The following is a 115020-nucleotide window of genomic DNA, read 5'->3' on the forward strand; positions in this document are numbered from 1 at the left end:
CACGGCTGAATTCCACGCCCACCAGGTGGATGGGTTCGCCCCGGGCGCGGTATTTGTCGGCATAGTTGCGCGCTTGCAGCTGCGCCAGCGCCTTGCCTTCGGGCACCAGCTCCACCACTTTGAATTCAAACAAATACACATGGCCGCCAAAGCGCACCGCCATGTCGATGCGGCCTTGGTTGGTCACGTCTTCGAGCACGATGTCCAGCCCCAGGGCCGCAAAGTAGCTGTAGAAGATGCTGGCCCAGTAGCCTTCGTATTGAGCGATGGGGTTGTTGCGGTACCAGTCGTGCGGGATGGTGGCAAAGAAGGCGTGGAACAGTTCACGCATGGCCGGGACGTCGGCGGCTTGCAACAAGGCGATCAAGCGCATTCGGTGGCGCAGCGCCTGGGGCATGTCGCCCACCAGGGCCGGCAGCAAACTGGTGTTAAGACTGGATTCGACCTCCCGGTTGGGGTAGCCCAGGGTGTAAATCCATTGCCCCAAAATCGGCTGCTCGCGCCGGAATATGGTTAGATAGCCGGTTTGCCACAACAGCGCTTCGCTGGCGATATGGGCGACGTCAAATGTCGATAACAGCAGGTCATCTGCGTACAAACATGCCAACTGGGGGGTAAAAAATCCACGTTCGATCAGCAATTTGACCAAAAAGGTGGGCGTGCCGGTTTCAAACCAGTAAGGCCGGAAGATGCGCTTTTGAAACAGCAGCAGCAAATCAAACGGGTTGTACACCGAGGTGCCGCACCAGTTGTAGCCGTTGTACCAGGCGCGGATTTCTGTCCTGTCCAAGCCCGGCAGCTCGGGGGCAAAGACGGTGTCCACGTCTTCATCCGTATAGCCGCAAATGGCTGAATAGGCAGTATCAACAGTGATGTCGTTGAGGTTGTTCAAGCCCGAGAACAGGCTGACTTTGCTGAATTTAGAGACGCCAGTGAGAAAGACAAAGCGCAGGTAGGGGTCGCTGTCTTTGATGACGGAGTAAAAATCCTTCAGCACCTCGCGGATGGCGGTGGCCTTTTCGCGGTCTTCGATGCGGTCGAGGATGGGTTTGTCGTATTCGTCGATCAACACCACCACGCGCTGGCCGGTTTGGGTGGCCAGGTGTTGGATCAGGCTGCGAAAGCGCTCAGGGTGGCTTTGGTCTACCGCACGGAGCTGCCACTGGGTTTCGTAGCGCTGCAGGTGCGAATCCAGGCGCGATTGCAAATCAGGTACGTCTTGCACCACGCAACCGCCAAAGCTAAAGCGCAGTACGGGATATTTAACCGGCCAATCCCAATTGTTTTCGGCGTACAGCCCGGTAAATAACGCCTGGTTGCCTTCGAACAATTCTTTCAAGGTATCAAGGAACAGGCTTTTGCCAAAGCGCCTCGGGCGCGAGAGGAAGAAGTGTGCGCCTTGCTCGATCAATTGCAGCGCCAGCCGCGTTTTGTCGACGTAGTAATACGCGTTGTCCTCACGGATTTTGGCGAAGGTCTGGATACCGATGGGGAGTTTCTTGCGTTGCATGGCCATTCACCGATCAAAAACAGGTGTGCACGGCCCCGCTGACGGCACCGTCGTCTTCCACCAGGGGTAGCCAGCGCCATTTGTCAAAGGTGGTGCAGGGGTGGGAAATGCCCAGCGCGACCGCCTCGCCCACCTGCGGCCAGGTGGCGGGGGCGCTGGCGGGGTCAAAGCGCAGGTAGGCGTGCTGGTCGTTCAAGGCGCTGATGTGCCAGTCGGAGGGGGCGCCCGTGGGCTGGCACTGGGGGCCGAAGGTGGCGCGCTGCAGGGGGCGGGGCAGATCAATGTCAAACGACAGGTCGCGCCGGCCGGCGTTGAGCAGGGCCAGGCCGGGCTCGGGCACGGACTGCACCAGCGCCCAGACCGTGAGCGCGGGGCGCAGGCCTTCGTCCGCTGCGCCGGCGCGCGCCTGCAGCAGGCGCAGGTAGCGCTGGTAGTTGCCGTGGTCGTGCGTGGCGTAGCAGCCCGAGCGCAGCACGCCCGCCACCGGGCGCGACAGGCCGTGCGCCTGCAGCAGCGGCAGCACCAAGTCGAACACGGCAGAGCCACCGGCGGAGAGCAAGATTTGCGACGCCCCCGGAGCCCAGAGCCCGGCGGCGTCGCAGGCGCGCGCAACCTCGCTGGCGCAGCGCACCAGGGTGGTGACGCTGGCCGGATCGTGCGCGGCGTCGCAGCGGGCAGCCGGGCCTTCGTAGCACTCGATGCCGCACAGCCGCAGCGCCGGGCTGGCGGCGATGGCGTGGGCCAGGGCCAGGGCTTCGGGCACGCTGCGGCAGCCGGTGCGCTGGCCGGGTTGGCCCACTTCCAGCAGCACGTCCCAGGCGGGAGCCTGGGGATGGCGCGCGGCCCAGCGCTCGATCAGCGCCAGCTGCGCCAGCGAATCGACCAGAAACCACAGCTGCAGCCCCGGGTGCCGGGCGCGCAGGGCGGCGAGGGCTGTTAAATCAGCGTCTTGCAGCACCTGGTTGGCGATGAGGATGCGCTGCGCACCCACGGCCACGCCCAGCTGCGCCTGCCAGGCGTTGGCAAAGGTCAGGCCCCAGGCGCCGGCGGCCAGCTGCTGCGCCAGCAGCTCGGGCGAGAGGGTGGTTTTGCCGTGCGGCATGAGGTGTAGGCCGCGCCGCTGCGCCCAGTCCTGCATCCAGGCCAGGTTGTGCGCCAGGGCGCTGCGCTGCAACACCGCCAGGGGCAGGGGCAGGTCGCCCGCGAACAGCTGCCAGCCCTGGCGCCCGACCTCGGTCACCGCGCAAGGCGGCGCCCCCAGGGGGTAGCCTTTGAACGATGCGTCGAGCACTGCGGTGGGCAACAGTGGGGTTGGCATGGGCGCCCTCCTGACTGAAATACTATCAATTTGATAGCTACCAGCGCTTATTTGGTAAGCGCTAGAGCCTTAAAACGCTCTAAAAAAGCGCTTAAAACGGCAGGCCGGGCATTCCTTTCATGCCCTTCATGCCGCCCATTTTTTTCATCATCTTCATCAGGCCGCCGCCCTTCATTTTTTTCATCATGGTTTGCATTTGCTCGAATTCGTTGAGCAGGCGGTTGACCTCTTGCACCTGCACGCCGGCGCCCATGGCGATGCGTTTTTTGCGCGTGGCCTTGATGAGTTCGGGGCGGCGGCGCTCCTGCGCCGTCATGCTGCAGATGATGCCTTCCTTGCGCCGCACTTCGCGCTCGGCCTTGTCCATGTCCACCTGGCCGGCTTTGGCGGTGAGCTGGGTGGGCAGCTTGTCCATGAGGCTGGAGAGCCCGCCCATCTGCTTCATCTGCTGCAGCTGGGCGAGAAAGTCGTTGAGGTCGAAGCCGCTGCCGCTCTTGAGCTTCTCGGCCATTTTCTGCGCCGCCTGCAGATCGACGTTCTGCGTCACCTGCTCGACCAGCGCCACGATGTCGCCCATGCCGAGCACGCGCTGGGCGTGGCGCTGGGCGTCAAAGACTTCCAGGCCGTCGATTTTTTCACTCACGCCGGCAAACTTGATGGGCGCGCCGGTGATGGCACGCACCGACAGCGCGGCGCCGCCGCGCGAGTCGCCATCGAGCTTGGTCAGCACGATGCCGGTCAGGGGCAGCGTTTCCTTGAAGGCGCGGGCGGTGTTGACCGCGTCCTGGCCCTGCATGGCATCGACGACGAACAGGGTTTCCACCGGATTCAAGAGCGCGTGCAGCTCCTTGATTTCCTGCATCAAGAGCTCGTCGATGCCCAGGCGCCCGGCGGTATCGACCAGCAGCACGTCAAAGTAATGCCGCTTGGCGTAGTCGAGCGCCGCCAGGGCGATGTCGCGCGGCTTTTGGTCGGGCGTGCTCGGGAACCACTCGGCGCCGGCCTGCGCCGTCACGGTCTTGAGCTGCTCGATGGCCGCCGGGCGGTACACGTCGCCCGAGACGGTGAGCACCTTCTTCTTGCGCTTGGTGATCAGGTGCTTGGCCAGCTTGGCGGTGGTGGTGGTCTTGCCTGCGCCCTGCAGGCCCGCCATGAGGATGACGGCCGGCGGCTGCGCCGCGAGGTTGATGTCAACCACGCCCTCGCCCATGGTCGCGGCCAGCTCGGCGTTGACGATGCCGACCAGCGCCTGGCCGGGCTTCAAGCTGCCCAGCACCTCCTGGCCCAGGGCTTTTTCCTTCACGCGGGCGATGAAGTCGCGCACCACGGGCAGCGCCACGTCGGCTTCGAGCAGCGCCATGCGGACTTCGCGCAGCATGTCCTGCACGTTGGATTCGGTGATGCGGGCCTGGCCGCGCATCTCCTTGACGAGGCGCGAGAGTTTGTCGGTGAGTGCGGAAGCCATGTCTGCTGCTGTGGGATGAGCCCGCGCAAGGTGGGCGTTGGGAGGGGCGCTCCAGAGGGGGAAACCCCTGGGCGAAAGGTACACTGTCGGCCATGATTTTACCCAGTGCCTCCCCCCTTGGCTGGACGCTGGCGGGCGCCGCCGCCCTCGCCTACGCCGTGCCCGCCGCCGGCGCTGCACGCCTGGGCGCAGGTTCGGTGCGCACAGCCCTGGCCCTGGCCTGGCTGCTGCACGCTGGCGCCCTGGTCTGGGCCCTGGTCGGCCAGACACCGCCGCGCTTTGGCTTTGGCCCGGCGCTGTCGATGACGGCCTGGCTGGTGCTCACCGTTTACGCCATCGAGCGCCAGCTTTTCCCCCACATGCAGGCGCGCTGGATGCTGTGCGCCCTCGCCGCCCTGGCGGTGCTGCTGGGCTGCGCCTTTCCAGGCCAGCCGCTGCACGGCACGGCATCCCCCTGGCTGGCGCTGCACCTGGCGCTGGGCATTGCCTGCTACGGCCTGTTTGCCGCCGCCGTGGTGCACGCCGCCCTCATGACGCGCGCCGAGCGCCACATCCGCCAGGCAACCGAGCCCGACAGCGGAATGCCGCTGCTGACCCTGGAGCGCCTGACGTTTCGCTTCGTCACCGCCGGCTTCATCCTGCTCTCGGCCACGCTGCTGGCGGGCTGGCTGTTTGGCGAGCAGCTCTACGCCCGCGCCTGGCACTGGGACCACAAGGCGGTGTTCTCCATCCTCGCGTGGCTGACCTTTTGCGTGCTGCTCGTGGGCCGGATGCGCTTTGGCTGGCGCGGGCGCCATGCACGCCACGTGCTCTACGGCGGCACCGCCCTGCTGCTGCTGGCCTACGTCGGCTCGCGCTTCGTGCTCGAAGTGGTGCTGGGTAAGAACCTATGAAATACCTGCTCGTGCTGCTGGTGCTGGCCGTGGCCTACGGCCTGTGGCGCAGCAAAACCCGCCGCCCGCCGCCCGCTGCCGTGCGCCCGGCCGCCGCCCCCCAGGCCATGGTCGAATGCGCGCACTGCGGCCTGCACCTGCCGCGCAGCGAAGCCCTGGCGCAGGGCACGCAGCATTACTGCTGCAACGCGCACCGCAGCGCCGGCCCGCAGTAATTGCACGCCCCACTCTCCATGCCACCGTCTTTGCTGCGCGCCGACGCTCCGTTTCAGCGCCTGTGGCTGGGCTTTTTAAGCGCCCGCATTGCCATCGCCCTGGCCCTGCTGGCACTGCACGGCACCGGCCTGGCACTGCAACCCGGCAGCGACCCCACCCTGGTCGCCCTGTGCAGCGCCTATTTGCTGATTGCCACGTTCACACGCCTGCTGGCCTCACCGCTGCCACCGCCGCCCCAGGTGGGGCCGCGCTGGCTGCCGCTGCTGGGCGTCGATCTGCTGCTGGTCGGTCTGCTCGAATGGCTGCAGGTGGGCAGCATGAACTACACGCCGCTGTTTGGCGTGCCGGTGCTCATGGCCTCGGTGCTGGGCTCGCTCACCCTGGGCCTGGGCACCACCGCCTGCGCCACGCTGATGCTGCTGGGCACCGCCTGGTGGCACAGCCTCGACAGCCTGGCCGACCCTGCAGGCCCCTACCTGCAGGCGGCGCTAACGGGCACCGGCTATTTCCTCGTCGCCTACCTCACGCACCAACTGGCCCAGCGCCTGCTGCGTGAACAAGAGCTGGCGCAGCAAAGCCAGCAAAGCGCGCAAGCCCAGGCACAGGTCAACGCCCTGGTGATCGAGAACCTGAGCGATGGCGTGCTCGTGCTCGGCGCCGACGGCTGGGTGCAGGTAGCCAATCCCGCCGCCCTGCAACTGCTGGCGGGCACACAGCCACTGCAACCACCGTTCTCCCTGGGTGGCCAGGCGGCCTGGGCGCCGCTGCAGCAGCTGGCGCACAGCACCTTTGCCACCGGCCTGCCGCAGCGCGCCGACGTGGGCCTGCTGCACAGCGGGCGCAGCCCCACCGGCCTGCGCGTGCGTACCTGGCTCACGGCGCAGCACAGCAGCACCGGCACAGCGGCGCAGTGCGTGATGTTTTTGCACGACCTGCGCGAGCTCGAAGCGCGCCTGCGCACAGAAAAACTCGCCTCCATGGGCCGCATGTCAGCCGCCGTGGCCCACGAGATTCGCAACCCCCTGGCAGCCATCGTGCAGGCCAATGCCCTTCTGGCAGAGGAGCTGCAAGCGCCCACCCAACTGCGCCTGAGCCAGATGGTGGCGCAAAACGCCGAGCGCCTGGCCCGCATCGTCGAGGAGGTGCTCGACATCGCCCGCGTGCAAAACCAGATCAGCCACGCGCCTGCGCGCAGCCTCGCGCTGGACGAGCAGGTGCAGCAAATCTGGCAAGACTGGCGCAGCGCCGACCCCGCGCAGCGCCAGGCCCTGGTGCAGCTACAGGCGGGCGCAGTGCAGGTCGAATTCGACCCCGAGCACCTGCGCCGTGTGCTCATCAACCTGCTCGACAACGCCCTGCGTTTCATGGGCACGCAGCCCGATTCGCTGCAAATCCACAGCCAGCAGGCAGCAGACGGCCAGGTCAGCCTGCAGGTCTGGAGCGACGGCGGGCCGCTCGACCCCTCGGTCGAGCGGCATTTGTTCGAGCCCTTTTTCTCCTCGCACAGCCGCAACAGCGGCCTGGGCCTGTACATCTGCCGCGAGCTGTGCCAGCGCCACGGCGCCAGCCTGCTGTACCAGCGCCTGGCACGCGAGAGCGCGCGCGGCCTCATCAGCGGCAACGCCTTCAGCGTGGTGTTTCGCAAGCACACACGCACGGCCGAACACCCCGGGTTGTTCGACACCTTGGTGGTGTAATCGCCCCCATGAACGCTACTGCTGCCGCAATCCTGGTCGTTGACGACGAACCCGATCTGCGCACCCTCTACGAACTGACCCTGCTGCGCGAAGGCTACCGCGTGGAAACCGCTGCCTGCCTGCAAGAAGCGCGCGAGTGCCTCAGCCGCCAAATTTTTGACGTGCTGCTCACCGACATGCGCCTGCCCGACGGCGAAGGCATGGAGCTTCTGACCCAGCTGCGCGAGCAGCAGCGGCGCGAGCGCAGCATCGTCATGACCGCCTACGGCTCGGCCGAAAACGCCGTCGAGGCACTGCGCGCCGGCGCCTTCGACTACCTCACCAAACCGGTCGATCTCAAGCAATTTCGCGCCGTCGTCGCCTCCGCCATCCAGGGCAGCGCGGGCGTGCCCGCACCCCGCAGCACCACACGCAGCAGCCCCCTTGCCCGCCAGCCCGCCCGCGCCGAAGACGCCCTGGCGCGCATCGTGGGCGAGGCGCCGGCCATGCGCGCCCTCAAGGGCCACATCACCAAGGTGGCGCGCGGCATGGCGCCAGTGCTGATCCACGGCGAATCGGGCACCGGCAAAGAGCTGGTCGCCCGCGCCCTGCACGGCTGCAGCCAGCGCGCTGACGGCCCCTTGATCGCCGTCAACTGCGGCGCCATCCCCGAAAACCTGCTCGAAGCCGAATTTTTCGGTGCCCGCAAAGGCTCCTACACCGGCGCGACGCAAGACCGCGATGGCTTTTTCCAGGCGGCACGCGGGGGCACACTGTTTCTCGACGAGATCGGCGACCTGCCGCTGGCCATGCAATCGAAGCTGCTGCGCGCCATCCAGGAGCGCAGCGTGCGCCCGCTGGGGGCAACGCAAGAGGAGCCGGTGGACGTGCGCATCGTCAGCGCCACGCACCGCGACCTGGCGGCCGACGTGCGCGCCGGGCGCTTTCGCCAGGATTTGTACTACCGCCTCAACGTCATCGAACTGCTGGTGCCGCCGCTGCGCGAGCGCCGCGAGGACCTGCCGGCACTGTGCCGGGCGCTGCTGGCGCGCATCGCCCAAGAATCGGGCCTGCCGCTGCCAACGCTAGACGCCCACACCCTGGCCCAAATCGCCCAGCACCCCCTGAGCGGCAACGTGCGCGAGCTGGAAAACCTGCTGCACCGCGCCCTGACCCTGGCCGACGGCCAGCAGCTGCACCTGCCAAGCCACCCCACCCCTGCCCTGGCCGCGCACCCCCCCCCAGCGCCCCTAGCGCCGTTAGCTCCTTTGGCCCCCTCGGTGCCCCTGGCGCAGCCGCTCAGCCCGCCACCACCCAACGATCTACCCAACGATCTGCAAGCCTGGCTCGACGAACAAGAGCGCGCCATCCTGGTGCGCGCGCTGCAAGACAGCGGCTTTAACCGCACCGCTGCGGCGGCGCGCCTGGGCATCAGCCTGCGCCAGATCCGCTACCGCATCGCGCGCCTGAACATTGCCGCGCCGCAAGATGGCGAGCCGCATGACGATGCCGAATGACGCCCCATAACGCCGCCCCCGCCTGGGACGGCGGCTGGCTGAGCCAGGCGCAGCACCTGCCCTCGCCCAACCACGGCCCGCGTCCAGCGGGCGCACAGATCGACCTGATCGTCGTGCACTCCATCAGCCTGCCGCCGGGTGCGTACGGCACGGGTGCCGTGCAGCAGCTGTTTACCAACCAGCTCGACTGGGACGCCCACCCCTACTACCAGAGCATTCGCGGCCTGCAGGTGTCGGCGCATTTCTTCATCACCCGCCAGGGCCAGCTGTGGCAGTTCGTCGATGCCGACGCCCGCGCCTGGCACGCCGGCGCCTCCGCCTACCGGGGGCGCCCGGGCTGCAACGATGACTCCATTGGCATCGAGCTCGAAGGGCTCGAAGGCCAGACTTTTGAGCCCGCCCAGTACCAGTGCCTGGCAGCGCTGTGCCAGGCGCTGCGCCAGCGCTATCCCATCGCCCACATCGCCGGCCACGAGCACATTGCCCCCGGGCGCAAGCAAGACCCCGGGCCCGGTTTTGACTGGGCACTTTTGCAACAGCAACTGGCCTGGCTGGGTACGTGTTTTCCCGCAACAACCCTTCCAGCAAAAGGCTGATTCCCCTGCGAAGCACTGCGGCTTCCAAGGCTTACTACACTACCTGTAGTGTTTTATTAAAAATAAAACACCATATATAGTGCTTCAACGATTTTTCGTTGTCCCCCCATTTTTCTCCTGCGCGACGCCCCAACGGCTTTGGGTGCGTCGCGTTTTTTCCTCCCAGCCAAGGAATTTCATGGACGCCGCGCTTGCCCCCTCCATCCCCACCGCCACCTTGCCCACCCCGCAGTCCGGCCATGTCCCACCCGTGCTGGTGCTGGCGCACTACCAAATCCTGCGCCGCAACGGCGCGGTGGCACCGTTCGAGCCGCCCAAGATCGCGGTCGCGCTGATGAAAGCCTTCCTGGCCATCCACGGTACCCAGGGTGCGGCCTCGGCCAGCGTGCGCGAGACGGTGGAGGAGCTGACCTCGGGCGTGGTGCGCGCCCTCACGCGCTCGCGCCCCGGCGGCGGCACCTTCCATATCGAGGACGTGCAAGACCAGGTGGAACTGGGCCTGATGCGCAGCGGCCACCACGAAGTGGCACGCGCCTACGTGCTGTACCGCGAGCGCCGCGCGCAAGAGCGCGCTCAGCAGCAGCAGGCCCTGATGCCGCAGGCGCCGCAAATCCACGTGCTGGAGCAAGGCCAGCGCGTGCTGCTCGATCTACTGCGCCTGCGCGAACGCATTGCCGCCGCCTGCAGCGGCCTGGGCGACGCCGTGCAGGCCGAGCCCATCGTTGCCGAGACGCTGCGCAACCTCTACGACGGCGTACCCGTCGAAGAAGTGGACAAGGCCGCCATCCTGGCCGCGCGCACCCTCATCGAGCAAGACCCTGGCTACACCCACGCCACAGCGCGCCTGCTGCTGCACACCATTGCCCGCGAAGTGCTCGGGCGTGACGTCGCCGCCGGCGCCATGGGTGAAGCCTACTTGCAATACTTTCCCCAGTGCATCGCGCAAGGGGTGGAAAACGAGCTGCTCGACCCCGCGCTGCTGCAGTTTGACCTGCCGCGCCTGGCCGCCGCACTGCGCGCCGAACGCGACCAGCAGTTCGACTACCTCGGGCTGCAAACGCTGTACGACCGCTATTTCCTGCACGTCAAGAAGCGCCGCATCGAGCTGCCGCAGGCCTTCTTCATGCGCGTGGCCATGGGCCTGGCGCTGCGCGAGAGCGACCGCAATGCCCGCGCCATCGAGTTCTACGAGGTGCTGTCGGCGTTCGACTTCATGAGCAGCACGCCCACGCTGTTCAACAGCGGCACGCGGCGCTCGCAGCTGTCCTCGTGCTACCTGACCACGGTGCCCGATCACCTCGAAGGCATCTACGACGCCATCAAGGAAAACGCGCTGCTGTCCAAGTTCGCCGGCGGTCTGGGCAACGACTGGACGCCGGTGCGCGCCCTGGGCGCGCACATCAAGGGCACGAACGGCGAATCGCAGGGCGTGGTGCCCTTCCTCAAGGTGGTCAACGACACCGCCGTCGCCGTGAACCAGGGCGGCAAACGCAAGGGCGCCGTCTGCGCCTACCTGGAGACCTGGCACCTGGACATCGAGGAGTTCCTGGAGCTGCGCAAGAACACTGGCGACGACCGCCGGCGCACGCACGACATGAACACCGCCAACTGGATTCCCGACCTGTTCATGCAGCGCGTGATGGACAAGGGCGAGTGGACGCTGTTCTCGCCCTCAGACGTGCCCGAGCTGCACGACCTCTACGGCCAGGACTTTGCCCGCGCCTACACCGCCTGTGAAGCGCGCGCCGATCGCGGCGAGATAACGCTCTACAAGCGCGTGCCGGCCGTGGACCTGTGGCGCAAGATGCTGTCCATGCTGTTCGAGACCGGCCATCCCTGGATCACCTTCAAGGACCCGTGCAACATCCGCAGCCCGCAGCAGCACGTGGGCGTGGTGCATTCGAGCAACCTGTGCACCGAGATCACGCTCAACACCAGCGCCGAGGAAACGGCCGTCTGCAACCTGGGCTCGATCAACCTGCTGCGCCACCTCAAGGACGGCCAGATCGACCACGCCAAGCTGCAGCGCACCGTCACCACCGCCATGCGGATGCTCGACAACGTCATCGACATCAACTACTACGCCGTGCCCAAGGCGCGCGACGCCAACCTGCGCCACCGCCCGGTCGGGCTGGGGCTGATGGGCTTTCAGGACAGCCTGTACGAGCTGCGCATTCCCTACGCCAGCGAGGCCGCCGTGGCGTTTGCCGACACCTCGATGGAAGCCATTTGCTACTACGCCTACTGGGCGTCGAGCGAGCTGGCGCAAGAGCGCGGCCAGTATTCGAGCTACACGGGCTCGCTGTGGCAGCGCGGCATCTTGCCGCCCGATACGCTGGAGCTGCTGCGCCAGGCGCGCGGCGGCTACGTCGAGGTCGATCGCAGCGAGCAGCTCGATTGGCAGGCGCTGCGCGCAAAAATCGCCCGCGACGGAATGCGCAACTCCAACTGCGTCGCCATTGCGCCCACCGCCACCATCTCCAACATCGTCGGCGTTGATGCCTCGATCGAGCCCTCGTTCGGCAACCTCTCGGTCAAGTCCAACCTCTCGGGCGAGTTCACCGTCGTCAACCACTACCTGGTGCAAGACTTGAAGCGCCTGAACCTGTGGGACGAGGTCATGGTCATGGACCTCAAGCACTTCAAGGGCTCGCTGCAGCCCATCGACCGTGTGCCGACCGAACTCAAGGCGCTCTACGCCACGGCGTTCGAGGTCGAGCCGCGCTGGCTGGTCGAGGCCGCCTCGCGCCGGCAAAAGTGGATCGACCAGGCGCAGAGCCTGAACATCTACATGGCCGGCGCCTCGGGCAAGAAGCTCGACGAGACCTACAAGCTCGCCTGGGTGCGCGGCCTCAAGACCACCTACTACCTGCGCACGCAAAGCGCCACGCACGTGGAGATGAGCACCGTCAACAAGCGCCAGCTCAACGCCGTCGCGCAGCACACGCCAGCACCTGACGTGGCGGCCACGGACGTCAAGTTCTGCGCCCTCGACGACCCCGGTTGCGAAGCCTGCCAATAAGCCCCACAAAGCCCGGCACGGGGGCGGCCAAAAACCAGGCCACCCCCTGAAAAAACCTTGCCAGATAACGCTGCAGTGCTTTTCTTTTTGCAGCACTGAACCCATAATCCGAACGCATTGGAAGACCTATGTTGAACTGGGACGAAGAAGTCAAACCCACCCTTGCCAGCGCCGTGCCGGCAAGCGGCTCCCACGCCGGCGCCCCCCAGCCCCAAGCCGGCACACAGCGGCGCGTGAACGCTGCCGACAAGCGCATCATCAACGGCCAGACCGACGTCAACCAGCTCGTGCCCTTCAAGTACAAGTGGGCCTGGGAAAAATACCTTGCCACCTGCGCCAACCACTGGATGCCGCAGGAGATCAACATGACGCGCGACATCGCGCTCTGGAAAGACCCCAACGGCCTGACCGAGGACGAGCGCCGCATCGTCAAGCGCAACCTGGGCTTCTTCGTCACCGCCGACTCGCTGGCCGCGAACAACATCGTGCTCGGCACCTACCGCCACATCACCGCGCCCGAATGCCGCCAGTTCCTGCTGCGCCAGGCGTTTGAAGAGGCCATCCACACCCACGCCTACCAGTACATCGTCGAGTCGCTGGGCCTGGACGAGGGCGAAATTTTCAACGCCTACAACGAGGTCGAATCCATCCGCGCCAAGGACGAGTTCCTGATCCCGTTCATCGACGCCATCATGGACCCCGGCTTCAAAACCGGCACCCCCGAGACCGACCAGACCCTGCTCAAGAGCCTGATCGTCTTCGCCTGCCTGATGGAGGGGCTGTTCTTCTACGTCGGCTTCACGCAAATTTTGGCGCTGGGGCGACAAAACAAGATGGTCGGCGCGGCCGAGCAGTACCAGTACATCCTGCGCGACGAGTCCATGCACTGCAACTTCGGCATCGACCTCATCAACCAACTCAAGCTGGAAAACCCCCACCTCTGGACGGCCGAATTCAAGGCCGAGATCACCGCCTTGTTCCACCAGGCCGTCGATCTGGAATACCGCTACGCCGAAGACACCATGCCACGCGGCGTACTCGGCCTCAACGCCTCCATGTTCAAGGGCTACCTGCGCTATATCGCCAACCGCCGTGCCACCCAGATCGGACTGGACGCACTGTTTCCCAACGAAGAAAACCCCTTCCCCTGGATGAGCGAGATGATCGACCTGAAGAAGGAGCGCAACTTCTTCGAAACGCGCGTCATCGAGTACCAATCGGGCGGGGCCCTGTCCTGGGATTGATGCTGCGCACGGCCATGGCTCCCCCATCCTCCCCCCGGACGTGCACGCACGCCCAGGGGGCCACCCCATCCATGGTCACGGTCGCACCGGCCCGTGACCATGGATCGCCTCACGCCACACCGGCATGAAGCGCTCCCTGCCACCCGCCCCGGAGAACACCATGGCAACCGCAAGCAAAACCGCCGCCAAAAAAGCTGCCCCCACCAAAAAAGCCGCCGCCCCCAAGGCTGCAGCCCCCGCTGAGAAAACAGTGGCCACGAAAAAAGCTGTGCCAGCGGTGAAAAAAACCGCCCCCGCAGCAGAAAAAGCGGCCCCTGCAGCAAAGAAGGCGGCACCCGCCGCGAAAAAAACCGCTGCCGCCCCCAAGGCCGCTGTGGTGAAAAAAGAAGTGCCGGCAACCAAGGCTGCAGCACCTGCCAAGAAAGCCGCAGCAAAAACCACCGCCGCAGCCACCACCAAGGCCCCGGCGCCCGCCAAAAAAGCGGCCGCCAAACCCGCAGTGAAGGCCCCCGCCAAGAAAGCAGTCCCGGCCAAAGCCGCCGCACCCAAGAAAGAGGCCACCCCTGCCAAGAAAGCCGCAGCCCCAAAGGCTGCCGCCGTGAAGGAAAGCGCGCCGAAAAAAGCCGCTGCCCCCAAAAAAGCCACTGCAGCACCCACTGCCGCCACCCCCGCCGTCAAAACCACACTCAACCCGCAGGCCAAGTGGCCCTTCCCCACGGGCGACAAGCCCTGAAATAGACTGATTTCAGGCATAAAAATAGCTGCTAGCGCCCGTCCATAAAGCGCTAGCAGCTATTCTTTTAGGAGCAATTACAGGCTTGCCGGATCGAAGTCGAGCTGATAGTTCTGCGGCCCGCGCTGCGCAATCTTGAGCGCGCCCAGGCGGTTGCCCAAGGCGGCGCAGCGCGCCAGCGACCAGCCACGCTCCAGGCCGAACAGCAGCGCGCCGCGCCAGGCATCGCCGCAGCCGGTGGGATCGACCACCGCGCTGGCCGCAACCGGCGCCACCAGCGTCTTGGCGCCCCCCTCCCAGACTTCGCAGCCCTGCCCGCCGAGCGTCACCACCAAACCGCGCACCTGCTGCGACAGCTCGGCCAGGCTCCAGCCGGTGCGTTCGCACAGCATCTTGCCCTCGTAGTCGTTGACCGTGATCCAGCTGGCCTGGGTGACGAAGGTGCGCAGCTCCTCGCCGGTGAACATCGGCAGGCCCTGGCCAGGATCGAAAACGAAATCGATGCCCAGCGCCTGGCACTGGCGCGCGTGCTCGATCATGGCCGCCCGGCCATCGGGGGCGATGATGGCCACGCGCAAATCGTCTGCCGCCGTGACCGCCTGGCGGTGCGCCAGCGCCATGGCACCGGGGTGAAAGGCCGTGATCTGGTTGTTGTCCTGGTCGGTCATGATCATGGCCTGGGCGGTGTAGCTGTCCTCGGCCAGCTGTACGTGGCGCGTGTCCACGCCCAGGCTTTGCAGGCGCTGCAGGTACTCGCCGCCATCGTTGCCCAGCATGGCCATGGGCACGGCCTGGCCACCGAGCAGGCGCAGGCTGTAGGCGATGTTGCCGGCGCAGCCGCCAAAGTCGCGCCGCAGCTGCGGCACGAGGAACGACACGTTCAGGATGTGCAGCTGCTCGGGCAGGATTTGCTGCGCAAAGCGGCCTTCAAAGCCCATGATGGTGTCAAACGCGAGCGATCCGCAAATCAAGGCAGCCATATTGTTCCAATCAGAAAAAGAAAATCAGGGGTAAAAAGCCAGCACGCTATAGCCCGCCAGGCCCAGCGCCGGGCCCGAGAGCTGCACCTGCGCGCGCCCCGCCCATTCGCCCTGGGCTGCCAGCTGCGCCGGCGCGCCGAGCTCGGCAGGCAGCAGCACGCGGCGCAGCAGCACCTGGTTCTGGGCGTCAGTCAGGGTCAGCTCCAGCGCCGGCATGGCGACCGGCGTGCGCGCCCGGTTCTTCAGTGCCACCTGCAGCTGGTACAGATCGCTGCGCGCGCCTGCCTTGGTAAAGCCGGCGCTGTCGATGGCGACGGCGGCAATGTTCTGCGGCGGCGCCAGCTGGCAATGCCACTGCGCGCAGGCCCGCTCCAGCCAGGGGCGCAGCTGCGGCTGGGCGGCAGCGAGCCAGTTGCGCTCTTGCCAGGCCCATTGCACGGCCAGGCCAGCGCCAGCGGCCAGCAGCAGCAGCGTGAGCAGCGCGCGCACCAGGGGGCGGCGCCAAAACGCCTGGCGCCGGGCGGCGCGCACAAAGCTGGGCTCAGGGCTGGCCTCGGGTGCGTCGCCATCGTCATCCGCCTCAGGGCGGGGGGCAGTGCTGGGGCCGCTGCTGCGGGCCTGTTTACGCCGGGATGGCTCCGGGCGGCTGGGCAGCAGCTCGCGCAGCTCGGCTTCGAGGGCGGCGTCAATGTCGGGAAACGCCAACCCCGCCTCAGATTCTGGCGCTGGCGCAGGGGGGGCGGGTTCAGGCTCGGGTTCGGGCAGGCGACGGCGCTCTGGTAGCTCCAGCGCCAGCGACAGGCCATCGTCATGCGCCAGCACCTGCTGCAGCGCCGCTGTGGCCAGCCCGGTGGACGGAGCCACGGGCTCAGGCTCAGGCTCAGGCTCAGGCTCAGGCTCAGGCTCAGGCTCAGGCTCAGGCTCAGGCTCAGGCTGGGGCTGTTCCAGCACCACAGGGATGGCTTCTTCCACCGATTCGGCTGCTGCCGGCAAGACAAATTCGGGCAACAAAGAGGGCAGTGCAGCGGCCTGCAAATGGGCACTGGCGTCAAAAATTTCCTTGCAATGGCCGCAGCGCACCCAGCCGTCAGAAATGCGCAGCTGGTCAGGGACGACCTTGAAGCGGGTATGGCAGGAGGGGCAGCAGGTGATCTGGCTCATCGGCTGGGGATTGTAGGGGCCGCCCCGGCGGCCCCTGCGGCAAGGTTCAGGTGCAGCTCAAGCGGGACGGGTGGCGGTCATCAAAATCCAGCCGTCTTCACTGTCGGCCACCGACAGCGCCAGCCAGGGCGCGTAGGCCTCTTGCAGCTCCTGGGCCTGGCGTTCGAGGATGCCGGCGAGCACCAAATGGCCGCCCGCTGCCACATGCGCGCACAACAGCGGCGCCAGCACCTTGAGCGGCGTTGCCAAAATATTGGCCAGCACCGTTTGATACTGCCCCTGTGCCTGCTCGGGCAGGCCGGTGCGCAGCTGCACGGCATTGGCCTGGGCGTTCTGCAGCGCCGATTCGACGGCTGCCGGGTCGATATCGACGGCGTCGATGTCGGCAGCGCCAAATTTGGCCGCACCAATGGCCAGAATGCCCGAGCCGCAGCCGTAGTCGAGCACCCGGCCCAGGGCCGCAGCGCTGCCCTGGCGGGCGATCCAACGCAGGCACATGCGCGTCGTCGGGTGCGTGCCGGTGCCAAAGGCCAGGCCGGGGTCGAGGCGGATGCTGGTGCGCGCCTGCGCCGGCAGCTCGTGCCAGCTGGGGACGATCCAGAAATCAGGGGTGATCTCTACCGGAGCAAACTGCGATTGGGTCAGCCGCACCCAGTCCTGCTCCGCCACGGGCGCTATACCCAGCAGCTGGCAGCCGGCAAAAAAGTCTTGCACCTGCAAAAGCTGCTGCGCCTGCTGCGCGTCGGCCTCTTGCGCGAACAGTGCCACGATGCGGCTGCGCTGCCAGCCGTCCTTGGGCGGGGGCATTCCGGGCTCGCCAAACAGCGCCTGTTCGGCGTCGGTGTGGGCGTCGGCGTCTTCCACCGAGACGCTGAGCGCATCGAGCGCATCGAGCGCATCGCTCAGGTCTTCGACCTTGTCCTCGGGGCACAACAGGCTCAGTTCAAACATGGGAAATCCTTACAAAACAAAAGGCTGGCCTGTGCGCGCGCACAGGCCAGCCGGGCAATCCAGAGGGGGCGACGGTCAGCGCTTGTGCTGCTCCAGCCATTGCTCCAGGTAGTGGATGTTGGTGCCGCCATCGACGAACTTGGCGTCCACCATCAGCTCCTGGTGCAACGGCACGTTGGTCTTGATGCCCTCGATCACCGCCTCCGACAGGGCCGTGCGCATCCGCGCCAGCGCCTGCTCGCGCGTGTCGCCGTGCACGATCAGCTTGCCGATCATGGAGTCGTAGTTCGGCGGCACGAAATAGTTGGCGTAGACATGCGAATCAACGCGCACGCCCGGCCCGCCCGGCATGTGCCAGACGTTGACCCGCCCCGGCGAGGGCGTGAATTTGTACGGGTCTTCGGCGTTGATGCGGCATTCAATGGCGTGCCCGCGCAGCACCACCTGGCGCTGGGTGAAGGGCAGCTTCTCGCCGGCGGCAACCATGATCTGCGTCTTGACGATGTCGATGCCGGTGATTTGCTCCGTCACCGGGTGCTCGACCTGCACGCGGGTGTTCATCTCAATGAAGTAGAACTCGCCGTTTTCGTACAGAAATTCGAAGGTGCCCGCGCCCCGGTAGCCGATCTTTTTGCAGGCGGCCACGCAGCGCTCGCCAATGCGCTCGATCAGGCGGCGCGGAATGCCCGGCGCCGGCGCTTCCTCGATGATTTTCTGGTGGCGCCGCTGCATGGAGCAATCGCGTTCGCCCAGATAGACGGCGTTCTTGTGCTTGTCGGCCAATACCTGGATTTCGATGTGGCGCGGGTTCTGCAGGTACTTTTCCATGTACACCGCCGGGTTGCCAAAGGCCACGCCGGCCTCGGCCTTGGTCATCTGCACGGCATTGACCAGCGCTGCCTCGGTGTGCACCACGCGCATACCGCGCCCACCGCCACCGCCAGCGGCCTTGATGATGACGGGGTAGCCAATGGCTTTGGCGATGCGGCGGATCTGCACCGGATCGTCGGGCAGCTCACCGTCCGAGCCCGGCACGCAGGGCACGCCGGCCTTGATCATGGCCTGCTTGGCCGAGACCTTGTCGCCCATCATGCGGATGGATTCGGGCGTCGGGCCAATGAACTGGAAACCGCTTTTTTCCACGCGCTCGGCAAAGTCGGCGTTCTCCGACAGAAAGCCGTAGCCGGGATGGATGGCCTCGGCGTCGGTCACCTCGGCAGCCGAGATGATGGCCGGCATGTTGAGGTAGGACAGCGGCGAAGGCGCGGGGCCGATGCACACCGCCTCTTCAGCGAGTTTGACGTATTTGGCGTCGCGGTCGGCCTCGGAATAGACCATCACCGCCTTGATGCCCAACTCGCGGCAGGCGCGCTGCACCCGCAGCGCGATCTCCCCACGGTTGGCGACCAGAATTTTTTTAAACATAGGCTACCTCGCCGTTCATCATTCGATGATGAACAGGGGCTGACCGTATTCCACCGCCTGGCCGTTGTCCCCGAGGATGCGGGTCACGGTGCCGGACTTGTCGGCCTCGATCTCGTTGAGAATCTTCATGGCCTCGATGATGCAGATGGTGTCGCCTTCCTTGACCTGGCTGCCGACATCAACAAAAGGCTTGGCGCCCGGACTGGCAGCGCGGTAGAACGTGCCCACCATGGGCGACTTGACGACGTGGCCGCTGTGCTCGGCTGCTGCCGGCGCTGGCAGGCCAGGGGCCGCAACGGCTGCAGCCGGGGCCGCAGCAGCAGCGACCGGGGCCGCTACAGGGGCCGCAACAAACTGCTGCACCACTGCCCCTCCGCCCTTGACGATGCGCACCTTGCCTTCGGCTTCGGTGATTTCCAGCTCCGAAACGTTCGATTCGGACACCAGATCGATCAGGGTCTTGAGTTTTCGCAAATCCATAGCAGCTCCAACGGCTCAAACAAAACAGGGCGCGAATGTACTCCAATTTCGCCCTACTTCGTTCTTTACTACGTATTTTTCACCATCGTCAGAATGGCGACAGGTTTACAACCCACTCAGGCCGCCACCCAGCGCTGCAGGTCTTCGGGTTTGACCTGACCGATTTTACGGTGGCGAATATGACCGTCCGCCCCCAGCACCACAGTGAACGGCAAGCCCCCCTGCAAATTACCCAGACTGCGCCCGAGCTGCGCCCCCCCGGGGCCACCCAGGGCAATGGGAAAGTCCAGCGGCTGGCGCTGCAGGAATTTTTGCACCGCCGCCGCCTGATCGAGCGCCAAACCCAGCACCTGCCAGCCCTGGGCCCGGCGCTCGGCGTAAAAGCGATTGAGCAGGGGCAGCTCCTCGATGCAGGGCGGGCACCAGGTGGCCCAGAAGTTGAGCAGCAGCGGCTGGCCACGCAGCCCGGCCATGGCCAGCGGCGCGCCATTGGGCTGCGCAAAAGTCTGCGCCCACAGCAGCTCCTGCGGGCGCTCCCCGCCCTGCCCTGGCGCCCAGCGCCACCAGGCGCCAGCGCCCACTGCTGCCGCAGCCAGGGCAGCGCCGCCGGCGAGCCAGCGCCGGCGCACAGAGAAAGAAGGAGAAGGAGAAGGAGAAGGAGAAGGAGAAGCGGGCATGGTGGTACTCATGGATTGCGATTGTCGGCCAGCAGCTGGCGCAGCGCCGCTGCATCGCCGCGCGGCGCACGCCCCCGGCTGTCCGGGCGCAGCGCGCCGCGCACGTCGTCAAGGTCATAAATGAGCAGATGCACCCCTACCAGCGTACGCAGCTCGGGGCAGGGAGCGCCCAGGGTCAGGGCCTCCACCGGCTCCCCATGAAAGCCCTTGACCGTGCTCGGCTCGTAGTCCACATGGTGGTCGATGAGGGCAATTTCCGCCGACTTGCAGTCATCGCAGAACAATTGCAGGTAAATATCAGACAGCCGCGTTGCCGTGCCGTACCACACCGCCCCCGTCAGATGTGGCCGAAACGCCGCCAGCCGCTCCATCCAGACCAGGGCCAGGCGGCGCAGCGCCAGCAGCTCGCCGGGCTGGGTATCGGCGCAGAACAGGGCGATGTAGGCGCGCACCGCGTCCTCGACCTCGTCGTTGCTGGGCAGGGCACTGCGCGCGGGCAGCCCCAGGTCGCGCACGGCGCGGCGCTTGGCGCCGCCCCAATCGAGGCCCTCCTCCACCACCAGGCGGGCGGCGGCTTGGGCAATTTCAGCAGTATCGTGGTTCATAAGCCCCCCAGCGTGGCAGTCACAGCGGCCATTGTCGCCCGTTTCACAGCGCCCCGGGGAGGGTTGAGTACTATCAAAACAATAGCTGCTCACGCTGATCTGGCTTGCCTTGGAGGCCTGTTGGACTCAGAACGTAGAATCGGCGCCCATGCATATACATATCCTGGGCATTTGCGGCACCTTCATGGGCGGTCTGGCAGCGCTGGCGCGCGAGGCAGGCCACAAGGTCACGGGCTGCGACAGCGGCGTCTATCCCCCCATGAGCGAGCAGCTGCGCGCGCTCGGCATCGAGCTGATCGAGGGCTACGGCGCCGAGCAGCTGGCGCTCAGGCCCGACCTGTTCGTCGTCGGCAACGTCGTCAGCCGCGCGCGCCTGGCCGACGGCAGCGCCAAATTCCCGCTCATGGAAGCCATTTTGGACGCCGGCCTGCCCTACACCAGCGGCCCGCAGTGGCTGGCCGAGCATGTGCTCGCCGGGCGCCACGTGCTGGCCGTGGCCGGCACCCACGGCAAGACGACGACCACCTCGATGCTGGCCTGGATTCTGGACTGCGCCGGCCTGACGCCGGGCTTTTTAGTGGGCGGCGTGCCGCTCGATTTTGGCGTCTCTGCGCGCCTGGGGCAGCAGGCAGACGGGCAAGCGCGGCCGCTGTTCGTGATCGAGGCCGACGAGTACGACACCGCGTTTTTCGACAAGCGCAGCAAGTTCGTGCACTACCGCCCGCGCACCGCCGTGCTCAACAACCTCGAATTCGACCACGCCGACATTTTTGACGACCTGACCGCCATCGAGCGCCAGTTCCACCACCTGCTGCGCACCGTACCGCCCAGCGGCTGCGTCGTTGCCAACGGCCTGGAAGAAAGCCTCACACGCGTGCTGCACCAGGGCTGCTGGAGCGACTGCCGCAGCTTTGGCGCCACCGACAGCGACTGGTCGGCCGATGGCCCGCCCGAGGACTTTGCCGTGCTCCAGCGCGGCCAGCCGGTGGCGCGGGTGCAGTGGGCGCTCTCGGGCCGGCACAACCAGCTCAATGCCCTGGCGGCCATCGCCGCCGCCGCGCACGTGGGCGTGGCGCCCGCAGTGGCCGCGCAGGCACTGGCGCGCTTTCACAACGTCAAGCGCCGCATGGAGCTGCGCGGCAGCGCCGCCGGCGTGGCGGTGTACGACGATTTTGCCCACCACCCGACGGCGATACGCACCACCATCGACGGCCTGCGCCGGCGCCTGCCGCCGGGCCAGCGCATCCTGGCGGTGTTCGAGCCACGCAGCAACACCATGAAGCTCGGCAGCATGAAGGCGCAGCTGCCCTGGGCGCTGGAGCAGGCCGACCTGGCGTTTTGCCACACCGCCGACCTCGACTGGGACGCCAGCGCCGCCCTCGCCCCGTTGGGAGCGAAGGCACACACCGCCGCCGACATCGCCACCCTGGTGGCCCAGGTGCGCGCCGCCGCCCGCCCTGGCGACCAGGTGCTGTGCATGAGCAACGGCGGCTTTGGCGGCGTGCACAGCCTGCTGCTGCAGGCGCTGCAGCCGCAGGACTAGAACGTCACCGCCATCGCCGGCACGTCGATACGCACCAGGGGCCGCGCCAGCACGGCGCTGGCGGCCTGGGCGAAGGTTTGCGCCCACTGCGCATCGGCCCAATGGGCGACGCTGGCGGCCTGGGCCACGACCAGCACCTTGTCGGCCAGCAGCACCTTGCCGCTGGCGCGCAGGGGTTCGCAGTCGAGCTGCGTGAACTGCACATCGAGCCACTGGCGCGCTGCCTCGTTGGCCAAGGGCGCGCTGGCGTCGAGGTCAAACCGCATTTCCTGCTGGGGCGATAAAACCACCCGTACTTCGCTGTGCATGGCGTGCTTTCCTTGCAAAAAGAGGACAGCTTAGCAGCGCTGGCGGCGTGCCTGCACGGCTTCGGACAGCTCCTGCAGCAGCGCCGCCGAGTCGTCCCAGGACAGGCAGGCATCGGTGATGCTTTGGCCATACTCCAGCGCCTGCGGATCGTCCTTGCCGGGGGTGAACTTTTGCGCCCCGGCCACCAGGTGGCTCTCGACCATGACGCCAAAGACGCTGCGCGAGCCGGCGGCGATCTGCGCGCCGATGTCGCGCGCAACATCAACCTGGCGCTGGTGCTGCTTGGCACTGTTGGCGTGGCTGCAGTCCACCATCAAGGTCGGTGGCAGGCCAGCCGCTTGCAGGCTTTCGCAGGCAGTGGCGACGCTGGCGGCGTCGTAGTTGGGCGCCTTGCCGCCGCGCAGGATGACGTGGCAGTCCTGGTTGCCGTTGGTGCGCACGATGGCCACCTGGCCGTTCTTGTGCACCGACAGGAAGTGGTGGCCCCGGCCAGCGGACTGGATGGCGTCGGTGGCGATGCGGATGTTGCCGTCGGTACCGTTCTTGAAGCCGATCGGCGCCGACAGGCCGCTGGCGAGCTCGCGGTGCACCTGGCTTTCGGTGGTGCGCGCGCCAATCGCACCCCAGCTGATGAGGTCACCGATGTACTGAGGGCTGATGACGTCGAGGAACTCGCTCGCCGCCGGCACGCCCAGGCGGTTGATATCGATGAGCAGCTGGCGCGCGATGCGCAGGCCCTCGTCGATGCGGTAGCTCTCGTCGAGGTAGGGGTCGTTGATGAGGCCCTTCCAGCCGACGGTGGTGCGCGGCTTCTCGAAGTACACGCGCATCACCACTTCCAGCGTGCCTTGGTATTTTGCGCGCAGCGCCTGCAGGCGGCGGGCGTAGTCGAGCGCGGCGACCGGGTTGTGGATGGAGCAAGGGCCAATGATGACCAGCAGGCGGTCGTCGCTGCCAGCCATGATGTTGCGGATGTTCTGGCGCGTCTGGCTGATGAGGGTTTCAACCCCCGTGCCACGGATGGGGAAGAAGCGGATCAAATGTTCGGGAGGGGGTAGCACGGTGATGTCCTGGATGCGTTCGTCGTCGGTCTGGCTGGTTTTGTCGACGGCGCGATACCAGGCGTCGCTGGCGGGGGTGGCTTGAGCGGTCATGGGCTAGTCTCTCGAACAGTGGATAACAAAGGGTGAAAAACAAAAAAACCGCCGGGCTGGAACAGCTGCGGCGGTTTTTTTGTGAGTGGGTTTAGGTGCTTGCGCGCGTTCCTCTCATCCGCCTAGGACAGAGAACCAAAAGTAGAAGTAAAAAACGTTACGCAAACACATGGGTTTCAATGTAGCACGTCTTGCCGCAGCGCAACAAAACCACGTTGCGCTCGGGCAACGTAGCTGCCCAACGGCGGCTTCAAAGCCACCGGCGCCACCAGGGCTTGAGCGGTGCAGGCGCTGCGGCCTCGCTGTGCAGTGTGTCGCCCTGCTCGTACATATCGACCAACAGCATGGCCTCGCCCAAGGTGCGCCAGGCGCGCTGCTCGAACTGCTGGAACAAGCGCGCCTCCTGCAGCTCATGCTGCGCCAGCGCCTGCAGCCAGGCATCGAGCGCCTGGCGCAGCGTGTGCAGAGCGCGCTGGTAGGCATCCATCTCGTAGAGCGCGTGCCAGGCGGCGCCCAGGCCCGTGAGGTAGTACTGGTGCGCGCGCATTTGCTGCGCCAGCGCCTGGGCCTGCTGCTGCAGGCCGGGGGCGGGGGCGCGGCTGCGCCGGGCGGCGACCAGGACCTCGATTTGCTGCGACAACTCCCCCAGGTGCTCACGCAGCTCGCGCGAATCCTCGTCGGCCAGCCCCTGGCGCAAAAAATGGCTGATGGCCTGAAACGATTGACCCAGCAGACTGGAGGTGCGCTGGGTGGGCATGATCGCAGCCTTCAGGCGGTGCCGCCGACGGTCAGGCCGTCGATGCGCAGCGTCGGCTGGCCCACGCCCACGGGCACGCTCTGCCCCTCTTTGCCGCAGGTGCCAACGCCGCTGTCGAGCGCCATGTCGTTGCCGATCATGCGCACTTTTTTCAGCGACTCGGGGCCGCTGCCGACGATGGTGGCACCCTTGACGGGGTACAGAATCTTGCCGTTTTCCACCCAGTACGCCTGGCTGGCCGAGAACACGAACTTGCCGCTGGTGATATCGACCTGGCCGCCGCCGAAGTTGGTGGCGTACAGGCCGCGCTTGATGCTGGCAACGATCTCCTGCGGGTCTTTGTCGCCGCCGAGCATGTAGGTGTTGGTCATGCGCGGCATGGGGATGTGGGCATAGCTCTCGCGCCGGCCATTGCCGGTGGCGGCCACGCCCATCAGGCGGGCGTTGAGTGCATCCTGCATATAGCCCTTCAAGATGCCGTCCTCGATGAGCACGTTGCACTGGCTGGCGTGGCCTTCGTCATCAACGTTGAGCGAGCCGCGCCGGTCGGGCAAGGTGCCGTCGTCGAGCACCGTCACGCCCTTGGCCGCCACGCGCTGGCCGATGCGGCCACTGAAGGCGCTTGAACCCTTGCGGTTGAAGTCGCCCTCCAGGCCGTGGCCGATGGCCTCGTGCAGCAGCACGCCGGGCCAGCCCGGGCCCAGCACCACGGTCATCTCGCCGGCGGGCGCGGGCCGTGCCTCCAGGTTGACGAGCGCGGCCTGCACCGCCTCTTGGACGTACTGGTCGATCTGCGCATCGTCGAAATAGCCCAGGCCGCAGCGCCCGCCGCCGCCGGCCGAGCCCACTTCGCGGCGCTGGCCCTGCTGCGCGATCACGGTCAGCGACAGGCGCACCAGCGGCCGCACGTCAGCGGCCAGGGTGCCGTCGGCGCGCGCTACCAGCACCACGTCGTACTCGCTGGCCAGACCAGCCATGACCTGCACGATGCGCCCATCCTTGGCGCGCGCGCGCTGCTCGATTTTTTCCAACAGCTGCACCTTGGCGGTGCTGTCGAGGCTGGCAATCGGGTCCAGGCCGGGGTACAGACTGCGGCTTTTTGCTATTTTTTTAGGAGCTACTCGCGCTTTACCTGCGCCCGTTGCAGCCGAAATGGCCCGCACCGTATGGGCCGCATCAAGGAGCGAGGCGAGAGAGATGTCGTCGGAATAGGCAAAGGCGGTTTTCTCGCCGCTGACGGCGCGCACGCCCACGCCCTGGTCGATGGAGAAGGAGCCTGTCTTGACGATGCCCTCCTCCAGGCTCCAGCCCTCGCTACGGGTGTACTGGAAATACAGGTCGGCATCGTCCACCTGGTGCGCACGGATGGCGGCCAGCGCCTGCCCAAGGTGAGATTCATCCAGGCCAAAGGGCTGCAGCAGCAGGGCACGCGCCGTCGCCAGGCGCTCAAGGGTGGGTTCGCGGGAGATCATCGGGCGATTGTAGAAGTCAAAGCCGGGGCTGTGCTGCGGCCAAACGCCGTGCGCGCTCGATCGACAGCAGCACGCCCAGCGCCATCCCCAACGTCACCATGGCCGTGCCGCCATAGCTGACAAAAGGCAGCGGCACCCCCACCACCGGCAAGATGCCGCTGACCATGCCCATATTGACGAACGCATAGGTGAAAAAAATCATCGCTACAGCGCCGGCCATCAAACGACCAAACAAGGTTGTCGCTCCCATAGCGATTGCCAAAATACGCCAGACCAACAGCAAAAATCCCGTGATAAGCAGCAGGTTGCCGACCAAACCGAATTCTTCTGAAAAGGCTGCAAAAATGAAGTCGGTCGTGCGCTCGGGGATAAATTCCAGGTGCGTTTGCGTACCCGACATAAACCCCTTGCCCCAGATCCCGCCCGAGCCGATGGCGATCATGCCCTGGATGATGTGAAAACCCTTGCCCAGCGGATCACGCGTGGGATTGAGCAAGGTGCAGATGCGCTGCTGTTGGTAGTCGTGCAACACCGGCCAGCGCACACCATCGGCGCACAGCTGCGGCTCGTAGGCCACGATCAAGGCAATGCCAATGGCCCCGAGCAGCACCGGCGGCAGCACCAGCCGCCAGGACAGGCCGGCAAAAAAGATCACCGACAAGCCGGCCGCCAGCACCAGCAGCGAGGTACCCAGATCGGGCTGCTTCATGATGAGCCCCACCGGCAGCACCAGCAGTGCGCCGGCAACGGCAAAGTCGAGCGGGCGCAGCTGACCCTCGCGTTTTTGAAACCACCAGGCCAGCATCAGCGGCATGGCAAGCTTGAAAATCTCGCTCGGCTGGATCACCACGCCGACGTTGAGCCAGCGCGTCGAGCCCTTTTTGGTGATACCGAACAGCGCTACCGCCAGCAGCAGCGCCAGCCCCACCAGATACAGCGGCACCGCCAGGCGCATGATGGTCTGTGGCGGCACCTGCGCCACACCAAACAGCAGCACCAGGGCAATGAGCATGTTGCGCCCATGGTCGGCAAAGCGCGAGCCGTGGTCGTAACCCGAGGAATACATGGCCAACAGGCCCGCGCCAGCCAGCAGCAGGCACAGCAGCAGCAGCAGCAGGTCAAAACCACGAAACAGCGGCGCAATGCGCTGGGCGAGAGAGGGCTGATCGAAAACGGCGGCCATAGCCCGCCATTATCGAACGCGCGTGCACCTGCCGCGGCGCTGCTTCAGGGACTTTGCTGCAGCGCCGTCAGCACCTGGTTGCGCAGCGTACGCAGCAGCCCCAAGCTGGCGGCATCGACCACCAGGGCACCCGCCTGCGCGTGGTCGGCGTAGATCAGACCCAGCGGCTGGCCGTGCAGCTGCAGCGGCAAGAGCAAGAACGTGGGCGCATTCAGGCCCTGGCGATACCAGGCAGGCAAGCGCGCCTGAATGGCGGCCTCGCGCGCATCACGGATCAGGGTGTCGGCGCCGCGCTGGCAGACGGCGGTGAACAAGTCGTCCGGAGCCTTGAGCGGCAGACGCAGCGCCTGCACTGCAGCGTCACTGTCCTCGCCCAGCCCCAGGCGACCAACGATGGTCTGGGCCGACGCATCGCGCAGGCCCAGCACCACGCAGCGCAGGCCCAGGGCGCGGTACATGGCTTCGAGCACCATGCGCAGCACCTCGTGGCGCGGCGCGTGGGCCGCCAGGGCAGCGGCCACATCCTGCACGCCGGCGGCGAGCAGCTGCGCCACCAGCGCCGGCACCGGCGGCTGGCCCGGCTGCGCCTGCAGCACGGCGGGCAGCACGGGCGCCGCCGCAGCGTGCAGCTCGAGTGCCACCAGTGCATCGTCCACACCATCGTGCGCCTGTAGCTCGGGCGGCGCGCGCAGCAACCGTGCCATGCCCGAAGCCGGCGCCACGGGCAGCTGCAGCGCCTGTACCAGGGCAATGAAGTGGCGCCGCCCGCGCTGCAGGCCCTGCGCAATCTCCTGCGCCGGCAGGGCCAGGGGGCGGGTGTACTGGGTGGCAATCCTGAACAGCTGCGCTTCGAGCGCGCCGTCGGGCAATTCGAGCAAGCTGGTCGCCACCTCGTTGGCCGCCCGCGCCACCCAGCGCAGGCGCTCGCCCCCTTGAATGGCTGGGCGCAGCTGGGGCGCGCCCAGCGGCAGATGCATACAGCGCTGCAGCGCCTCGGGCAGATTCCAGGCGCGCGCCACGCCCAGGCCCAGATCATCCAATCCCAGGCCCAGCACCTGCTGCGCCGCCGCCTGCTCGTCCATACCGCCAGCCTGCAAGGCGCTCATGCGCTGTGCCTCGGCCGGAAAATAAAACGCGCACAACAACCGCCCCAGGCTATAAAACATGGCACCGATAAAAGCCTGCTCACCCTCGGTACGCACCGGGCACAGCTCATTGGCGACGGCACCGGCGAGCATGGCGCGCAACATGCCCTCGCGCATCTGTCCGGCCTGGTCGCGGTTGCCCAGGTGTTCAAGCAGCACCAGGCTCAGCGCCATATTGCGCACCGCCGTAAAACCCACCAGGCTGACAGCGCGCGAGACGGTGCTGACCGTGCCCCGGTCGGCGCGCGCGTACTGCGCGCTGTTGACCAGGCGCAGCAGCTTGTTCGTCAGCGCCACGTCCTGGAGGATTTCGTGCGTCAGATCGCTCAGGCTGTCGCGTTCGGAATCGGCCACGCGCTGGATGCGCGCCACCGAGTCCGACAGCGCTGGAAAATCACTCTGCTGGCGCATCCGGCACAGCAGCGCCTCCAGCGTCGCCCGACGCGCACCCGTGGGCAGAGGGCAAGCCTCGGCGGGGGCAGTGTCCGGCACCGATTCATCGGGCATCGGGGGGGAGAGAGGTTCGTGGGGCATGGATCAGCACGGCAATGGCCATGCCCATGATGTTAGAGCCTGTAACGCCGTTGTACAGGGGCGCCAACACCCCCCAGCCCCGCATGGGACAATCGCGCCCATGTACGCACTGTTTGACGACGCTGGCAAATTCCTCGCCGGGCGCATCCTCTCTGAAGCCGAATCGTCGGCACAAATCGAGCTCGACTCGGGCAAACGGGTCAAGGCCAAGGCCGCCAACCTCTTGCTCAAGTTCGACAAGCCCACGCCCGCCGAGCTGCTGGCGCAGGCGCGCACCATCGCCGCCAGCATCGAGCTGCCCCTGGCCTGGGAATTCGCCCCCGAGGACGAGTTTGGCTTTGCCGATCTGGCGCGCGACTATTTTTCCGCCACCTGCCCGGTCACCGAGCAGGCCGCCATGCTGATCGCACTTTTTGAGGCGCCGCATTACTTCCGCCGCGCCGGCAAGGGCCGCTTCAAAAAGGCCAGCGCCGAGGTGCTGCAGCAGGCGCTGGCAGCGATCGAGAAGAAAAAGCAAATCCAGGCGCAGATCGAAGCCTGGGCCGGCGAACTGGCTGCCGGTCAGTGCCCGGCGCCGATTCGCGAGCAGCTCTACAAAATTTTGTTCCGCCCCGACAAGAACGCGCCCGAATACAAGGCCGTGGTCGAGGCCAGCCGCAACACGCACAAGGCGCCGCTGGCGCTTTTGCACGATGCGGGCGCCATCACCTCGGCCTACCAGTTTCACTGGCAGCGCTTTTTGTTCGAGAACTTCCCCAAGGGCACGGGTTTCCCGCAGCTCGCCGCGCCGCAGCCGCCAGCCGACCTGCCGCTGGCGAGCGTGCAGGCGTACTCCATCGACGATTCGCAAACCACCGAGATCGACGACGCGCTCTCCGTCACCGGCCTGGGCACGGGCAGCGTCACGCTGGGCATCCACATCGCCGCCCCGGGCCTGGCGATTGCGCCGGGCAGCGAGCTCGACAAGCTCGGGCGCACGCGCCTGTCCACGGTCTACATGCCGGGCTACAAGGTGACGATGCTGCCGCCCGAGGTGGTGCACATCTACACCCTGGACGAGGGCCGCGCCAACCCCGCCGTCTCGCTCTACGTCACCTACGACGAGGCGACGCTCGCCGTCACCGCCACCGAAACGCGCCTGGAGCGCGTGCCCGTCGAGGTCAACCTGCGCCACGACCAGCTCGACCACATCGTCACCGAAACCTGGCTGCAAGACCCCGGTTTTGAGCATGAAAACACGCCCCAAGCCTTGCTGGGTAAGCGTGAGCAGCTCTCATTTTTATACCGCCTGGCACGCCACCTGAAAGCCGGGCGCGAGGCCGTGCGCGGCAAGCCCGAGACCTTCAACCGCCCGGACTACAACTTCCGCCTGCACGGCAACGGCAAGGACGTGCCCCAGGGCGATGAAACGGTGGAAATCACCACGCGCCAGCGCGGCGCGCCGCTCGATTTGATCGTGGCCGAGGCCGCCATCGTCGCCAACAGCCACTGGGGCCAGATGCTGGCCGAGCACGGCGTGCCCGGCATCTACCGCAGCCAGGCCAGCCTGGCGCCGGGCATCAAGGTACGCATGAGCACGAAGGCGCTGCCGCACGCCGGCATGGGCGTCAAGTGCTACACCTGGGCCACCTCACCGCTGCGCCGCTACGTCGATCTGGTCAACCAGTGGCAGGTCATCGCCTGCGTGCGCCACGGCAAGACCGCCGCGCTGGCCGCGCCCTTCAAGCCCAAGGACGCCGAGCTGTTCTCCATCATCAGCAGCTTTGACACCACCTACAGCGCCTACAACGGCTACCAATCGGGCATGGAGCGCTTCTGGACGCTCCAATACCTGCAGCAAAACCAGCTCACCGAACTGACCGCCACCGTCATCAAGGACGCGCGCAGCGGCGGCGAAATCCTGGTGCGCGCCGAGCACCTGCCGCTGGTGCTGCCGGTGCTGGGGGCGCAGCAGTGCGAGCGCGGCGCGCGTGTGCGCGTGCAGCTCGGCGCCATCGACCTGATTACGCTGGACGTGGCCGGCACCGTGCTCGAACGCCTGGACGACCCCACGACCAGCGCCGACGACGGCCCCCTGAGCGAGGACGACGACGAGGCCGTGACCGGCGCCATCGCCATCGCCCTGGACGTGAACGAGGCCGATACGCCCCCCGCCGACACCCCCGCCGCCTGACCGACCATGCCCGCCTTCCTGCTTCGCTTCTCCACCCTGCAACTGGCGCTGGGCTTTTCCGTGCTGGTGCACGCTGCGCTGCTGACGGTGCGCTTCGTCGATCCCGAGGGCTTCAACCGCGTGTTCGAGGACACGCCACTCGAAGTCATCCTCGTCAACGCCAAATCCACCGAAGCGCCCGACAAGGCGCAGGCGATTGCGCAAACCAACCTCGCCGGCGGCGGCGACGCCGACAAGGGCCGCGCCAGCAGCCCCCTGCCCTACTCAGCACTCACCACCGTGGGCGAAGACTTCGAGGAAACCCAGCGCCAGCTCGACGCCATGCACGAGGAACAAACCCTGCTGCTGGCGCAGCTGCGCGAGCAGGTGGCGCGCCTGCCCAAGCCCGAGCAGCAGCCACAACCGAGCGAGCGCAGCGAGCAGGCGGCGCAGGAAGCCAAGCGGCGCCAGCTGCTCAAGCTCCTGGCCGAGATCGAAAAACGCATCAACGAAGAAAACGCGCGCCCGAAAAAGCGCTACATCAGCCCAGCCACGCGCGAGGAAGCCTACGCCGTCTACTACGACGCGCTGCGCCGCAAGATCGAGGACAAGGGCACCGAAAACTTCCCCGAGCAAGGCGGCAAGAAGCTCTACGGCGAGCTGATCATGATCGTCACCGTCAATCACGACGGCAAGATACTCGGCACCGAGGTCGTCCAAGGCTCGGGCAACCCCCAGCTCGACCGGCGCGCCGAGGCCATCGCCCGCGCCAGCGGCCCGTTTGGGCACTTCAACGCTGAAATGCGCCGCCGCGCCGACCAGATCGCCGTCGTCTCGCGCTTCAAGTTCACCCGCGACCAAACCCTGCAGGCCAGCGCCGGCACCGCCAGCGCCAAGCCCTAAGCCACCAGCGCCATGCCCCTAGACCCGTACTGCGTGATGGGCCACCCCATCGCCCACAGCCGCTCGCCCTGGATTCACCGCCGCTTTGCCGCCCTCACCGGCCAGGCGCTGCAGTACGAGGCGCAGCTCGTGCCGCTGGACGGCTTTGCCAGCGCCGTGCGCGCCTTTGCCGCCAGCGGCGGGCGCGGCTGCAACGTCACCGTGCCCTTCAAGCTCGAAGCGGCGCAACTGGCCGATAGCTGCAGCGCGCGCGTGCAGCTCGCCGGCGCCGCCAACACCCTGAGCTTTCAGGACGGCGCCATCCACGCCGACAACACCGACGGCCTGGGCCTGGTGGCCGACATCGAGCACGGCGCCGGCCTGCCCCTGGCCGGGCGCGATGTGCTGCTCATCGGCGCCGGTGGCGCCGCTGCGGGCGCGCTGGCGCCACTGCTCGAACGCCGGCCCCGGCGCCTGGTCGTGGTCAACCGCACCCTGGCGCGCGCCCAGGCCCTGGTGCAAGCCCACAGCGCCCTCGCCGCGCTACAAAAAGTAGAGCTACTGGCGGTTGATATACAAGCGCTAGAGCAGAATTTTGACCTCATCATCAACGCCAGCGCCAGCAGCCTGGCCGGCGCCGACGTGCCCGTGCCGGCGCAGGTGCTGCGCCCGGGCAGCCTGGCCTACGACATGATGTACGGCACTGCCGCGCAAGGCTTTCTGGCCTGGGCGGCGCAGCACGGCGCCCAGGGGCGCGACGGCCTGGGCATGTTGGTCGAGCAGGCGGCCGAAGCCTTCGCCCTCTGGCGCGGCCTGCGCCCGCCGACGGCGCAGGTGCTCGCCGAGCTGCGCGCCCTGCTATGAAGGCCCTGGGGCGCTGGCTGGCGCTGCTGCTGCTGGCCGCCATCGGGCTGCAGCTGTTCTTCGTCCTGCGTCTGGCGGCCATGGCCTGGATAGACCCGGCATCGACCAGCTTTCAGCGCTCCGAAGCCTTCGCCCTCTGGCGCAGCCAGGGCCGCATCCCCTGGGCACAGCAGTGGCGCCCGTATGGTGAAATTTCCGTGCACCTCAAGCGCGCCGTCGTCGCCGCCGAGGACGATGGCTTCGTCGAGCACGACGGCGTGCAATGGGACGCCATCGAAAAAGCCCGCGCCCGCAACGCCCGCGCCGCCGCCCGCGCCGACGCGCGCCACCCGCCCAAGCTGCGCGGCGGCTCCACCATCAGCCAACAGCTGGCCAAAAACCTGCTGCTCTCGGGCGAGCGCAGCATGGCACGCAAGGGCCAGGAACTGCTGCTGACCCTGGCGCTGGAGCGGCTGCTGAGCAAGCGCCGCATCCTGGAGCTGTACCTCAACAGCGTCGAATGGGGCGAAGGCGTGTTCGGCGCCGAAGCCGCCGCGCGCCACTACTTTGGCAAAAGCGCCAGCACCCTCACCGCCGCTGAAGCCGCCCGCCTGGCCGTGATGCTGCCCGCGCCCAAGCGCTTTGAGAAAACACCGCAGTCGGCCTACCTGACAACGCGTGCCCGCGCCATTCAGGGGCGGATGGCCAGTGCGCAACTGCCTTGATTCACGCAGCAGAAGCGAGAGTGGACGATGTCGCAGACTCGGCGGTTGTCCAGATTCGGCCAGCCAACCCATATTCTTGGATGTCCGCTTCCAGCTGTTGGGCTGGCAATCAGGTGATGCAATTGAGTTGTCAAGTCCCGCCATTTTCTGACCGTGCAGTGGTCAGGCTGCCGACCACTGCCCCATGCTGCTGCGGGCGATGGGTGGTGGCACCCGAGCACAATCATGGCCATCGCCCCAGCGAAAACGGGCACCAGCGGTTTGCGCCATGGATTCCGGATTCAACGACATTTTTTGGCTACAACGCTTGTCCAGCAAGCGTGAATAGCTCTTATTTTTATAGCAATGAGAATTCTCGGTATCGACCCCGGCCTGCAGACCACCGGCTTTGGCGTAGTGGACGCGCACGGCCCGCAGCTGGCCTACGTCGCCAGCGGCACCATTCGCACCACCGGCGCCGGCAGCGGCGTGGCGCTGGGGGATTTGCCGGGGCGGCTGAAAATTTTGTTCGACGGCATCAGCGAGGTGGCAGAGCGCTACCAGCCCGAGGCGGCAGCGGTGGAGATCGTGTTCGTCAACGTCAACCCGCAATCGACCCTGCTGCTGGGCCAGGCGCGCGGCGCCGCGCTCACCGCCCTGGTGCACGCCGGCCTGCCGGTGGCCGAATACACCGCGCTGCAGATGAAAAAAGCCATGGTCGGCCATGGCCGCGCCGCCAAGGCCCAGGTGCAGGAGATGGTGCGCCGCCTGCTGCAGCTGCCCGGCCTGCCCGGCCCGGACGCGGCCGACGCCCTGGGCCTGGCCATTACGCACGCCCACGCGGGCGCCGCCCTGGCGCGCCTGGGTGAGGCCACGCCGCTGCAGCGGCGCCAGCACGCCATGTACAAGGGCGGGCGCAGCTACTGAAGGCGCGCCGGTGCGCGCACACCGTCGGCGAGCCGAAAGCGCCGGATCGACTGTTCCAGCACCACGGCCTGGTCGCGCAGCGACTGCGCGGCGGCCGCCGATTGCTCCACCAGGGCGGCGTTTTGCTGCGTCATCTGGTCGAGCTGCTGCACCGCCGCGCCGACCTGGCCGATGCTCTGTGCCTGCTCGGCCGCCATGGTGCTGATCTCGGTGACCACCCCCGTCACCTGCTGCACGCCGGCGACGATCTCGGCCATGGTGGTGCCCGCTTCACCCACCAGGCGGGCGCCGCCATCGACGCGCTGCACCGAGGTCTGGATCAGGCCCTTGATTTCACGCGCCGCCTCGGCGCTGCGCTGTGCCAGCTGCCGCACCTCGGCGGCGACGACGGCAAACCCCCGCCCCTGCTCGCCAGCGCGCGCGGCCTCGACCGCCGCGTTCAGCGCCAGGATGTTGGTCTGGAAGGCGATGGAGTCGATCACGCCGGTGATGTCGCCGATCCGCCGCGAGCTTTCGGAAATCGTGCCCATGGTCTGCACCACCTGCTGCACCACGGCGCCGCCGCGCTCGGCAACGCCGGCGGCAGCGCCGGAAAAACCGCTGGCAGTGTGCGCAGCCTCGGCGCTTTGCTGCACGCTCGCCGTCAGCTGCGCCATCGATGCCGCCGTCTGCTGCAAATTGCTTGCCGCCTGCTCGGTGCGCAGGCTCAGATCCTGGTTGCCGCCAGCGATCTCGGCGCTGGCGGTGGAGATGTTGCCCGCCGCCTGTTGCACCTGGCCCACCAGCTCGCGCAGCGCCTGCTGCATCCGGCCCATGGCGGCAATCAGCTGGCCGAGTTCATCGCCTGCCTGGGCCACGGCATCCTGCGTCAGGTCGCCAGCGGCAATGCGCTCGGCCAGTGCACGCGCCTGCGCCAGCGAGCGCGTCAGCGCCCGCACGCTCGACAGCGTCAGCGGCAGCAGCACGAGCAGCGCCAGCACCACGGCCGCCGCCATCAGCACCGCCATGAGTGCGGTGCGCTGCTCCAGCGCCGCCTGCGCCGCCTCCATGCGCGTGCGTGCCTCTGCGGCCAGTTGCGCCAATTGCGCATCGACCTCCTGCACCTGGCCCTGGAACTGCTCAGCGTAGGCAGCGGCGACGACGGTGTCGAGCTCGGTGCTGGCGACCCGGGCAAAAATCGGCGACAACCCGGCCTCGTACGCCTGCAGCCCCTCCTGCACCTTGGCCATGGCCGCTGGCCAGGCCGCATCCTTCCCGGGCAGCGCCTGCAGCCGCTGCAGGCGCTGGCGCAGCTGCTGCAGCTGCGTGTTCCAGAGCTCCTGCTGCGTCTGCACCTCGACGGCGTTGCTGCTGTTGATCATCAGCGACTTCTCCGCCAGCCGCAGCTGCCCCAGGCCCAGGCGCACCTCGGCCATGTCGGTCAGCGCCCCCACCTGGTGCGCAAACAAATCGCGCAGCACGCTGCGGGTGTTGTCCAGTGCGCCGTAGCCCAAAGCCCCGACCAACGCCAGCAGCACCAGCGCGAACCCGGTGGCGAAGTACAACCGCATACGCATCGAAATCCGACCCCATATTTCCATCACAGCACCTTCCTTGGCCACCGCCTCGTGAGCGGTATGGGCGCCGACTGTAGGCCCGCCACCGCCTGCCGGTACAGAGGAAAAGCCCGCACGCGCCACCTGGTGTACAAGCACACCATGGACTTCACCCCCGACCCCCGCTACGCCCACCCAAGCACACCGCAGTGCTTTATCTACCTGCGCCTGCCCGTGGAACGGCATGGGCACGATCCACTGCACCAGCGCGAAAACACCATCGACCAAGCACTGCGCACCCAGGGCCTGGGCGAGGTACTGGGCTGGGGCGCATCGCTGGGCGAGGTCAGCGCCAACGGTCGGCGCCTGGCTTGGCTGCGCGTCGATATCAGCGCCAACACCCAGGCCAGCGCCCTGTTGCTGCTGCGCCAGCTGCTGCCCACGCTGCAGGCGCCAACAGGCACCGAGGTTCACTACCAGCAAGACGGCCAGCACCTGCTCGACATCCTCGATGCCACCGGCTGGCTGTTCGCGCAAAGCCCGCAACTGCACGCCCGCAACGGGCCGGCAACAATTTGAGGCTTTAGAACATATTGTCACATTTGCCAGGCACAGTCGGCAGCCAGCCCATCCGGGTCACTGTCTTTCTGTTGCATATGGCCACATCCTCCTTCCCCTCTGCCCCGTCGATTGGTACTTTGGGCCGACGCCTGCTGGCACTTTTTTTTCTGCTGCTCACACTCGGCCTGGCCGGTTCGGGCATGGGGCTGTGGGCGCTCGCGCGCATCGGCCAGGCCACCGACGACATCGTCACGCACCAGCTCGCACAAGAGCGCCTGCTGGCCGACGCCCAGCGCCTGCAGGCGCTCAACACCGAGCGTTACAAGGCCGTGGCGCTCAGCTCCGAACCTGAAGTGGGCGACGCCCTGGGCGCCGACATTGCCGCCACCGAGCAGCAATACGCCGCCCTGCTGGCGCCACTGGCACAGCAGCTGCAAGGCCGTGCCGAGCAAGCCCTGCTGGCGCAGGTGCACGCCAGCGCCCAAACTTTTGACACCGCGCGCCAGGCGCTCTTGCAGGCGCGCAGCTTTGGCCTGACGGCGCGCATCCACGCCGTCTACACGCAAGAATTCCTGCCCGCCGCACAGGCCCAGCAGGCGGCCCTGGCGGCGCTGGGCACGGCGCAGCGCCAGGCGATCGACGCCGATGCGCAGCAGGTGGCGCAGTGGAGCGCCCGCGCACGCCAGGCGCTGCTGCTGTTTGGCACGCTGGCGCTGGTGTTGGGATTGGCGCTGGTGCTGTGGCTGGTGCGCAGCATCACGCGCCCGATTGCCCTGGCGCGCGCCACGGCCGATCGCGTCGCCGCCCTGGATCTGCGCCGCAACATTGCCGGCCACGGGCGCGACGAGACCGGCCACATGCTCACCGCCCTGGCCACCATGCAAGAGGCCCTGCGCCGCCTGGCGCAGCAGGTGCGAGCCAGCGTGCACGGCCTGCACCAGGCCACGGGTGAGATGGCCAGCGGCAACGTCGATCTGGCGCTGCGCACCGACCAGGCCGCCGCCAGCCTGCAGCAAACCGCCGCCGCACTGGCGCAGGTGCAGCAGGCGGTGCAGCAGTCGGCCCACACCGCCGAGCGCACCGAGAGCCAGGCCGTGCACGCCGCCGCCCAGGCGCAGCATGGCCAGCAGGTGGTGGCGCAGGTGGGGCAGAGCATGGCGGCGCTCGAGGGCAGCGCAGCGCGCATCGGCGCCATTACGGGCGTGATCGACGCCCTGGCTTTCCAGACCAATTTGCTCGCGCTCAACGCCGCCATCGAGGCCGCCCACGCCGGCGAGTTCGGGCGCGGCTTTGGCGTCGTCGCCGGCGAGGTGCGCCAGCTCGCCGGTCGTTCCGCCGAGGCGGCGCGTGAGATCAAGGCGCTGATCGAGCAGGCGCAGCAGCAGATCACCCACAGCAGCGCTCTGACGCAGGCAGCCGACGCACGCATGGCGCAGGTGGCCGACGCCATCGCGCACACGGCGCGCGCCATGCACGACATCCGCGCCCACAGCCAAGCGCAGCGCAGCGACATCAGCGCCATCGGCCAGGCGCTCAATCAGCTCGACCATATGACGCAGAAAAACGCCGCCCTGGCCGAACAATCCGTGGGTGCCACGGCGCAGCTGCGCGGCCAGGCGGACGAACTCAGCGCCCTGGTCAGCCGCTTCATCCTGCCCGAGGCAGCGCCCCTGGCGCTATCTATTTGAGAGCTGCTAGCGCTCAAAAACAAAGGGGTTGAAAGGGAAAACCCTTTCAACCCCTTGTCCAGCAAGCGTCAGGCGCTCACATTTTTATGCTTTGTCGGCGTGGATGGGAATGTAGAACTCACCGCCCGCGCGGTTGAATTCCTGCGCCTTCTGCGCCATGCCCTCGGCCAGCGCTGCGCCTTCGGCCACGCCCTTGGCGGCGGCAAAGTCGCGCACCTCCTGCGTGATCTTCATCGAGCAGAACTTGGGGCCGCACATGCTGCAGAAGTGCGCCACCTTGGCCGCGTCCTTGGGCAGCGTCTCGTCGTGGTATTCCTGCGCCGTTTCGGGGTCCAGGCCGAGGTTGAACTGGTCTTGCCAGCGGAAGTCAAAACGCGCCTGGCTGAGCGCATCGTCGCGCGCCCGTGCGCCCGGGTGCCCCTTGGCCACGTCGGCCGCGTGCGCGGCGATCTTGTAGGCAATGATCCCTTGCTTCACATCATCGCGGTCGGGCAGGCCCAGGTGCTCCTTGGGCGTGACGTAGCACAGCATGGCCGTGCCCATCCAGCCGATCATGGCGGCGCCAATGGCGCTGGCGATGTGGTCGTAGCCGGGGGCGATGTCGATGGTCAGCGGGCCCAGGGTGTAGAACGGCGCCTCGTGGCAGGTCTTGAGCTGCTCGGTCATGTTGGCCTGGATCATGTGCATGGGCACGTGGCCGGGGCCTTCGATCATGGTCTGCACGTCGTGCTTCCAGGCGATTTGCGTCAGCTCGCCCAGGGTGTGCAGCTCGGCAAACTGGGCTTCGTCGTTGGCGTCGGAGGCGCAGCCGGGGCGCAGGCCGTCGCCCAGGCTGAAGGCCACGTCGTACGCCTTCATGATGTCGCAGATGTCCTCAAAGTGCGTGTAGAGGAAGCTTTCCTTGTGGTGCGCCATGCACCACTTGGCCATGATGGAGCCGCCGCGCGAGACGATGCCCGTGCGCCGTGCGGCGGTGAGGTGGATGTAGGCCAGGCGCACGCCAGCGTGGATGGTGAAGTAGTCCACGCCCTGCTCGGCCTGCTCGATCAGCGTGTCGCGGAAGATTTCCCAGGTCAAATCTTCGGCAATGCCGCCGACCTTTTCCAGCGCCTGGTAGATGGGCACGGTGCCAATCGGCACGGGCGAGTTGCGCACGATCCAGTCGCGCGTGGTGTGGATGTTCTTGCCGGTGGACAGATCCATGACGTTGTCCGCACCCCAGCGGATGGCCCAGACCAGCTTTTCCACTTCTTCCTCGATGCTGGAGGTGACGGCGGAGTTGCCGATGTTGGCGTTGATTTTGACCAGGAAGTTGCGCCCGATGGCCATGGGCTCGACCTCGGGGTGGTTGATGTTGGCCGGGATGATGGCGCGGCCCCGGGCGACTTCATCGCGCACGAATTCGGGGGTGATGATTTTGGGAATCATGGCACCCAGCGGGTTGCCAGCCAGGCGCTTTTCGCGCGCGGCATCCTGCATGTACTGCGCCATCCACTCGCGCTTGCCGTTCTCGCGCAGGGCCACGTATTCCATCTCGGGGGTGATGATGCCTTGGCGTGCGTAGTGCATCTGCGTCACGTTGCGGCCAGACTTGGCGCGCAGCGGCGCGCGCTGCAGGGCAGCGGCCTCCAGGCGCAGCTGGGCCAGGCGGGCAGCGTCTTCGCTCTTGCTGCCGTCGTCCAGGGCGACAGGCTTGCGGCCCTCGTAGCTTTCGGTGTCGCCACGCTCGGCAATCCAGGCGCCGCGCACGCTGGCCAGGCCCTTTTTCACGTCGATGGTGGCGGCAGGGTCGGTGTAGGGGCCGGAGGTGTCGTACACGCTCACCACCTCGCCATTGGTCAGCTGAATGTCGCGCACCGGCACGCGCAGGTCGGCGCGGCTGCCGGTGATGAAGTTCTTGGTGGAGGCGGGGAAGGACTCGCGCGTGCGGGCGAGCAAGGTGGCGAAGCTGTCGGGGGCGTTCATGGCGGGCATTCCTCAAAACACGGGGGTGGAATGCTCCGCAATTGCCGGGGGTCGCGCCACGCGGCCCTGGTAAAGCCCACGCGCGCACCTGTCCCCGACTGCAGCTCTTCTTACGCTGGTACGACCCAGATCAAGTTCGCGGTTTCGGTGGGTGGGCCCACCATCTCAGCACGCCTGAAACCCGTTCTTCGTGCACCCCGGAGCAGGCGCAGAGTATAGGCACAAGTCCCCTCCCATGCGCCGGGCATGTTGCATCCCCAAAATACAGCGCATTATTTTGATGCCCCTTGAAATTTCAGGAAAAATACAGGATACTCCGCAGGTTCACTGCTTTATTGCCCGCCTTTGCAGTGTCCACACATCAATACGCCATCTCCCCCGTATTGCTCGCAGCCGCAGACACAGACACACCCAGTGCATCGGCTCGCACACCGGCGTGCTTTCCCGGAAATTCGCACATCGCCCCCACCGAATTTCATTCTCCCTCAGCCTATTGCTGCGGGGTTCTTGCTCCTTTCCAGATGGCCGGTGCCCAGCGCGTGCGTCATCTCTATTCATGTTTTCCACATCACACACCGAGCGCGTCGGCGACTATGTCGTCACGCCTCTCGCAAAGTCCACTGAACAGGGCTTTTTCATTGCCTCGGTCTCCATCCGCCGGGGTGTATACGACCGTATTTTTCGTTTTATCCCGCGCTTTTCCTGCGCGGCCCAAGCCGCGCAATATGCCCTGACTGAAGGACGCAGCCTGGTGCTGTCCAATCAGCTGGGCTGATGCGCCACAACCAAGGAGCCTCGTGGCCAAAGAAGAACTCATTGAAATGCAGGGGAAGGTCGATGAAGTCCTGCCCGATTCCCGTTACCGTGTGACGCTTGAAAACGGGCACCAGCTCATCGCCTACACCGGCGGGAAAATGCGCAAACACCGCATCAAAGTGCTCGCTGGCGACCGCGTCACCCTGGAGATGTCGCCCTACGACCTGAACAAAGGCCGCCTGACATTCCGGCACATTGAACAACGCGCTGGTGGCGCCCCCCGGCCTGCCCAGCCGCGCCGGCGTTAACCGCCCTTTTTACCCCCTTGCCTGCCAGCTTCTTGCTTGCAGGCTTTTCTTACTGAAAGTACACCCATGAACAACAAACTGTATGTCGGCAATCTGGCCTACTCTGTCAACAATGAAACCTTGATCGGACTCTTTTCCGAATTCGGCACAGTCACCAGCGCCAAGGTCATGATGGACCGCGATACGGGTCGCTCCAAAGGCTTTGGTTTTGTCGAAATGGACAACGAAGCACAGGCCAAGGCCGCCATTGATGGCACGAATGGTAAGTCTGTGGACGGCCGCAGCTTGACCGTCAACATTGCCCGCCCGATGGAGCCGCGCCAGAACTTTGGCGGCGGTGATCGGGGCGGCTACCGCAACCAGCGTTATTGACCCCAGCCCGAAGGGGAGCGACTATTGATCCGGCTCGGTGAGGTCTCAAATCCCGTTCGGGCTGAGCTGGGCCTGTCCTGAGCTTGACGAAGGGTCAAAGCCCTTCGACAAGCTCAGGGCGAGCGGTTCAAACTTCACAGGGCCGAATCAATAGGAACATAGCCCCCTTCCAGAACGCCCCGCTTCACCAGGCGCGCACTGGCTGCGCCAGCCCCTGCGGGGCCTGGCGCTCGTCGGCAAAGCTCACCACCTCCCAGGCCTGGGGCTGGGCCAGCAGGGCGCGCAGCAGCTGGTTGTTCATGGCGTGGCCGCTGCGAAAGGCGCTGTAGGCGGCCAGCAGCGGCTTGCCGATGAGGTACAGGTCGCCCATGGCGTCGAGGATTTTGTGCTTGGCGAACTCATCGTCGTAGCGCAGGCCGTCGGCGTTGAGCACCTTGTAGTCGTCCATGACGATGGCGTTATCGAGCCCGCCGCCCAGCGCCAGGCCGTGGGTGCGCAGCATTTCGACGTCGCGCGTAAAGCCAAAGGTGCGGGCACGGGCGATGTCGCGCGCGTAGTTGCCGGCGCCCAGGTCAAACTCCACGCACTGGCCAGTGGAATCCACCGCCGGGTGCGCAAAATCGATCTCGAAGCGCAGCTTGAAGCCGTGGTACGGCTCCAGGCGCGCCCACTTGAGCTGCGCCCCGGCGCCTTCGCGCACCTCCACCGGCTGCGTCACGCGGATGAAACGCTTGGGCGCTTTTTGCAGCTGCACGCCGGCGCTTTGCAGCAAGAAGACGAACGATGCCGACGAACCATCGAGGATCGGCACCTCTTCGGCGGTGATGTCGATGTAGAGGTTGTCCAGCCCCAGGCCGGCGCAGGCCGACATGATGTGCTCGACGGTGTGCACCTTGGCGCTGCCCACGCCAATGGTCGAAGCCATGCGCGTATCGACCACGGCGTCGGCACTGATCGGGATATCCACCGGCTCGGGCAAATCCACGCGCCGAAAGACGATGCCGGTATCGGGCTGGGCCGGGCGCAGCGTGAGTTCCACGCGCTGGCCGCTGTGCAGGCCCACGCCGACGGCGCGGGTCAAGGTCTTGATCGTGCGTTGCTGGAGCATAGGGGGGAAATTTTAGTCGGCCCACCTTGGGCTGGCATGGCGGCGTCGCTATCGCCGCCATGCAATAAATCAACATTAAAAAATAAAAGCCGCCGGCATGACCGGCGGCTTTTGCGTGACGAAAGTCCGAAACTCAGTCCGCCTGCTTGCGCAGGAAAGCGGGAATTTCCAGATCGTCCATGCCGCCGGACGCCAGGGCATCCACCTTGGCGGCTGCCTGGTTGCGGTTGTTGCGCCACACGCTGGGCACTTGCATCCCGGCGTAATCGCTACCGGCTGCGCCACCCGTGATGGTGCCGGTAATGCCGCTGGCGCTGCCCATGGTGGGGGCAGAACCGCCGCCCATGGGCATGGCGTAGGCAACGTTGTCGGTGCCGGTGCGCAGCGCGCCCTGCACCACCTGCATGGACTGGCGGCGCACGTTCGGGCGCTGCAAGCCGGTGGCGACGACGGTGACGCGGATCTCGTCGCCCAGGCTGTCGTCGTAGGCGGCGCCGTAGATCACGTGCGCATCGGGCGCGGCGTAGGCGTTGACGGTGCTCATCGCCTGGCCGGACTCGGCCATCTTCAGCGCGCCCCGGGCCGCCGTGACCAGCACCAGCACGCCCTTGGCGCCCGAGAGGTCAATGCCTTCGAGCAGCGGGCAGGCAATGGCCTGCTCGGCGGCGATGCGCGCGCGGTCCGGGCCGCTGGCGGTGGCCGTGCCCATCATGGCGCGGCCAGGCTCGCCCATCACCGTGCGCACGTCTTCAAAGTCCACGTTCACCAGGCCGTAGTCGTTGATGATTTCGGCAATGCCGCCGACGGCGTTTTTCAGCACGTCGTTGGCCTGGGCGAAGGCTTCTTCCTGGGTGATGTCGTTGCCCAGCACCTCGATCAGCTTTTCGTTGAGCACCACGATGAGCGAATCGACGTTGGCCTCGAGCTCGGCCAGGCCGTCGTCGGCGTTCTTCATGCGGCGGCTGCCTTCCCACTCGAAGGGCTTGGTGACCACGCCCACGGTGAGGATGCCCATTTCCTTGGCGATGCGCGCAATCACGGGTGCGGCGCCGGTGCCGGTGCCGCCGCCCATGCCAGCGGTGATGAACAGCATGTGCGCGCCCTGAATGGCCTGGCGGATATCGGCCTCGGCACTCTCGGCCGCTTCGCGCGCCTTGTCGGGCTTGCTGCCTGCACCCAGGCCGGTGCCGCCGAGCTGGATGTGGCGGTGCGCCGTGCTGCGCGCGAGCGCCTGCGCATCCGTGTTGGCGCAAACAAATTCCACGCCCTGTACCGAGCGCACGATCATGTGCTCGACAGCGTTGCCGCCGCCGCCGCCGACACCGATCACCTTGATCTGCGTACCTTGGTTGAACTCTTCGGACTCGATCATTTCGATGCTCATGTGGATGCTCCTGAACTACTCTAAAAAATACTGTTGTCTATAGGGAAAAGGATAAACGACACCAACCCGCTTTCAACCCACTTTGGGACCAAAACGGCGGCCCGGTACTCACCCCGGTGCCGCGTGCACGGCGCCTGGGACCGGCGCGAACGAACCAGATACGGTGCAGGGGCATGGTCAGAACGTCCCCACAATGAAATCTTTGAACCGGCCCAGCACGGTTTTCATGGAACCGCCCTGGGCCGCCACCTTGAAGCCGCGCAGGCGCGCCAGGCGTGCCTCTTCGAGCTGCCCCATGACGGTGGCTGCGCGCGGCTGGGCGACCATATCGGCCAGCGCGCTTGCATATTTGGGTACGCCCCGGCGCACGGGCTTCAAGAAAATGTCTTCGGCCAGCTCGACCATGCCAGGCATGACGGCGCTGCCGCCGGTGAGCACGATGCCCGAGGACAGCACCTCCTCGTAGCCCGAATCGCGGATGGCGCGGTGCACCAGGGAGAAAATTTCTTCCACGCGCGGCTCGATCACGCCGGCGAGCACCTGGCGGCTCAAGAGGCGCGGCCCCCGGTCGCCCAGGCCCGGCACCTCGACCTGCACCTCGGGGTCGGCCAGCAGCTGCTTGGCGTAGCCGTTCTCGACCTTGATGTCCTCGGCGTCCTTGGTCGGCGTGCGCAGCGCCATGGCAATGTCGCTGGTGATGAGGTCGCCCGCCGCCGGAATGACGGCCGTGTGGCGGATGGCGCCGCCGGTGAAGATGGCCACGTCCGTCGTGCCGGCGCCGATATCGACCACCGCCACGCCCAGCTCGCGCTCGTCGTCGGTGAGCACGGCGTGGCTGCTGGCGAGCGGGTTGAGCATGAGCTGCTCGACCTCCAGGCCGCAGCGGCGCACGCACTTGATGATGTTCTCGGCCGCGCTTTGCGCGCCGGTGACGATGTGCACGTTGGCCTCCAGGCGGATGCCGCTCATGCCGATGGGCTCCTTCACGTCCTGGCCGTCGATGACGAACTCCTGCGGCTCGACCAGCAGCAGGCGCTGGTCGCTGGAGATGTTCACCGCCTTGGCCGTCTCGACCACGCGCGCGACGTCGGTGGCCGTGACTTCCTTGTCCTTGATGGCCACCATGCCGCGCGAATTCTGGCCCCGGATGTGGCTGCCGGTGATGCCGGTATAGACGCGCTGAATCTTGCAGTCGGCCATCAGCTCGGCCTCCTTGAGCGCCTGCTGGATGCTCTGCACCGTGGCGTCAATGTTGACCACCACGCCGCGCTTCAAACCATTGGAAGGCGCCACGCCCAGGCCGGCGAGTTTCAACTCGCCGCTGGGCAGCACTTCGGCAACCACGGCCATGACCTTGGCGGTGCCAATGTCGAGTCCGACGACCACATCCTTGAATTCTCTTGCCATAGGTCTTGTCTGCCCTCTTGTCTTAATGTTGTCCGCTCTTGTACGCCGGCGCCTTGGCCGCAGCCGGCTTGTGCGCCGCCGTCTGGCCGAGCTTGGCCACGGCGCGCGCAGCCTGCTCGGCGGTAATGGTGGTGACGCCGCGCAGGCGCAGGGCGTAGCCGTCGCTGTGGCGCAGGTCGGCGCCTTCGAGCGCCTGCGGGCTGCGCTGGTACTGCGCCGTCACCTGCGCCAGCGTGCGCACCAGGCGGCGCACGCGCGCCAGCACCTCGGCGCGCTCGCCGCCGCCGAGTTCCAGGCGCGCACCGTTGGAGAGTTCGGCCTGCCAGCTGCCGCGCCCGGACAGCGCCAGCTCCTGCAGCTGCATATCGAGCGGCGCCAGCTGCGGCGCGAGCTGGCGGTACATGGCCAGCACTTCGTCGGCCTGGCCTTGCGGGCCCTGCAGGCGCGGCAGGTGCTCCTGCTCCTCGTCGTCGGCCTCGGCGTCAAAAATCTCGCCATCGCTGTTGAGCAGCTGCGCCTGCGACGGCGGCCCCCACAGGGCAATCGCCTCTTGCTCGTGCAGCTCGATGCGCAAGGTGCCGGGGAACTCGCGCCGCACCTGGGCGTAGCGCACCCAGGGCGCCTGCTCAAACGCTGCGCGCAGGGCATCGAGATCGACGGTAAAAAAGTTGCCCACCAGACTCGGCTGCACCAGCGGGCGCAGCGTGGCCGGGCTGTTGTGCATCAGATCGCCCTGCACCACGATGCGCTGGATGGCAAACACAGGCCGCGACAGCAGCCAGTGCACGCCCGCTGCCAGCGCCAACAGGGCGCAGCCCAGGAACAGAACCGAAGCGGTCCAGTTCATGAGCTTGACGTCCAGCGGCAGGGGCAGCGTTTGTTGCATGGCGTTTTAAGCTCCGGCCATGGCGCGGTCGGCCTGGTGCTGCCAGGCGTCGAGCGAGGCGCCGGCGAGCAGGCGCAGGCACAGGTCTTCGTAGCTGATGCCGGCTGCGCGCGCCGACATCGGCACCAGCGAATGGCCCGTCATGCCGGGCGAGGTGTTGATCTCGAGCAAAAACGGCTGGCGGTCGCGCGCGCGCACCATGATGTCGGCACGCGCCCAGCCCCTGCAGCCCAGGGTGCGGTAGGCGCGCAGGGCGATGCGCTGGATCTCGCGCTCCTCGGCCTCGGGCAGGCCGCTGGGGCAGTGGTACTGCGTGCTGTCGTTGAAGTATTTGTTCTGGTAGTCGTAGTTGCCCTGAGGCGCCTCGATGCGGATCACCGGCAGCGCCCGCGCATCCGCGCCCTGGCCCAGCACCGGGCAGGTGGTCTCGTCGCCGGCAATGAACTGCTCGCACAGCACCTCGGGGTCGTAGCGCGCGGCGAGCTGGTAGGCCTGGGCGCATTCCTCGGGCCGCGTGACCTTGGTCAGGCCGATGGTCGAGCCCTCGCGCGAGGGCTTGACGATCATGGGCGCGCCCAGCTCGGCCAGGGCCTGGGCGCACTCCTCGGCGCTGGCCACCAGGCGCCAGTCGGGGGTGGGCAGGCCCTCGAAGCGCCAGATGCGCTTGGTCATGATCTTGTCCATGGCGATGCTCGACGCCATCACGCCCGAGCCGGTGTAGGGCAGGCCCAGCAGTTCGAGCGCGCCTTGCACCGCACCGTCTTCACCGTGGCGGCCATGCAGGGCGATGAAGCAGCGCGCAAAGCCCTGGTTTTTCAATTCGCACAGCGGCTGCTGCGCGGGGTCAAAGGCATGGGCATCGACGCCGCGCGCGCGCAGCGCCTGCAGCACGCCCTGGCCGGACATCAGGGAAATTTCGCGCTCGGACGAGTCCCCGCCCAGCAGCACGGCCACCCGGCCCAGGCTGGCAGCGTCTATTTTTAGATCAAATTGGCTCATATCCCGCTCCCAGCCTGCGTGAGCAGCTCATTATTTTGTAGCAACTGCACCACCTTGCCGGGCACGGCGCCGATGGAGCCGGCGCCCATGCACAGCACCACGTCGCCGCCCTGCACGCTGGCAATGAGCGCCTGGGGCAGCTCGGCCACGTCTTCGATGAACTGCGGCTCGACGCGCCCGGCCACGCGCACGGCCCGCGCCAGGGCGCGGCCATCGGCGGCGACGATGGGGGCCTCGCCAGCGGCGTAAACCTCGGTCAGCAGCACGGCGTCGGCACGGCCGAGCACCTGCACAAAATCCTCAAAGCAGTCGCGCGTGCGGCTGTAGCGGTGCGGCTGAAAAGCCAGCACCAGGCGCCGCCCGGGAAAGGCGCCGCGCGCCGCCGCCAGGGTGGCCGCCATCTCTACCGGGTGGTGGCCGTAGTCTTCGATCAGCTCGTAGCTGCCGCCACCTTGCGCCGGCTGGCTGCCGTAGCGTTGAAAACGCCGCCCGACGCCGGTAAAACCGGCCAGGGCACGCTGCAGCGCGGCATCCGGAATATCGAGTTCGGTGGCCACGGCAATCGCGGCCAGGGCGTTGAGCACGTTGTGCTCGCCGGCGAGGTTGAGCGTCACTTCCAAATCCGGCAAGGTGATGCCGTTGCGCCGCTGCACGGTGAAGTGCATCCGCCCGGCGTCGGCCCGCAGATGGACGGCGCGCACCTGCGCATCCTCGGAAAAACCGTAGCTGGTCACGGGGCGGGCGAGATCGCCCAGGATGGCGCGCACGCCGGGGTTGTCCACGCACAGCACGGCGGCGCCGTAGAACGGCATCCGGTGCAGGAAGTCGATGAAGGCCTGCTTCAAACGGCCAAAGTCGTGGCCGTAGGTCTCCATGTGGTCGGCGTCGATGTTGGTGACGACGGCCATCACCGGCAGCAGGTTCAGGAACGAGGCGTCGGACTCGTCGGCCTCGACCACGATGTACTCGCCCTGGCCCAGGCGCGCATTCGCGCCCGCGCTGTTCAGGCGCCCGCCGATGACGAAGGTGGGGTCGAGCCCGGCCTCGGCCAGCACGCTGGTGACCAGGCTGGTGGTGGTGGTCTTGCCGTGCGTGCCGGCAATGGCGATGCCGCGCTTCAAGCGCATCAGCTCGGCGAGCATGAGCGCGCGCGGCACCACCGGAATCTTGCGCGCGCGCGCGGCCAGCACCTCGGGGTTGTCGGCCTGCACCGCCGTCGAGGTGACGACCGCGTCTGCGCCCTGCACATGGGCCGCGTCGTGGCCGATGTGGGTGGCAATGCCCAGGCCTTGCAGGCGCTGCAGCGTGCTGCTATCGGCCAGGTCGGAGCCCGAAATGCGGTAGCCCAGGTTGTGCAGCACCTCGGCGATGCCGCTCATGCCGGCGCCGCCCAGGCCGACGAAATGGATGTGGTGGATGGCGTGTTTCATCGGGCCAACTCCTCGCAGGCGGCCACCACGGCGGCCGTGGCTTCAATTTTTTGCATGGTTTTGGCTTGTTCGGCGCGCTGCAAAAGCGCGGCGCGCTCCGTATTTTGTAGCATTTGGGCCAATCCCCCGGGCGTCAAGTCGCGCTGCTGCAACAGCCAGCCGCCACCGGCCTGGACGAGGAATTGGGCGTTGTGCGTCTGGTGGTCGTCCACCGCCGCCGGAAAGGGCACGAACAGCGCGGCTGCGCCGACGGCGGCGATCTCGGTCACGGTGCTGGCGCCCGCGCGGCAGACGATGAGGTCGGCCTCGGCAAAGGCGCTGGCGGTGTCGTCGATGAAGGGCGTGAGCGTGGCCTGCACCCCGGCCTGGGCGTAGTTCTGGCGCAGCGCCTCGATCTGCGCCGCGCCGCTTTGGTGCGTCACCTCGGGGCGCTGCCCCTCGGGGATCAGCGCCAGCGCCTGCGGCACGATGTCGTTGAGCGCCTTGGCGCCCAGGCTGCCGCCGACCACCAGCAGTTTGAGCGGCCCGCTACGCCCGGCAAAGCGCGCCGCTGGCGCCGCCTGCGCGGTAAAGGCGTGGCGCAGCGGGTTGCCGACCCACTGGCCTTTTTTCAGCACGCCGGGAAAGGCAGTGAAGATGCGGTCAGCGACACCAGAGAGCACGCGGTTGGCCATACCGGCGACCGAATTTTGCTCGTGCAGCACCAGCGGCTTGCCCGCCAGGGCGGCCATCATGCCGCCGGGGAAGGTGACGTAGCCACCCAGGCCGACGACCACGTCCGGGCGCACGCGGCGCACCACGGCCAGCGCCTGCCAGAAGGCGCGCAGCAGCTTGAGGGGCAGCAGCGCCAGGGTTTTGACCCCCTTGCCGCGCACGCCGGAAAAATCAATCGTCTCGAAGGCAAAGCCCTCGGGCGGCACCAGGCGCGACTCCATGCTGACGGGCGTGCCCAGCCAATGCACGCGCCAGCCGCGTGCGCGCAGCTCCCGCGCCAGCGCCAGGCCGGGGAAGATGTGGCCGCCGGTGCCGCCGGCCATGATGAGGGCGCATGGAGGCTGGCTCATACGCGCCCCCCCCTCATGAGTAATTTGTTCTCATAGTCCACCCGCAGCACGACGGCCAGGGCCACCAGGTTCATCAAGATGGCCGAACCGCCAAAGCTCATGAGCGGCAGCGTCAGGCCCTTGGTTGGCAGCGCGCCCAGGTTCACGCCCATGTTGATGAAGGCCTGAAAGCCCAGCCACACCGCCACGCCCTGGGCCACCAGGCCGGGGAAAACACGGTCGAGCGCAATCGCCTGGCGGCCAATTTGCATGATGCGGCGCGTGAGCCAGAAGAAGAGCACGATCAGGGTGAGCACGCCCACCAGGCCGAACTCCTCACCGATGACGGCCATGAGGAAGTCGGTGTGCGCCTCGGGCAGCCAGTGCAGTTTTTCCACGCTAGCGCCCAGGCCGACGCCAAAAATCTCGCCGCGCCCGATGGCGATGAGCGAATGCGACAGCTGGTAGCCCTTGCCCAGCGCGTGGTCGGCGCTGAACGGATCGAGGTAGGCAAAAATGCGCTCGCGCCGCCAGGGGCTGGTGATGATGATCATCATGAAGGCCGCCACCAGGGCGCCGCCGATCAGAAACATCATGCGCAGGTTCACCCCGCCCAAAAACAGGATGCCCATGGCGATGACGGTGATCACCATGAAGGCGCCCATGTCCGGCTCGGCCAGCAGCAGCGCGCCCACCACGGCCACGGCGCCCATCATGGGCAGCACGGCGCGCAGAAAGCTTTCTTTTTCCGGCAGCTTGCGCTCCATGTAGTCGGCGGCGTAGATCAGGATGGCCAGCTTGGCCAGCTCCGACGGCTGGAAATTCATGATGCCCAGACTGAGCCAGCGGCGCGCGCCGTTGACCGAGCTGCCCACGTGCGGGATCAGCACGGCAATGAGCAGCACCAAGGCGCCCACGAAAAGCCAAGGGGCGATGTCGGCCCATTTCTTCATCGAAATCTGGAACACCAACAGCGCAGCGACGAAACCCATCACCAACGCCATGCAGTGGCGCAACAGAAAGTGGTAGGGCGCGATCTTGCCAAAGCGGGGGTTGTCCGGCATGGCGATGGAGGCTGAGTACACCATCACCAACCCCCAGGCCAGCAGCGCCACCACAACCCACAACAGCACCTGGTCAAAGCCCAGCACGTGCGCCGGCGTGGCCGATGTCTGGCGGTATTCCATGCCGCCAATGCGCACCGGCAGGCGGTCGGCCGCCTTTGCCGGCAGGGCGCCAAACCAGGCGGCCATGCGCGCGAGCAGGGGGCTGGGGCGCACGCTCACAGGCTGCCCCCCAGGTCTTGCCCGGCTGCGTGCGCCAGCGCCTGAACGGCCTGCACGAACACCTGGGCGCGGTGCGCGTAGTCGCGGAACATGTCCAGGCTGGCGCAGGCGGGCGAGAGCAGCACGGCATCGCCCGGCTGCGCCTGCGCCGCCGCCAGGGCCACGGCCTGCTCCAGCGTCGCGGCGTCGAGCAGCAGCGGCTCGCCCGCGTGCAGGGCGGCGCGAATGGCCGGGGCGTCGCGCCCGATCAGCACCGCCGCCCGCGCGTAGCGCACCAGGGGCGCGGCCAGGGGCGAGAAGTCCTGCCCCTTGCCATCGCCTCCCAGGATGACGACCAGGCGCCGCTCGGCGCCCAGCCCCGTGAGTGCGGCCACGGTGGCGCCCACATTCGTGCCCTTGCTGTCGTCGAAATACTCCACGCCGGCGACGCTGCCGATGGGCTCGACGCGGTGCGGCTCGCCCCGGTATTCACGCAGGCCGTAGAGCATGTCGGCCAGGCTGGCGCCAGCGGCCTGCGCCAGCGCCAGCGCCGCCAGGGCGTTGCAGGCGTTGTGGCGGCCGCGAATGCGCAGCGCGTCGGCAGGCATCAGGCGCTGCAGGTGCAACTCTTGTTCGTACACCTTGCTGCGGCGCACGGTCTCGTCGGCGGCGTGCGCACGCACCAGCCAGGTCATGCCGTTGACGCTTTCCAGGCCGTAGTCACCGGGGCGCTGCGGCAGGTCGGCGCCAAAGGTGACGTGGGCGCGCAGCTGCGGCTTTTGCAGCTTGACCTTGACCGCTGGCGGCAGCATGGCCATGACGGCAGCGTCCTCGCGATTGAGCACCATGAGCGCACCCTGGCCAAAGATGCGCGCCTTGGCCGCGCCGTAGGCGGCCATGCTGCCGTGCCAGTCGAGGTGGTCTTGCGTCAGGTTGAGCACCGCCGCCGCCGTCGGCTCAAAGCCCTGCACGCCGTCGAGCTGAAAACTCGACAGCTCCAGCACCCAGGTGCTGGGCAAATCCTGCGCCGCGATGCGCGCCGCCAGGGTGTCAAGCAGCGTCGGCCCGATGTTGCCGGCCACGGCCACGCTGCGCCCGGCCTGCGCCACCAGCTGCGCCGTGAGCGAGGTGACGGTGGTCTTGCCATTGGTGCCGGTCACGGCCAGCAGCGCCGGCGCGTAGCCATGCTGCGCGCGCAGCGCCGCCAGGGCCTCGGAATACAAGTCCAATTCGCCTTTGACGCTGATGCCACAAGCGTCAGCAGCTCCTAAAACAGGAGCAATCGTGGCCGGACTGAGCCCTGGCGAGCGGTACACCGCGCTCAGGCCCTGGCCCTGCACCAGGGCAGCATCGAAAGCGCCGGCGACGAAGCGCACCGCCGGCAGCTCGGCCTGCAGCGGCGCCAGCTGCGGCGGCGCGGCGCGGGTGTCGGCCACCGTGACGGCGGCGCCGGCACGCGCGCACCAGCGCGCCATGGCCAGGCCCGAGGCGCCCAGGCCCAGCACCAACACGCGCTGGCCCTGCAGCGGCGCGCTGGCCTGTGGCCAGTCTTGCGGCACGGGGGCCCAGGTGGGCTCGGGTGCGGCCTCGGCCTGCGCCAAAAGGGCGTTGTCCGGCACGGGCTCGGCAGCCACCTCGGGCTCGGCCTCGGCAAAAATGCGCGCGACGAAGGCGGCCGCATCCTGCGCCGCCGTCAGCGCGGCCGGCGCAGCCGTGCCAGCGGCGGGGGCGGCGTCGGCAGGGATGGGGGTGGGGGACAGGGGTTCGCTCATCGCAGTTTCAGCGTCGTCAGGCCCAGCAGGCACAGCAGCATGGTGATGATCCAGAAGCGCACCACGACCTGGGTTTCCTTCCAGCCGCTTTTTTCAAAATGGTGGTGCAGCGGCGCCATCTTCAAAAGGCGCCGGCCCTCGCCGTAGCGCCGGCGCGTGTATTTGAACCAGCTCACCTGCAGCATCACCGACAGCGCCTCGACCACGAAGACGCCGCCCATGATGGCCAGCACCACTTCCTGGCGCACGATCACGGCCACCGTGCCGAGCGCGCCGCCAAGCGCCAGCGCGCCGACGTCGCCCATGAACACCTGCGCCGGGTGCGCGTTGAACCACAAAAAGGCCAGCCCCGCCCCGCCCATGGCAGCGCAGAAAATCATCAGCTCGCCCGAGCCCGGAATGTGCGGAAACAACAGGTACTTGGCGTACACCGCGTTGCCCGTGACGTAGGCAAAAATGCCCAGTGAGCCGCCCACCAGGATCACCGGCATGATGGCCAGGCCGTCCAGGCCGTCGGTCAGGTTCACGGCGTTGCTGCTGCCGACGATCACCAGATAGGTCAGGATGACGAAGCCGAGCACGCCCAGCGGGTAGCTCACTTCTTTGAAAAACGGCAGCAGCAACCCGGCCTTGGGCGGCAAATCCAGCGAAAAACCCGACTGCACCCAGGCCCAGAACAGCTCCAGCACGCGGGCGTTGGAGTTCTCGGAGATGCTGAACACCAGGTACAGCGCCGCCACCAGGCCGATGAGCGATTGCCAAAAGTATTTTTCGCGCGAGCGCATCCCCTCGGGGTCTTTGTTGACCACCTTGCGCCAGTCGTCCACCCAGCCAATGGCGCCAAAGCCCAGGGTGACGATGAGGGTGATCCAGACGAAGCGGTTGGAGAGGTCGAACCACAGCAGGGTCGAGGTGGCCATGGCGAACAAAATCAGCACCCCACCCATGGTGGGTGTGCCGCTTTTGCTCAGGTGCGTCTCCATGGCATAGCCCCGGATGGGCTGGCCGATCTTGAGCGCGCGCAGCATGGCGATGGCGCGCGGCCCCACCACCAGGCCGATGAGCAAGGCCGTGAGCGCCGCCATCACCGCCCGGAAGGTGATGTACTGGAAGACGCGCAAAAAGCCAAAATCAGGCGACAGGCCCTGCAGCCACTGCGCCAGCATCAAGAGCATGGGGCCTCCTGCAGCGCCTGCACCACTTCTTCCATCTTCATAAAACGCGATCCTTTCACCAGCACGCTGCCCATGCCGGGCAGGGCTGCGCGCACGGCCGCGAGCAAGGCGGCCTTGTTGTCGAAATGCTGCCCGCCGGCGCCAAAGGCGGCGCTGGCGTGCACGCTCAAATCCCCCAGGGCGCACAGCCGCTCTATGCCCTGGGCGCGGGCGTAGGAGCCGGCTTCGGCGTGGAACTGCGGCCCCTGGTTGCCGACCTCACCCATGTCGCCCAGCACCAGATAGCGCGGCGCCGGCAGCGCGGCAAGCACGTCGATGGCGGCGCGCACGGAGTCGGGGTTGGCGTTGTAGCTGTCGTCCACCACCGTCAGGCTTCGATCTGCCAGCTGCAGTTGCAGCGCCCGCGAGCGCCCCTGCACCGGCGCAAATGCGGCCAGCCCCTGGGCAATGGCCGCCAGCGGCACGCCCGCCGCCAGCGCGCAGGCCGTCGCTGCCAGGGCGTTGCTGACGTTGTGCTGCCCGGCAATGTGCAAGCGGGTGGCAAAAGTGCCCGCCGGGGTGGTGATCTGCACGGCCCAGGCGTCGCCCTGCCAGTCGGCCTGCAGGCAGCGCACATCGGCGGCGGCAGTACCAAAGCTCAGGCAGCGGCGCCCCGCAGCCAGGCGGCGCCACAGCGGCGTGAAGGCATCGCCCTCGGGGAACACGGCCACGCCATCGGCGGGCAAGGCGGCGAGGACGCTGCCGTTTTCCTCGGCCACGGCCTGCACCGTGCCCATGAATTCCAGGTGCTCGCGCTGCGCGTTGTTCACCAGCGCCACCGTGGGCTGGGCCAGGGCGGCCAGGGCGGCAATCTCGCCAGGGTGGTTCATGCCCAGCTCGACCACGGCCAGGCGGTGCTCAGCCCGCAGGCGCAGCAGGGTTTGCGGCAGGCCGATGGCGTTGTTGAGGTTGCCGCGCGTGGCCAGCGCCGCATCGCCCGCGTGGGTGGTGAGGATGCTGGCGAGCATTTGCGTCACGGTGGTCTTGCCGTTGCTGCCGGTGACGGCAATCAGGGGCAGCGTGAACTGGCTGCGCCAGCCGGCGGCGAGTGCGCCGAGCGCGGCCAGGGTGTCGGGCACCTCGATGCCGGGCAGGCCGGCTGCGGCCAGGCCGCCGTGGGCCATGGCGGCAGCCGCGCCCGCAGCGCGCGCCTGGGGCAAAAAGTCATGGGCGTCAAAACGCTCGCCCCGCAGGGCGACGAACAGGTCGCCCGCCTGCAGGCTGCGCGTGTCGGTGTGGATGCGGGCCAGCGGCAAGGCCGCATCGCCCACCAGGCACGCCTGCGGAATGTGCGCCTGCACCCAGGCCAAGGCTTGTTGCAGCGTCATCATCATGCGCCGGCCCTCGCGGCAAGCGCGGCGTGGGCCTGCGCCATATCGGAGAACGGCAGGCGCTGGCCCTGCACTTCCTGGTAGTCCTCGTGGCCTTTGCCGGCCAGCAGCAGCACGTCTTGCGGCCCGGCCTGGGCGATGGCGGCGGCAATGGCCGCCGCGCGGTCGGGCTCGACCTGCAGCGCCGCGCCCGCCTGCATCCCGCGCAGGATGTCGTCGATGATGGCCTGCGGCGCTTCGCCACGTGGGTTGTCGCTGGTCACCAGCACGGCATCCGCGCCCTGCTGCGCCGCCGCGCCCATGAGCGGGCGTTTGCGCGCGTCGCGGTTGCCGCCGCAGCCAAACACGCACCACAGGCGCCCACCGCGCTCTTGCGCCAGCGGGCGCAGCGCCGCCAGCGCCTGGGCCAGGGCGTCGGGGGTGTGGGCGTAGTCCACGGCCACCAGGGGCTGGCCGGGCTGGTTGATCTGCTGCATACGCCCAGGCACGGGCGAGAGCTGCGCGCACACGGCCACGGCGGTGGCCAGCGGCACGCCCAGGCTGCGCAAGGTGGCGATCACGCCCAGCAGGTTGGAGACGTTGTACTGGCCGATGAGCCGGGTTTGCAGCAGCGCCTGCTGCGCGCCTTCGACCACCGTAAACCGCAGGCCGCCCGCGCCCAGGGCAATGTCCCGGGCCTGCAGGCGTGCCGGGTGCTGCAGGCTGACACCCCACAAATCCAGGCCGCCTTGCTGCTGTGCCAGACGGGCATGGAGGCGCGCGCCCTGCGCGTCGTCGAGGTTGACCACCGCCGTGCGCAGGCCGGGCCAGGCAAACAGCGCCTCCTTGGCCTGCCAGTAGGCATCCATGCTGCCGTGGTAGTCGAGGTGGTCCTGCGTGAAGTTGGTAAAGAGGGCGCTGCGAATCTGGCAGCCGGCCAGGCGCTGCTCGACGATGCCAATCGACGAGGCCTCGATGGCGCAGTGCCCCAGCCCCTGGTCGGCAAACTGGCGCAGCGCGCGCTGCAGGCGCACCGGGTCGGGCGTGGTCATGCCGGTGGGCGTGAGCTGCGGTGGCACACCCAGACCCAAAGTACCCACCAGGGCGCATCCAGCAAGCGCTGGCAGCTCTTGTTTTGATAGCAAATTCAGGGCCTCGGCAAGCCAGCAGGCGCTGCTGGTCTTGCCGTTGGTGCCGGTGACGGCGTGCAGCGCCAGCTGCGCGCTGGGCTGGCCGTACCACTGCGCGGCCAGCACCCCGGTGGCGGCCTTGAGGCCGTCCAGGGCGGCAATCTGCGGCCCCTGCAGGTCAAAGGCTTGCAGGCCGGCGCGCTCGACGAGCACGGCGCTGGCGCCGCGCGCCAGGGCATCGGCGACGTGCAGGCGGCCATCGGTGGCGGCGCCCGGCCAGGCGATGAAGGCGTCGCCCGGGGCCACCTGGCGGCTGTCGGTTTGCAAATGCCCGCTGGCACGGGCGCGCACAAAGGCCAGGGCCTGCTCGGCGGTCGATAACTGTTGCACGCTCACAGCGGCTCCTCTACCGGGTTGGCCACGATTTGCGGACGCACCGCCATATCCGGGGCCACGCCCATCATGCGCAGCGTTTGCTGCACGACTTCACTGAACACGGGGGCGGCAACGGCGCCGCCATAAATCACGCCGTTGCTGGGCTCATCGACCATGACGGCGACGATGATGCGCGGGTTGTCGATCGGCGCCATGCCGGTGAACCAGGCGCGGTACTTGCCGGCGGCGTAGCCTTTGCCGGCCTGCTTGCGCGCGGTACCGGACTTGCCGCCCACCGAGTAGCCCACGGTCTGCGCCTTTTGCCCGGTGCCGCCGGGGCCGGCAGCCATCTGCAGCATCTTGCGCACGGCCTCGGCGGTGCTGGGCGAGAACACCGGCACGCCCACCGCCGGCTGCTCGCTCTTGAGCATGGTGGCGGGGATGACCTTGCCGTCGTTGGCAAACACGGTGTAGGAGCGCGCCATCTGCACCAGGCTGGCCGACAGGCCGTAGCCGTAGGACATGGTGGCCTGCTCGATCGGGCGCCAGGTTTTGTAAGGCCGCAGGCGCCCACCAACGGCGCCGGGGAAGCCAATCTGCGGCTTCTGCCCAAAGCCGACGGCAGAGAACGTCTCCCACATCTCGCGCGCCGGCATTTGCATGGCGATCTTGGTGGTGCCGACGTTGCTGGATTTTTGGATGACGCCTTCGACCGTCAACGCGCCGTAGTTGTGCGTGTCCGAGATGGTCGAACCCGTGAGGGTAAAGCGCCCCGGCGCGGTATCAATAATGGTCTGCGGCTTGACGCGCCCGGTCTCCAGCGCCAGGCCGATGGTGATGGGCTTCATGGTCGAGCCGGGCTCGAAGGTATCGGTGATAGCGCGGTTACGCAGCTGTTCACCGCTCAGATTCTGGCGATGATCGGGGTCGTAACTGGGGTAGTTGGCCAGCGCCAGCAGCTCGCCGGTCTGGGCATCGAGCACCACCACACTGCCTGCCTTGGCCTTGTGCAGCTGCACCTGGTCGCGCAACTTTTGGTAAGCGAAGAACTGCACTTTGGAGTCGATGGCCAATTGCAAATCCCGGCCATCGACCGGCGGCACCTCATCACCCACACCCTCGACCACCCGCCCCATGCGGTCCTTGATGACGCGGCGCGAACCGGGCTTGCCGGCGAGCTGCTGGTCAAAGGCCAGCTCCATGCCTTCCTGGCCGTGGTCTTCGACGTTGGTGAAGCCGACCACGTGCGCCGCCGATTCGCCCTCGGGGTACTCGCGCTTGTATTCCTTGCGCAGGTAGATGCCCTTGATGCCCAGGGCCATGATCTGCTGGCCCACATCCCAGTCGAGCTGGCGCTTGAGCCACATGAAGGTCTTGTCGTCCTCGGCCATCTTCGTCACCAAGGTGGGCAGCGACATGCCCAGCAGGCGCGCCAATTCCTTGAGCTGGGCACGCACCGCCGGCTCGTCCTCCTCCACATCCTCAGGAATGGCCCAGATGCTGGCCGCTGGCACGCTCGATGCCAGGATCAGGCCGTTGCGGTCGAAAATTTTGCCCCGGTGCGCCGGCAGCTCCAGCGTGCGCACAAAGCGCACCGTGCCCTGGCGCTGGTAAAAATCGTTGCTGAACACCTGCACATAGGCTGCGCGCACGCCCAGGCCCAAAAAGCCGATGGCGATGAAGATCACCGCCCAGCGGCTGCGCGAGACGGGAGTCTTGCTGTCGAGCAGCGGGGTGGAGGTGTAGCTGACGCCGCGCCGGCTCATGGTTGCGCTCCTGCAACGCTGTCGCTCACGTAGAGCGAAATGGCGGGCGTGGCGGTGCGCATCTGCAGCTTGTCGCGGGCGATTTTTTCCACCCGCAGCGGCGTCGCCTGGGCGCGCTTTTCCACCAGCAGGCGCTGGTGCTCGGTTTCGAGCTGGCGCGACTCGGCGCGGGCGCGGTCGAGCTGGGTGTAGAGCAGACGCGAGTCGTACTGCATCCGCACCAGATACATGGCGCTGGCAATCACGGCCAGCAGCAGCACCAGGTTCAGACGGATCACCCCGCCACCTCGGTGCGTTCGGCCACGCGCATGACGGCGCTGCGCGCACGCGGGTTGGCCGCCACTTCAGCCGCCGAGGGCTTGATGCGCTCCAGGGCCTTGAGGCGCATGGGCTGGGGCGGGGCAAACGGTGCGCGCCGGTCGTACACCTCTTTGGAATGCTGAGCGATGAACTGCTTGACGATGCGGTCTTCGAGCGAGTGAAAGCTGATGACCACCAGCCGCCCACCCGGGCGCAGCACCTTCAGGGACGCGGCGAGCGCCTGCTGCAGCTCTTCGAGTTCGGCATTGATGAAAATCCGAAAAGCCTGGAAGGTGCGCGTGGCCGGGTTTTGGCCGGCCTCGCGGGTCTTGACGACGCCAGCCACGAGCTCGGCCAGCTCGGCAGTGCCTGTGATGGGGCCGCGCTCCTGGCGTCGCGCAACAATCGCCTTTGCAATGGGGCCAGCAAACCGCTCCTCGCCGTATTCACGTATCACCTCCGCAATCTGCGCCATCTCGGCCTGGGCCAGCCAATCGGCCACGCTCTGGCCGCGCGTGGTGTCCATGCGCATATCGAGCGGGCCATCGAAACGAAAACTGAAACCGCGCTCGGGCGCGTCGATCTGCGGCGAGCTGACGCCGATGTCCATCAAGATGCCGTCGGCAAAGCCCGCCGGCAGCGTGTCCAGGTGGCGAAAGCCCTCGTGGCGAATGGCAAAGCGGGCGTCGTCGATGCGCGCGGCGGCGGCAATCGCCTCAGGGTCTTTGTCAAAGGCCAGCAGGCGCGCTTCGGGCCCGAGCTGCTGCAGGATGCGGCGCGAATGCCCGCCCCGGCCAAAGGTGGCGTCAATCCACTGCCCGCCGGGCTGCGCCGGAGCGCCGCCCAGCAGGGCGTTGACGGCCTCGTCGAGCAATACCGTGACATGGTGCAAGGGCTGGTTCATCTTCGCCCTCAGAACGAAAAATCTTTAAAAACATCCGGCATCTCGGCCTGCATGGCCTGTGCCTCCTTGGCGTCGTAAGTGGCTTTGTCCCAGAGCTCGAAGTACTCGCCCATGCCCAGCAGCACCGCCTCCTTGCTCAGGCCGGCGGCCTGGCGCAGCTCGGGCGCGACGAGCAGGCGGCCCGTGCCGTCCATCTCCACGTCCATGGCGTTGCCCAGGAAGATGCGCTTCCACCAATGCGCCTGCATCGGCAGCTTGGCAATGCGCTCGCGGAACTGCTCCCAGGCCGGGCGCGGGAACACCATCAGGCAGCCGTCGGGGTGCTTGGTGAGCGTGAGCTGGCCCTGCGCCTGCTGCGCCAGGGCGTCACGATGCCGGGTCGGCACAGACAGCCGCCCCTTCGCATCCAGACTCAACGATGACGCTCCTTGAAACACAGAGATTGCTTTCCGCCTTGTTGGCCTCCCTCGCGGCCCTGTTGCGGGGCCGTGGCGGCACTTTTCACCACTTCATTGCACTTTCTTCCACTGTAGCAGGAAAACGTCATAAGGGGGATTACGCATCCCCAAGGTTTTGCAATGGAATCAAGGACTTAGGGCCACAAAAGCAGCCCCGAAGAAAAACAAAAAACCTTGCCCAGTAGACACTTAGGCAAGGCTATGGATGTGAATCCTTCAAACCCCAGGGCGGGTTTTCTCGGGGCTCAGAGGATGAAGCGCGACAGGTCTTCGTCCTGGCTCAATGTATCCAGACGTTTGTTTACATAGTCTGCATCTATGACGATCGTCTGCCCCGACAGCCCGGTGGCGCCAAAGCTGATCTCGTCGAGCAAGCGCTCCATGACGGTGGCCAGGCGGCGCGCGCCGATGTTCTCGGTGCGCTCGTTGACGTCAAAGGCGATCTGCGCCAGGCGCGTGATGCCCTCGGGCGTGAAATCAAGCTGCACGCCTTCGGTCGCCAGCAGCGCCTGGTACTGCTTGACCAGGCTGGCATGGGTTTGCGTCAGGATGGCCTCAAAGTCTTGCACCGAGAGCGAGCCCAGCTCGACACGGATCGGAAAGCGCCCCTGCAGCTCCGGGATCAGGTCACTGGGCTTGGCCAGGTGAAACGCGCCCGAGGCAATGAACAGGATGTGGTCGGTCTTGACCATGCCATATTTGGTGGACACCGTCGTGCCCTCGACCAGCGGCAGCAGGTCGCGCTGCACGCCCTGGCGCGAGACTTCGGCGCCGCCCGCCTCCTGGCGCGACGCGACTTTGTCGATCTCGTCGATGAAGACGATGCCGTTTTGCTCCATGTTGGCGAGGGCGCGGGTTTTGATCTCTTCCTCGTTCACCAGCTTGGCCGCCTCCTCGTCGGTCAGCAGCTTCAGAGCCTCGGCGATCTTGAGCTTGCGCGTGCGGCGTTTTTCCTGCCCCATCTGACTGAACATGCCGCGCAGCTGCTCGGCCATTTCCTCCATGCCCTGCGGGCCCATGATCTCGACCTGCGGGCGCGCGTCGGCAAGGTCGATTTCAATGTCCTTGTCGGCCAGCTGGCCCTCACGCAGCTTCTTGCGGAACACCTGGCGCGCGGTGCTGTCCGTGGCCGCCTCGCCGGTGCGCGCAGGCGGGATGAGGACGTCGAGGATGCGCTCCTCGGCCGCATCTTCGGCGTGGGCGCGCTTTTTCTTCATCTCCTGCTCGCGCAGCTGCTTGACCGCCACCTCGGCCAGGTCGCGGATGATGGCGTCCACGTCCTTGCCGACGTAGCCGACCTCGGTGAACTTGGTGGCTTCGACCTTGATGAAGGGCGCATCGGCCAGGCGCGCCAGGCGGCGCGCGATCTCGGTCTTGCCGACGCCGGTGGGGCCGATCATGAGGATGTTCTTGGGCGTGATCTCGGCGCGCAGGCCGGCATCGACCTGCTGGCGGCGCCAGCGGTTGCGCAGCGCAATCGCCACAGCACGCTTGGCCGCCTGCTGGCCGACGATGTGGCGGTCGAGTTCAGAGACGATTTCCGGGGGGGTCATGGAGGACATATTCAAACCAAAACAGGCTCTAGCGCTTATCAGACAAGCGCAAGCAGCTATTAAAATGATAGCAAATCAAAGTATTTCGATGGTGTGATGCATGTTGGTGTAAATGCACAGCTCACCGGCAATCTCCAGCGACTTTTTCACAATCTCGGCCGCTGGCAGCTCGGTGTTGTTCAGCAGCGCCTTGGCCGCCGAATGGGCGTAGGCGCCGCCCGAGCCGATGGCGACGATGCCCTGCTCGGGTTCGAGCACGTCGCCGTTGCCGGTGATGATGAGCGAGGCGCTGGCGTCGGCCACGGCCAGCATGGCCTCCAAGCGACGCAGCACGCGGTCGGTGCGCCAATCTTTGGTGAGTTCGATGGCGGCGCGTGTCAGGTGGCCCTGGTGTTTTTCCAGCTTGGCTTCAAAACGCTCGAACAGCGTGAAGGCATCGGCCGTGGCGCCGGCAAAACCGGCCAGCACCTTGCCATGGTAGAGCCGGCGCACTTTGCGCGCGCTGCCCTTGACGACGATGTGGCCCAGGGTGACCTGGCCGTCGCCGCCGATGGCGACTTGAACGCTGCCGTCCGCCAAGGTGCGGCGGACGCTGAGGATGGTGGTGCCGTGAAACTGTTCCATAGCCGCCGCAAATGGGGGCGACTACCGGTTTTCACAAGGGGCGACGGCGCCTAATTCTTGCGCGGCACGATCCAGGCGTGCTCGTTGATGCCGATGACGTTGAACAGCACCGCCACCAAACGATGCAGGTTGATGAACTGCACCGCCTGGCCCGCCGCCTGCTGCTCGGCCGCCCAGTTGAGCACCGAGCCAGCAGCCGGAAAATCAACGCGCACGAGTTGCTCGCAGCCGATCAACAGGGGCTGCCCCGGCTTGACCAGCGCCAACAGCGGCGCCAGCAGCGGCTCGGCGTCGCCCTCGATCACGCCCGACAGGCGCGGGCGCGGGGCTTCGGGCTCCTGCAAGAGCGCCGAGGGGGAAAACTGCGACTCTTGCAACAAGCTCTCGGGCGCCGGCGCTGCCCCCGCCTGGCCCGATACCTGGCCGTCGTCGCCGGCGTAGCTGCAGCGCGGCACGACCCAGGAAGGCGGCGAGACTTCGTAGGTGACGCAGTAATCGAGCGCCACCATTTCAAACTCGTCGAGCGCCCCCATCAGGCGCAGCGCCGCCATGCGCAAATGCCACCAATCGGTGTGCTGCGCGCGCTCGCCCGAGACGGTTTTGCTCTGCAGCAGACTGGCCAGCGCCTCCACACCGTTGAACTGCAGCTGCACGTCCTGGTCAGCCCACTGGCCCATGAGCTTGGTCAGCGCCGGCAGGGCGGCTTCGTCGATGGTCATGAGCCGCGCCCAGTTGAGCGTCCACGGCGCTGCGGCGCGGGCGAGCGTGGCCTGCAAGGCGGCAATCGACTGCAAGGTCAAGGCCCCCGGCGCGCTCCAGCTAAAACTGCGCGCCGGCACGGCAGGGACCGCATCGGTGCTGGCCGGCGCAGCCGCTGCGCCCAACTGCTCGGGCAGCGAAAACCACAGCGGCGCCGAACGGCTAAAACGCGCCGCAAAATCAAGCGACAGGGCCTCGAAAGGCTCGCGCAGGCCGGTGGCGCGGTACAGGTCGAACAGCGTCATCCAGATATCGAATTGCTGCTGCGGATCGTCCTGCTGGTGCTGGGCCAGCACCTCTTTGAGCCCCGCCTCGGCGCCCTCGTGGTCGCCGCTGGCAAAGCGAATGGCTGCCTCTTCCAGATCGGGCTCGTGCACAAACACCTCCGGTTCAGCGGGGGGGGGCGGCGCCACAGTGGCCACCGGGGACGGCGCCGGGGATGGCACCAGGGGGGGGGCCGCCGGTGCCGATGACCGGCCAGGCGCTGCCTGGGCCGCTTCTTCGGTAAACAGCGGCTGCACCGTCGCCGGCATGGCGGCGATGGTGGACAGCGGCGCTGTCGATAAAAACGGGGCGGTGATCGGCTCAGAAGGCAACGACATTGGCGCCGTGCTGCCCATGCCGGTGGTGGGCTTGTTTTTCCACCACTGCTGTGACATCTGCGCCTCGATCTCGTCGATCTTTTTGAGCGTGACGGCGCGCTCGCCGGGCGAGGTCATGCTGCTTTGGAAGAACGAGGGGCGCGCCATCGGGTCTTCGGTGCGCTGGCTGGCAACGCTGCCGCGCTGGCGCAGCTTGCGCAGCTGGTCGAACTCGCGCTTGCGCACGAAATCGTTGCGGCGCTTGCGCTCGATCATTTCCTTGAGCATTTGCTTGCTGTACTGGCTCTCGCGCTCGGCTTCGATGTTGTCGAGCTCGGTCCAGTTGACGGTCGGGTTGCGTACAAAGCGCACCATCTTCGACAGCAAACCACCGGCGTTGGGTTCTTCCTGGCTCATAGTTCAGCAGCTCCCCTTGCGGCCACGCACGGTGGCCGCATGGCGCGATCTCAGTCCCCAAACATTTTTTGCTTCAGCTCGCGCCGCTGCTGCGCTTCGAGCGAGAGCGTGGCCGTGGGTCGCGCGAGCAGGCGGCCCACGCCAATGGGCTCGCCGGTTTCGTCGCAGTAGCCGTAGTCGCCAGCGTCGATGCGGGCGATGGATTGCTCGATTTTCTTGAGCAGCTTGCGCTCGCGGTCGCGCGTGCGCAGCTCCAGGGCGTGTTCTTCTTCAATGGTGGCGCGGTCGGCCGGGTCGGGCACCACCACGGTGTCTTCGCGCAGGTGCTCGGTGGTTTCACCGGCGTTGTTGTGCATGTCCTGTTTGAGCTGCACGAGTTTGTGGCGGAAGAACGCCATCTGCTTCTCGTTCATGTACTCGTCATCGGGCATGGCGAGGACTTCTTCATCCGTCAGTTCCTCCGCGCTTTTGGTCTTCCACTGGTTGGCCAGCTTGGGATCGCGCTTGGCGGGGACGGGCTTGGCTTGCAAGGTCGTAGGCATGGTATTTATAGGTCGCTGGCGGCGAGGGCTAAGCGCCTCGCCAGTGCCAAGCATGGTACGGTCAATCGGGCCAAACGGGAAGATGCCCGGGCAGAAGCGCGCAGGGGCTCGGGGCCAGGGAGGGCCAGCCTGCGCGGCGGCGCGATTGTAGCCAGCCCTGGGGGCGCTGGGCCCCAGGGCTGCGGTCAATGCACCATAAATGCCTGCTGGTTTACACCAAGCACTGCAGCAAACCCTGCTCCAGGATGTCGCGCGGCAGGTCGATGCCGATGAACACCATCTTGCTCAGGCGCTCTTCATCGGCGCCCCACTGCGGCCCCAGGTCGCTGCCCATGAGCTGGTGCACGCCCTGGAAGATCACCTTGCGCTCGGTGCCCTTCATGTGCAGCACGCCCTTGTAGCGCAACATGCGCGGGCCATAGACGTTGACGATGGCGCCCAGAAAATCTTCGAGCTTGGCCGGGTCGAACGGCTGGCGGGCGCGAAAGACAAAGCTCTTGACGTCGTCGTCATGATGGTGGTGGTGCAGGTGCTGGCAATGCGGGCCGTGTTCATACCCGTGTTCATGGCCATGGTCAGTGCCTTCGCCACCCTGCAAAAAGTCCGGATCAATGTCGAGCCGGGCATTGAGATTGAAGCCGCGCAAGTCCAGCACCCGCGCCAGCGGCACCTGGCCGAAGTGCACCGCCTCGATGGGCGCGCGCGGGTTCATGTGCTTCAAGCGGTGCGTGAGTGCCTGCACCTCCTCGGCGCTCACCAGGTCGGTCTTGGAGAGAAAAATCTGGTCGGCAAAGCCCACCTGGCGGCGCGCCTCCTGGCGCTCGTCGAGCTGCTGGTTGGCGTGCTTGGCGTCCACCACGGTGATGATGGAATCGACCAGATACGTCTCGGCAATCTCGTCGTCCATGAAAAACGTTTGCACCACCGGGCCGGGGTCGGCCAGGCCGGTGGTTTCGATCACCACGCGATCAAAATTGAGCAGGCCCTTGCGCCGCTTGGCTGCGAGCAGCTGCAGCGTCTCGCGCAGGTCTTCGCGGATGGTGCAGCAGATGCAGCCGTTGCTCATCTGCACGATCTGCTCCTGGCTGTCGGTCACCAGAATGTCGTTGTCGATATTTTCGGCGCCGAACTCGTTTTCGATCACCGCAATTTTTTGCCCGTGGGCCTCGGTCAGCACACGCTTGAGCAGCGTCGTCTTGCCCGCGCCAAGAAAGCCTGTGAGGATGGTTGCTGGGATTTGCGCCATGGGAGTCAATCTTCACCAAAAACAGACGCTGGCAAAGCGGCTGCAAAGCCCGCCGTGCCAGCGCCAGAAGCTATCATTTTTAGAGCGAATTTATTTACGCCAGTAGTTGTTTGCAGCCGCCACGGTCTGGAAGTTGATGGCGATGACCTGCGACGCCGCCGTGAGCGCAGCGTGGTCGTTGGCGTACTCCGGGCGCAACTTGTGCAGCACCTCGGTATCGGGCTGGGTGTACTTCACGCCCCGGCGGCTGAGCGTGATCGCCAGCTCGTAGCCCTGCTGCGGGGTATCGGTGATCAAAGACATGAGCCAGGTATCGGCCATGGGTTTCTCCTTGAGGTGGGGGAACAACGTGGGAGCAGCGATTGTGCACACCCTGGCATAAACTGCCACGACCACCTCCCTATAGCCGCACCATGTCTGCAGCTACCCCATCCGTGCCCCTGCTCCACTGCCTCCCCCGCCGCCGCCTACTGGCCCACTGCCTGGCCCTGCCCAGCACCTGGGCCGGCGCCGCCATGGCAGCGGACAGCGCCGCCAGCCCCCTGCCCCTGCTCGCCCGCGTGGCGCAAACCCACGCCAGCGAGCTGATAGAAGCCACCGACCGCGCCCTCGCCGACCTGGCCGAGGCCCTGCGCCAGGCGCCCCACGCCCTGGGCCAACACCAGGCGCAGCAGGCCCAGGCGCTGCAGCGCCTGCCGTTCTTGCACGGCCTGGCGCTGCTGGACATGCAGGGCCTGGTGCTGGCCTCGACCCGCACCGCCGAACAAGGCCGGCGCGCCGACCTGCAGCAACTCCTGCCCAGCCTGGTGCAAGAAGGCCCGCTGGCCATCGGCCCCTGGCAACCCGGGCGCCTGACGGAGCCGCCCGCACCGCCCGACGAGGGCTACGTCCCCCTGCTGCGCCGCGTGCAATGGGGGCCGCAAAGCAGCGCCCTGCTGCTGGCGCAGCTGCGCCCCTCGGCGCTGGCGCACTACCAACAACAGCTGCTCGAAGGCAGCGCCGCCGGCACCACCGTGCAGCTGGCCCTGAGCGACGGCAGCCTGCTGCTGCAAACCCCCGCCGCCACGCCGCCACCAGGCCCGAGCCTGCGCGCCAACCCGGTGTTTGCCGACGGCGCCATGGCCGTCGCCGAAGGCCGCTACGGCCCCCTGGACAGCCCCCAGGGCCCGCTGCTGGGCGCCTGGAGCCGCGCCGCGCACTGGCCGCTGATCGCCGTCGCCACACAACCCGCGCCGCCCATTGCCGCACCTGCCCGCCCACCCGCTGCCGCGCCCACGCCCTCGCCCTGGTGGTGGCTGCTCGGCGGCATCGGCCTGCTGGGCGGCGCCGGGGCCTGGCTGTGGCGGCGCCAACGGCAGGCGCAGCAACGCACCCAACAACACCAGCAGCTGCGCCAGCAAGCGCAGCAAGAAGCGCTGCGCGAAGTGCACGAGCAAATGGCGCTGGCCGAGCTGCAATCGCTCTCGGGCCAGCTCGCAGCGCAGCCGCCCACGCCCGCCAGCGCCCACCCCCACGCCATCTTCACCCCGGCCCAGGATGCGGAGCAAGACCGCCAGGAGCAAGACGCCCTGGCCGAGCTGCAGGCGCTCTCGGGTCAGCTCGTCGCACCCCGCAGCGCAGAGCCCGCCACTGCCCCAGCCACCGCCACCCCGCCACCGCTGGCACACGACCCGCTCGAGACCTGCGACATGCGCGAGCTGATCGAGAACATGGCAACCGAACTGAGCCCGCTGCTCGAAGACAAGCAGCTTCCGCTCAAGCTGCAGCTCGGGCGCGCGCCGCTGCCCGCGCGCGTCGATCCCGAACAGCTGGCGGAGGTGCTGCGCCACGTGCTGGGCAACGCCATCCGCCACTCGCCCGAGGGCCGCACCATCCACATCCTGGCCGAGCCGACGCCCGACGCGCGCCACCTGCACCTGTGCGTGCACGACCAGGGCCCGGGCTTTGCCCCCACGGCACTGCCGCTGCTGCCCGGGCCGCGCCTGGCGGGGCAGCTGAGCCTGGCCGCCTGCCGCAGCATCGTGCAAGAGCACGGTGGCCAGCTCGACGCCGCCAACGACCCCAACGGCGGCGCCAGCGTGCACATCCGCCTGCCGCTGCAGGCGGCCCTTCAGTCCTGATTCTTCTTGCGCGCGCGCGGGTGCGCCTGGTCGTAAGCCTGCGCCAGGTGCTGAAAATCGAGCCGCGTATACACCTGCGTCGTCGTGATGCTGGCGTGGCCCAGCAGCTCCTGCACGGCGCGCAAGTCGCCGCTGGACTGCAGCAGGTGGCTGGCAAACGAGTGGCGCAGCATGTGCGGGTGCACCGGCTTGGACAGCCCCGCCAGCTGGCTGCGCGCGCGCACCCGCGCCCAGACCGAGGCCGCCGACAGGCGCGCGCCGCGCCGGCCGACGAACAGCGCCGGCTCGGCCCAGCCCGGCGCAAACGGCGCGCTGCGCTGCGCCAGCCAGGCCGCCAGCGCCACCAGCGCAGCGCGCCCCACGGGTACGCTGCGGCGCTTGGCGCCCTTGCCCAGCACGTGGGCCAGGCCGCTGTCGGCGTCGATCCAGCCGCGCCCCTGGGCCTGGGCCTCGGCGCTGGCCTGGCAATCGAGGCTGACGAGCTCGCCCACGCGCAAACCGGCGCCGTAGAGCAGGGCAACCAGGGCGCCGTCGCGCGCCTCCTCCCAGGGGTCGGCGCGGGCGCTGGGCGCAAAGTCGGCCAGCGCCACGGCCTCATCGACCGCCAGCGCCTTGGGCAGCGGCTTGGGCGCGCGCGGCGCGCGCAGACCCAGGGCCGGGTTGTGCTCGGCCAGGCCCTGGCGCACGGCCCAGGCATAAAACCCGCGCCAGCCCGACAAAATCAAACCCACGCCACGCGCGCTGCGGCCGCTGGCGTGCATCTGCGCCAGGCAGCGACGCAGCTGCGCCGGCGTCAGCGCCAGCAGCGCCACGCCGGGCGCGGCCTGCGCCGCCAGCGCCTGCAGGCGCAGCAAATCCTGGCGGTACAGCTGCTGGGTGCGCAGTGCCAGGCGTTTTTCCACGCGCACGTGGGTCAGGTACTGCTCGGCCAGCTCAGGCAGGGCGGCGGCGCTCATCAAAAGATAGCTGCTAGCGCTTGTTCTGCCTTGGTTTGCAAGCCAAATAGACTGCAAACCAAGCACCAGCAAGCGCTACCAGCTCCTGTTTTGCTAGCGCAGACGCGCCAGGGCGGCGCTGCCGAGCTCGGCCATGCGCGCCAGGAAGTCGGTGCCCATGGTGGCGTCAAAGCGCTGCGCGTCGGGCGAGCCCAGCACCAGCAGGCCAAAGGCGGGCGTGGTGCTGTCGATGCCGCCTTCGCGCAGCGGCAGCAGCGCCAGCGACTGCACGCTGCTCGCGTCGGCCAGCCAGGCGGTGGCTTCAAAGCCGAGGTTGGGGCCGCAAAACGGCATGGTCAGCGAGGTGGCGAAGGCGCGCGTATCTTCGCTTGCGCCCTGGGCAAAGGCGGCGCCCTGGTATTGCGGCGCCACGTCCCACACGCGCAGCGCGGCCTGCGGCACGTCGAAGGCGTTTTCTATGCCCTGCGCCAGCACCTGCGGCAGGTCTGCCGGGGCGATGCAGCGCGCCAGGGTGCAGGCCCAGGCGTGGATTTTTTGCGCGATGGCGGTGTTCTCGTTGCTGTGGCGCACCATGTCCATGACGCGCTGCTCCAGGCCCTTGATTTTTTCGCGCAGCAGCTCGGCCTGGCGCTCGTGCAGGCTGACGGCGCGCTGCCCGTGCGGGCTGGCGATGGTGATGCTGGCGAGCACCTCGGCGTGGCGCTGGAAGAACGCCGGCGTGTTGCACAGGTAGGCGGCAATGTCGTTTTCCGACAGCGGCGGCAAAGAAGATGTGTCCATGGTCGTCATAACAGGTCTGGCAATTCAATCTGGCCCTCGAACACCGTGGTGGCGGGGCCGGTGAGGAAAACAGCGTCGCTGGCGCCACCGGCCCAGGCGATGGTCAGCAGGCCGCCGCGCGTGTGCACATCGACCTCGGCGTCGAGCAGGCCCAGGCGGATACCGGCCACCACCGCCGCGCAGGCGCCGGTGCCGCAGGCCATGGTTTCGCCGGCGCCGCGCTCGTACACGCGCAGGCGGATCTGGCGGCGGCTTTGCACCTGCATGAAGCCGACGTTGACGCGCGCGGGAAAGCGCGGGTGCGACTCGATCAGCGGCCCCCACGCGGCCACCGGGGCGCTGTCGGTGTCGTCCACCAGCAGCACCGCGTGCGGGTTGCCCATGGACACCACCGCTATCGAAACAGTAGCTGCTGACGCAAGCCCACCCAGCGTCAGCGGCCATATCTGCCCCTCGCCCTGGGTCTGGGGCACGAGCCCGTCGGTGGCAAACGGCAGCTGCGCCGGCAGCAGGCGCGGGCAGCCCATATCGACGGTGACGCGGCCATCGGCGTTCAGGCGCGGGGCGATGACGCCGGCGCGCGTCTGCACGCGGATGCGGTCCTTGTCGGTCAGGCCCTTGTCGCGCACGTAGCGGGCAAAGCAGCGCGCGCCGTTGCCGCACTGCTCGACCTCGCCGCCGTCGGCGTTGTGGATCACGTATTCAAAATCGAGGCCCGGCGCCGGCGCCGCGCGCACGCTCAAAATCTGGTCGGCACCGATGCCGAAATGCCGGTCGGCCAGCCAGCGGTACTGCGCCGCCGACAGGCCCAGGCGGCCCCGGGTTTCGTCGAGCACGATGAAGTCGTTGCCCGCGCCCTGCATTTTGGTAAAGCGGATTTGCATGATGGGCGCACATTATCCGCATCTGCCAGCGCGGCGACGCACACGTTCCGGGGGGATTTGGTTTATCGTCCCCAACCCAACCGCTTTGCACCCCTGCCCGCCCCATGAAACTCTGGCACCACCTGCACCAACCCCAATGGGGCGCGCTGCTGCTGCGCGTCACCCTGGCCCTGCTGCTGCTGCTGCACGGCATTGCCAAGCTGCGCTACGGCATCGGCTGGATCGAAGGCCAGGTGGTGCGCCACGGCCTGCCCGGCGCCCTGGCCTACGCCGTGTACCTGGGCGAAGTCGTGGCGCCGCTGTTGCTGCTGGTGGGCTACTGGGTGGTGCCGGCGGCGCTGCTGGTCGTCGTCAACATGGTCGTGGCCCTGATTTTGGTGCACCCCGGCGACTGGCTGCAGTTGAGCAAAACCGGCGGCTGGGCGCTGGAGCTGCAGGCGTTCTACCTGGTGGGCGCGCTCACCATCGCCCTCACGGCCAAACCGGGCAAATGACCATGCCGCGCCCCCACCAACAACTGCACCCGGCGCAGCCGCCGGCCACACCGTTGGCAGCCGCCACCGTGCTGCTGCTGCGCGACGACGCCCAGGGCCGGCTGCAGGTGCTGATGACGCGCCGCGCCGCCGGCGCCAGCTTTGCGCCCAGCGCCTACGTCTTCCCCGGCGGCGGCATCGAGGCCCAGGACAGCACCGCCCACGCCCACGCCCAGGCGCAGGCGCGCCCCGGGCAGGCCGGCACCGCGCTGACCGAGGCCCTGGCCGCCATCCGCGAGAGCTTTGAAGAGCTCGGCCTGCTGCTGGCGCGCCACGCCGATGGCCGCTGGGCCAGCGCCGCCGACATCGCACGGCTCGATCGCCACGCCCACCTGGCCACGCAATGCCAGGCGCACGGCCTGCGCCTGGCGGCCGACGCCCTGTGGCCGCTGGCGCACTGGACGGCCGACCGCAGCCTGCCCAAGCGCTTTGCCGTGCCCTTCTTCGTCGCCGCCATGCCCCCCGGGCAGACGGCGCAGGCCGACGAAACCGAGCAGTTCGAGCCCTGCTGGGTGCGCCCGCAAGAGGCGCTGGCGCAGCACGCCGAAGGCCGCTTCGCCATGATCTACCCCACGGTGCGCACGCTCGAACGCCTTGCCGCCTACGCCGACAGCGCCGCCGTGCTCGCCGCCGTCGCCGCCGGCCCGCTGTGGGCCAGCTGCCCGCGCAGCGGCCTGAAAAACGGCCAGGAAACGCGCTTCATGGAGCACGAGCCGGCCTATGGCGAACTCGCCCTGGTCTGCCCCGACGGCCAGGTCGCGCACGCGCTCGACTGGCAAAGCGAACGCCCCATGCCGCTGCTGCGCAACCTGCTGCGCCTGACGGCGCCCAACCCCGGCCTGATGACCGGCCCCGGCACCAACAGCTACCTGGTGGGCGAGCGGGCCACCGGCTTCATCGCCATCGACCCCGGCCCGGCCGACGCCGGCCACGTGCAGCGCCTGTGGCAGGCCGCTGGCGGCGACATCCGCGCCATCGTCTGCACCCACTCGCACCAGGACCACGCCCCCGGCGCGGCGCCGCTGCAACAGCTGTGCGTGCAGGCCGGGCGCACCGCACCGCCCATCCTGGGCCTGCCATCGCAACCTACGGCACGCGCCAACAGCCAGTTTCAGCCCGACCGTGTGCTACAAAATAATGAGCTACTCACGCTGACTGGACAAGGGCCAGATGGCAAAATCACCCACACCCTGGAAGTGATCCACACCCCCGGCCACGCCGCCAACCACCTGTGCCTGCTGCTGCGCGAGGACGCGCTGCTGTTCTCGGGCGACCACATCCTCAGCGGCAGCACCACCGTCATCGACCCGCCCGACGGCAACATGACCGCCTACCTCGACTCGCTCGCGCGCCTGGATGCGCTGTGTGCCGCGCACGGCGTGGAATTCATCGTGCCGGCCCACGGCCACGTGCTGCACCAGGCGCGCAGCACCATCGCCCACCTGCGCGCACACCGCCTGGCACGCGAAGCCAAGGTGCGCGCCGCACTCGAACAATGCCCCGGCGGCAGCCTGCAAGACTGGCTCGCCCTGGCCTACGCCGACACCCCGCGCGCCCTCTGGCCGGTGGCCGAACGCTCGCTGCGCGCCCACATCGAACGCCTGCAATCCCTGCCCACACCATGACCGACGACACCACCCGCCTGGCCAAGCGCCTGGCGCAAGAACTCCCCTGCTCGCGCCGCGAGGCCGAGCAGTACATCGAAGGCGGCTGGGTCAGCGTGGACGGCCAGGTGGTCGAGCTGCCCGGCGCCCGCGTCGCGCCGCAGCAGCGCGTGGCACTGGCGCCAGACGCCAGCCTGCTGGAGCTGACCCCCGTCACCCTGCTGCTGCACAAGCCCCCGGGCTATGAAGCCGGCTTGGGGCTGGACGCCGGCCACGCCGCGCACAGCAGCCGCAGCCAGGGCGCGCCCGCAGCCCTGACGCTGCTGAGCGCGGCATCCCACCTGCCCGAGGACGCGTCCGGCACCAAGGTGCTGCTGCGCCACTTCAAGCAGCTCGAATGCTTCACGCCCCTGCCCACACCCGCCAGCGGCCTGGTGGTCTACACGCAAGACCGCCGCATCGCACGCAAGCTGCAGGAAGACATCGAGACGCTGGAGCAGGAATGCATCGTGGAAGTGGCCGGCCAGATCGCCGAGGGCGGCCTGCAAAAACTCTGCCACGGCCTCTCGTTCAACGGCAGGCCGCTGCCCCCCATCAAGGTGAGCTGGCAGAACGAAACGCGCCTGCGCTTCGCGCTCAAGGGCATCCGCCCCGGCCAGATCCCGGCCATGTGCGAGGCCGTGGGCCTGCGCGTGCTGGCCATCAAACGCATCCGCATCGGCCGCGTGCCGCTGGCCAAGGTGCCCGAGGGGCAGTGGCGGTATTTGCAGGGGTGGGAGCGGTTTTGACCCTGGCCAGCCTCGCATCCAATTGACGCATTAAGATGCCCGTTCTGATGAAAGGCCACCATGCGCACCATCGTCACCATCGACGACCAGCTCTACCAGCGCGCGCTGGAGCTGGCCGGCCCTGAGCTGGACAAGGCCGACCTGTTTCGCACTGCCGTTGAAACCTTTGTGCGCGTGCAGGCCGGGCAACGCCTGGCCGAGCAGGCCCAGCGCCTGGGCGTGGGCTACCAGCCCGCCCTGCCTGCGCCGCACTGACCCGTTTTTTGCCCCATGCTCGATACCGCTACCGCAAACGTTATCCAGACAGCTTGCCGCCCAGCCACTGCTGCAACCCATGCGCGGGCATGGGACGGGCAAAGAGGTAGCCCTGCCCCTCGGCGCAGCCTTGCTGGCGCAGCATCTGCCAGTGTTCGGTTGTTTCCACCCCTTCGGCAATCACGCGCAGGCCCATGCTGTGCGCCAGGGCAATCACGGCCTGGCAGATGGCGCGGTCGTTGGCGTCGTTCAGGATGTCGCGCACAAAGGACTGGTCGATCTTGAGCTGCGACAGCGGCAGGCGCTTGAGGTAGGCCAGCGACGAATAGCCCGTACCAAAATCGTCCAGCGCAAACCGTACCCCCAGCTCGCGCAGGCTGTGCATACGGGCAATGCATTCGTCCATGTCCTGCAGCAGCAGGCTCTCGGTCAGCTCCAGCTTCAGCTGTGCCGGGTGGGCGCCCGTGGCGGCAATGGTCTGCGCCAGCACCGGCACAAAATCGGGCGCGCGAAACTGGCGTGCGCTCACGTTGATCGCCACTTCCAAGCCACTGGTCAGGCCGTCGCGCTGCCACAGCGCCTGCTGGCGGCACGCCTGCTCCAGCACCCAGCGGCCAATGGCCAGAATCTGCCCCGTTTCCTCAGCAATCGGTATGAACACTGCGGGCGAGACGCTGCCCAGCTCCGGACTTTCCCAGCGCAGCAAGGCTTCCACGCCCATGCACCGTCCCTGCGCATTCACCTGCGGCTGGTAGTGCAAGCAAAATTCACCGTTTTCCAGTGCCCGGTACAGGGCTTTTTCCATGGCTGCGCGGGCGTTGATGGCTACCTGCATCCGGGGGTCAAAAAACCGCAGAGTGTTGCGCCCTGCAGCCTTGGCCTCGTACATGGCCAGGTCGGCCTGTTTGAGCAGTTCGTCAATTTGGGTGCGGCCGCCATGGAACAGCGCCACCCCCAAACTGGGCGTGCTGCGCACCGCGTGCGGCCCCAACTGGTAGGGCGCCGAGAGGGCTTGCACGATTTTGCGGCCCACGCCCTCGGCCTCCGCTGCCGCCTGGGTGGGCTGCTCATGCAAATCCGTCAGCAAGACGATGAATTCGTCGCCCCCCAGGCGGGCCACGGTATCGACCTGGCGCACGCACTCGCGCAGGCGCTGCGCCACCTGCACCAGCAGCAGGTCGCCCGTGTCGTGGCCCAGGGTGTCGTTGAGGGTTTTGAAATTGTCCAGGTCAATGAATACCACCGCCCCATGCGCGCTGCTGCGAGTGCAGCTGGCGCTGGCGTGCTCGATGCGGTCGAGCAGCAGGCGGCGGTTGGGCAGGCCCGTGAGCGGGTCGTAAAACGCCAGGTTGCGGATTTCCTCCTGCGCCTGGCGGCGTACGGTGATGTCCATGATGACGCCCAGCAGCCCCCGGTCTTGCCCCTGGCTGTCGTGAAAACGCTTGCCGCTGAGATTGCCCCAAAACGTGCTGCCATCGCTGCGCCAGTACAGGCGATCGAGATCGACCTGATCGATGTCACTCTCCAGCAGCGCCAGCATTTTTTGGTGCGACACGTCGTGCTCATCCGGGTGCACCAGCGAAACGTAGGGGCTGCCCACAATTTGCGCACAGGGCCGCTGGAACATGCGGGCCATGGATTCATTGGCGCGGGTGATGGTGCCCTGGCGATCGACCAGGAAGATGGCGACGTTGGAAGTGTCGAAAATTTGCTGCAAGAGCGACTCGCTCTCTTGCACGCGCAAGGCATCGTGCTTGCGCTGGGTGATGTCCTCGATAAAGCCGTGGTAGGTGGTGATGCCATCGGCTGCTGTCAAAGGTATGGAACTGGCATGAAACCAGCGCGCTTCGCCATCGGGCAGGATAAAGCGAATCTCCTCTGAAAACGCTGCCCGCGCCTGCGACGCTTGGCGATCGGCTTCCAAAAAACGCGGCAAATCCTCCGGGTGGATACGCGAAAACAAGTTCATGGGGTCGGCCATGGCGTCGGCGGCGCAAACACCTATGAGGCGCTCGACCCCTTCGCTCATATAGAGCAGGTGGGGGCGCTGCCCCTCTTCGAGCCGGTAGTGGTACACCACCACGGGCAGGTGGTTCATGAACTCCTTGAGCTGCTGCAGCTCCTGGTGCAGGCGCTCGTCTGCTGGTGCCTGGGTATTGCGGGGCATAGTGGTATTGCAAAGTCCTGCGGATGGGCTTGACGTAGCGGCCTGAACACTGGGCACTGGGCAAAAAAGAATGGAGCGCATGGTACTGCCTTTGTCACAGTGTGTGACACAAAGCTCCAACACAGGCACATCACCTTCCTTCGTGTGCATGGAACGGTGTTTCTTTATCCGGCTGCTTTTCGCCCCCGACTCGGCGCCACGCCATGCCAGCGCTTGTAAGCTTGCGACAAGGGTGCTATTGGCAAACCCGGATCCGGCGGCCACATCGGCAAAACTCAGGCGTCCCTCGGCCAGCAGCGCCTGGGCACGCGCCTGCTGCGCGGCCTGGAATCGATGACGGCAGCGATCGACGACTTTGATCGAAAAAGTGTGAAGCCCACCGATAAGCCGGATTCTGTGCACGCGGTTGCCCGCGCGTGACCGCCATTACTCTGGGCCGGGGGTCGCCCCACCGGCTCGATGCCACCTACCCGCACACGACCCGGGGGCCCCGGGGAGAACACCGCAGCGAACTGCGCCGCTCAGCGTGTGCCTACTTGGTGTTGCTGCGCGTAGAGATTGCCCGTTTCACCCGAAGCGGGCGCCGCCCGCTTCGGGTGGCTATGGTCTTTGCGGCTTACGCCGCAAACCGTCTGGCTTGCGCCAGCCTGGCCCGCTTGCGCGGGCGACCGATAGAACACCGTCGGTGGCTTGCTACCCGTCTCGACTCGTCTCTGTTGCTCTGATCCTCACCTCACGGTGGACAGCCGTTAGCTGCTACGCTGCCCTTTGCAGTCCGGACGTTCCTCCAGTGCGGCCTTTCGGCACTTGCACCAGCGGCGGTCTGGTGGGCTTCACGGGGGCGATTATCCTTGATGACGGCGCTGCCATCCGTCAATCCACCGCAAAACACCATGCACGACATCATTTGCCCGCACTGCCACAAGGCGTTCAAGATCGACGAGGCCGGTTACGCCGACATCCTCAAGCAGGTGCGTGACAAAGACTTTCAGCACCAGCTGCACGAGCGCCTGGAGCTGGCCGAGCGCGACAAGAAAAGCGCCGTGCAGCTGGCCGAGGCGCGGGTGACCAGCGCGCTGCAGCAGGCCGCCGCCAGCAAGGATGCCGAGATCAGCGCGCTCCAGGCCCGGCTCGATGCCAGCCAGACCGAGCGCGACGCGGCCGTGGCTGCCGCCCTGCGCGCCATCGAAAAAGAGCGCGACGGCCTGGCGCACGAACTGGCGCAGGCGCGTATCGACAAGCAAAGCGCGCTGCAGCTGGCCGACGCCACCCGGCTGGCCGAGCTGCAAAAAAACCGCGCCGCCCAGGAGGCGCAAATCCAACAGCTCAAGAGCCAGCTCGACGCCAGCCGCATGGCCCAGCAGCTGGCGGTGACCGAGGCCGTGGGCGCCGTGGCGCGCGAGCGCGACGAGCTGGGCAGCAGCCTCAAGCAGCTGGCGCTGGAAAAGCAACTGGCAGAAAAATCTTTGGTGGACAAGTACGAAACCCAGCTGCGCGACCGCGAGGACACCATCGAGCGCCTGCGCGACCTCAAATCGCGCCTATCGACCAAGATGCTGGGCGAGACGCTGGAGCAGCACTGCGAGGTCGAGTTCAACCGCATTCGCGCCATCGCCTTCCCGCGCGCCTACTTTGAAAAAGACAACGACGCCAAGAGCGGCAGCAAGGGCGATTTCATCTTCCGCGACGTGGACGAGGCCGGCACGGAAATCGTCTCCATCATGTTCGAGATGAAGAACGAGGCCGACGCCACCGCCACCAAGAAAAAGAACGAAGACTTTTTGAAGGAACTGGACAAGGACCGCCAGGAAAAGGGCTGCGAATACGCCGTGCTGGTGTCACTGCTGGAGGGCGACAACGAGCTGTACAACGGCGGCATCGTCGATGTCTCGCACCGCTACCCCAAGATGTACGTGGTGCGGCCGCAGTTCTTCATCCCCCTCATCACCTTGCTGCGCAACGCCGCCATGAACGCGCTGCAGTACAAGAGCGAGCTGGCCCAAGTGAAGGCGCAGAACATCGACATCACGCAGTTCGAAGACCAGCTCGAATCCTTCAAAAGCGCCTTTGGCAAGAACTACGAGCTGGCGTCGCGCCGCTTTGCCACCGCCATCGACGAGATCGACAAGTCCATAGACCACCTGCAGAAAACCAAGGACGCCCTGCTGGGCGCCGACCGCAACCTGCGCCTGGCCAACGACAAGGCGCAGGACGTGACGCTGAAAAAACTCACCCGCAACAACCCCACCATGACGGCCAAATTTGCCGAACTGCGCAACACCAACAGCCCCACATGAACACCACCGCCCCCACCCACTTCGATACCGCCGCGCGCGACTGGGACCAGCGCCCCATGTCGCAGCAAATGGCCGCCATCGCCCCGCGCCTGCTGGCCGCCGTGCCGCTGGCCGCCACCGATCATGTGCTGGACTTTGGCGCCGGCACCGGCCTGCTGGCCGCGCAGATCGCACCGCTGGTGGCGCAGGTGATGGCACTGGACACTTCCGCCGCCATGCTGCAGGTGCTGACCGAAAAAGGCCACGCCAACATCACCGCGCTGCAGGGCGACATTTTTGCCCTGCCGCCGGGCACCCTGGCGCCGCAAGACGCCATCGTCAGCGCCATGGCGCTGCACCACGTGGCCGACACCGCCGCGCTGCTGCGCGCCTTTGCTGCCCTGCTGCGCCCTGGCGCTCGCGTGGCGCTGGTGGATTTGTACGCCGAAGATGGCAGCTTTCACGGCGACAACGCCGCCAAGGGCGTGCACCATCTGGGCTTTGCGCCCGAGGCGCTGCAGGCGCTGGCCGAACAGGCCGGCTTTTGCGACGTTGCGCTGAAGGAAATTTTGCAGGTGCAGCACAAAAACGGGCGCAGCTACCCGCTGTTTTTGCTGACGGCGCGCAAGCCCTGAACCCTGGCTGCACTTGCGGCGCAGCAGGCATATGGATATGCCCGCCAGCGCAGAAGAACTCGTACAAAATGCAGCGCTTACCTGCTGCTTTTTCTTCTCCGGAGACGCCATGAAAGCCGACAACGTATTGCAAACCATTGGCAACACGCCGCACATCCGCATCAACCGCCTGTTTGGCGCAGGCGCCAACGTGTGGGTCAAATCTGAACGCAGCAACCCCGGCGGCTCGGTCAAGGACCGCATCGCCCTGGCGATGGTGGAGGACGCGGAAAAATCCGGCGCCTTGCAGCCCGGCGGCACCATCATCGAGCCCACCAGCGGCAACACCGGCATCGGCCTGGCACTGGTGGCCGCCGTCAAGGGCTACAAGCTGATTTTGGTGATGCCCGACAGCATGAGCATCGAGCGCCGCCGCCTGATGCTGGCCTACGGCGCGCAATTTGACCTCACGCCGAAAGAAAAAGGCATGAAAGGCGCCATCGCCCGCGCCGAGGAACTGGTGGCCCAAACCCCGGGCGCCTGGATGCCCCAGCAGTTCGAGAACCCGGCCAACGCCGACATCCACGCCCGCACCACGGCGCAGGAAATCCTGGCCGACTTCCCCGACGGGCTCGATGTGCTCATCACCGGCGTGGGCACGGGCGGGCACCTCACGGGCTGCGCGCGCGTGCTCAAGGAGAAATTCCCGCAACTCAAGGTCTTTGCCGTGGAGCCCACGCAGTCGCCCGTGATTTCGGGCGGCGCGCCCGGCCCGCACCCCATCCAGGGCCTGGGCGCAGGCTTCATCCCGAAAAACCTCGACACCCGCCTGCTCGATGGCGTGATCCAGGTGGATGCCGAACCGGCCCGCGAATACGCCCGCCGCTGCGCCCGCGAAGAAGGGCTGCTGGTGGGCATCTCCAGCGGCGCCACGCTGGCCGCCATTGCGCAAAAACTGCCCGAGCTGCCTGCGGGCAGCCGCATCCTGGGCTTTAACTACGACACGGGCGAGCGCTACCTGTCGGTGGAAGGCTTTTTGCCAAACTGAACCCTGTTCGCACCGCACAAAAACCCTGGGGCGTAAAATTTGCGCCCCTTTTTTATTGCACCTTCTTGCCCGATCACCACGGGCCATTCCCACCATGATCCGCCTTGCCGAACTGCGCCTGCCCCTGGCCGCGCTGCCCCTGGAGCCTGAAACCCACCCCCTGGACGCCCTACGCACGCTCGCGGCCCAAACCCTGGGCCTTGCGCCCGACGCCATCGCGCAACTGCAGGTGTTCAAGCGCAGCTTTGACGCCCGCAAGGCCGCGCTGCTGGCGGTCTATATCGTCGATTGCACCCTGGCCGAGCCGGCGCAGGAAGACGCCCTGCTGGCGCAGCACGCCCAAAATCCGCACATCCAGCGCACGCCCGACATGGCCTGGCAGCCGCCACCCCAGGCCCCGGCGGGCCTGGCCGAGCGCCCGGTGGTGGTGGGCTTTGGCCCCTGCGGCATTTTTGCCGCGCTGGTGCTGGCGCAAAGGGGCTTTCGGCCCATCGTGCTCGAACGCGGCAAGGCCGTGCGCGGGCGCACGCAGGACACCTGGGGCCTGTGGCGCAAGCGCCAGCTTGACCCCGAATCGAACGTGCAGTTCGGCGAAGGCGGCGCAGGCACGTTTTCTGACGGCAAGCTCTACAGCCAGATCAAAGACCCGCGCCACCTGGGGCGCAAGGTGCTGCAGGAATTCGTCGCCGCCGGTGCGCCGGCAGAAATTTTGTACGAGGCGCACCCGCACATCGGCACCTTCCGCCTGGTGAAGATGGTGGAGAACCTGCGCGCGCAAATCATCGCCCTGGGCGGCGAAATCCGCTTCTCGCAGCGCGTTGATGGCCTGGTGCTCGATGCCCACCGCCAGTTGACCGCCCTGCGCGTGCACGACCTGGCCAGCGCCAGCGACTACGAACTGCCCACGCGCCACGCCGTGCTGGCCCTGGGCCACAGCGCACGCGACAGCTTTGCCGCCCTCTGGCGCCTGGGCGTGCAGATGCAGGCCAAGCCGTTTTCAGTGGGCGTGCGCATCGAGCACCCGCAAAGCGTGATCGACGCCGCCCGCTGGGGCCAGCACGCAGGCCACCCGCTGCTGGGCGCAGCCGACTACAAGCTGGTGCACCACGCCCGCAATGGCCGCAGCGTGTACAGCTTTTGCATGTGCCCCGGCGGCACCGTGGTGGCCGCCACCAGCGAGCCGGGCCGCGTGGTCACCAACGGCATGAGCCAGTATTCCCGCGCCGAGCGCAACGCCAACGCCGGCATGGTGGTGGGCATTGCGCCCGAGGACTACCCACAGGACGCCGCCGCCTTCGAGGCCGTCTTCGGCGACAGCCTGGGCGCGGGCAGCCTGCCAGCGGGCACGGCGCACCCGCTCTCGGGCATCGTGCTGCAGCGCCAGTTGGAGGCACAGGCCTTCGTGCTCGGTGGGGGTGACTACAGCGCGCCAGCGCAGCGGGTGGGCGACTTTCTGGCTGGGCGCGCCTCTACGGCGCTGGGCAGCGTGCAGCCCTCCTACCAGCCCGGCGTGCACCTGTGCGACCTGGCCCAGCTGCTTCCCGCCTACGCCGTGGCCGCCCTGCGCGAGGCCCTGCCCGCCATGGCGCGCAAGATCAAGGGCTACGACATGCCCGACGCCCTGCTCACAGCGGTGGAGACACGCACCTCCTCGCCTCTGCGCATCGACCGGGGCGAAGATTTTCAAAGCTGCAACACCCCCGGCCTGTACCCGGCGGGCGAAGGTGCGGGCTACGCCGGCGGGATTTTTTCCGCCGGCGTGGACGGCATCAAGGTGGGCGAGGCCGTGGCGCGGGCGATGGTGGGGGCATAAAAAAACGGCGCTGGCCCCAGGCCAGCGCCGTGCATACGCGCCGCGCTATCAACCCTGCAGGTTCTGCAGCGCCGCAATGCGCTCCTCGATCGGCGGGTGGGTGGAGAACAATTGGCCAATGCCACCGGCAATGCCCATGGCCGCCACGCTCTTGGGCAATTCAGCCGGATGCAGGCCACCCAGGCGCGCCAAGGCGTTGACCATGGGCTGCTTGCGCCCCATGAGCTGGGCAGCGCCCGCATCGGCGCGGAACTCACGTTGGCGCGAGAACCAGGCAACGATGATGGCGGCCACAAAACCCAGCACGATGTCGAGCACGATGGTGGTCACCATGTAGCCGATGCCGGGGCCGGAGCTGCGCTCATCGTCCTTGCGCAAAAAGCTGTCCACGGCGTAGCCGATGACGCGCGAGAGAAAGACGACGAAGGTGTTCATCACGCCCTGGATCAGCGTCATGGTCACCATGTCGCCGTTGGCGATGTGCGCCACCTCGTGGCCGATGACGGCCTCGACCTCCTCGCGCGTCATGTTCTGCAAAAGGCCGGTGGAGACGGCCACCAGGGCCGAATTCTTGAACGCGCCGGTGGCAAAGGCGTTGGGGTCGCCTTCAAAAATACCGACTTCGGGCATACCGATACCGGCTTTTTGCGCAAAACCACGCACGGTCTCGACGATCCAGCGCTCATCGGGCGAGCCCGAGCCGTCGATCACGCGCACGCCCGAAGACCACTTGGCCATGGGCTTGCTGATGAGCAGCGAAATGATGGCGCCGCCAAAGCCCATGACCAGGGCAAAGCCCAGCAACGCGCCCAGATTCAGGCCGTTGGCCGTGAGATATTTGTTCACGCCCAGCAGGCTAGAAACAATGCCCAGCACCACCACGACGGCGAGGTTGGTAAGGACGAATAAGACGATACGTTTCATCGAAGGAGCTCCAAAGAGGCAGGCAGGGATGAGAGAGACAGAAACTGGGTGCGCCACGCCCATTTTTCAAGAACACAGGGGTCGGGCGGGACGGAACACAAAGGAGTCATCGTAGAACGAAAAGTTCTCGTTCGCCGGCCACCAGAGCGCAATCCCGAGCACAGGCAAGGGGACAAACGGCTTGCCTTGCAGATGCGAAGCCTGCAGGTCTTGCGCCAGCCAAGCGTCGATATTTGCTATATTTTTGATAGCTTCTTGCGCTTGATAGACGTGCGCTGCGAGTGGTTTTCTTGGATAAACCAGTTGTTCCAGCAACGCGTGGCCAAAGACAATGCACTGCGCCTGGCGCCACACAACCGCCCCGTCGGTAGCGCCAGCGGCGGCCAGCCTTTCTGGCCTGGGGGCTTGCCAGCCGATGGCGTGTAATCCCGCTGGTGTGCAGACCGTATCACCGCAAGTATTGAACTGCATTCGGAGCACCTGGCGGGATCAGAAGAAAGCGCGCTGGGTGCGCGGCCAACAGGGTGCGTACCTGCTCAGGGGTGCGAACCAGACCTTTGGTGTGCAATTTTTTGCTGACGCTGCCCAAATCCATCCATTGGCCTGCCAGCATTTCCGGGACAGCGAGCAGCACATCAGCAACCGACAGGGGTGCTGGTGCGGTGTACGCCACCTGGGTTGGCTGCTGGGCTGGGCTCAACCGAAAGTAGGCCGGATAACGGGCAAAGAATGCGGTGGATTTGGTGGTTTTTCCCAAAATGGTGTGCTCACGCAGCACCGGCACGATGTGCGAAAGCTGTTGTGGTACTTCGCGCAATGCAGGGATTGCGGCCAAGGTGCGCGCCACATCGTCGGGCAGCGCAGGGCAACGCGATTTCGTGGCCGCAGCTTGGTACATGATTTGGTTGGGCGCGGGAAAAGGAGAAAGCACAAACGCCGCACCCCATTGGGCAAACCATGTCGTGGCCTTGGTACCGGCAGCCAAAATGCCCTGCTCACGCAATGCCTTGATGACCTGGCCCAGATGTTGGGGCATTCCGGTACGCAAGGCGGGGTAGGCGCACAAAATTTGCTCAACATTACCCCCACAAACTGCCGGAGTAACCGGAGCGGGTGCTACCGCATGGGATTTGGGGGCCAAGGGCATAGGAGGCTGGGGAGTAGCCTCTGGCACCCCAATGGATGCTTGCGCTGGCGCAGTCGCTGCCGTGGAATCCTCCAAAACCGCAGTGGCCGTGGATGGAGGCTCCACCAACTCCAGCAGCACGACATCGTCATAAAAGCTCTCGGGATTGGCAAAAATTTGCCCTGCCAAGCTGAAACACCACACCAGACAGCCCTTCTCGCGCAGCCACGTTGCCAGGGGCACAAAATCGGCGTCGCCCGAGCAAATTGCTACGGCATCCAACTGGTTTTGGCAGACTGCCTCCACAGCGTCGATCACCAAGGCACTGTCGGTCGTTACCTTGTTGACGATCATGTTGGCGACCGGGCGCACGCCATGGCGCCACAGCACGGCCTCGATGGCTTTGAGGCTTTCTGCACGACCATAGGCGCGCTTGTAGAGCACGCGGTCGGCACGCTGGCGCAGGTCATTGAGCACATGGTCGAGCGCCGTGGCGTCGCTCAGGTTGTCTGCGTCGATAAAAACCGCCAGGTTGCGCACCGGCGGCGCTGCCTTGGAGGCCTCGGCCATTACCCCACCACCACCCGCCACCCCAGCGCTTCCCCGCCACGCAGCGGCTTGAGCTGGGCGTCACCAAACGGGTAGCTCTCGGGGGCAGTCCAGCTTTCGCGGCGCAGGGTGACGGTGCCGCTGTTGCGTGGCAGGCCGTAGAAGGCGGGGCCGTGGAAGCTGGCAAAACCCTCCAGTTTGTCCAGCGCGCCGACGCTGTCGAAGGCTTCGGCGTACAGCTCCAGCGCGGCGTGCGCGGTATAGCAGCCGGCGCAGCCGCTGGCGTGCTCTTTCAGGTGCGCGGGGTGCGGCGCGCTGTCGGTACCGAGGAAGAATTTGCTGCTGCCGCTGGTAGCGGCCTGCAGCAGCGCCTGGCGGTGCGTCTCGCGCTTCAACACCGGCAGACAGTAGTAGTGCGGGCGGATGCCGCCGGTAAAGATGGCGTTGCGGTTGTAGAGCAGGTGGTGCGCGGTCAGCGTGGCGGCGGTGAAGCGGTCGGCCTCCTGCACGTACTGCGCGGCTTCCTTGGTGGTGATGTGCTCGAAAACGATCTTCAGCTCGGGGAAGTCACGGCGCAGCGGGATGAGTTGCTGCTCGATGAACACAGCTTCGCGGTCGAACAGGTCGATGTCGGGGCTGGTGACTTCGCCGTGCACCAGCAGCAGCACGCCGGCTTTTTGCATGGCTTCGAGCGTCTTGTAGGTCTTGCGCAGGTCGGTCACGCCGGCATCGCTGTTGGTGGTGGCGCCGGCGGGGTAGAGCTTGGCGGCGACCACGCCCGCATCCTTGGCCCGGGCAATTTCCTCGGGCGGCAGGTTGTCGGTGAGGTACAGCGCCATCAAGGGCTCGAACTGCACACCGGCGGGCACGGCGGCGAGGATGCGCACCTTGTAGGCCAGCGCCTGGGCTGCCGTGGTCACGGGCGGGCGCAGGTTGGGCATGATGAGGGCGCGGCCAAACTGCGCGGCGGTGTGCGGCACGACGGTGGCCAGGGCGGCGCCGTCGCGCACGTGCAGGTGCCAGTCGTCGGGGCGGGTGAGGGTGAGGGTGAGGGTATCGAGGGTGGCGGTCATGGGGGGAGATTGTCCCATTGGTATCTATTGCTATTAAAAAAATAGCTGCTCGCGCTTATTCAGCAAGCGCTACAGGCCAAAAAGCCTATGAAAAAAGGCGCCCGCAGGCGCCTTGGATGCCAGGCCCGGGGGCGGGCCAGGGTTGCAGGTTCAGTGCTGCAGGATTTTGTTGAGGAAGTCCTTGGTGCGCGGCTGGCGCGCCTCGGGGTTGCCGAAGAATTCTTCCTTCGAGCAGTCCTCCAAAATCTTGCCGCCCACGTCCATGAAGATGACGCGGTTGCTCACGCGCTTGGCAAAGCCCATTTCGTGCGTCACGCACATCATGGTCATGCCTTCGTTGGCCAGGCCGACCATGACGTCGAGCACCTCGCCCACCATCTCGGGGTCGAGCGCGCTGGTGGGCTCGTCGAACAGCATGACGATGGGGTCCATGGACAGGGCGCGCGCAATCGCCACGCGCTGCTGCTGGCCGCCCGAGAGCTGGCCGGGGAACTTGTCCTTGTGCGCCGACAGGCCGACGCGGTCGAGCATCTTCAGGCCGCGCACTTTGGCGTCCTGGGGGTTGCGCCCGAGCACCTTGATCTGCGCAATGGTGAGGTTTTCCGTCACCGACAGGTGCGGGAACAGCTCGAAGTGCTGGAACACCATGCCGACGCACGAACGCAGCTTGGGCAGGTTGGTGGCGCGGTCGTGGATGGCGGTGCCATCGACCCAGATCTCGCCCTGCTGGATGGGTTCGAGCGCGTTGATGGTCTTGATGAGCGTGGACTTGCCCGAGCCCGAGGGGCCACAGACCACCACCACCTCACCTTTTTGGATGTTGGTCGAGCAGCCGTTGAGCACCTGGAAGCTGCCGTACCACTTGGAGACGTTTTTGAGTTCGATCATGGAAATTCCTTTGGCAAGGCTTCAGCGGATGATGGCAATCTTCTGGTGCAGGCGCTTGACGCTCCACGACAGCGCGTAGCACATGACGAAGTAGGTCGCAGCTGCGGCCAGGTAGGACTCGATCGGGCGACCATAGTTTTTGCCGGCGATCTCAAAGCCCTTGAGCATGTCGTAGGCGCCAATGGCGTACACCAGCGAGGTGTCCTGGAACAAGATGATGGTCTGCGTCAGCAGCACCGGCAGCATGTTGCGAAACGCCTGCGGCAAGATCACCAGCTGCATGTTCTGGCCGTAGCTCATGCCCAGCGCCTGGCCGGCAAATACCTGGCCGCGCGGGATGGACTGGATACCGGCGCGCATGATTTCGCTGAAGTACGCGGCCTCGAAGGCAATGAAGGTGATGATGGCCGACATCTCGGCGCGGTGCTCGCGTCCAAACTCGCCAAACAGCGCGTAAAACGATGCCGGCATGAGCAGGAAGAACCACAAAATCACCATCAGCAGCGGAATCGAGCGCATCCCGTTGACGTAGATGGTGGCCGGCACATCCAGCCATTTTTTGCCCGACAAACGCATCATGGCCAGCACCGTGCCCAGGGCAATGCCGCCTGCCGTGGCCACCACGGTCAGGAAAACACTGAAATACAGGCCCTTGAGCACGAACTGGGTGTATAGCTCCCAGGAGAAAAACGACCAGTCGAGGTTGAGGTTCATATCAATGCCCTCCCCCGCCCGCAGCGATCAGGCCGGGCACGCGCACCGACTTTTCCACCCAGGCCATGATGCGGTTGATGGCAAAGGCCGACACCACGTACAGCCCCGTCACCGCCAGATAAACCTCGACGCCACGCGCGGTTTCTTCCTGCGCCTGCATGGCAAACATGGTCAGCTCGGCCACCGAGACGGCAAAGGCCACCGACGAGTTCTTGAAGATGTTCATGGTCTCGCTCGTCAGCGGCGGGATGATGATGCGAAACGCCATGGGCAGCAGCACGTAGCGGTAGGTTTGGAACGTGGTAAAGCCCATCGCCATGCCGGCGTAGCGCTGACCACGCGGCAGCGCCAGCACGCCCGAGCGCACTTGTTCGGCAATGCGCGCCGAGGTAAAAAAACCCAGCGCAAACACCACCAGCACAAAGCCCGGCAGCGATTTCATCGCGGGCACCAGCGTCGGAATGACGTGGTACCACAGAAAAATATGTACCAGCAGCGGTATGTTGCGAAAGTATTCCACCCAGGCATTGCCCAGACGCACGGCCCAAGGGCTGTTGGGCAGGGTGCGCAGCGTGCCGATGATGGCGCCCACCACCAGCGCAATGGCCAGCGAGAGCAGTGAAACCGATACCGTCCAGCCCCAGGCCGACAGCAGCCAGTCCAGGTAAGTGATCTCGCCGCCCTTGCCAAAGCAGCTCGCGCCCACTTCCTGGGTAATGGTGTCCTGGCAGAACACCTGCCAATCCCAGCTCATAGGAACACCTCGTTCTTTCTGAAAAACCACGCCACGCAGCGCTGCCGCGCAACAAAAAAGCCCCTTCCGGCATTCCTGGCGGAAGGGGCCAAGCCTTGCACCAATGCCTTACTTGACTTCGTAAGACTCCATCGGCTTGTCGTTGGGGTGTTCCCAGGCTTCTTTGGTCGCGGCCGACAGCGGCAGGCCGACCTTGACGTTGGCCGGCGGGATGGGCTGCATGAACCAGCGGTCGTAGAGCTTGGCCAGCGAGCCATCCTTGATCTGGCGCACGATGGAGTCATCGACCGCCTTCTTGAAGGCCGGGTCGTCCTTGCGCAACATGCAGGCGATGGGTTCGACCGACAGCACCTCGCCGACGACCTTGAAGTCGCTCGGCGTCTTGGACTTGGAAATGTTGGCAGCCAGGATGGAGCCGTCCATGATGAAGGCGTCGGCACGGCCGGTTTCGAGCATCAGGAAGCTGTCGGCATGGTCCTTGCCCATCACTTCCTTGAACGTCAGGCCATCAGCACGCTTGTTCTTGCGCAGGGTCTGCACCGAGGTTGTGCCCGTGGTGGTGACGATGGTCTTGCCGTTCAGGTCCTTGATGCCGGTGATGCCCGACTTGGCGTTGACGGCAATGCGCACTTCTTCCACGTAGGTGGTGTAGGCAAAGGCCACTTCCTTCTGGCGCGCCATGTTGTTGGTGGTCGAGCCGCATTCAAGATCGACCGTGCCGTTGGTCACCAGCGGGATACGGTTTTGCGACGTCACGGGCTGGTACTTGACGTCCAGCTTGGACAGGCCCAGTTGCTTTTCCACATCGCCGGCGATGCGCTCGGCCATTTCGGTGTGAAAGCCGACGTATTTGCCGTTGCCCAGGGTATAGCCCAGGCCCGAAGATTCGCGTACCCCCAGCGTGATGGCGCCCGTGGATTTGATCTTGGCCAGAGTGTCATTGGCCTGCGCCAGTGCGCCCGTGGCGGCCAACGTGGTAATGGCCAGGGCCAGCAGTTGCTTCTTCATGCTTATCTCCTTATGGGTGAAGCGGGACAAAAATCAAAGCCGCCAGCGCCCGAGTTCGGTGCTGGCAGTCATCACATTCATGGCTGCGGGTATAGCCTTAAAACGGCAGCTGGTCGGTAGGGTGTTTCCAGAAGTCGCGCAGCAAATGGCTCGGCGGCAGGTTCAGCGCGCGCTTGTGCGGCGGGATGGGCTGCTGGAACCAGCGGTCGTACATGGTGTTGATCTCATGGCTGGAGATCAGGCGACGCATTTCATCGTCCACCACTTTTTTGAAAGCGGCGTCGTTCTTGGACAGCATGATGGCCAGGGCTTCGATGGAAAGGGCACGTCCCACCACCTTCAGCGCCTTGGGATCGGAGCGGCTGGCGGCCAGGCTGTAGAGCAGGACTTCATCCATGGCGAAGGCTTCAGCCTCGCCCTTTTCCACCATCTCGACGGCACGGGCATGGTCCGGGGCTTCGACGATGGTGATACCCATCAAGCGCTCGCTATTGGCATCGCGTGCCGCCTTGAGCGGGGCCGAACCAGTGGTGGAAACCAGCTTTTTGCCGGCCAGGTCTTCCATCTTCATCACTGGGCTGTTGGCACGCACCAACAGGCGCGAACCAGTGATGAAGTGCGGAATGGTGAACGCAACCTTCTGGCGACGCTCGGCGTTGTTGGTGGTCGAACCGCACTCCAGATCGGCACGGCCCTGGGTGATGGCGTCCATGCGCGACTCGGACGTTACGGCCAGGTACGACACCGGCACTTCCTTCACGCCCGTTTTCTTGCGCACCGCTTCGACGATGCCCTGGCACAAGTCCATGGCGTAGCCGATGGGCTTGCCGCCTTCAACGTAGGAAAACGGCACCGAACTGTCGCGGTACGCCAGCACCATCTTGCCGCCGGCAGCCACGCGTTCGAGCACGCCGTCTGCCGCCGCCATACCAGCCGATAGAGCCAACGCCAGCGCCAAGCCAGCCTGCATTTTTTTCATGACAACACTCCGTAATGAGGTCGGTTATGGGAAACAAACCCGCTGCAACTTCTGACTGCAGCAGGCACCAGAGCACTGCACAGCGACAGGCCCCATCCAAACGACCCCACCACCCAGCAAAGCAGCGCACTGTACGAGCGCTGCCCGGCAAAAGCCAATGCCAATCAAGGGGTCGGATTATGCAAGATATTCATATTAGTATTTACCCTAGACATGGAATTCCAGATGTTTCCAAATGCGTCCAGAGCGCCTGGGCTGCACCCTGGGGCTGCTCCTTGCCCACCGGCTTTTCGCGGTACGCACGCACGTCCATGACGATGCGCAGGCTCTGCAGCTCTGGCGGCGCAGCGCTCACCAGCAGGCCCGCTTCGAGCTCTTTGCGCACCGCGCTATAGGGCAAAAATGCCACCCCATGGCCTTCGAGCGCCATGGCCTTGAGGCCCTCGGCCATGTCGGTTTCGTACACCCGGTCGAGGTGGATCGGGCTGCCCGCCTGCTTGAGGATCAAATCCGTCAGCCGCCCCAGGTAGGCACCGGGCGCATAGCCCAGATAGGGCAGCGGCTCGGTGGCGACGCCGGGCAGGCGAAACAGCGGCTGACCCTGGGCGTCGGGCTTGGCGTAGGGCGACAGCGCCTCCTCGCCCAGGCTGACCATCTCGTAGCGCTCGGGGTCGAGCTGGATGGGCTGCGAGGGGTGGTGGTAGGCGATCAGCAGATCGCAGCCGCCTTCGACCAGGCGCATCACCGCATCGTGCACGTTGAGCGCGATCAGGCGGCTTTTGAAGGGCCCGAACTGCGCGTGCAGCTGCGACACCCAGGCCGGGAAAAAGGTAAAGGCCAGGGTGTGCGGCACGGCAAACGAGACCAGCTCCTTGCCCGCGCTGGTGTGCGCGCGCAGCATGGCGCGGGTGTTGTGCAGGCCCTGCAGCATCTCCAGCGCCTGGTCGTACAGCGTCTTGCCCGCCGGCGTCAGGCGCGTGGGGTAGGAGCTGCGATCGACCAGATCGGTGCCCGCCCACCCTTCGAGCGCCTGAATGCGGCGCGAAAAAGCCGGCTGGGTGACGTGGCGCAGCTGCGCCGAACGGCTAAAGCTGCGCGTTTCAGCCAGGCTGACGAAATCTTCTAACCATTTGGTTTCCATAGCGCGGCATTATCCGTCCGCGCACTGCGGCTGCAGCCCGGGAGTTACGCGGGCACCCAAGAGGCTTGAAAACATGGCCAAAGCACTATAAAAATCATAGCTGCTTGCGCTTTATAGATAAGCCCTACAGGCCTATTCAATCCTCCATACAGACGCCACGACACCGGATGGATAAGTGTTTCACGCTGTAGCCCCGGCCCGGCAGCTGCAGTAAATTCGCCCATCTCACTGTCTGGCTGCGCCGCCCACTGCCTTCATGCCCTACCCCCTGCTTGCCGCTTTGCTGTGGTGTCTTGCCTGCCTGGCCGCGAGCTTGGGGCTGGTGCAACACGACCAGCAGCGTTGGCAGCAGGGGCAGCGCCAGCAGCTGCAAGCGCTGCTGCAGCCGCGCGCGGCGGCGCTGGAGCAGGCTCTGGACAGCATCGCAGCCCAAAACCAGGCACTGGCGGTGGCGCTGGCGCAAGAGCCGCACATGTCGCCGCACCGGCTCGGCCAGCTGGCCGCACAGGCCATAGCGCAAGAGCCGCGCATTCTGAGCGTGGTGCTGATGCGCCAGCTCAAGGCGCAATACGTCTATCCCGAGGTCGGCAACGAAGCCCTGCTGGGCCTCAATTACGGCCTGCGGCCCGAATTTTTACGCAGCATCGAGCGCGCCGAGCGCAGCCGCCGCACCGTTTTCAACGCACCCGTGCGTATGCCGCAAAGCGGGCACACCGGGGTCGTGGCACGCACCGCCATCTTCATCGGCGCCCCCAGCCCAGCGGACGATCAACCCGCGCCGGCCTGGGGGCAGGTGTCGATGGCAGCAGCGCTCGAACCCTTGCTGCAATCGGTGGGGCTGCGCGATGGCGCCATCGGAGCGCATCTGGCCCTGCGCAGCACATCGACCGGCGGCACCAACGAGCCGCTGTGGGGCGACCCCAGCACCTTCGAGCACCCCCACGCCAGCGCCCAGGTGCATCTGCCCGACGGCCACTGGGAACTTGCTGCCGCCCCGGCCTACAGCGCTTATCCGCTGGCCCGCGCCGCTGGCATTGGCAGCGCCGCCCTGGTGTTGGCGCTGCTGCCCCTGCTGCTGTGGTGGCGCCACCAGCGCCGCCTGGGCGCAGCCAGTGCCTGGGCTGCGTCGCAGCCCTCCACCCATATCCTGCCTCTGTCCAGCACGGCCAGCGCATCGGGCACATCCGGATCACGCCGACCACGCCGGCGCCTGCCGCTGCGCTTTTTGCTGCTGCTGGCCCTGGCCTTGCCCGTGCCGCTGCTGGTGGGGCTCGCCGGTTGGCTATCGCTGCAAACCTCGATGCGCGCGGCGCGCACGCTCGAACAAGGCCAGGCGCAGGAGGTTGCGCTGCGCGTGCGCGACAAGGTCAGCGCCTTCATGGACGTGCCGCGCCAGATGGTGACCTACAACACCGAGCAGTTTCGCTCCGGCCTGCTGCAGCTGGACGCGCCGCAGCAGCTGCAGCACCAGTTCTTGCTGCAGCTGCGCTACCAGCCCTGGCTGACCTTTTTGTCGGTCGGTACCAAAGACGGCGCGTACTACAGCGCCAGCCGCCCGCCGCTGGGGCAAGACCGCGCCCTGCGCCTGGTGCACAACACCGCTGCACCGCACGGCACGATACAGATTCAGCGCGTGAACGACGACTACCAGCCCATAGGTCTGGCGCAGCAGGGCAATGCCGACTTCGACCCCCGCCGCCGACCCTGGTACCAGGCCGCCATCACGGCCAACAGCATCCGCTGGTACCCCACGTACCGCTACGCCATCCACGATCCGGATGGCCTGTACGACACCCTGGGCCTGGGCATGAGCAGCCCGCTGTACAACAGCCGCCACGAGTTTTTGGGCGTACTCACTGCCGACGTCGCCCTGTCGCAGCTGAGCGAATTTCTGCACGCCCAAATCACGCCACTGGGGGGCTTCGCCTTCGTCACCGAGGGCAGCGGCGAGCTGCTGGCCAGCTCAGACAACATCCCGCTGTACCGCCTGCAAAGCGGGCGCGTGCAGCGCCTGCGCCCCGAGCACAGCAGCAGCGCCGCCATCCGCCAGGCCGCCTTGCTGCTGCAAGCGCCCCAGCAGCCAGAAGGCCCCAGCCAGGCGGGCATCACGGTCGATACCGAGCCCTACCTGACCCACCGGCAAACCCTGCAGCTGCCCAACGGGCCGACGCTGCACATCGTCATCGGCCTGCCGCAGCACCACTTTGACGGCCCCAGCCGCGACATGCTGCGCAATATGCTGCTGCTGACCCTGTTTTTCTGGGCCCTGGCCATGGTGCTGGTGTGGTGGCTGGCCCAGCGCCTGGCGCAGCCCTTGGCCACGCTCAGCCACTGGGCGAGCCAGCTGGCAGAAGGCCAGTGGCATATTGCGCCGCCCCTGCCCAGCCCGGTGCGCGAGATAGCCACCTTGAGCCGCGCCCTCGCCCGCATGGCCCGGCGCCTGCGCCGGCACACGCTGGAGCTGGAGCTGCGCGTGGCCGAGCGCACCACCGCCCTGGCAGCGGCCAACCAGCAGCTCGCCGCCCTGGCCGCCACCGACGGCCTGACCGGCCTGGCCAATCGGCGCCAGTTCGACCAGCACCTGGCCGATGAAATCGCCCGCAGCCAGCGCAGCGGCGCGCCCCTGGCTCTGCTGCTGCTCGATGTCGATCACTTCAAAGCCTACAACGACCACTACGGCCACCAGGAGGGCGACCGGGCGCTGCAAAGCGTCGCCCACCTGCTGCAAAGCTATGCCCGCCGCCCTGGCGACCTGGCCGCGCGCTACGGCGGCGAGGAATTTGCCCTCATCGCCACCGACAGCGACACCCACAGCGCCCAAGCCCTGGGCCAGCACCTGTGCCAACAGCTGGCCACCCTGGCATTGCCGCACGCCAACGCCCCCTCGGGGCGGCTGGGCGTGAGCATAGGCATCGCCTGCCTGGCCCCAGGGCAAAGCCTGAACCCGGCGCAGCTGCTGCAGCAGGCCGACGCCGCCCTGTACCAGGCCAAAGCCCGGGGACGCAACCAGGTGGTGCAGGCCTCTGGCTCGGTCTGATTACTATAAAAATGATAGCTGCTAGCGCTTACCAGACAAGCGCTAGAGGCACTTTTTATGCAGAATTTTGCTGCAACGCCCACATGCTGGCGTAGCGCCCGCCAGCGGCCAGCAGGGCGGCGTGGCTGCCGCGCTCGACGATGCGCCCGGCCTCCAGCACCAGAATCTCGTGCGCATCGACCACCGTGGACAGGCGGTGCGCAATCACCAGCGCCGTCTTGCCCTGGGCCACGGCGCGCAGCTCGGCCTGGATGGCGCGTTCGTTGGCCGAGTCGAGCGCGCTCGTGGCCTCATCAAAAATCAGCAGCGGCGGGTTCTTGAGCAGCGTGCGGGCAATCGCCACGCGCTGCTTCTCGCCGCCGCTGAGTTTGAGGCCGCGCTCGCCAACCATGGTGTCGTAGCCCTTGGGCTGGGCGGCGATGAAGTCGTGGATGTGCGCCGCGCGCGCCGCCTGCTCCACCTCTGCCTGGCTGGCATCCGGGCGCCCGTAGGCGATGTTGTAGGCCACGGTGTCGTTGAACAGCACCGTGTCCTGCGGCACGATGCCGATGGCGCGGCGCAGGCTCTGCTGCGTCACGCTGCGGATGTCCTGCCCGGCGATGGTGATGCGGCCCTGCTGGATGTCGTAGAAGCGGTACAGCAGGCGGCTCAAAGTGCTCTTGCCCGCGCCCGAGGGGCCGACCACGGCCACCGTCTTGCCCGCCGGGATCTCAAAGCTCAGGCCCTGCAAAATGGGCCGCGCCGGGTCGTAGGCGAAATGCACGTCCTCAAAGCGCACCGTGGGGGCAGCCAGCCCCGCCAGAGTGCTCGCACCGGGGGCGTCGGCCACCTCCTGCGCCTTGTCCATGAGGGTGAACATCTTGTCCAGGTCGGTCAGGTTCTGCTTGATCTCGCGGTAGATCACGCCCAGGAAGTTGAGCGGGATGTAGATCTGCAGCATGAAGGCGTTGACCATGACCAGGTCGCCAATCGTCATGTGGCCGGCGGCCACGCCCTCGGTGGCGCGCCAGAGCATGGCCACCAGGCCGATGGCGATGATGAGCTGCTGCCCGCCGTTGAGCAGCGCCAGCGTGCTGCGCGCCTTGAGCTGGGCGCGGCGCAGCTGCTCCAGGCTCTGGTCGTAGCGGCGCGCCTCGAAGGCTTCGTTGTTGAAGTATTTGACGGTTTCGTAGTTCAGCAGCGAGTCGATGGCCTTGCTGTGCGCGGCCGAGTCGAACTGGTTGGCCTGGCGCCGGAACTGGATGCGCCACTCCGTCACCCGCACGGTGTAGGCGATGTACAGCCCCAGCGCCGTGAGCGTGATGGCGGCAAACCACCAGTCAAAGCGGTCGGCCAGGATGAACAGCACCAGCAGCACCTCGACCAGCGTGGCGGCGAGGTTGAAGAGCGCAAACGACACCATGGACTCGATGCCGCGCACGCCGCGCTCGATATCGCGCGTCATGCCGCCGGTCTGGCGCTCCAGGTGAAAGCGCAGCGACAGCCGGTGCAGGTGCTCGAAGGTTTGCAGCGCAATGGCGCGCGCCGCGCCATGCGTGGCCTTGGCAAAGACCAGCTCGCGCAGCTCGTTGAACACGGAGTTCGCCAGGCGCAGCAGGCCATAGGCCAGCAGCAGGCCGGCGGGTACGACCAGCAACGCCGGCACGCCGCCCGCCGGCGGCGTCATGGCATCGACCAGTTGCTTGAGCAAGAGCGGCACGCCCACGTTGGCCAGCTTGGCGCCCACCATGAAGGCAATGGCCGCCAGCACGCGGCCCTTGTACTGCCACAGATAGGGCATGAGCCGCGCCAGCGTGGCGCGGTCGGAGCGGGTGCGGGGGGATTCGGGCAGGGGGGCTTCGCCAACACGGCGCATGGCAGGCAATCCAGAACAGAAAGCGGCGATTGTGCCCAGCAACGCCGCCGCCTGCTGCGCGCCGCCCCCGCGCGCGGCTACGAGACGATGTAGGCGGCGGCCCCGGTGGCGAGGATTTCGCCCTCGGCGCTCAAGAACTCCATGCGCGTGCTGGCCACGCGCGAGCCCAGGCGCAGCACCTGCGCGCGCAGGCCGAAGGCGGCGCCAATCGCCGGGCGCAGGTAGTCCACGCGCAGGTCGATGGTGCCGAGCTTGGCAAAGCGCAGCAGGCGCTGCAGCGGGGTTTCGTCCATGTGGCGCGCGCCAATGGCGGCCATCACCGCCAGGCCGCCCATGGAGTCGAGCCCGGCGCTGATGACGCCGCCGTGCATCCGGTTGTAGGCGTAATGCCCCACCAAGTCCGGGCGCATGGCGATGCGCGCCGTCACGCAGTCGCTCTCCAGGCGCTCGATGGTGATGCCCAGCAGCTTGTTGAAGACGATCTTGTCTTCAAAAATGTCCTTGATGCCGGCGATGAACTCGGGCTCGAACACCACCGCCTGCGGCGCACGCGGGCCCATGCTCACACCTGGCTGAAGTCGGGGTGGCGCTTTTGCATGAAGGCGGAAAACGCCTCCCGCGCCGCCGGGCCGCGCAGCAGGCGGCCAAAGCTGGCGCCCTCCTCGGCCATGCACTCCAGCACGGCACCGGCCTGGCCTTTTTTCATCAGGCGCTTGGTCTCAACCAGCGACGACAGCGGCTTGGCGGCGAGCTTCTTCGCCTGCGCCTGCGCCACGGCGTTGCACTCGGTCGGCGGCACAACGCGGTTGACCAGGCCCACTTCCAGCGCCGCCTCGGCCAAGAAGGGCTCGCCCAGCAAGAGCGCCTCGGCCGCGCGGTGGTAGCCCAGCATCTGCGGCAAGAGCAGGCTCGACGCCGCCTCGGGGCACAGCCCGAGGTTGACGAAGGGCATGGAGAACGCCGCGTTGTCGCCGGCGTACACCAGGTCGCAATGCAGCAGCAAGGTGGTGCCAATGCCCACGGCCGGGCCGCAGACGGCAGCCACCAGCGGCTTGGAAAAACCGGCGAGCGCGCGCAGGAACTGGAACACCGGCGCATCCTCGCTCGCCGGCGGATTGTTCAGAAAATCGCCAATGTCGTTACCGGCGCTGAAAATCGTCACATCGCCCTGGAACACGACCACGCGCGTGGCCGCGTCGTCCTGCGCCGCCAGCAGGGCCTGGGCCAGGGCGGTGTACATCGCCTGGGTGAGCGAGTTTTTCTTCTCGACGCGGTTGAAGGTGATGGTGGTGACACCGGCTTCGGTGTGCACCAGGATGTCTTGGGGGGCGGTCGCAGCAATGCTCATGGCGTTGTCTCTTGGTTGAATCTCGGGGGTCATTCTTTAAAGTACACGACCTGGTGGCTGGTGGCCAGCAGGTCGCCCGCTTCGCTCCACAGCTGGGCGTTGTGGTCGAAGAAGCCGTTGCGGTAGCCCTGGCCGCGCGCCTGCGCCAGCACATGGCCTTTGCCCGTGGCCGCCAGCAGGGCGCTGTCGGCATGAAAGTACACCGTCAGCGCCACCGTGCCCGCCGGCACCAGGCGCGCACGGCGCAGCCAGACGCGCGGGAAGAACACGTCAGCCATGGCCGCCAGGGCCGGAAAATCCAGCGCCCGCGCCGGCGCATCGCGCAGCCACAGCTGGGTCAGGCTGCCGTGGTCGGCGCCGTCCCATTTCTGGGGCATGGTGCCTTCAATCACGCGCATTTCGTAGCGCGAGAGCCAGGGCGGCTTGAAATCACCCGCCACCTGCGCCTGGGCGTAGGCGCTGGGCGGCGCCACCCGGGGCATGGGCTGGTCGCTGGCGCTCCAGGTCTTGCGCCGCTGCGCCGTCACCGCCATGGCCGTGGTCACCAGCTGGGGCTGGCCGTCGGCGCCGGGCTGCAGCAGGGCCAGAATCCAGTGCTGGGTCGAGCGGTTGGTGCGCGCTGGCGTGGCCTGGATGGTGAAGGGGCCGTCTTGCTGCGCGGCGGCAAAGTGCACCGTCAGCGACACCGGCTCGCCCTGGCAATCGGGGTGCTGCAGCACCGCCTGCAACAGCTGCGCCGCCGTGCAGCCGCCAAAGGGGCCCACCATGTTCCAGTACGCCGGGCTGGTCTGGCCGCTGAACTGGCCGGGGGCGGCAGAGGTCAGTGCAATGGCAGTATCCAAGGGATGCATCGGTGGTGCGCTCCAGAAAAAAAGGCGGGCACATACCCCCCGCACAGGAAGGTATGCGTCCCGCCCAGGGGGTTTACAGCGCCTCGAAGATACCCGCCGCGCCCTGGCCCGTGCCGATGCACATCGTCACCATGCCGTACTTGAGCTTGTGGCGGCGCAGCGCGTGGATGGTGGTGGCGGCGCGAATCGCACCGGTAGCGCCCAGCGGGTGGCCCAGGGCGATGGCACCGCCCATGGGGTTGACGGTGGCCGGGTTCAGGCCCAGGGTGTTGACCACGGCCAGCGACTGCGCGGCAAAGGCTTCGTTCAACTCGTACCAGCCGATGTCCTGGTGCTGCAGGCCGGCGTAGCGCAGGGCGGCAGGAATGGCCTCGATGGGGCCGATGCCCATGATTTCCGGCGGCACGCCGCGTGCGGCGTAGCTGACGAAACGCGCCAGCGGCGTGAGGCCAAACTGCTTGACGGCCTTCTCGCTGGCCAGGATGAGCGCGCCCGCGCCGTCGCTGGTCTGCGAGCTGTTGCCGGCCGTGACCGAGCCGCGTGCGGCGAACACCGGGCGCAGCTTGCCCAGGCCTTCGATCGAGGTGTCGGGGCGCGGGCCTTCGTCGAGGCTGACGGTGCGGCGCTTTTCGATCACTTCGCCAGTCGCCAGGTTGGGGCTGCGCTCGACGATCTCGAACGGCGTGATTTCGTCGCTGAACTCACCGGCTTGCTGCGCCTTGATGGCGCGCAGGTGCGATTCGAGCGCGAAAGCGTCTTGCTGTTCGCGGCTGATCTTCCACTGCTGGGCAACTTTTTCTGCCGTCAGGCCCATGCCGTAGGCGATGCCCACGTTCTCGTCCTTGGCAAACACCTCGGGGTTGAACGAGGGCTTGCCGCCACCCATGGGCACCATGCTCATGGACTCGGCGCCGCCGGCGATCAGCACGTCGGCCTCACCCACGCGGATGCGGTCAGCGGCCATCTGGATGGCAGTGATGCCCGAGGCGCAGAAACGGTTGACGGTGACGCCGCCCACCGGGTGGTCAAACGCCAGGCCCATGACGATGCGCGCCATGTTCATGCCCTGCTCGCCTTCGGGGAAGGAGCAGCCGATGATGCTGTCCTCGATCGCCTTGGGGTCGAGCGTGGGCACCTGCGCCATCGCGCCGCGCACGGCGGCCAGCAGCAGGTCGTCCGGGCGGGTGTTCTTGAAGTAACCACGACCCGAGCGCCCGATGGGCGTGCGCGTGGCGGCGACGATGTAGGCTTCTTGTACTTGCTTCATGTTGTATCTCTCCTTGGCGCTCAGTTACGCACGGGCTTGCCGGTGTTGAGCATCCCCAAGATGCGCTCGTGCGTCTTGGGCTGGCCGATCAGGTGGCAGAACACCTTGCGCTCCAGGGTCAGCAGGTATTCCTCGCTCACCAGCGAGCCGCCGTCCACTTCGCCGCCGCAGACAACTTCAGCGATCATGGCGGCGATCTTGAAGTCGTAGGCGCTGATGAAGCCGCCGTCGCGCATGTTCACCAATTGCGCCTTGATGGTTGCCAGGCCGCTGCGACCCGCCACCGGGAACAGGCGCTTGGTGGGCGCACGCCAGCCGCTGGCAGCCATGGCGCGGGCTTCGTTGATGGCGACGAACAGCACTTCGTCCTTGTGCGGCACGATGATGTCGGAATCGAGCAGGTAGCCGAGCTTGCGCGACTCGATCGCGCTGGTGCCCACCTTGGCCATGGCGGCTGCGGTGAAGCCTTCGGTGAGGAAGGGCAGCAGGTCCTTGCTGGTGCTTTGCAGCATCCGCTCGGCAGCGCGGCGCGCAACGTAGGTCAGGCCGCCAGCGCCGGGCACCAGGCCCACGCCCACTTCGACCAGGCCGATGTAGCTTTCCATGTGCGCCACGCGGCGCGCCGAGTACACGGCCAGCTCGCAGCCGCCGCCCAGCGCCATGCCGTGGATGGCCGAGACCACCGGCACTTGCGCATAGCGCAGGCGCATCATCAGGTTCTGCAGCTCGCCTTCGATGCTGTCGATGGCGTCCGCGCCACCCACCACGAAGGCGGGCATGGTCGCTTCCAGGTCGGCACCGACCGAGAACGGCGCGTCGCCCGACCAGATCACCATGCCCTGGAAGTCCTTCTCGGCCAGCTCGACGGCTTCCATCAGGCCTTCCATCACCTCGGGGCTGATGGCGTGCATCTTGTTCTTGATGCTGGCGATCAGCACCTGGTTGTCCACCGTCCAGGCACGCAGGGCGCGGGTTTCAAACAGCGTGGTGCCGGCCACCTTCCAGTCGGGCAGGCTGGCTTCGCCGAGCAGCTTTTCCGGGAAAATCTGGCGCTCGTACACCGGCAGCACACGCCGGGGCAGGAACTTGCCTTGCGCCGGGCTCCACGAGCCTTCGGCCGTGTGCACGCCACCGGCCTGGGCCACCGGGCCTTCAAACACCCATTGGGGCAGCGGTGCGCTGCACAGGGCTTTGCCGGCGTCGATGTCTTCTTGCACCATCTTCGCCACTTCGAGCCAACCGGCTTCTTGCCACAGCTCGAACGGGCCTTGCTTCATGCCAAAGCCCCAGCGCATGGCCTGGTCCACGTCGCGCGCGCAGTCGGCGATGGATTCGAGGTGCAATGCGGCGTAGTGGAAGCCGTTGCGCAAAATGGCCCACAGGAACTGGCCAGGCGCGCCTTCGGCGTTGCGCAGCAGGCGCAGGCGCTCGGCGGCGGGCTTTTTCAGCATCCGGCCATACACGTCGTCGGCCTTCTGGCCGGCGGGCACGTACTCCTCGCTGTCGAGCTCGAAGCGCAGGATGTCGCGGCCCACTTTCTTGAAGAAACCGGCCTTGGTTTTTTGGCCCAGGTTGCCCATTTCGATCAGCTTGGCCAGCACGGCGGGCGTGCTGAAGCTGCCGTAGAAGGGGTCGGTCTCCAGGCTCAGGTTGTCTTGCAGCGTCTTGATGACGTGGGCCATGGTGTCCAGGCCCACGACGTCGGCGGTGCGGAAGGTGCCGGAGCTGGCGCGGCCCAATTTTTTGCCGGTCAGGTCATCGACCACGTCGTAGGACAGGCCGAAGTTCTCCACTTCCTTCATCGTCGAGAGCATCCCGGCGATGCCGATGCGGTTGGCAATGAAGTTGGGCGTGTCCTTGGCGCGCACCACGCCCTTGCCCAGGCCGCTGGTGACGAAGGCTTCGAGCTGGTCGAGCACCAGGGGCTCGGTGGTGGGGGTGTTGATCAGCTCCACCAGCGGCATGTAGCGCGGCGGGTTGAAGAAGTGGATGCCACAAAAGCGCGGCTTGATGCTTTCCGGCAGCGCCTCGGACAGCTTGGTGATCGACAGGCCCGAGGTGTTGGACGCCAGGATGGCGTGCTTGGCAACGTGGGGCGCGATTTTTGTGTACAGGTCGAGCTTCCAGTCCATGCGCTCGGCGATCGCTTCGATCACCAGGTCGCACTCGCCCAGGAGCTTCAAGTGCTCTTCGTAGTTGGCCGCTTCGATCAGGTCGGCGTCCTCGGCCACGCCAATGGGCGAGGGCTTGAGCTTTTTCAGGTTGGCAATGGCCTTGAGCGCGATGGCGCTTTTCGGGCCTTCTTTGGCAGGCAGGTCGAACAGGACGACCGGCACCTTCACGTTGACGAGGTGGGCGGCAATTTGCGCGCCCATCACGCCCGCGCCGAGCACGGCGACTTTTTTCACATTGAATCGGGACATGGTTGTGTGTTTCGTGTTCAGGGGTTATTCCACGCGCTGCCAGGTTTGCGTGCGCCCAAAGGGGCCGATGGAGCCACGCACTTCCAGCTTCTTGCCGCCCTCGATGGGGGTCAGGCGCAGGGTGTAGAACTTGCCGTTTTCGGGGTCGAGGATCTTGCCGTCCTCCCACACATCTTTGTCTTCTGCCTTCTTGGCACCTTTGATGATTTGCAGGCCCACAATGGGCTGGTCCTTGAGCTCGTCCTTGCATTCGCCGCATTTGGCGTTGGGCTCGGCGTTCTTGCGCAGCACCTTCTCGATACGCCCGAAGAACACGCCGCCGTTGTCGGCAATACGCACCTCAGACTTGGCCTCATTGGTTTTTTCGTCAAAGCTGCGCCACAGGCCGGCGGGCGTCATCTGGGCAAAAACAGGGGTGGTCAATGCTACCAAAACGATAGCTGCTAGCGCTTGTCTCATAAGGTCTCCAGGGCAAAAAGACTAAAAATAGTAATGTGGCGTGGCGGCTGCCGCCCCGCACCCCGCCCCCGGCCTGCGCCGGGGGTGTGCTGGCTTTAGGCCAGGGCGGCGTCGGTGTCCATCAACACCTTGGAGCCGGCGCGGGCGGTGCGCATCAGCAGCACGGTCTCGGGGAACAGCTTGGCGAAGTAGAAGCGCGCCGTCTGCAGCTTGGCAACGTAGAACGGGTCGTTGTTACCAGCGGCGATGGCGCGCAGCGACACCTGGGCCATGCGGGCGAACAGGTAGCCAAACACCAGGTGGCCGGCAACGCGCAGGTAGTCCACGGCAGCGGCGCCCACTTCGTCGGCGTTTTGCATGCCCTTGAAGCCGATCTCGGTGGTGAACTTGGTCATCTGCTCGCCCAGAATGGCGACCGGGTTGATGAACTCGGCCATCTTCTCGTTCACGCCTTCCTCGGCCACCAGAGCGCCGATCAGCTTGCCCAGCTTCTTGAGCGTGGCGCCGTTGTTGCCCAGCACCTTGCGGCCCAGCAGGTCGAGCGACTGCACGGTGTTCGTGCCTTCGTAGATCATGTTGATGCGGTTGTCGCGCACGAACTGCTCCATGCCCCACTCTTTGATGAAGCCGTGGCCGCCAAAGACCTGCATACAGGCGTTGGTGGCGATGTGGCCGTTGTCGGTGATGAAGGCTTTGACGATGGGGGTGAGCAGGGCGACCATCTCGTCGCTGTCGGCGCGCACCTTCTCATCGGGGTGGTTGTGCGCCTTGTCCAGCAGCAGCGTGCAATAGATTTGCAGCGCGCGTGCGCCTTCGGCGTAGGCCTTGGCGGTCAGCAGCATCTTGCGCACGTCGGGGTGCACGATGATCGGATCGGCATCCTTGTCCTTGGCCTTGGTGCCCGAGAGGCTGCGCATCTGGATGCGGTCCTTGGCGTAGACCAGGGCGTTCTGGAACGCCACTTCGGTCAGGCCCAGCGACTGGTTGCCCACGCCCAGGCGGGCGGCGTTCATCATCACGAACATGGCAGCCAGACCCTTGTGCGGCTGGCCCACCAGGGTACCGACGGCGCCGTCGATGGCGATCTGCGACGTGGCGTTGCCGTGGATGCCCATCTTGTGCTCCAGGCCGGTGCAGAAGATGGGGTTGCGGCTGCCCAGCGAGCCATCGGCGTTGACGTTGAACTTGGGCACGACGAACAGGCTGATGCCCTTGGAGCCCTTGGGCGCGTCCGGCAGGCGGGCGAGCACCAGGTGGATGATGTTGGAGGCCACATCGTGCTCACCGGCGCTGATGAAAATCTTGTTGCCGGTGATCTTGTAGCTGCCGTCGCCCAGGGGCTCGGCCTTGGTGCGCAGCAGGCCCAGGTCGGTGCCGCAGTGCGGCTCGGTCAGGCACATGGTGCCGGTCCACTCGCCGCTCACCAGCTTGGGCAGGTAGGTGGCTTTTTGTGCGTCGGTGCCGTGGGCCAGCAGGGCTTCATAAGCGCCGTGCGACAGGCCGGGGTACATGGTCCAGGCCTGGTTGGCGCTGTTGAGCATTTCGTACAGGCACTGGTTGACGGTGTGCGGCAGGCCCTGGCCACCAAACTCGGGGTCGCACGACAGCGCCGGCCAGCCGCCTTCCACATACGCGGCGTAGGCTTCCTTGAAGCCCTTGGGCGTGGTGACTTCGTTGGTTTCCTTGTTGTGCTTGCAGCCCTCGGCGTCGCCGCTGATGTTCAACGGAAAGGCCACGCCAGCGGCAAACTTGCCCGCTTCTTCGAGCACGGCGTTGATGGTGTCCGCATCGGTTTCGGCGTGCGCAGGCATCGCCTTGAATTCTTCGGCGACGTTGAAGACTTCGTGCAGCACGAATTGCATGTCGCGCAGTGGCGGCTGGTAGCTGGGCATGGGCGTACTCCTATGGATGGAAAGCGTGTGGGGAAAAAAATCAGCCCGGCTGCGAAGCGCTTGCGCCGCAGTGGGCCAGGATGTTGTCAAAACCTTTGACGGCGCGTTCGATCGAGCCGACGTTGCGCAAAAACCGCGCCTCGTAGTGCAAGGCCAGGATCAGGCCGTGGATCTCGAACAGCATCTGGTCGGCATCCACGTCTGCGCGCAGTTCGCCCAGCTCGGCGCACTGCACGATGGCGCGGCGCATGGCCGAGAGCCAGATCAGCACCGATTCCGACAGCGCATCGCGCACCGGGCCGGGTTGCTCATCGAACTCAATGGCCCCGCTGATGTAGATGCAGCCCGAATCGATTTCGATGGAGGTGCGTTGCATCCAGTTGCCAAACAGCGCACGCAGGCGCGGCAGCCCGCGCGGCGCCGCCAGGGCCGGATAGAACACCTCTTGCTCGAACCGCTGGTGGTACTCGCGCACCACCGAGATCTGCAGCTCCTCACGCGAACCAAAATGCGCGAACACGCCGGATTTGCTCATGCCCGTGACATCGGCCAGGGCGCCAATCGACAGCCCCTCCAGCCCAATGTGCGTGGCCAGCCCCAGGGCGGCATCGACGATGGCCGCCTTGGTCTGCTGCCCCTTTTGCAACGCACGCCCCCGGCTGCTGCGCGCGGCAGCGGAAACGGGAGTGGGGTGAGCGGCAGAAGGCGTAGGCATGGGTACAGGCAAAAACGAACGTTCGTTCTATTTTGCAGCAAATTCCCGTTTTGCCCTACCCCCCCCGGGAAAATAGGGAGATCGCTCCAAACGCGCCGGCTACAGCACCAGCGCCAGGCTGGCCTGCAGCTGCTCGGTGGGCAGCTGGCGAAAGCCCGAGCGCGCAAAGCGCTGCAGGCGGCCCACGGCAAAGTCGGTCAGCAGGCGCGCGGCCACCTGGGCCTCGGCCGTGGGCTTGGCCGAGCCGTGCGCCTGCGCAGCGGCGCGCAGCGCCTGGCGCAGGCTCGATTCAAAGCGCTCGAAAAACTGGTTCATGCGCGCCTGCAGGCGCTCGTTTTCCAGCACCAGGGCGTCGCCCACCATGACGCGCACCATGCCCGGGTTTTTCTCGCCAAACTGCAGCAGCAGGGCGACGATGCGCGCCGCCTGCTCCGCCCCCTGGGCGTTGCCCTGCGCCGGGTCAGCCGCCTCGCGCCCGAGCACCTGCTGCACCAGGCTGAAGACGCTGTGCTCGATGAACTCGATCAGCCCCTCGAACATCTGCGCCTTGCTGGCGAAGTGGCGGTACAGCGCCGCCTCGCTCACATCGAGCTGGCGCGCGAGCAAGGCGGTGGTGATGCGCTCGCCCCCGGGCTGCTCCAGCAGCTGGGCCAGGGTTTGCAGAATTTGCGCCCGGCGCTCGCCCGGCAGCGGGCGCTTGCGCGCGGCCGGTGCAGTGCCGCTGCTGGCGGCTTCGTTCTCAGGGAGGGCGGAGGCGGGGGCAAATTCAGACATGGGGCGAACACAGACAAAGGAGGGCCATTCTCGCAAAGAAAGCCGGCGCCAAAACCCTCAGCCACTGGCCTTTTCTGCCGCTTTGTCTGCCGCTTTGTCTGCTGCCACACCGCAGGCATGGCAGTAGCGCGCAAACGCACTCTTGCGCGTGCTGCACGCGCCGCAATGGTCAAACAGACCGATGCCGCAGTGCGGGCAAAAATCAATTTTTTCGTTCTTCAGATCCACCCCGCGCTCGCAGCCCGGGCACAGGCCCTTGGCCAGGCGTTCGAGCGCCAGGTCGTAGCCCAGCTCCTGGCGCCGCTCCTGCTCGGGCAGGGCTTCGGCCTGTTTTTGCCGCTCCAGGTAGCGGTTGAGCGCGACGATGGCCCAGCGCCCAACCAGCGCCGTGATGGCGATGCCGACCACGTAGCGCACGTAGCCGCCGTAGCTCGGCAGGTAGGGCACGAGCTCGACGAAGAAGGCGAACAGCGCAAAGAAGATGAAACCCCAGACGAAGGGCCACCAGGTGCCGTGGCGCTTTTTGGCAAACAGCCAGCCCGCGAGCAGCAACAGCGGCAGCGTCAGCGCCAGGCGGTAGAGGAACACGCGCAGCTCGGCGCTGCGCTGCGCCGCCCGCCAGGGCTCGCGCGCCGCCTCCTCCAGGGCGCTGAGCTGGGCACGGGCGGCATCGCTCGCCTGGCGCGCGTCGAGCTGCGCTTGCTGCTGCGCTTCGAGCACCTCCTGCGCGCGGCGCTCGGCCTGCTTCAAGGCGTCGAGCTGGCGGTTGCGCGCCAGCACCTCGGGGTTGTCCTCGCTGCGCTCCGTGGCCCGCCGCGCGGCCAGCCAGTTGGCGTAAGTCTCGCGCGCGTCCTGGCTCTCGCTGCGCGCCTTGCTGCGCTGCAGCTGCGCCTGCTCCAGCGCCTGCTGCGCGTCTTGCACGCTGCCCTCCAGCGCCTTCAGGCGGGCGCGCAGCGGCGCGGCCTGGGCTTGATCGACAAAGTCACCGAGCCGCACCGGCGCCTGCACACGCGGCAGGTCGCCCACCAGCTGGCTGCCCAGGCCGATGAGGAAGCTGGCAAACACGAACGCCACCAGCCACAGGCCCCGGCGAAACCACTTCTCCGACCAGCGCAATGCTTTGCCCATGATGCACCTTTTTTACTATTAATTTGATAGCTGCCAGCGCTTATCCAGCAAGCGCTACATGCCAATTACACCGCCATCACCCCTGCCCCAGCAGCCCTGCCACCTGCACGCGCAGGGCCTCGGGCTGCACGCTGGCGGCAGATATTTCGGGGCCGATGTTCAGGCCCACGCGGTTCCAAAAGCCGCGCCGGAAGGGGCGCACCATGGCGCCGCCTTGCTCGATGCGGCTGAAGTACGAGCCCCACAAATTCGTCAGCGCCATGGGCACGACGGGCGCGGCCACGCCATCAGCCTGGGCGCGTTCGATGATCTTCATGATGCCGCCCTTGAAGGGCTGCAGCTGCCCGTCGCGGGTGATGCCGCCTTCGGGGAAGATGGCAAGCAAGTCGCCCCCCTGCAGCACCTGGGCGGCGCGTTCAAATGCCGCTTCGTAGGTGGCGCTGTCTTCTTTTTGTGGTGCGACGGGAATGGCCTTGGCCAGGCGAAACAGCCAGCCGAGCACCGGCACGCGGAAGATGCGGTGGTCCATCAAAAAGTAAATGGGCCGGGGGCTGGCGGCCATGAGCAGCATGGCATCGACGAAGCTGACGTGGTTGCACGCCAGGATGGCCGCGCCCTCGGTGGGGATGTGCGCATCGCCGTGCACCTTGAAACGGTAAATGCAGCGCGACAAAACCCAGGCGACAAAGCGCAGCAGGTACTCGGGCACGAGCAAAAAGATGTAGCCCGCCACCACCGCATTGGCCAGGCCGGTGAGCAAGAACACCTGCGGCACGCTCAGCCCCGCACCCAGGAGCGCGCCGGCCAGAACGGCGCTGGCGATCATGAACAGCGCGTTCAAGATGTTGTTGGCGGCAATGATGCGCGCGCGGTGCGTGGGCTGGCTGCGCATCTGGATGAGGGCGTACATGGGCACGCTGTAGAGCCCGGCAAACAGGCTCAGCAGCAGCAAATCGAGCATCACGCGCCAGTGCGCCGCCTGCGCCAGGAAGGCGGTCAGGCCCATCAGCGGCGCCTCGGGCAGGCCGCGCGCGGCAAAGTACAGGTCGATGGCAAAAACGCTCATGCCGATGGTGCCCAGCGGCACCAGGCCGATCTCCACATGGCGGCGCGAGAGCACCTCGCACAGCAGCGCGCCCGTGCCAATGCCGACCGAGAACACCACCAGCAAGAGCGAGGCCACCTGCTCGTCGCCGTGCAGCACCTGCTTGGCAAAGCTGGGGAATTGCGACAAAAACACCGCGCCAAAGAACCACATCCACGAAATGCCCAGCAGCGAGCGAAAGACGACGATGTTCTCGTGCGCCAGCCGCAGGTTGCGCCAGGTTTCGGTGATCGGGTTCCAGTGGATGCGCAGCCCCGGGTCGGTCGCGGGCGCGGGCGGGATGGCCTGCGCCGCCACGCGCCCCACCAACGCCAGCAGCACGCAGCCGGCCGCCACCGCGCTGTGACCCACATCTGGCAGCGCCACGAGCAGACCACCGGCGACGTTGCCCAGCAAGATGGCGACGAAGGTGCCCATCTCCACCATGCCGTTGCCGCCGGTCAGCTCACGCTCGCTCAAAGCCTGGGGCAGGTAGGCAAACTTGACCGGGCCAAACAGCGTCGAGTGCAGGCCCATGAGGAACACGCAGGCCAGCAGCAGCGCCGGCAGCGTCAGCACAAAACCCAGCGCCGCCAGCAGCATGATGGCGATCTCCAGGTTCTTGACGAAGCGGATGATGCGCGTCTTCTCCAGCTTGTCCGTGATCTGCCCGGCCGTGGCCGAGAACAGCAAAAACGGCAGGATGAACAGCGCGCCAATCGCCAGCCCGGCCTGCGCCGGCGCCAGCCAGGCCACCTGCAGCTGGTAAGTCACCATGACGGTGAAGGCGAACTTGAACAGGTTGTCGTTGGCCGCGCCGCAAAACTGCGTCCAGAAAAACGGCGCAAAACGGCGCTGGGTGAGCAGGGCAAACTGGTTGGGGTGGTCGGACACGGCAAGGCCTTCAGGGGGGAATGCACGCAGCGGGCCGGCAGCGCTATTATTTTTATAGCTGTCAGCGCTTATTGAGCAAGCGCTAGCAGCTGTTTTAACCCTTGATTGGGTGCTTAGGAAGCCGCTTTTTTGCGCGCCGGCGCCTGGGCCGGGGTTCTCGCTGCGGTTTTGGTGGTGACTTTGGCGGTGGTTTTGGCCGGGGCTTTGCCGGCGGCCTTGCGCGCGGTCTTGGTCACGGCCTTGACGGCTTCGCTCGCGGCCTTCTTGCCCGCTTCGCTGGCGGCTTTTTGGGCCACGGTTTTGACCGCTGCGCCCACCCCGGCAGCGGCTGCGGGCTTGACGCCGGCGGCCTCCTGCATGGTCTGCACGCCCTTGGCGGCAATCTGGGTGGCCATATCGGTGGCGGTTTTCAGCGCCTCTTTGGCCAGACCGGTGGCCACGCTCTTGGTAGCGTCGAGCGCGCCCTGGCGCGCGGCATCGTTGAGGGCGGTGGCGGCAATTTGCTGGAACTGGCTGGTGAGCGCGCCCCACCACTGCAGCGGGTCGATGGCGCCAACCTCGGGCGCCGCCTTGGCGCTCTTGCGCGCTGCCGGGGCGGCGGCGGTGCTGGCGGCTTCGGCCCCATCCGCAGCCCGCGCGGCCACGTCCGAGACGGCCTGCGCCGCGCTGGCCACGGTCTCGCCCGCTTTTTGCACGCCGGTGGCCACCGTATCGGCGGCTTTGAGCTTGAAGGCGTTGGCCACGTCGGCCATGTTGAAGTTCATGCCCTGCAGCGTCGCCAGGGTCATTTTTTGCACCTCCAGCGCCTGGATGGTGGCGGCGAGCGCGCGCGAGTTCTGCTCCAGCCAGAACTGCACCGACTTGAGCTCGGTGATGCGCTTTTCCAGCTCCTCGACGTTGATCGTCGGCGCCACCCAGTTCGACAGGTTGGGCAGCTGCGGCACCTTGTCGGCCGCGCCCTTGGCCAGGCCCTGCAAAAAATCAAACCCGGGCACCAGTTTGGCAAAACCAAAGGCATTGTTCTCGCTCATGACGGCTCCATGCAGTGGGTGGATATCGCGCAAAGCTTACCCCATGCACAGCCCTACACTGGGCGCATGTTGCGTTGGTTGCTCGTCGTTTTCCTGGCCCTGGTGTTGATCAACGGCCTCGCGCCCTGGCTGCGCCGCTGGGGCTTTGGCCGCCTGCCGGGCGATTTGCGCTTTCGCCTGGGCGGGCGGGAGTGGGATATTCCGCTGGCTTCAACCCTGCTGCTGAGCTGGCTCGTCAGCCTGCTCGCGCGCTGGCTGTAGCGGCCAAGGCTTCGCGCTGCAGGCGCTCGCCCAGAATCTGCGCCGGCACCGGGTGGCAGTAAAAGTAGCCCTGACCGTAGTCGCAGCCGGCGGCGAGCAGCAGCTCGTGCTGCGCCTGCGTCTCCACCCCTTCGGCCACCACCGTGATGCCCAGCTGGTGCGCCATGACGATGATGGCCTGGCACAGCACCATGTCCTGGCTGCCCGCCTGCAGGTGCGAGACAAAGCTGCGGTCGATCTTGATGCAGTCGATGTCAAAGCGCTTGAGGTAGGACAGCGAGGAGTAGCCCGTGCCAAAGTCATCGAGCGCCAGTTGCAGCCCGGCGTTTTGCAGCTGGTGCAGCTTGCTGTCGGAGGTTGGGTCGGCATCGAGCAGCACGCGTTCGGTGATCTCCAGCGTCAGCGCCGCCCCCGGCAGCGCCAGCGGTGGCAGCTGCGCCAGCCAGTCGCCCACCTGGTGTGCATTGCTGAGCAGCTGCACGGGCGAGACGTTGACGCTGAGCGAAAAATCCACCGCCCCCGCCGCCCGCCACTGCGCCAGCTGGCGTGCCGCCTCGTGAAACACCCAGTCGCCCAGGGGCACGATCAGGCTCGATTCTTCGGCCAGGTCGATGAACTCGCCCGGCCCAACCAGGCCGCAACCGGGGCGCAGCCAGCGCAGCAGCGCCTCGGCCTTGACGGTGCGCTGGCTGCGCATCTCGACGATGGGCTGGTAGTGCAACACGAATTGGCTCTGCTCAATCCCCGCTTGCAGGTCGCGCAGCAGCAGGCGCCGCTGCTGCACGGCGGCCTGCATTTCGGGCTCGAAAATGGCAAATTGGTTGCGCCCCTTGTCTTTGGCGGCGTACATCGCCAGGTCAGCGTGCTTGAGCAGCTCGACGCCGTCGCTGCTGTCGTCCGGATAAAAAGTCACGCCCATGCTGACCGAGATGTGCACCGTATTGCCCCCCAGCGCATAGGGCTGGGCAATGGCCTGCAGCACCTTGCGGCACACCGGCTGGGCATCGGCCTGCGCCTGCAGCCCAGGCAGGATGAGGGTGAACTCGTCGCCCCCCAGGCGGGCGATGAGGTCGGTCGCGCGCACGCAGCTGCGCAGGCGCCGCGCCACCTGGCGCAGCAGCTCGTCGCCCTGGTCGTGGCCAAAGGTGTCGTTCACTTCCTTGAAAAAATCCAGGTCCAGAAACACCAGCGCAAACGGCAGGCCGCTGTGGCGCGCCTGCTCCATGCCGTGCACCAGGTTTTGCTGGAACATCTGCCGGTTGGGCAGACCGGTGAGGTGGTCGTAGTGCGCCTGGTGCCAGATGGAAGCCTGCTGCTGGCGCTGCAGCGTCACGTCGTTGAACAGGCCGATGTAGTTGTGCACACTGCCGTCGGGGTTGTGCGAGGCGGTAATGGTCAGCTCCGAGACAAAGGTCTGACCGTCGGCGCGGCAGTTGGTGATGTCGCCGCTCCAATGCCCATGCTCGAGCAGGCGCTGCCACATGCCCTGGTAGAACTCCAGCCCATGCTGGCCCGAGCTGAGCGTATTCATGCGCCGCCCGACGATGGCCGGCGCGGCGTAGCCAGTGATGTGCGTGAACGCCGGGTTGATGTCTTGCACCACGCCGCGCGCGTCGGTCACCACAATGGCCTCGCGCGTGTGCTGGAACACCAGGCTGGCGCGGCGCATCGAGGCTTCGGCGCGCTTGCGCTCGCTGGTGTCAATAATCAGGCCGATCACCGCCGGCCGCCCCTGGTAGCGCATGGCAGTGCCAAAAATTTCAATGTCCACCTCGCTGCCGTCGGCGCGCAGCAGGCGGCGCTCGTAGCGGGCGTTGCGCGTGCGCCCTTGCAGGCGGTCTTGCACGCTTTTCTCGACGGCAACGTAAGCCTGGGGCGTGAACAGCCGCGACATCGGCAGGTGGTTGTCCAGGTCTTGCTGCGTGTAGCCGCTCAGCCGCGCCATCTGGTCGTTGGCGTAAATCAGCCGCAGCTCGTGGTCGAGCATGTAAATGCCGGCCACCGCGTTGTCGGCCAGGCCGTTGAACATGGCCTGGATTTGCTCGGCCGTGGCGCGCTCTTGCGCCACGTCCAGCAGCAGCTGCTCGATATGGCGCGCCGACTCATTGAGCGCCTGCGCCAGCTCGCCGAGCTCATCGCTGCGCCGCGCCAGCGCCGCCGGTGCGCGCTGCGCATAGTCGCCCGCCACCATGGCGCGGCATTGCTGCGCCAGGCGCTGCATGGGCTGCAGCACCCGCCGCGCCACCAGCACGTAGCCCAGCCACAGCAGCAACGCATCGAGCACGAACAACGCCAAACTGCTGTACAGGGCGCGCTGGTGCGCCGCGTTGGCGTAGGCGACGATGCCGTCCATCAGCACCTCGGTGTGCTGCAGCAGCACGGCACTGGCCTGCATGGCCGGGCGAATATCGGGTGCAGCCCCAACCGGGGCCGCTTGCAGCGTTTGCAGGGCCTGGCGGTATTGCAGCCAGCTGGTCTGCAGGTCGTCAAAAGCCGGGCGCAGCGGCGCCGGCAAGGCCACAACGCGCAGGCCAAAGGCGCTGCCGCCAGCGGCCAGGGTGCGCTGGGCCTGCTCGAACGCCTGCACGCGCTCGTCGTACGCCTGGGCCCAGTCGCCTTGCGGGTCCTGGCGCGCGGCCAGGCCCTCGAGCGCCATGCGCTGGCCCAGCATCCGCATCTTGCCGGCGATGTTGAGCGTGGCCGCCAGATCGTCCGAGCGGCGCAGCAGCACCTGCAGCACGGCGACGTTGCCCAGGGCCAGCACCAACGCCAACAACAGCGCCCAGGCCGCCTTGCGCTGGAGCGTGCGCGGCCACAGGGGCAGAGAAGAAAACAAAGAAGCAGACATGACGGCGCGAATATGGCACTTCGCCCCCACCGCTGCAGCCGCCAGGGTAAAAAAGTGTATCCAGGGAATACGGAATACTACGGTGTTTTCCCCAGACAGGCCGGCGCTTACGACAAGGGTTTGCCCTTATTTTCTTCCGTTGCCAGCCACGCCACCAGCGCCTGCTGGCGTGCCTGGGCAATGGCGCGGCCCACTTCGGGCCCCTGCAGCCCCCGGCGTGCGGCGGCCTGCGCCACGGGGGCGGTGGGCACGGCCAGGGCGGCGGCCAGCGCCGCCTGCAGGCGCACGCGCGGGGCGTAGGGCTGCTCTTGCAGGCCCTTGCGGCCCCGGGCGTCGCATTCGCAGGCCCAGAGCACCTGGGCAAAGCGCTCGGGCTTGCGCAGCGCGTCGCAGCGCTCGAACAGGCGCAGCAGGGCGGCAGCGCCGAGCGCGTCCGAGCGGTGGATGTTGCCGTGCTCGCGCGCCACCACCTCGGCCAGCTCGCGGCCATCGGCAGGCACACGCCAGCGCTGGCACACGGCTTGCAGCAGCTGCGCGCTGCGCTCCTCATGGCCGAGGTGGCGCGGCAGCAGGTGCGCCGGCGTCGTGCCCTTGCCAAAGTCGTGGCACAGGCAGGCAAAGCGCACCGCCAGCGGCGCCTGCAGGCGCGCGGCCATGTCCAGCACCAGCATGGCGTGGATGCCGGTATCGACCTCGGGGTGGTATTCGGCGCGCTGGGGCACGCCCCACAGGCGGTCGAGCTCGGGCAGCAGGCGGCGCAGGGCGCCGCAGGCGCGCAGCAGCTCGAACATGCGCGAGGGGCGCGTCTCCATCAGGCCGCGCGAGATTTCTTGCCAGATGCGCTCGGGCACGAGGTGATCGACCTCGCCCGCACGCACCATGGCGCGCATCAGCTGCAGGGTTTCAGGGGCGACGCGAAAGCGCGGCAGGCGCGCGGCAAAGCGCGCCACGCGCAGGATGCGCACCGGGTCTTCGCGGAAGGCGTCCGTCACGTGGCGCAGCACGCCGGCCTTGAGGTCGCGCACCCCGCCATAGGGGTCAAAAACGGCTCCAGCGCCCGTCCAGCCAGCGTCAGCAGCTATTGAATTGATAGTAAGGTCGCGCCGCGCCAGGTCTTGCTCCAGGGTCACGTCGGGGCTGCTGTGCACGCTAAAGCCCCGGTAGCCGCGCCCGCTTTGGCGTTCGGTGCGCGCCAGGGCGTATTCCTCGTGGGTTTGCGGGTGCAAAAAGACTGGAAAGTCGCGCCCCACCGGGGTGAAGCCCTGCGCCAGCATCTGCGCCGGCGTGGCGCCCACCACCACCCAGTCGCGGTCGTGCACCGGGCGCCCCAACAGGCGGTCGCGCACGGCGCCGCCAACCATGTAAATCTGCATGGCGGGCAGTTTACGTGAGCACCGGGCCGCCCCGGCGCAGCTCCTGGCATTGCTGCTGCGCGGGCGCATAGGCCGCGATCAGGCGCGCGAGCAGGGTGCGCGCCCGATCCGAGTTGTCGCCCGAGAAGTTGCACACGTACACATCCAGGGTGACGCTGGCGCTCTCGGGCCAGGTGTGCAGCGCCAGGTGCGATTCGGCCAGCAACACGGTGCCCGTCACGCCGCTGGGCCGCCCCTGGTAGGGCGGGAAGGTTACCCAGCGCTCGCCCACCGGCGTCAGGCCGCAAGCGAGCACCTCCTGGCGGCACAGCGCGGCGATGCGCGCGGCGTCGAGCAGCAGCGCCGCCTCGCCGGCGCAGCCGTACAAATCTGCCGTCAGGTGCAGTCCTTGCACGGCGGCGCCTCGGGCTAGCGCTCAGTGCCCGGCGGGGGCTGGGCTGGGGGTATGGGCGGGGGCTGCAGCAGCGGCGCCGGGCGCCTTGAGCGCCACGGGCAGCGTCAGCGGCACACTGGTTTCCACGCCCTGGGCGTTGCGCAGCACCAGGGTCAGCGCCACTTCACTGCCCACAGCCAGCGGCGCCTTCAAGTCCATGAGCATGACGTGGTAGCCGCCCGGGCGCAGCTCCACGGCCTGGCCGGCGGGCAGGTCGAGTGCGGCAATGGCGCGCATCTTCATCACGTCTTTTTCCATCTTCATCTCGTGCACCTCGGCCACCGCAGCGGCGGGCGACTGCACGCGCACCAGCTGGGTGTTTTCTTGCGCCGTCAAACGCATGAAGGCGCCCGTGGCCTTTTGCCCGGCCACGCTGGCGCGGGCCCAGGCGCCCTCGACCGCCACCGGCGCGCTCTGCGCCCAGGCCGTAGAAGCCACCAATGCCACGGCCAGCCCCAGGGCCTGGCGCCAACGACGCGATTGCAACTGCATACATCCTCCTGTCATGGGTACAAGCGCCCGATTGTAGGAAGAGCGCCCGCCCCCACCCACCTTGGCGACAGGGAGGTTGATAAAAGTCATTTCAAGCTCCTGTTTTGCATGGCATCATTTAATAAATAG

The 115020-nt window shown here is 66.7% G+C and carries 101 protein-coding genes, 1 other RNA gene and 1 riboswitch (1 of these 103 running past the window's edge); of the genes, 30 read left to right on the forward strand and 72 right to left on the reverse strand.

Translation table 11 applies throughout. The features are described 5' to 3' along the window. The 3 genes from G7045_RS11145 to ffh all read right to left on the reverse strand — a co-directional run. On the reverse strand, positions 1–1510 hold the 5' portion of the coding sequence (locus G7045_RS11145) for an ATP-binding protein (protein WP_166160443.1). 44 nt of this gene lie to the left of the window's left edge; only the first 1510 of its 1554 coding nucleotides appear in the window; its start codon is at positions 1508–1510; its stop codon lies off the left edge, out of view. Between the two features lie 13 nt (positions 1511–1523). Then, complete coding sequence (locus G7045_RS11150) at positions 1524–2828, reverse strand: alanine racemase (RefSeq protein WP_166159700.1); 1305 nt, start codon at positions 2826–2828, stop codon at positions 1524–1526. Positions 2829–2919: 91 nt separating this feature from the next. After that, the gene (ffh, locus tag G7045_RS11155; RefSeq protein WP_166159701.1) at positions 2920–4293 is read right to left on the reverse strand and encodes a signal recognition particle protein; all 1374 of its coding nucleotides are present in this window, start codon (positions 4291–4293) and stop codon (positions 2920–2922) included. 92 nt (positions 4294–4385) lie between these two features. Between ffh and G7045_RS11160 the strand changes: the two genes are divergently transcribed. From G7045_RS11160 to G7045_RS11195, 8 genes are all read left to right on the forward strand, one after another. Beyond that, positions 4386–5186 (forward strand): inner membrane protein YpjD, encoded by an 801-nt coding sequence (locus G7045_RS11160; protein WP_166159702.1) that lies wholly within the window; start codon positions 4386–4388, stop codon positions 5184–5186. Next, positions 5183–5401 (forward strand): PP0621 family protein, encoded by a 219-nt coding sequence (locus tag G7045_RS11165; protein ID WP_166159703.1) that lies wholly within the window; start codon positions 5183–5185, stop codon positions 5399–5401. The genes G7045_RS11160 and G7045_RS11165 overlap by 4 nt, the downstream gene beginning before the upstream one ends. A gap of 18 nt (positions 5402–5419) precedes the next feature. Beyond that, entirely contained in the window at positions 5420–7099 is a 1680-nt protein-coding gene (locus tag G7045_RS11170) for a PAS domain-containing sensor histidine kinase (protein ID WP_166159704.1), read from the forward strand. Between the two features lie 8 nt (positions 7100–7107). Next, on the forward strand, positions 7108–8595 hold the full coding sequence (locus G7045_RS11175) for a sigma-54 dependent transcriptional regulator (RefSeq protein WP_166159705.1): 1488 nt from the start codon (positions 7108–7110) through the stop codon (positions 8593–8595). Further along, complete coding sequence (gene ampD, locus G7045_RS11180; protein ID WP_166159706.1) at positions 8592–9191, forward strand: 1,6-anhydro-N-acetylmuramyl-L-alanine amidase AmpD; 600 nt, start codon at positions 8592–8594, stop codon at positions 9189–9191. The genes G7045_RS11175 and ampD overlap by 4 nt, the downstream gene beginning before the upstream one ends. Positions 9192–9369: 178 nt before the next feature. After that, positions 9370–12213, forward strand: a complete 2844-nt coding sequence (locus G7045_RS11185) for a ribonucleoside-diphosphate reductase subunit alpha (RefSeq protein WP_166159707.1) — start codon at positions 9370–9372, stop codon at positions 12211–12213. A gap of 128 nt (positions 12214–12341) precedes the next feature. Next, positions 12342–13457 (forward strand): ribonucleotide-diphosphate reductase subunit beta, encoded by a 1116-nt coding sequence (locus tag G7045_RS11190; RefSeq protein ID WP_166159708.1) that lies wholly within the window; start codon positions 12342–12344, stop codon positions 13455–13457. Between the two features lie 160 nt (positions 13458–13617). Further along, entirely contained in the window at positions 13618–14190 is a 573-nt protein-coding gene (locus G7045_RS11195; protein WP_166159709.1) for a histone, read from the forward strand. A 77-nt stretch (positions 14191–14267) separates the two neighbouring features. Here the strand turns inward: G7045_RS11195 and G7045_RS11200 are convergent, their stop codons facing one another. The 7 genes from G7045_RS11200 to G7045_RS11230 all read right to left on the reverse strand — a co-directional run bounded on the left by G7045_RS11200 (position 14268) and on the right by G7045_RS11230 (position 20469). Further along, positions 14268–15170 (reverse strand): carbohydrate kinase family protein, encoded by a 903-nt coding sequence (locus G7045_RS11200; RefSeq protein ID WP_166159710.1) that lies wholly within the window; start codon positions 15168–15170, stop codon positions 14268–14270. Between the two features lie 24 nt (positions 15171–15194). Next, entirely contained in the window at positions 15195–16331 is a 1137-nt protein-coding gene (locus G7045_RS11205) for a zinc-ribbon and DUF3426 domain-containing protein (RefSeq protein ID WP_166159711.1), read from the reverse strand. 57 nt (positions 16332–16388) lie between these two features. Next, positions 16389–17282: a 50S ribosomal protein L11 methyltransferase gene (prmA, locus tag G7045_RS11210; protein WP_166159712.1), complete on the reverse strand. Its 894-nt coding sequence runs from the start codon at positions 17280–17282 to the stop codon at positions 16389–16391. 75 nt (positions 17283–17357) lie between these two features. After that, positions 17358–18707, reverse strand: coding sequence for an acetyl-CoA carboxylase biotin carboxylase subunit (accC, locus tag G7045_RS11215; protein WP_166159713.1), 1350 nt, complete (start codon positions 18705–18707; stop codon positions 17358–17360). Between the two features lie 18 nt (positions 18708–18725). Then, positions 18726–19187: an acetyl-CoA carboxylase biotin carboxyl carrier protein gene (accB, locus tag G7045_RS11220; RefSeq protein ID WP_166159714.1), complete on the reverse strand. Its 462-nt coding sequence runs from the start codon at positions 19185–19187 to the stop codon at positions 18726–18728. A gap of 116 nt (positions 19188–19303) precedes the next feature. Next, positions 19304–19876 carry a TlpA disulfide reductase family protein gene (locus tag G7045_RS11225; RefSeq protein WP_166159715.1) on the reverse strand — a complete coding sequence of 191 codons (573 nt, stop codon included), beginning with the start codon at positions 19874–19876 and terminating at the stop codon, positions 19304–19306. Next, a complete protein-coding gene (locus tag G7045_RS11230; RefSeq protein WP_166159716.1) occupies positions 19873–20469 on the reverse strand; it encodes a hypothetical protein in 597 nt (198 codons plus the stop codon). Before G7045_RS11230 ends, G7045_RS11225 begins: the two co-directional genes overlap by 4 nt. Before the next feature lie 148 nt (positions 20470–20617). Here G7045_RS11230 and mpl point away from each other — a divergent pair, with 148 nt between their 5' ends. Further along, entirely contained in the window at positions 20618–22012 is a 1395-nt protein-coding gene (mpl, locus tag G7045_RS11235; protein ID WP_166159717.1) for a UDP-N-acetylmuramate:L-alanyl-gamma-D-glutamyl-meso-diaminopimelate ligase, read from the forward strand. Here mpl and G7045_RS11240 read toward each other — a convergent pair. The 6 genes from G7045_RS11240 to G7045_RS11265 all read right to left on the reverse strand — a co-directional run bounded on the left by G7045_RS11240 (position 22009) and on the right by G7045_RS11265 (position 28566). Then, positions 22009–22320, reverse strand: coding sequence for a hypothetical protein (locus G7045_RS11240; RefSeq protein WP_166159718.1), 312 nt, complete (start codon positions 22318–22320; stop codon positions 22009–22011). The genes mpl and G7045_RS11240 overlap by 4 nt on opposite strands. A 30-nt stretch (positions 22321–22350) precedes the next feature. Further along, complete coding sequence (locus G7045_RS11245) at positions 22351–23475, reverse strand: 3-deoxy-7-phosphoheptulonate synthase (RefSeq protein WP_166159719.1); 1125 nt, start codon at positions 23473–23475, stop codon at positions 22351–22353. A 250-nt stretch (positions 23476–23725) separates the two neighbouring features. Next, positions 23726–24232 (reverse strand): hypothetical protein, encoded by a 507-nt coding sequence (locus G7045_RS11250; RefSeq protein WP_166159720.1) that lies wholly within the window; start codon positions 24230–24232, stop codon positions 23726–23728. Between the two features lie 11 nt (positions 24233–24243). Further along, positions 24244–25704, reverse strand: a complete 1461-nt coding sequence (gene tldD / locus G7045_RS11255; RefSeq protein WP_166159721.1) for a metalloprotease TldD — start codon at positions 25702–25704, stop codon at positions 24244–24246. A gap of 16 nt (positions 25705–25720) precedes the next feature. Continuing rightward, positions 25721–26887 carry a rod shape-determining protein RodA gene (gene rodA, locus G7045_RS11260; protein ID WP_166159722.1) on the reverse strand — a complete coding sequence of 389 codons (1167 nt, stop codon included), beginning with the start codon at positions 26885–26887 and terminating at the stop codon, positions 25721–25723. 44 nt (positions 26888–26931) lie between these two features. Beyond that, on the reverse strand, positions 26932–28566 hold the full coding sequence (locus G7045_RS11265; protein WP_166159723.1) for an HDOD domain-containing protein: 1635 nt from the start codon (positions 28564–28566) through the stop codon (positions 26932–26934). A 100-nt stretch (positions 28567–28666) separates the two neighbouring features. Here G7045_RS11265 and G7045_RS11270 point away from each other — a divergent pair, with 100 nt between their 5' ends. The 5 genes from G7045_RS11270 (at position 28667) to ruvC (ending at position 34074) form a co-directional block, all read left to right on the forward strand. Further along, a complete protein-coding gene (locus tag G7045_RS11270; protein WP_166159724.1) occupies positions 28667–30739 on the forward strand; it encodes a ribonuclease catalytic domain-containing protein in 2073 nt (690 codons plus the stop codon). 6 nt (positions 30740–30745) lie between these two features. Further along, the gene (locus G7045_RS11275; RefSeq protein ID WP_166159725.1) at positions 30746–31621 is read left to right on the forward strand and encodes an energy transducer TonB; all 876 of its coding nucleotides are present in this window, start codon (positions 30746–30748) and stop codon (positions 31619–31621) included. Between the two features lie 12 nt (positions 31622–31633). Beyond that, positions 31634–32464: a shikimate dehydrogenase gene (gene aroE / locus G7045_RS11280; protein WP_166159726.1), complete on the forward strand. Its 831-nt coding sequence runs from the start codon at positions 31634–31636 to the stop codon at positions 32462–32464. Then, on the forward strand, positions 32461–33168 hold the full coding sequence (gene mtgA, locus G7045_RS11285; protein WP_166159727.1) for a monofunctional biosynthetic peptidoglycan transglycosylase: 708 nt from the start codon (positions 32461–32463) through the stop codon (positions 33166–33168). The genes aroE and mtgA overlap by 4 nt, the downstream gene beginning before the upstream one ends. 345 nt (positions 33169–33513) lie before the next feature. Then, on the forward strand, positions 33514–34074 hold the full coding sequence (gene ruvC, locus G7045_RS11290) for a crossover junction endodeoxyribonuclease RuvC (RefSeq protein WP_166159728.1): 561 nt from the start codon (positions 33514–33516) through the stop codon (positions 34072–34074). Here the strand turns inward: ruvC and G7045_RS11295 are convergent. Continuing rightward, complete coding sequence (locus G7045_RS11295) at positions 34068–35654, reverse strand: methyl-accepting chemotaxis protein (protein ID WP_166159729.1); 1587 nt, start codon at positions 35652–35654, stop codon at positions 34068–34070. The genes ruvC and G7045_RS11295 overlap by 7 nt on opposite strands. Before the next feature lie 117 nt (positions 35655–35771). Here G7045_RS11295 and G7045_RS11300 point away from each other — a divergent pair, with 117 nt between their 5' ends. Beyond that, the gene (locus G7045_RS11300) at positions 35772–36188 is read left to right on the forward strand and encodes a hypothetical protein (protein WP_166159730.1); all 417 of its coding nucleotides are present in this window, start codon (positions 35772–35774) and stop codon (positions 36186–36188) included. Positions 36189–36265: 77 nt separating this feature from the next. After that, on the forward strand, positions 36266–37858 hold the full coding sequence (locus G7045_RS11305; protein ID WP_166159731.1) for a methyl-accepting chemotaxis protein: 1593 nt from the start codon (positions 36266–36268) through the stop codon (positions 37856–37858). Positions 37859–37942: 84 nt separating this feature from the next. On the opposite strand, the gene thiC is transcribed toward G7045_RS11305, so the two are convergent. Beyond that, the gene (gene thiC, locus G7045_RS11310; RefSeq protein WP_166159732.1) at positions 37943–39823 is read right to left on the reverse strand and encodes a phosphomethylpyrimidine synthase ThiC; all 1881 of its coding nucleotides are present in this window, start codon (positions 39821–39823) and stop codon (positions 37943–37945) included. Between the two features lie 90 nt (positions 39824–39913). After that, positions 39914–40033: riboswitch (TPP riboswitch) on the reverse strand. Positions 40034–40379: 346 nt separating this feature from the next. On the opposite strand from thiC, the gene G7045_RS11315 reads away from it, so the two are divergent. From G7045_RS11315 to G7045_RS11325, 3 genes are all read left to right on the forward strand, one after another. Further along, complete coding sequence (locus tag G7045_RS11315) at positions 40380–40598, forward strand: hypothetical protein (protein ID WP_166159733.1); 219 nt, start codon at positions 40380–40382, stop codon at positions 40596–40598. Between the two features lie 22 nt (positions 40599–40620). After that, entirely contained in the window at positions 40621–40887 is a 267-nt protein-coding gene (gene infA, locus G7045_RS11320) for a translation initiation factor IF-1 (RefSeq protein ID WP_166159734.1), read from the forward strand. A gap of 66 nt (positions 40888–40953) precedes the next feature. Next, positions 40954–41259, forward strand: coding sequence for an RNA-binding protein (locus G7045_RS11325; RefSeq protein WP_166159735.1), 306 nt, complete (start codon positions 40954–40956; stop codon positions 41257–41259). 184 nt (positions 41260–41443) lie between these two features. Here G7045_RS11325 and lpxC read toward each other — a convergent pair whose 3' ends face one another. The 22 genes from lpxC to G7045_RS11435 form a co-directional block, all read right to left on the reverse strand. Further along, complete coding sequence (gene lpxC, locus G7045_RS11330; protein WP_166159736.1) at positions 41444–42367, reverse strand: UDP-3-O-acyl-N-acetylglucosamine deacetylase; 924 nt, start codon at positions 42365–42367, stop codon at positions 41444–41446. Positions 42368–42500: 133 nt separating this feature from the next. After that, a complete protein-coding gene (gene ftsZ, locus G7045_RS11335; protein WP_166159737.1) occupies positions 42501–43751 on the reverse strand; it encodes a cell division protein FtsZ in 1251 nt (416 codons plus the stop codon). A 177-nt stretch (positions 43752–43928) separates the two neighbouring features. After that, entirely contained in the window at positions 43929–45158 is a 1230-nt protein-coding gene (gene ftsA / locus G7045_RS11340) for a cell division protein FtsA (protein ID WP_166159738.1), read from the reverse strand. A gap of 22 nt (positions 45159–45180) precedes the next feature. Then, a complete protein-coding gene (locus G7045_RS11345; RefSeq protein ID WP_166159739.1) occupies positions 45181–46044 on the reverse strand; it encodes a cell division protein FtsQ/DivIB in 864 nt (287 codons plus the stop codon). A 6-nt stretch (positions 46045–46050) separates the two neighbouring features. Continuing rightward, positions 46051–47043 (reverse strand): D-alanine--D-alanine ligase, encoded by a 993-nt coding sequence (locus G7045_RS11350; protein WP_166159740.1) that lies wholly within the window; start codon positions 47041–47043, stop codon positions 46051–46053. Continuing rightward, the gene (murC, locus tag G7045_RS11355; RefSeq protein WP_166159741.1) at positions 47040–48473 is read right to left on the reverse strand and encodes a UDP-N-acetylmuramate--L-alanine ligase; all 1434 of its coding nucleotides are present in this window, start codon (positions 48471–48473) and stop codon (positions 47040–47042) included. Before murC ends, G7045_RS11350 begins: the two co-directional genes overlap by 4 nt. Beyond that, entirely contained in the window at positions 48470–49537 is a 1068-nt protein-coding gene (murG, locus tag G7045_RS11360) for an undecaprenyldiphospho-muramoylpentapeptide beta-N-acetylglucosaminyltransferase (protein WP_166159742.1), read from the reverse strand. The genes murC and murG overlap by 4 nt, the downstream gene beginning before the upstream one ends. Continuing rightward, complete coding sequence (gene ftsW, locus G7045_RS11365) at positions 49534–50769, reverse strand: putative lipid II flippase FtsW (RefSeq protein ID WP_166160444.1); 1236 nt, start codon at positions 50767–50769, stop codon at positions 49534–49536. The genes murG and ftsW overlap by 4 nt, the downstream gene beginning before the upstream one ends. Positions 50770–50798: 29 nt before the next feature. Beyond that, complete coding sequence (gene murD, locus G7045_RS11370) at positions 50799–52553, reverse strand: UDP-N-acetylmuramoyl-L-alanine--D-glutamate ligase (RefSeq protein WP_166159743.1); 1755 nt, start codon at positions 52551–52553, stop codon at positions 50799–50801. Beyond that, positions 52550–53728, reverse strand: a complete 1179-nt coding sequence (gene mraY, locus G7045_RS11375) for a phospho-N-acetylmuramoyl-pentapeptide-transferase (RefSeq protein ID WP_166159744.1) — start codon at positions 53726–53728, stop codon at positions 52550–52552. Before mraY ends, murD begins: the two co-directional genes overlap by 4 nt. Continuing rightward, the gene (gene murF, locus G7045_RS11380; protein ID WP_166160445.1) at positions 53719–55098 is read right to left on the reverse strand and encodes a UDP-N-acetylmuramoyl-tripeptide--D-alanyl-D-alanine ligase; all 1380 of its coding nucleotides are present in this window, start codon (positions 55096–55098) and stop codon (positions 53719–53721) included. The genes mraY and murF overlap by 10 nt, the downstream gene beginning before the upstream one ends. Then, positions 55098–56603 carry a UDP-N-acetylmuramoyl-L-alanyl-D-glutamate--2,6-diaminopimelate ligase gene (locus G7045_RS11385; protein ID WP_166159745.1) on the reverse strand — a complete coding sequence of 502 codons (1506 nt, stop codon included), beginning with the start codon at positions 56601–56603 and terminating at the stop codon, positions 55098–55100. Before G7045_RS11385 ends, murF begins: the two co-directional genes overlap by 1 nt. Continuing rightward, the gene (locus G7045_RS11390; RefSeq protein WP_166159746.1) at positions 56600–58348 is read right to left on the reverse strand and encodes a penicillin-binding protein 2; all 1749 of its coding nucleotides are present in this window, start codon (positions 58346–58348) and stop codon (positions 56600–56602) included. Before G7045_RS11390 ends, G7045_RS11385 begins: the two co-directional genes overlap by 4 nt. Continuing rightward, positions 58345–58626, reverse strand: a complete 282-nt coding sequence (ftsL, locus tag G7045_RS11395; protein ID WP_166159747.1) for a cell division protein FtsL — start codon at positions 58624–58626, stop codon at positions 58345–58347. Before ftsL ends, G7045_RS11390 begins: the two co-directional genes overlap by 4 nt. Then, positions 58623–59552 (reverse strand): 16S rRNA (cytosine(1402)-N(4))-methyltransferase RsmH, encoded by a 930-nt coding sequence (gene rsmH / locus G7045_RS11400; protein ID WP_166159748.1) that lies wholly within the window; start codon positions 59550–59552, stop codon positions 58623–58625. Before rsmH ends, ftsL begins: the two co-directional genes overlap by 4 nt. An 8-nt stretch (positions 59553–59560) precedes the next feature. Further along, a complete protein-coding gene (mraZ, locus tag G7045_RS11405) occupies positions 59561–59989 on the reverse strand; it encodes a division/cell wall cluster transcriptional repressor MraZ (RefSeq protein WP_166159749.1) in 429 nt (142 codons plus the stop codon). A 266-nt stretch (positions 59990–60255) separates the two neighbouring features. Then, the gene (gene hslU / locus G7045_RS11410; RefSeq protein WP_166159750.1) at positions 60256–61572 is read right to left on the reverse strand and encodes an ATP-dependent protease ATPase subunit HslU; all 1317 of its coding nucleotides are present in this window, start codon (positions 61570–61572) and stop codon (positions 60256–60258) included. Positions 61573–61638: 66 nt separating this feature from the next. Beyond that, positions 61639–62187 (reverse strand): ATP-dependent protease subunit HslV, encoded by a 549-nt coding sequence (gene hslV / locus G7045_RS11415; protein WP_166159751.1) that lies wholly within the window; start codon positions 62185–62187, stop codon positions 61639–61641. Between the two features lie 50 nt (positions 62188–62237). Next, the gene (locus G7045_RS11420) at positions 62238–63944 is read right to left on the reverse strand and encodes an STAS domain-containing protein (protein ID WP_166159752.1); all 1707 of its coding nucleotides are present in this window, start codon (positions 63942–63944) and stop codon (positions 62238–62240) included. Between the two features lie 50 nt (positions 63945–63994). Beyond that, complete coding sequence (gene dksA / locus G7045_RS11425; protein ID WP_166159753.1) at positions 63995–64486, reverse strand: RNA polymerase-binding protein DksA; 492 nt, start codon at positions 64484–64486, stop codon at positions 63995–63997. A 211-nt stretch (positions 64487–64697) separates the two neighbouring features. Beyond that, on the reverse strand, positions 64698–65732 hold the full coding sequence (locus G7045_RS11430; protein ID WP_166159754.1) for a GTP-binding protein: 1035 nt from the start codon (positions 65730–65732) through the stop codon (positions 64698–64700). Between the two features lie 90 nt (positions 65733–65822). Continuing rightward, positions 65823–66053 carry a hexameric tyrosine-coordinated heme protein gene (locus G7045_RS11435; protein ID WP_166159755.1) on the reverse strand — a complete coding sequence of 77 codons (231 nt, stop codon included), beginning with the start codon at positions 66051–66053 and terminating at the stop codon, positions 65823–65825. A 92-nt stretch (positions 66054–66145) separates the two neighbouring features. Between G7045_RS11435 and G7045_RS14840 the strand changes: the two genes are divergently transcribed. Continuing rightward, positions 66146–67852, forward strand: coding sequence for a sensor histidine kinase KdpD (locus G7045_RS14840; RefSeq protein ID WP_166159756.1), 1707 nt, complete (start codon positions 66146–66148; stop codon positions 67850–67852). Here G7045_RS14840 and G7045_RS11445 read toward each other — a convergent pair. The 3 genes from G7045_RS11445 to dapF all read right to left on the reverse strand — a co-directional run bounded on the left by G7045_RS11445 (position 67843) and on the right by dapF (position 70472). After that, positions 67843–68808: a tyrosine-type recombinase/integrase gene (locus tag G7045_RS11445; RefSeq protein ID WP_166159757.1), complete on the reverse strand. Its 966-nt coding sequence runs from the start codon at positions 68806–68808 to the stop codon at positions 67843–67845. The two genes, G7045_RS14840 and G7045_RS11445, sit on opposite strands and share 10 nt — an antisense overlap. 93 nt (positions 68809–68901) lie before the next feature. After that, the gene (locus tag G7045_RS11450) at positions 68902–69588 is read right to left on the reverse strand and encodes a DUF484 family protein (protein ID WP_370521637.1); all 687 of its coding nucleotides are present in this window, start codon (positions 69586–69588) and stop codon (positions 68902–68904) included. A 5-nt stretch (positions 69589–69593) separates the two neighbouring features. Beyond that, positions 69594–70472 (reverse strand): diaminopimelate epimerase, encoded by an 879-nt coding sequence (gene dapF / locus G7045_RS11455; RefSeq protein WP_166159759.1) that lies wholly within the window; start codon positions 70470–70472, stop codon positions 69594–69596. 104 nt (positions 70473–70576) lie between these two features. On the opposite strand from dapF, the gene G7045_RS11460 reads away from it, so the two are divergent. The 4 genes from G7045_RS11460 to G7045_RS11475 are packed head-to-tail and all read left to right on the forward strand — an operon-like array spanning position 70577 to position 73652. After that, on the forward strand, positions 70577–70966 hold the full coding sequence (locus G7045_RS11460) for a DoxX family protein (RefSeq protein ID WP_166159760.1): 390 nt from the start codon (positions 70577–70579) through the stop codon (positions 70964–70966). 2 nt (positions 70967–70968) lie between these two features. Beyond that, a complete protein-coding gene (locus tag G7045_RS11465) occupies positions 70969–72630 on the forward strand; it encodes an MBL fold metallo-hydrolase (RefSeq protein WP_166159761.1) in 1662 nt (553 codons plus the stop codon). Next, positions 72627–73397, forward strand: a complete 771-nt coding sequence (locus tag G7045_RS11470) for an rRNA pseudouridine synthase (protein ID WP_166159762.1) — start codon at positions 72627–72629, stop codon at positions 73395–73397. Before G7045_RS11465 ends, G7045_RS11470 begins: the two co-directional genes overlap by 4 nt. Before the next feature lie 60 nt (positions 73398–73457). Further along, complete coding sequence (locus G7045_RS11475) at positions 73458–73652, forward strand: type II toxin-antitoxin system VapB family antitoxin (RefSeq protein WP_166159763.1); 195 nt, start codon at positions 73458–73460, stop codon at positions 73650–73652. Between the two features lie 40 nt (positions 73653–73692). Here G7045_RS11475 and G7045_RS11480 read toward each other — a convergent pair whose 3' ends face one another. Both G7045_RS11480 and rnpB read right to left on the reverse strand, forming a co-directional pair. Further along, complete coding sequence (locus G7045_RS11480; protein ID WP_166159764.1) at positions 73693–75819, reverse strand: bifunctional diguanylate cyclase/phosphodiesterase; 2127 nt, start codon at positions 75817–75819, stop codon at positions 73693–73695. Positions 75820–76186: 367 nt separating this feature from the next. Then, positions 76187–76654: RNase P RNA component class A (rnpB, locus tag G7045_RS11485), an RNA gene on the reverse strand. Between the two features lie 58 nt (positions 76655–76712). Between rnpB and G7045_RS11490 the strand changes: the two genes are divergently transcribed. The 4 genes from G7045_RS11490 (at position 76713) to G7045_RS11505 (ending at position 81570) form a co-directional block, all read left to right on the forward strand. Beyond that, on the forward strand, positions 76713–78116 hold the full coding sequence (locus tag G7045_RS11490) for a DUF2130 domain-containing protein (protein ID WP_166159765.1): 1404 nt from the start codon (positions 76713–76715) through the stop codon (positions 78114–78116). After that, positions 78113–78730, forward strand: coding sequence for a class I SAM-dependent methyltransferase (locus G7045_RS11495; protein WP_166159766.1), 618 nt, complete (start codon positions 78113–78115; stop codon positions 78728–78730). Before G7045_RS11490 ends, G7045_RS11495 begins: the two co-directional genes overlap by 4 nt. A gap of 109 nt (positions 78731–78839) precedes the next feature. Further along, positions 78840–79757: a cysteine synthase A gene (gene cysK / locus G7045_RS11500; RefSeq protein WP_166159767.1), complete on the forward strand. Its 918-nt coding sequence runs from the start codon at positions 78840–78842 to the stop codon at positions 79755–79757. A 94-nt stretch (positions 79758–79851) separates the two neighbouring features. Continuing rightward, complete coding sequence (locus G7045_RS11505) at positions 79852–81570, forward strand: NAD(P)/FAD-dependent oxidoreductase (RefSeq protein WP_166159768.1); 1719 nt, start codon at positions 79852–79854, stop codon at positions 81568–81570. A gap of 48 nt (positions 81571–81618) precedes the next feature. On the opposite strand, the gene htpX is transcribed toward G7045_RS11505, so the two are convergent. From htpX to G7045_RS11555, 10 genes are all read right to left on the reverse strand, one after another. Beyond that, positions 81619–82494 carry a protease HtpX gene (gene htpX, locus G7045_RS11510; RefSeq protein ID WP_166159769.1) on the reverse strand — a complete coding sequence of 292 codons (876 nt, stop codon included), beginning with the start codon at positions 82492–82494 and terminating at the stop codon, positions 81619–81621. Positions 82495–82560: 66 nt separating this feature from the next. Beyond that, positions 82561–82965 carry a DUF3025 domain-containing protein gene (locus G7045_RS11515; protein WP_166159770.1) on the reverse strand — a complete coding sequence of 135 codons (405 nt, stop codon included), beginning with the start codon at positions 82963–82965 and terminating at the stop codon, positions 82561–82563. Beyond that, complete coding sequence (locus G7045_RS11520; RefSeq protein WP_240919215.1) at positions 82943–84160, reverse strand: NYN domain-containing protein; 1218 nt, start codon at positions 84158–84160, stop codon at positions 82943–82945. The genes G7045_RS11515 and G7045_RS11520 overlap by 23 nt, the downstream gene beginning before the upstream one ends. Positions 84161–84189: 29 nt before the next feature. After that, positions 84190–85242, reverse strand: coding sequence for a dihydroorotase (pyrC, locus tag G7045_RS11525; RefSeq protein WP_166159772.1), 1053 nt, complete (start codon positions 85240–85242; stop codon positions 84190–84192). Between the two features lie 150 nt (positions 85243–85392). Beyond that, the gene (locus G7045_RS11530; protein ID WP_166159773.1) at positions 85393–86130 is read right to left on the reverse strand and encodes an amino acid ABC transporter ATP-binding protein; all 738 of its coding nucleotides are present in this window, start codon (positions 86128–86130) and stop codon (positions 85393–85395) included. A 21-nt stretch (positions 86131–86151) separates the two neighbouring features. After that, positions 86152–86844, reverse strand: a complete 693-nt coding sequence (locus tag G7045_RS11535; protein ID WP_166159774.1) for an amino acid ABC transporter permease — start codon at positions 86842–86844, stop codon at positions 86152–86154. Position 86845: 1 nt separating this feature from the next. Continuing rightward, on the reverse strand, positions 86846–87598 hold the full coding sequence (locus G7045_RS11540; protein ID WP_166159775.1) for an amino acid ABC transporter permease: 753 nt from the start codon (positions 87596–87598) through the stop codon (positions 86846–86848). Between the two features lie 108 nt (positions 87599–87706). Further along, the gene (locus G7045_RS11545) at positions 87707–88606 is read right to left on the reverse strand and encodes an amino acid ABC transporter substrate-binding protein (protein ID WP_166159776.1); all 900 of its coding nucleotides are present in this window, start codon (positions 88604–88606) and stop codon (positions 87707–87709) included. 97 nt (positions 88607–88703) lie between these two features. Beyond that, positions 88704–89585 (reverse strand): amino acid ABC transporter substrate-binding protein, encoded by an 882-nt coding sequence (locus G7045_RS11550; protein WP_166159777.1) that lies wholly within the window; start codon positions 89583–89585, stop codon positions 88704–88706. 202 nt (positions 89586–89787) lie between these two features. Further along, positions 89788–90726, reverse strand: coding sequence for a LysR substrate-binding domain-containing protein (locus G7045_RS11555; protein WP_166159778.1), 939 nt, complete (start codon positions 90724–90726; stop codon positions 89788–89790). A gap of 256 nt (positions 90727–90982) precedes the next feature. On the opposite strand from G7045_RS11555, the gene G7045_RS11560 reads away from it, so the two are divergent. Then, positions 90983–93763: a diguanylate cyclase domain-containing protein gene (locus tag G7045_RS11560; protein ID WP_166159779.1), complete on the forward strand. Its 2781-nt coding sequence runs from the start codon at positions 90983–90985 to the stop codon at positions 93761–93763. A gap of 55 nt (positions 93764–93818) precedes the next feature. Here G7045_RS11560 and G7045_RS11565 read toward each other — a convergent pair whose 3' ends face one another. The 13 genes from G7045_RS11565 to G7045_RS11625 form a co-directional block, all read right to left on the reverse strand. After that, positions 93819–95618 (reverse strand): ABC transporter ATP-binding protein/permease, encoded by a 1800-nt coding sequence (locus tag G7045_RS11565; RefSeq protein ID WP_166159780.1) that lies wholly within the window; start codon positions 95616–95618, stop codon positions 93819–93821. 77 nt (positions 95619–95695) lie between these two features. After that, entirely contained in the window at positions 95696–96178 is a 483-nt protein-coding gene (locus tag G7045_RS11570; protein WP_166159781.1) for a thioesterase family protein, read from the reverse strand. A gap of 2 nt (positions 96179–96180) precedes the next feature. Next, positions 96181–96966, reverse strand: a complete 786-nt coding sequence (locus G7045_RS11575) for an enoyl-CoA hydratase (RefSeq protein ID WP_166159782.1) — start codon at positions 96964–96966, stop codon at positions 96181–96183. A 29-nt stretch (positions 96967–96995) separates the two neighbouring features. Beyond that, the gene (locus G7045_RS11580) at positions 96996–97817 is read right to left on the reverse strand and encodes an acyl-CoA thioesterase II (RefSeq protein ID WP_166159783.1); all 822 of its coding nucleotides are present in this window, start codon (positions 97815–97817) and stop codon (positions 96996–96998) included. A gap of 73 nt (positions 97818–97890) precedes the next feature. Further along, complete coding sequence (locus tag G7045_RS11585; RefSeq protein ID WP_166159784.1) at positions 97891–99084, reverse strand: acetyl-CoA C-acyltransferase; 1194 nt, start codon at positions 99082–99084, stop codon at positions 97891–97893. Between the two features lie 20 nt (positions 99085–99104). Further along, positions 99105–101507 (reverse strand): 3-hydroxyacyl-CoA dehydrogenase/enoyl-CoA hydratase family protein, encoded by a 2403-nt coding sequence (locus G7045_RS11590; RefSeq protein ID WP_166159785.1) that lies wholly within the window; start codon positions 101505–101507, stop codon positions 99105–99107. A 24-nt stretch (positions 101508–101531) separates the two neighbouring features. Then, positions 101532–101966, reverse strand: a complete 435-nt coding sequence (locus G7045_RS11595) for a DUF2147 domain-containing protein (RefSeq protein ID WP_166159786.1) — start codon at positions 101964–101966, stop codon at positions 101532–101534. A gap of 95 nt (positions 101967–102061) precedes the next feature. Continuing rightward, complete coding sequence (locus G7045_RS11600; protein WP_166159787.1) at positions 102062–103858, reverse strand: acyl-CoA dehydrogenase C-terminal domain-containing protein; 1797 nt, start codon at positions 103856–103858, stop codon at positions 102062–102064. A gap of 40 nt (positions 103859–103898) precedes the next feature. Then, complete coding sequence (locus G7045_RS11605; RefSeq protein WP_166159788.1) at positions 103899–104573, reverse strand: TetR/AcrR family transcriptional regulator; 675 nt, start codon at positions 104571–104573, stop codon at positions 103899–103901. A gap of 99 nt (positions 104574–104672) precedes the next feature. Continuing rightward, on the reverse strand, positions 104673–105347 hold the full coding sequence (gene slmA / locus G7045_RS11610; RefSeq protein ID WP_166159789.1) for a nucleoid occlusion factor SlmA: 675 nt from the start codon (positions 105345–105347) through the stop codon (positions 104673–104675). A 57-nt stretch (positions 105348–105404) separates the two neighbouring features. Then, on the reverse strand, positions 105405–106475 hold the full coding sequence (locus tag G7045_RS11615; protein ID WP_166159790.1) for a zinc ribbon domain-containing protein: 1071 nt from the start codon (positions 106473–106475) through the stop codon (positions 105405–105407). A gap of 76 nt (positions 106476–106551) precedes the next feature. Continuing rightward, positions 106552–108453: an MFS transporter gene (locus G7045_RS11620; protein WP_240919216.1), complete on the reverse strand. Its 1902-nt coding sequence runs from the start codon at positions 108451–108453 to the stop codon at positions 106552–106554. Between the two features lie 113 nt (positions 108454–108566). Continuing rightward, a complete protein-coding gene (locus G7045_RS11625; protein ID WP_166159791.1) occupies positions 108567–109484 on the reverse strand; it encodes a PhaM family polyhydroxyalkanoate granule multifunctional regulatory protein in 918 nt (305 codons plus the stop codon). Between the two features lie 66 nt (positions 109485–109550). On the opposite strand from G7045_RS11625, the gene G7045_RS11630 reads away from it, so the two are divergent. Next, positions 109551–109745, forward strand: a complete 195-nt coding sequence (locus G7045_RS11630; RefSeq protein ID WP_166159792.1) for a DUF2905 family protein — start codon at positions 109551–109553, stop codon at positions 109743–109745. Here the strand turns inward: G7045_RS11630 and G7045_RS11635 are convergent. The 4 genes from G7045_RS11635 to G7045_RS11650 all read right to left on the reverse strand — a co-directional run bounded on the left by G7045_RS11635 (position 109720) and on the right by G7045_RS11650 (position 114891). Continuing rightward, positions 109720–112593, reverse strand: a complete 2874-nt coding sequence (locus G7045_RS11635) for an EAL domain-containing protein (RefSeq protein ID WP_240919217.1) — start codon at positions 112591–112593, stop codon at positions 109720–109722. The two genes, G7045_RS11630 and G7045_RS11635, sit on opposite strands and share 26 nt — an antisense overlap. Positions 112594–112700: 107 nt before the next feature. After that, entirely contained in the window at positions 112701–113966 is a 1266-nt protein-coding gene (locus tag G7045_RS11640; protein WP_166159793.1) for a multifunctional CCA addition/repair protein, read from the reverse strand. 10 nt (positions 113967–113976) lie between these two features. Continuing rightward, entirely contained in the window at positions 113977–114360 is a 384-nt protein-coding gene (locus G7045_RS11645; protein WP_166159794.1) for an S-adenosylmethionine decarboxylase family protein, read from the reverse strand. Between the two features lie 21 nt (positions 114361–114381). After that, the gene (locus tag G7045_RS11650) at positions 114382–114891 is read right to left on the reverse strand and encodes a copper chaperone PCu(A)C (RefSeq protein WP_205737190.1); all 510 of its coding nucleotides are present in this window, start codon (positions 114889–114891) and stop codon (positions 114382–114384) included. Positions 114892–115020: the final 129 nt, after the last annotated feature.

Source organism: Acidovorax sp. HDW3, from assembly GCF_011303755.1.
In the GTDB taxonomy this organism is placed as follows: domain Bacteria; phylum Pseudomonadota; class Gammaproteobacteria; order Burkholderiales; family Burkholderiaceae_C; genus Paenacidovorax.

Coding starts and splice junctions, on each gene's coding strand:
- murF (WP_166160445.1), bottom strand. CDS start 55,098: ATGATGACGCTGCAACAAGCCTTGGCCTGGGTGCAGGCGCACATTCCG.
- ftsW (WP_166160444.1), bottom strand. CDS start 50,769: ATGGCCGCCTGGTTTGGCGCCCTGCCGGCAAAGGCGGCCGACCGCCTG.
- G7045_RS11575 (WP_166159782.1), bottom strand. CDS start 96,966: ATGAGCATTGCTGCGACCGCCCCCCAAGACATCCTGGTGCACACCGAA.
- slmA (WP_166159789.1), bottom strand. CDS start 105,347: ATGTCTGAATTTGCCCCCGCCTCCGCCCTCCCTGAGAACGAAGCCGCC.
- G7045_RS11640 (WP_166159793.1), bottom strand. CDS start 113,966: ATGCAGATTTACATGGTTGGCGGCGCCGTGCGCGACCGCCTGTTGGGG.
- G7045_RS11505 (WP_166159768.1), top strand. CDS start 79,852: ATGATCCGCCTTGCCGAACTGCGCCTGCCCCTGGCCGCGCTGCCCCTG.
- accB (WP_166159714.1), bottom strand. CDS start 19,187: ATGGATTTGCGAAAACTCAAGACCCTGATCGATCTGGTGTCCGAATCG.
- G7045_RS11230 (WP_166159716.1), bottom strand. CDS start 20,469: ATGAACCACGATACTGCTGAAATTGCCCAAGCCGCCGCCCGCCTGGTG.
- G7045_RS11590 (WP_166159785.1), bottom strand. CDS start 101,507: ATGTCCCGATTCAATGTGAAAAAAGTCGCCGTGCTCGGCGCGGGCGTG.
- G7045_RS11300 (WP_166159730.1), top strand. CDS start 35,772: ATGGACTTCACCCCCGACCCCCGCTACGCCCACCCAAGCACACCGCAG.
- G7045_RS11265 (WP_166159723.1), bottom strand. CDS start 28,566: ATGCCCCACGAACCTCTCTCCCCCCCGATGCCCGATGAATCGGTGCCG.
- G7045_RS11160 (WP_166159702.1), top strand. CDS start 4,386: ATGATTTTACCCAGTGCCTCCCCCCTTGGCTGGACGCTGGCGGGCGCC.
- accC (WP_166159713.1), bottom strand. CDS start 18,707: ATGTTTAAAAAAATTCTGGTCGCCAACCGTGGGGAGATCGCGCTGCGG.
- G7045_RS11470 (WP_166159762.1), top strand. CDS start 72,627: ATGACCGACGACACCACCCGCCTGGCCAAGCGCCTGGCGCAAGAACTC.
- rsmH (WP_166159748.1), bottom strand. CDS start 59,552: ATGAACCAGCCCTTGCACCATGTCACGGTATTGCTCGACGAGGCCGTC.
- G7045_RS11325 (WP_166159735.1), top strand. CDS start 40,954: ATGAACAACAAACTGTATGTCGGCAATCTGGCCTACTCTGTCAACAAT.
- prmA (WP_166159712.1), bottom strand. CDS start 17,282: ATGTTTGAACTGAGCCTGTTGTGCCCCGAGGACAAGGTCGAAGACCTG.
- G7045_RS11275 (WP_166159725.1), top strand. CDS start 30,746: ATGCCCGCCTTCCTGCTTCGCTTCTCCACCCTGCAACTGGCGCTGGGC.
- G7045_RS11190 (WP_166159708.1), top strand. CDS start 12,342: ATGTTGAACTGGGACGAAGAAGTCAAACCCACCCTTGCCAGCGCCGTG.
- G7045_RS11445 (WP_166159757.1), bottom strand. CDS start 68,808: ATGAGCGCCGCCGCCCTGCCTGAGCTGGCCGAGCAGTACCTGACCCAC.
- G7045_RS11475 (WP_166159763.1), top strand. CDS start 73,458: ATGCGCACCATCGTCACCATCGACGACCAGCTCTACCAGCGCGCGCTG.
- G7045_RS11420 (WP_166159752.1), bottom strand. CDS start 63,944: ATGAGCCAGGAAGAACCCAACGCCGGTGGTTTGCTGTCGAAGATGGTG.
- G7045_RS11350 (WP_166159740.1), bottom strand. CDS start 47,043: ATGAGCCAATTTGATCTAAAAATAGACGCTGCCAGCCTGGGCCGGGTG.
- hslU (WP_166159750.1), bottom strand. CDS start 61,572: ATGTCCTCCATGACCCCCCCGGAAATCGTCTCTGAACTCGACCGCCAC.
- G7045_RS11540 (WP_166159775.1), bottom strand. CDS start 87,598: ATGAGCTGGGATTGGCAGGTGTTCTGCCAGGACACCATTACCCAGGAA.
- G7045_RS11390 (WP_166159746.1), bottom strand. CDS start 58,348: ATGAGCCGGCGCGGCGTCAGCTACACCTCCACCCCGCTGCTCGACAGC.
- G7045_RS11450 (WP_370521637.1), bottom strand. CDS start 69,588: ATGGACACATCTTCTTTGCCGCCGCTGTCGGAAAACGACATTGCCGCC.
- G7045_RS11625 (WP_166159791.1), bottom strand. CDS start 109,484: ATGAGCGAGAACAATGCCTTTGGTTTTGCCAAACTGGTGCCCGGGTTT.
- G7045_RS11565 (WP_166159780.1), bottom strand. CDS start 95,618: ATGCGCCGTGTTGGCGAAGCCCCCCTGCCCGAATCCCCCCGCACCCGC.
- ffh (WP_166159701.1), bottom strand. CDS start 4,293: ATGGCTTCCGCACTCACCGACAAACTCTCGCGCCTCGTCAAGGAGATG.
- htpX (WP_166159769.1), bottom strand. CDS start 82,494: ATGAAACGTATCGTCTTATTCGTCCTTACCAACCTCGCCGTCGTGGTG.
- G7045_RS11630 (WP_166159792.1), top strand. CDS start 109,551: ATGTTGCGTTGGTTGCTCGTCGTTTTCCTGGCCCTGGTGTTGATCAAC.
- ruvC (WP_166159728.1), top strand. CDS start 33,514: ATGAGAATTCTCGGTATCGACCCCGGCCTGCAGACCACCGGCTTTGGC.
- G7045_RS11435 (WP_166159755.1), bottom strand. CDS start 66,053: ATGGCCGATACCTGGCTCATGTCTTTGATCACCGATACCCCGCAGCAG.
- G7045_RS11635 (WP_240919217.1), bottom strand. CDS start 112,593: ATGTCTGCTTCTTTGTTTTCTTCTCTGCCCCTGTGGCCGCGCACGCTC.
- lpxC (WP_166159736.1), bottom strand. CDS start 42,367: ATGCTCCAGCAACGCACGATCAAGACCTTGACCCGCGCCGTCGGCGTG.
- G7045_RS11430 (WP_166159754.1), bottom strand. CDS start 65,732: ATGGCGCAAATCCCAGCAACCATCCTCACAGGCTTTCTTGGCGCGGGC.
- G7045_RS11150 (WP_166159700.1), bottom strand. CDS start 2,828: ATGCCAACCCCACTGTTGCCCACCGCAGTGCTCGACGCATCGTTCAAA.
- G7045_RS11480 (WP_166159764.1), bottom strand. CDS start 75,819: ATGCCCCGCAATACCCAGGCACCAGCAGACGAGCGCCTGCACCAGGAG.
- G7045_RS11170 (WP_166159704.1), top strand. CDS start 5,420: ATGCCACCGTCTTTGCTGCGCGCCGACGCTCCGTTTCAGCGCCTGTGG.
- aroE (WP_166159726.1), top strand. CDS start 31,634: ATGCCCCTAGACCCGTACTGCGTGATGGGCCACCCCATCGCCCACAGC.
- hslV (WP_166159751.1), bottom strand. CDS start 62,187: ATGGAACAGTTTCACGGCACCACCATCCTCAGCGTCCGCCGCACCTTG.
- ftsZ (WP_166159737.1), bottom strand. CDS start 43,751: ATGAGCATCGAAATGATCGAGTCCGAAGAGTTCAACCAAGGTACGCAG.
- mpl (WP_166159717.1), top strand. CDS start 20,618: ATGCATATACATATCCTGGGCATTTGCGGCACCTTCATGGGCGGTCTG.
- G7045_RS11560 (WP_166159779.1), top strand. CDS start 90,983: ATGCCCTACCCCCTGCTTGCCGCTTTGCTGTGGTGTCTTGCCTGCCTG.
- dapF (WP_166159759.1), bottom strand. CDS start 70,472: ATGCAAATCCGCTTTACCAAAATGCAGGGCGCGGGCAACGACTTCATC.
- pyrC (WP_166159772.1), bottom strand. CDS start 85,242: ATGACCGCCACCCTCGATACCCTCACCCTCACCCTCACCCGCCCCGAC.
- G7045_RS11550 (WP_166159777.1), bottom strand. CDS start 89,585: ATGAAAAAAATGCAGGCTGGCTTGGCGCTGGCGTTGGCTCTATCGGCT.
- G7045_RS11490 (WP_166159765.1), top strand. CDS start 76,713: ATGCACGACATCATTTGCCCGCACTGCCACAAGGCGTTCAAGATCGAC.
- G7045_RS11545 (WP_166159776.1), bottom strand. CDS start 88,606: ATGAAGAAGCAACTGCTGGCCCTGGCCATTACCACGTTGGCCGCCACG.
- G7045_RS11555 (WP_166159778.1), bottom strand. CDS start 90,726: ATGGAAACCAAATGGTTAGAAGATTTCGTCAGCCTGGCTGAAACGCGC.
- mtgA (WP_166159727.1), top strand. CDS start 32,461: ATGAAGGCCCTGGGGCGCTGGCTGGCGCTGCTGCTGCTGGCCGCCATC.
- G7045_RS11315 (WP_166159733.1), top strand. CDS start 40,380: ATGTTTTCCACATCACACACCGAGCGCGTCGGCGACTATGTCGTCACG.
- G7045_RS11465 (WP_166159761.1), top strand. CDS start 70,969: ATGCCGCGCCCCCACCAACAACTGCACCCGGCGCAGCCGCCGGCCACA.
- G7045_RS11250 (WP_166159720.1), bottom strand. CDS start 24,232: ATGCCCACCCAGCGCACCTCCAGTCTGCTGGGTCAATCGTTTCAGGCC.
- G7045_RS11580 (WP_166159783.1), bottom strand. CDS start 97,817: ATGCATCCCTTGGATACTGCCATTGCACTGACCTCTGCCGCCCCCGGC.
- G7045_RS11175 (WP_166159705.1), top strand. CDS start 7,108: ATGAACGCTACTGCTGCCGCAATCCTGGTCGTTGACGACGAACCCGAT.
- dksA (WP_166159753.1), bottom strand. CDS start 64,486: ATGCCTACGACCTTGCAAGCCAAGCCCGTCCCCGCCAAGCGCGATCCC.
- G7045_RS11165 (WP_166159703.1), top strand. CDS start 5,183: ATGAAATACCTGCTCGTGCTGCTGGTGCTGGCCGTGGCCTACGGCCTG.
- G7045_RS11605 (WP_166159788.1), bottom strand. CDS start 104,573: ATGCCTACGCCTTCTGCCGCTCACCCCACTCCCGTTTCCGCTGCCGCG.
- G7045_RS11595 (WP_166159786.1), bottom strand. CDS start 101,966: ATGAGACAAGCGCTAGCAGCTATCGTTTTGGTAGCATTGACCACCCCT.
- G7045_RS11530 (WP_166159773.1), bottom strand. CDS start 86,130: ATGATCGAACTCAAAAACGTCTCCAAGTGGTACGGCAGCTTCCAGGTG.
- ftsA (WP_166159738.1), bottom strand. CDS start 45,158: ATGGCAAGAGAATTCAAGGATGTGGTCGTCGGACTCGACATTGGCACC.
- G7045_RS14840 (WP_166159756.1), top strand. CDS start 66,146: ATGTCTGCAGCTACCCCATCCGTGCCCCTGCTCCACTGCCTCCCCCGC.
- G7045_RS11305 (WP_166159731.1), top strand. CDS start 36,266: ATGGCCACATCCTCCTTCCCCTCTGCCCCGTCGATTGGTACTTTGGGC.
- G7045_RS11205 (WP_166159711.1), bottom strand. CDS start 16,331: ATGAGCCAGATCACCTGCTGCCCCTCCTGCCATACCCGCTTCAAGGTC.
- G7045_RS11570 (WP_166159781.1), bottom strand. CDS start 96,178: ATGGGCCCGCGTGCGCCGCAGGCGGTGGTGTTCGAGCCCGAGTTCATC.
- G7045_RS11535 (WP_166159774.1), bottom strand. CDS start 86,844: ATGAACCTCAACCTCGACTGGTCGTTTTTCTCCTGGGAGCTATACACC.
- G7045_RS11195 (WP_166159709.1), top strand. CDS start 13,618: ATGGCAACCGCAAGCAAAACCGCCGCCAAAAAAGCTGCCCCCACCAAA.
- murG (WP_166159742.1), bottom strand. CDS start 49,537: ATGAGCCAGCCTCCATGCGCCCTCATCATGGCCGGCGGCACCGGCGGC.
- G7045_RS11615 (WP_166159790.1), bottom strand. CDS start 106,475: ATGGGCAAAGCATTGCGCTGGTCGGAGAAGTGGTTTCGCCGGGGCCTG.
- G7045_RS11495 (WP_166159766.1), top strand. CDS start 78,113: ATGAACACCACCGCCCCCACCCACTTCGATACCGCCGCGCGCGACTGG.
- ampD (WP_166159706.1), top strand. CDS start 8,592: ATGACGCCCCATAACGCCGCCCCCGCCTGGGACGGCGGCTGGCTGAGC.
- mraY (WP_166159744.1), bottom strand. CDS start 53,728: ATGCTCTTGATGCTGGCGCAGTGGCTGCAGGGCCTGTCGCCTGATTTT.
- tldD (WP_166159721.1), bottom strand. CDS start 25,704: ATGATCTCCCGCGAACCCACCCTTGAGCGCCTGGCGACGGCGCGTGCC.
- G7045_RS11270 (WP_166159724.1), top strand. CDS start 28,667: ATGTACGCACTGTTTGACGACGCTGGCAAATTCCTCGCCGGGCGCATC.
- G7045_RS11240 (WP_166159718.1), bottom strand. CDS start 22,320: ATGCACAGCGAAGTACGGGTGGTTTTATCGCCCCAGCAGGAAATGCGG.
- thiC (WP_166159732.1), bottom strand. CDS start 39,823: ATGAACGCCCCCGACAGCTTCGCCACCTTGCTCGCCCGCACGCGCGAG.
- G7045_RS11185 (WP_166159707.1), top strand. CDS start 9,370: ATGGACGCCGCGCTTGCCCCCTCCATCCCCACCGCCACCTTGCCCACC.
- G7045_RS11460 (WP_166159760.1), top strand. CDS start 70,577: ATGAAACTCTGGCACCACCTGCACCAACCCCAATGGGGCGCGCTGCTG.
- rodA (WP_166159722.1), bottom strand. CDS start 26,887: ATGGCCGCCGTTTTCGATCAGCCCTCTCTCGCCCAGCGCATTGCGCCG.
- G7045_RS11200 (WP_166159710.1), bottom strand. CDS start 15,170: ATGGCTGCCTTGATTTGCGGATCGCTCGCGTTTGACACCATCATGGGC.
- G7045_RS11245 (WP_166159719.1), bottom strand. CDS start 23,475: ATGACCGCTCAAGCCACCCCCGCCAGCGACGCCTGGTATCGCGCCGTC.
- murC (WP_166159741.1), bottom strand. CDS start 48,473: ATGAAACACGCCATCCACCACATCCATTTCGTCGGCCTGGGCGGCGCC.
- G7045_RS11650 (WP_205737190.1), bottom strand. CDS start 114,891: ATGCAGTTGCAATCGCGTCGTTGGCGCCAGGCCCTGGGGCTGGCCGTG.
- G7045_RS11295 (WP_166159729.1), bottom strand. CDS start 35,654: ATGGAAATATGGGGTCGGATTTCGATGCGTATGCGGTTGTACTTCGCC.
- cysK (WP_166159767.1), top strand. CDS start 78,840: ATGAAAGCCGACAACGTATTGCAAACCATTGGCAACACGCCGCACATC.
- G7045_RS11585 (WP_166159784.1), bottom strand. CDS start 99,084: ATGAAGCAAGTACAAGAAGCCTACATCGTCGCCGCCACGCGCACGCCC.
- G7045_RS11225 (WP_166159715.1), bottom strand. CDS start 19,876: ATGAGTACCACCATGCCCGCTTCTCCTTCTCCTTCTCCTTCTCCTTCT.
- G7045_RS11600 (WP_166159787.1), bottom strand. CDS start 103,858: ATGCCCAGCTACCAGCCGCCACTGCGCGACATGCAATTCGTGCTGCAC.
- murD (WP_166159743.1), bottom strand. CDS start 52,553: ATGAGCGAACCCCTGTCCCCCACCCCCATCCCTGCCGACGCCGCCCCC.
- G7045_RS11515 (WP_166159770.1), bottom strand. CDS start 82,965: ATGCAGTTCAATACTTGCGGTGATACGGTCTGCACACCAGCGGGATTA.
- G7045_RS11345 (WP_166159739.1), bottom strand. CDS start 46,044: ATGCAACAAACGCTGCCCCTGCCGCTGGACGTCAAGCTCATGAACTGG.